This is a genomic window from Terrimicrobium sacchariphilum (genome assembly GCF_001613545.1).
In the GTDB taxonomy this organism is placed as follows: domain Bacteria; phylum Verrucomicrobiota; class Verrucomicrobiia; order Chthoniobacterales; family Terrimicrobiaceae; genus Terrimicrobium; species Terrimicrobium sacchariphilum.
The window spans coordinates 3151441-3266783 of record NZ_BDCO01000002.1; the positions used below are offsets into that span (position 1 = coordinate 3151441).

Genomic DNA, 115343 nt, shown 5'->3' on the forward strand with positions numbered 1-115343 from the left:
TGAGCACGACACCGCCGCTGTCACGCAGGAAGTCGGATGCGCCAGCGTAGGTGTAGAATCGCAGCGTGTCGTTGGCATCGCCCGCGCCGAGATTGAAGCTGAAGGATGAGCCCGCCTGCATGTCGAGGATGGCGCCGGTGCTATTGGCGCCGTTCAGCGTCAGGGTGCCGATGCCGCCGTTGATCTCCGAGTCGCCCGGGGCGATGACGCCGCCGGAGCCGATGGTGTGCGAGGCCGCGGTGCCGAGGGCGGAGTAGCCGTTGCCCCCAAGAGTGGCGTTGGTCACGGTCACATTACCCACGCCGAGGCCGGTTCCGGAGGTGTTGTTAATAAGGAGCGTACCGCTGGAGATGGTGGTGCCGCCGGTGTAGTCATTGGTCGTGCCACTAAGGCGAAGCAGGCCGCTGGTAGTTTTTGCGACAGCAATGTAGCGGTCTGTGCCCAGATCATAAATCCGCCCGCTGAAACGACCTGCCTGAATCGTCGCCGTCGAGGTGCCGCCGGAGTAGGCACGGGTAAGGTAACCTCCGCCACCCGTGCCATCCTGCAAATTGCCAAACGTCTGGTTATTCACGAGGCGAATGGATGCACCGGAAGCGATATAGACCGTGCTGGCGACCGGGATGCGATTATCGCCATTGATGAACAGGATGCCTTGATTGACCGTAGTGCTTCCGGTGTAGGTATTGGCTCCGCTCAAGTTCCAGGAGGCCGAGCCATTTTTCACCAGCGAGGTGGCGCCGCCCGAGCCATCGCCGATCACCATGCTCGCGCTGGACGTGTTACTTGAGGTGCTGGAACCGGAAAGGGTGATGGTCCTCGCCCCTGAGCCGGTGAAAGTCATCGTGCCGCTATAAGCCACATAGCCCTTGTCGGAAGTGGCCAGGTCAAATATCGCCCCGGAGGTGCCGACCACCCAACTTTTGCTTACAGCACTATATCCGGTGGTTCCGACGAAGCGCAGGCTGCCGCCGCCAAAAGTCACTGCTCCGGAAGAGAGATTTCCCGCAACCGAAAAACTAACTGTACCGGCGTTAAGCTTGAGTCCCCCCGTAAATGTATTCGTACCGCTGAGGGTGAGGACGCCGGAGCCTTCCTTGGTCAGGCCCGTGGTTCCCGCGATGGCGGAAGCGATCTCGGCGTTGGCGTTTGTCGTGATCGTCGGGGTGGAGCCGCCGAGGGTGAGCGTGCCGCCACTGAGCAGATAGGAGCCGGAGGTGGCGGGGTTGAAGGTAATGCCGCCCGCGGTGATCGTGCCGACCGTGACCGTGCCCGCCGCGCCATTGCTGCTGCCGAAAACGGCGGTGTTGTTCCCTGCATTATCCCAGATGGAGTCGACCGAGCCGTTGCTCCAGAGCGCGGTGGAGGTGTCCCACGCGCCAGCGCCGTCGACGGGGGCATTTGGATTCAGCCCGCTGCTGTCCCAGGTTAATGAGTCCGCTCGCAACGCGGAGGAGAGCGCAGCGAAGGCTAATAGCCCGCATACGTAAAAACGGCTTGAGGTGGGGAGGTGCATGACCCAAGGCTAGGATCACGAAACCGGTTGGCAACGCGGAGTCCATTCTACCTGATGAATTTTGATTCCTCCCCGGTTTTCCGGGGAGGAGACTGCTAGTTTTCAGTGGTTCAGTTGTCAGACTGTGCGTGGATCAGGGCGCGTCGAAAACTGCTCGCGCAGTTTCATAGAGACAGAATAACTATCAGCAGAAGGCGGAGGAGCATCCCTGAGAGCAGATCGTCGCCAAACCGGCGCAGGACGGCCTTTCCGCTCCGTCTGAAAACTGAACCACTGGAAACTAAAACTCCCGCCCGTCCTACGTGCGGGAAGCCCCCGGCTTCCAAACAAGGCTGCCGATGATGGCGAGAGCGATGGCGGCGAATGCTCCCCAGACACCCCACTGCTCGGGTCCTTGCGGGAAGGGAAAAAGCGATCCGTAGAGCGCGAGAACAGGCATGGCGCTGGCGATGAGAAGGACGATCCAGCGGGGAACGGAGGATTTGCCGGTGGTGAAGACGAGCTTGCACGCACCAACGGCGAGCACCGCATAGGTAAGCGCGAGAAGGAGTCCCTGCGCGGTGGCGACAACAAAGAGCGACTTGTAGCGCTCGGCAGCGGGAATAAGGAATCCCACGGCAATGGCGAGCAGTGCGGTGGCCAGGACGCTATGCGATGCCATGGTGGGAGCCCCCAGGCGGTTCGTGCGACCGAGAACGCGCGGGAGAATACCCGCACGACTGAGCGCAAAGAGCCCACGCGAAGCAGCAAGGGAGAAGCCAATGAAGCAGCTGATGAAGTCGGCAAAAATGCCGATACGTATCCACATGCCAGCCCAGTTGCCGAGGAGCTTGTTGGCCATCTCGGCAAAGCCGTCGAGCTGGGCGGGCCAAGCCTTGCCCACCAGCTCGGGGCCGAAGTAGACCGTGCCCGCGTAGGAGCAGAGAACGAAGAGTATGCCGGTCAGCACGACAGTGGAGACGAGCGCGATCGGGATGGTGCGGCGCGGGTTGGGCGTCTCCTCGGCGAGAACGGCGACGGTTTCAAACCCGCCAAAGAGTAGGATGGCAAAAAGCAGACCGCCGAAGAGGTTGCCTCCCCCAGTCGCATGGAAAATGGAAAAGAAGTCCCATGTATTCGCCGGACCCGCATGGATGATGGCGGCGATGGCTGTGAGCAGGAAAGGGATGACTGAAACGAGCACGATCACAAGCTGCGCTCGCGTGGCGACATCGGCCCCGCGGACATTCATGACCCAGGCGATGAGGACGACAATAAGCGCCCCTCCCCACCACGGGACGAGGCCGAAGAGGTAGGCTTTCGAGAAATTCGCCACTAGTACGCCGACGGCGATGGAGAAGCCACCTGCACCCGACACTAGCAGCGAGAACGTATAGATGATCAATATGGCCATGCCCGCGCGGCGCCCCCAGGCTCGCTCGACATAATCTCCCACCGCTCCCGCCCCTCCTGTGAAGGAGGCATAAAAGGCGATCACCATGGCAAAGCACACCATGCCAATGGCCGCAAGAAGGATGGCAAGTGGACCGCGACCCGCAGCGATCTGCGCGACGAAGGCGAGAAACAGACCAATACCAATGAGTGGCCCAATGGCGCAGGCTTGTCCGATAAGATCCAGCATCGTAAGGCGTTTCGATGGACGCGGTTTGGGGGCGGTCTCGGCGGTGATCGGCATCAAAGCTTCATGCGACCAAGTTGCGACGGGAAAAAGAAAAGAATGCGCCTTGCCGCAGAATTTTCACGAATCGACCGGAAATGATCATGAAGCAGCGCACTTCGTCCAAACGCGGAATGGTGGAGATTTCAGGAAGGACAAACAAGGCCTGGCATGTCACGATGCGGGAATGGAACACGGCCTATCAGCCATCCGCCACACACGGCGAGGACGTGAATATCCCCCGGCATGATCTCCGCACGAAAGACGCTCCTCTACGCGCTGCTAGCGCTCGGCGTGGCAGCCGGCGTATGGCCTTTCGTGGCAAATCTCGGGGAAAATGGGATGGATGACCGCTATAAGACCTTGCGCGACCTCAATCCATCCGCAGCCAACATTCACGCGGCGTATTGGGTGCCGCGCGAGGGGCATCGCTACCTGCTCCTTATTCTGGACAAGGGCGATTCCCTCGTGGCCTGGCTGAGACCCGGCCGGCCCGCCTACGTGGTCGACGACGCCGGAACGATCGTGGACTCCAGCCGCCACGATAGCGACGACGCGGTGTTTTACAACCAGTGGGAGGACCGGGAAAAGACGGCGCTCACGCCCGCCGAGATCACCGCAGCGCTGAACCCGGCCTCCCCGGGGACCTGAGCAGGGATCGCCAGAAGGTCGCAAAGGCAGCGCTGGAGTTCCCTCCCCCACCCGGGCCTGCGGCACCACACCACCAGCCCGTCATCGCCGCCTCTGCTTCCTTCTGACAAAGACCTTCGCGCGCCTTCACTGGCCGAGGTTCTTCACCTTGTCGAGGGACTCGGGAGCCTTCGGGTCGATCAGCTCAACGTGGCCGTCGAGGAAAAGCGCATTGGCTCTGCCCGAGTGCCGGGCCTCGACGACATCGGTAAACGCAGGGGAGGCCGTCGCGCGGAAATACTGGTAGCCGTCGCCGTTATTGGCGGGGCCGTTGCAGGTATCGGCGATGAAGAGGGTGCTGGAGAGCCGGCTCTGGCTGATGGGCCGGATGGGTGTGCGCCAGTCCAGGACGCCCTGGTCGTTTTTGAGCCCCTCGCAGTTCATGCCGTAGGTGCGTCGGGCGGTTTGATTCGGATAGGTGCGGAGCGAGGCGGGACAAAGGAAGATGGTCCGCTTGCGGATGCCGACGACCTGGCTGGGGGTGTTGATGTAGTTTTGCAGGGTGAGCCACCAGGAGTTGCCAGTGGTGGCGTCGGAGACAGCGGGATAGACGCCGTTGTTTTCGCGGGCGTAGGCGTCGAGGTAGAGAAACATCTGCCGCAGGTTGTTCGAGCAGCTGACGGTCTGCGCTCCGGCGTTCCAGGTCTTGGCCATGGGCAGGAGCAGGCTGACGAGGAGGGCGAGGATGCCGATGGTCACGAGCAGCTCGACGAGCGTGAAGGCGCGATGATGGGGGGCGGTGCGCATGGGTTTACTGGGCGGCGGTACGGGCGGGGGCTGGCGCAGAGGTCTCAGTGACGGCGCCCTCGCAGCGCGCGGTGGCGGCGATTTCCTGGAGGCGCGAGTCGTTGCGCTTTGCCGATTCCTCGTAGCTCATGCGGGGCTTCGTCGCGGCGGCGGGAGGCACGGCGGAGACATCGCGCACGATGGCGGAGGCTTTGCCGTGGAGGGCAAACTGCGCGACGCCGTTGCCCCAGGAACTGGCATTTTCCAGCGTGGCGGAGGCATCGAGGAACCAAAGGCCGTAGCCGGTATTGTCAAAGGTGCGGATGTCGCGGGCGACGAGGCGGCTCTGGCCGACATTGCCGATGCCGTTGTCATTCTGGGTGAAAACTCCGCCGACGATTTCGCAGGCGATGGTGTCGTGGGCGGAGAAGCCTTCATCGAGATTCTGCGAGCCCTCGATGTTTTCAAAGACGAGCCCCTCGCCGGTGCCGTGGAGATTGAAGCCATCGTTCAGGCTCCCGGTGGCGCGGATGTTGCGAAAGGTCTGATACGAGGCGTTAAGAATGACGACGACGCGGTCGCGGGCGGCGATCTCCCAGCCGTCGCGCTGCGCGGGGTCGAGAAGGATGAGTCGCGTGCCGTCGTCGGAGAGGCGGACCTTTTCCTCGAACTTCCCGGTAGCGGCATCCTGAAAGACACGCCGGCCGTGATGCACGAGCACGGACGGGAACCCGCCGGGCACGACGGAGGTCCATTTGCCACCGACCTTGGTGAAGCCCTGCACATTGGGCCGGGCGGCCAGAAAGGCCGCCACGTCGAAGGACCACTCGCCATCGCGCTCCGTGAAAACCAGCGGGTCAAAACCGGTGATGGTCTCGCCGTTGCCGTCGATGGTTATTGGCTGCTCCGCCGTGCCCGAGCGCTGGATATAAAGCGGCTCGCGATAGGGTCCGCTCCCGGGCGCGATGCGGATGGTGTCGCCGGGCTGGGCGGCGGCGGTCGCGGCGGCGAGGGTGCGGTAGCCATCGGTCGCGCGTTGGTCGACCGTAAGCACGGAGGGCGTGCGCGGGGCGGCGCTGGCGGACCCGGGCGCGGAGGTGCCGAGGAGGAAGTTCATCGACGGGCCTTTCTCGATCTGCCCGCTGCCGTCGGCCTCCATGATGCCGTAGCCGCCGTCAGGCGTGCTGGACGGGGTGACGCGGAAGATGATATTTTGCTCCGCCGCGCCCTCCCCTTTGAAGCGCAGGAGGAAGCCATAGGACGAGCCGCCTTCGAATTTCACCTCAGGAAACCGGAAGCGCAGCCACGCAGCCTCGCCGGTGCCGAGACCGGGATTCGGCGGAAGCGTGCCGTCATAGGTGGCCACGACGTCGGGCGTCTGCTTCAGGTCGCCGGAGGGGAAGCGCAGGAAGTCGAGCTGGAAGGCGGCGCGCTTCGCCGCGCGGAAGGGGTCGGAGTAGAGCACCTGGACGGCGAGTTCGCTGGCGGAGAAGGGCTGCTTGACCGGAAAGATCTGACCGTAATCGCGGCGGCCTGCGTCCTTCGTCCACCGCCAGCCCATGCCCTGAGTGGACATGACGTTGACATAGGATGCGCCACCCGAGATGGAGGGCTGAGCGGCCTCGAGGACGGCGTCGAGTTCCGCATGGAGCGCCGGAGCGGCGAGGAGGCTGAGCGCGAGGAAGCGAGGGAGGAGGTGTTTCATGGCACGAGATTGTCGGAAAGCGTGGCCTCGGCGCGAATGATCGAGATGGGCTGCGTGGTGGAGAGTCCCCGCGCGCGGCCCGCCTCGCCCGAGGCATCCTGGTTGACGTTGCGAATGGTATTACGGTTCACGCGGACATTGTGCGCATTGCTAATGCTAATGCCCGCGACGGAGCACCCGTCGATGAGGTTGCCCTCCAGTACGATGTTTTCATTGCCGGGGAAAGCCGGGGCAGCGCCTGCGTCGGTGCGCGCCATGATGCTGATCGCGCCGATGGTGTAGCTGTCGGGCATGCGGATGTTCATGCCCTGGCCGACATCGCGGATCTGGTTGTCGGAGACGACGAGGTTGCGGCTCCACCCGGCCTCGCGCCAGTAGGAGAACTCCGCACCGAGCGAGATGGCACAGCCCTTGATGCGCTCGAAGCGGTTGTTTAACACCAACCCGTCGCTGGCCATGAGACGAAAGCCGCGGCCGCGATGGTCGTGGCAGTACGTGTCGCGAATGATAAACCCCGACGCCGACGTGGCCGGGATCTCGCAGAAACCTCCGGCCTGCACGCCGGTAGCGCGCTGGTTGAGTGTCACGCGGTAAAAGGTTACGCTCTCCGGGTTCACCTTAAGCATCTCCCACGTCTTCCCGACACGTTCCAGCCAGGGCTCGACGGGCTCGGGGGTTTTCTCGATCTTCACGATATTGGCTGCTCCCACGACCTCGTAGGACGGCGGATCGAGGAAGCGGATCGTGTCGCCTGTACGGGTGATGACTTCGAGACGGTTGTTGCGCCATGGGAGCACGCTGAGAAAGCTGCGGTCGTCGATCCACTTCAGCACCGGGATCATCGCGCCATGGAGATTGATCGCGTCGTCGGCCTGGTAGGCAAACTCGCATTGCTCGATGACCGGACCCTGGCGGGTATTGGCAATGTTCAGCCCGTCCGCGCAGGCGGAGATGAGACGTGGCTGGGTCGCGCCTTCCGGCGGAGGGCCGGGGATGACGCGTACGCGGCGAAAGGTGCCGCCGGTTTCGCAGGAACGGGCGACGATGGCGACATTGGGCGCGGCGAAGATGGTGACATCCTCCAGCGTGACCTCGCGGGAGTTGCGGATCGACACGCCCTCGGCCGCGCGGGAGGAGAGCGTGACGCGGTCGCCCACGGCGATGAGATCGAGGCCGGTCTGCCACTTGGGAAAAGCAACGCGCACAGTGCGCTCGCCCGCGGGTTCCAGCGAGGCCACGCCATAATCCGGAGCGCCTGGCTTGAGCGTGGGCGTGTCGCGGTCAAAGAGCTGGAGGCGCGCATCAGTGAAGAATCCGCCCGTCGACGCGGCGGCCTCGCTGCCAGGATAGCCCGCGTGGAGCCTCACGGTGATCGTGCCGGTTTGCGCATCCACGGACGCGACATCGCCCTGGGTGAAGGGCAGCGGATCGTAATCAATGCGGAGGTTACGAATCGTGAGTCCGTCGCAGCCGTCGATCTGGAGCGAGGTGGCTTCGCGGCTGCCCGCGATGAGCGTCGCGCCATGGCCATCGATGATGACACCGCGCAAGCCCGCGAGTCGCCATCCGGTAGCCGGGAGGCGATGAACTCCAGGCGGCAGCTCCAGCACGGCGCCGGGCTGAAGACCCGCCACGGCGGCCTGGAGGTCCAGAGCATCGGGCGCGGCGGCGCGCAGGCTCTCCGGACGAAAAGCGCAGGCGAGGGCGACGAGGATGAGGGCAGGCCGGATCATGCTGGGGCAAAGGGGGAGCACTCGGGGGAGGCGGGAGACTTAAGCTAATGGCTCACCGGCCCGGCGGCAAGACGCCAGCCGGGCGCGGTGAAATGGGAACGTCAGGCACAGCGCGCGTGACGGACGCGGCGGCGCAGGACGACGAAGGCGACGCCAAGCAGGCCGAGCACGACGGTGGAGGGCTCCGGCACGGCGGTCGCGTAAAAGACGAAATCCGGTCTGTTGGAGGAATCAAATAGAGAGTAGCTCGTGCCGTTCGTCGAGATAATCATCTGGCCGGGGACATAGCTGCTCGGGGAGTTATACTGAAAGACGATGTTGCGATTGGCCGCCTGGGTCGTGAAGTCGAGCATCACAGCGTAGGTATTGCCACTGGTGAGCGCGACACTCGTTCCCAAGGTGAAAGTGACGTATTTGCTCCAGTCTGACGAAGTGGCTGTGAGGCCCGTGAGTATGCCGCTCTGGACGCTGATCGCCGCGCCTGAGGGAATGCCTGTGTTGTTGTTGGGTGATACCTGAAAGATCGACAGGTTGAAGGCGGCATTTAGCACCCCTGTGCCCGGTGCGGAATTGGATGCAATCTGGAAGGTGATTGCGTTCAGCGAGAGATTCGTCGCGACAGAGAACGACTGGCCCACATCGCGCAAGCCATTTGTCGTGTCATTGCGCCACTGAAGGCCCGCGCCACTGGAAGTCGTGTTACTGGCGAATGAGGAGGTAGGGGCCGAGCCGCTGACCGAGACGAGCACGGTGGCGGCGGCCGGGCGGACGCCAAGCATGACGAGCAGGCTGGAGGCGGCGAGGATCGAGGGGAGCAGGTTTTTCATGGGGTGAGATGGAGTTATGGTTGGGTGGTGTGGTGAGGGGTTCCGCGCCTTTCTCTTAATAGAGCTGGAGCTGGGCGCGGGTGACGGGGGCGTTGGTCAGGACAGGCTCGGGGGCGGCTTCACGCTCGGGCCAGTCGAGGAGGGCGTCCTTCTCGCGCTCGAAGAGCTCGTCGATGACGACGCGGGCGGTGGCGATGGAATTGACCAGCGGGTCAATGGAAAGGGCGCGCACGAGGAGGTCGCGATCGCGCTGCATGATGCCCTCGATGGTCAGCTCGTGGATGTCGAGCGCGAGGTACTGGTAGGCGCGCAGGCCGTAGTCGAAGCGGCCCGCCTTGAAGGGACGCGGCCCCTCGGGAGTGAACCGGCACTCGAGCTCGAGGAATGCGTCGTCGGGGAGATTCTCCACGGCGCGGCCCCCGTCCTCCACGGCGTTGGCATTGGGAAGGTTGAGGAAATACGTGCGCCCGTCGCCCGTGACCATGGTGTGAATGACATCGGCGGCGTGGTCGCTCTTCAGGCTGGCGTGGAACTCCTCGATGGGGCGCTTGCCCGAGTTGTACTCCTCGATCTCCTGCCACACGCGGGCGGTCCAGCGGTCGCGCTCGTCGCAATCGAAGACAGCGAGCGGCGGGATTTTTTCCTGGATGGGCGAGCGGCCCTGGTAGAAGGGGAAGTATTCCTTCGTGTGTCCCGTGCAGGTCGGCACCGCGCCGAAGACATCGGCGAGCTGGGCAGTGATGTAGTTGTTGAACCGGCCCTTGGCATAACCCTCGTCGATCTCACCGACGGCGGCGCGGGCAAAGGCGTCGCGAATCTCGGGCAGCACGTCGCGGCCATCCAGACGGGCGTGCAGCATCCAGGTGAAGTGATTCACCCCCGCGATGCGCATATCGAAGCGGTCGACCTTGGATTTATCCTCGCCGATCAGCTCCAGGTAGCTCTCCTTCTTTGCGGGCATGTGGTGCGTGTCGCAGAGGGCGATGCTTTTGACCCGGGAGTGGCGCATGAGGCCGATGCCCATGGCGGCGGAAGGGTTGACGTAATTGATCACCCAAGCCTGCGGGCAGATCTCCTCGACCGCGTGGGCGATCTCCAGGATGGCGGGAAACTCGCGCACGGCGTGAAAGATCCCCGCCGGCCCGATGGTGTCGCCCGAGCATGAGCGGATGCCGTACTTGGCACCGACCTCGCACTCGATGCGACGGTAGTAGGTATTGTCACGGGAAAAGCTGAGCACCACATAATCGGCCCCGCGCAGCGCGGTGCGGTAGTCATCCGTGCTCTCGATCTGCGCGCCGGTGGGACCGGCGACAAGGTGGGCGAGCTTTGTGATTTTCTCCAGGCGCTCGGGGTCGATGTCGACGAGGCTCAGCGTGCAGCCTCGGAAGCCGGGGAGATTGGCGGCGGCCCAGATGGCCTGGCGTCCGAAGAAAAGGCTGCCTGCTCCGATGATGACAATTTTAGGGGTTTTCACTATTCTGTTGCGGGTTAGAAAACTGATTACCCCCTGATGCTCCCAGCGTCTACCGGACGAATGTCGTATTAATCACACATATGTTGCGTTCCAAGAAAACCAGCGTCTATCGCTTCAATCACGAGCTGCCCCCCGCCCTGCCGCTGGCGGTGCGGTCGGCGGGAATCTATTCGCTGGCGAACGGTTCGCTGGTCGAGCCGCCGATGAGAAAGTGGTTCGCGGAGATCTTCTGGAGCGTGGAAGGCGCGGGGGAGTTCGTGCTGGAAAAGCGACGCATCCGGGTTGAGCGGGGCGAGGTGTTTTATCTGCTGCCGGGCGAGATGCATGAACTGCGCCCGCTCACGCCGCGCTGGAAATACCATTGGTTCACCCTCGACCATCCGATGAGCCCGCAATGGCTGGAGGCGTTTGGGTTTGTGAAGCGTCCCCTCCCCGCGCCGCAGTTTCCAGCGGCGACCTTTGACGCGCTGCGGGCGGCGCTCAGCGAAGGCACGATGAAGGGCGACCGGCAGGCGGCGCACTACGCGCATGAAATCCTGCTCGCGGCGATGGAGGGCAGCCTCGCCCCGCTGGCTCGGACGCATTCGAGCTGGGTGGAGGCGTGCCGCAAGCAACTCGACGAACGCTTCGCCGATCCGCTGCTAAACGTGAGCGCGATCGCCAATGAAATCGGTCTTCATCGATCAACCCTCTTCCGCGCCTTCCTCGCGGCCCATGGCATGACGCCCTCGCACTATCTGCAAAACCTCCGCCTTCATCATGCGATGGAACTGCTGAAGCAAACCGAGCTGCCTATTAAGGAAGTCGCCGTGCGCTCCGGCCTCGCCGGAGCCAACTACCTCGGCCGCCTCATCACGCGCCTGTCAGGCATGTCGCCACGGCAATTCCGCGCCGCCTACCGCCAGGGCCGCATGATGCACAGCTGAGGGGGGCTAAAAACGATGGACCCCATCCCAAACCTGGCGGCAGGCAACGCGCCCACGGGAGCGGCATTCCAGCCACGATGCGCCAGGCCGAGAGGAATCGGGCAGCCCGCATGGCTCCTTTGCACAGAGGTTAACGAAGTCAGCGCCCAAGGACTCCGTTAACTTTTCCCGGATCACTAATAAAGAGAAGTTCACGCGGACAACGTCGCGACCGCAGCTTCCGCTCTCTCGTCCAGAGCCGCCGCACGCGATTTCCGGCCAGCATGTAACTGTTACACCAGCAGGCAATTGCTTGCGACCAGATGACATGAGAAGCTAAAGCACCATCGACCCCAACATTGTCGCTCCCTCGCCAATCATGAGCCTCCCCAGACAATCGACCTTTGGCTTCTTGAAGGCAAATCCTGTTCGCGGCCAAATCATCGCACCGACTGCCTGCCGGGCCTTCACACTGATGGAAATTCTCGTGACGGTCGCCATTATCGGCATTCTGGCCACGCTGCTTTTTCCGACTGTCAGCCGGATCAAGGATAATGCGAACCTGACAAAATGCAGCAGCAACCTGCGGCAGTGGGGGATCGCTTATCAGTTGTACATGGCGGACCATGATGGCCTTTTGCCGCAGCAGGAAAGAGTCCTCAGCGACCCTAACACCCATTGGCAGAACCTGATCGCTCCCTACGTGATGGGCGGCACAAAAACCTACTTAAGCATCGATCTGCGTACCAAGTTCCGCTGCCCAAACGACAAGACAACGGGCATCGTCTATGGGTGCAGCTACTACCTCAGCCCGCCAAATTATGCCCAGGCCCCGGCCAAGCTGATCAATCTGAACAAGAAGCTCTCTGATTTCATTCTGATGGCGGAAAATTACACTGGTGAATTCTGGAACACCGAGCGGCGGCTCGAAGGAGCAGAAAATCCGGATACCTCGCCCGCGGAGGCTGTGCTCAGGAATGTATCTTCCTGCTGCGCGAGGCGGACGCCGGGCGGTGCTCGACGGCGTGTTGCTGCCGGACAGTGAGGCCATCCTTCCACTCGACGCCGACAGTGGTTTCCATGGGATGGGAAGGAAGTCCGACGACATTGCGAAAGATCATGTCGCTGAGTTGCATCACGGCTGTCGCCCCGACGAGGCGGTGGTTTTGAGAGATCCCGGCGATCTTTCCCCAGTCCTGAGGACTGACATCCAGCCCCGCGTAGCCCACGTCCTGCGGAATAGAGAGCCCGATCTCGCCCAGCCACCCGGCGGAGTAGTCTGGCCAGAAAGAGCTCATGATGGCGTCGGGTTTTTCGCGCCGGACCCACTTGAGAAACTTCTCCCGGTCGGGCACGCCATGAGCGTCGAAGGGCTCCAGACGGGGGCATTTCCAATGCCATTGGGTGCCAAAATAGCTGGAGACCCAATAGCGGTTCACTCGTTCATTTGCCTGCGCGGCCATGGCGAGGCCGATGCGCCGATAGCCCATGCCATAAAGCTTTTCAAAACACACGCCGACGGTGCTGGACTGATTGGCGGCCACCCTGTGGGGGGTCTTTTGCCGGAACGAATAGCCTGTAGCGACGATGGGATACCGATCCCAGTCCAGATCGAGCTTCAAAAGCTCGGACGGCATGTAGGACAAGAGCAGCCCACATACTCCCCGCGCCCGCAGGATGCGCGAGGCCTTGCGCGAATCCGCCCCCATGGGGCCGAGCCAGCATGGCTCCAGCCGGAAGCCCAGCTTTTCCGCCATCTCGCGCGCACCCTCGAAGACTTCTCCCTGCGATTGCTTCTTCCAGTAAAACTCTTCGTTCAATGCCGTCAAAAAGGCAATGGCCTCGCCGTGATACTCGATCCGACGAGTTCGCACCTGGGTCATCAAGGCAGTGACTAGCGCATTTTTCTGATATCCTAATTCCGCAGCCGCCTGGTGAATCCGGAGCTGCGTCGCCTTGCTAACACCCGGGTGATTACGCAAACCGAGGGAAACCGTCGTGCGGCTAATACCCAGATACTCAGCTAAATCACGAACAGTTACGGAGCCAGCCATACGAACGTGTCAGCATAAAACTTCCTTGTTCGGACCGGCAAGGAGAATCAGCTTTTGCCTCAAGATGAAAGCACCCCTCACATTTCCCACTCCACACCGCATATCCCGGGCGATGGCTTTACTCTCCTCCCTGCTGATTGCGGGCGGAGCCTGCGCCCAGGTCATTGTCAGCAACACGACCTCCGTGCCGTTGAATGCCACGATCAATCAATCGTCGTTTAGCGACGCCTCCAACGTCCAGGCGCGGGATCAGACGGGAAGCGTGAGGGCGGTGTCCCAGACCTTCACCTGGAACAGTGCCCAGGCTCTGGACGGCCTGGGGATGCGCCTCGCCACGGCCCAGAACACACTGAATCCTTATACAACAAACAGCACATGGGTGCTGGACATCCAGCAGCTAAGCGGAAACGGGCTGCAGGCAGCGGCGAGCATCGTCTCCACGGTCGCGCACCTGACCTTTACGCTGCCAGCCTCAGCGGTAAGTCCCGAAAGCTATCTCTACTTTGATCTGTCGACAAACCTGTCGCTGACCAATGGGGGAACCTATGGATTTATCCTGTATCCGGAAACGTCCAGCGACACTTTTCAAAGGCTGTTTTTTAGCAGGTCGGCCAACACGTCGGTTTATTCAGGAGGCGTGGCGGCGCAGGTCAGTTCCGTGACAGGACCCGGCCCTTACTCCGGCAGTTATGGAGGGCAGGGCTATGACCTGGGATTTTACCTTGTGGCGGTGCCGGAACCGGGCGTCCAAGGGTTGCTAGCGATGGGCGCATGCGCGATCGTGATCCTCGTCCGTGCAAGGAACCGCAGAGCGATGGATGCCCCCACCCGAGCCTGATCCCACCATCCCCCGATCATTGTATGAAATCACATCCCCTCCCCTTTATCCTCGGCCTCATCGCCTGCACCGTGGCGGCGCTGCCCGGGGCTGATGTCACGGTAAAATCCCTGGCCGAGGCGCCTGATGGCGAAGCCGCAGTCAGCAATGTCGAGCAGGCGACGGAGTTTGAGCCTGTGCAGGCCCGGTGGCGCAACTGGGACGCCAAGGAAACCGGGAAACCCGAGGCGACGGATCGCCGCGGGATCTCGCAGATGTTCACCTGGCCGTCGACCCAGGGGCTAAAGGAACTGGGATTGCGGACCGATGCCTTCGAGCATCCTCTGAATCGCGGCGTCATCTCGCCCCAGAAGTGGACCATCGACATCCAGCGACTGAATGAGCAAGGCGAGGTGGTCGACACGGTCGCCACGCTTCCCGTCCAGCTGAATCCCGGCGATTACCGGCGCGGCGAATATCTGGTGTTTGATTTCTCGCCTGCGATCAAGCTGCTGGAAGGAGGAAGGTACGGATTTCATCTCCGACCGGAGTCCATCGTCGACGGGCAACGCCTGTATTTCTCGCGGACGACGGCAGGCTCAACGCCCAAGCTCGGCGGCGGAGCGGTGCAAACGCCCGGCGCCAAGCTCGCGCGCTATCATCAGCAGTCCGGCGAAGGGCAGCAGTACGACCTGATCTTTTTCCTGAGCCATGAATAGCTCCTCCCCGCGACGGGCCGGCAGCCTCTCCCGCCGCCTGCTCCAGGCGTCCCTCAGCATCGCCCTCCTGGGAATAAGTCAATACAACTCCCAGGCAGGCCTGGTGAAGCGGGTCGTCGAGGGGCCGCAGAACGCCTATTTCGTCTATCCTCACTCCAATGGCTTCCTGCCGGATGGGAGAACCTATGTGGCCGCCCGGCCGGAACGCGACGGCCTGACGTTCCTGGCCTTTGATCCCGCGACGGGAACGCAGAAGGAGCTGGGATGGTTCCCGCATGTCGACCTGTACTACAGCCTCTCCGAGGATTGGAAGCGGATGGCGTTCACCGCCGACAACACCCTTTATCTTTGGGAGATCGAGAGCGGACAGCCGCCGAAGGTCGTCTACCAGGATACGCCGGAGGAAGCGGGCAAATGGTGGCACACGGTGAGCGATATCTCGCCCAAGGGCGACGCCATCGTCTCAATGCGGAAACGGAGGAAAGGGGCCGATCCCGGGGATGATAGCATCAAGTGCCAGATGCTGCGGCACGATCTGACCAGCGGAAAGACCGAGGTACTCATGGAAACCGACTGGTGGCTGAACCATGTGCACTTCTCGCCCTATGACCCGAGCTGGATCTGCTTTTCCCATGAGGGAGATGCCGACAAGGTCGCCGATCGCATCTGGGCTTGGAACGCCCAGGACGCACCGAAGGGAAAAGTGCTCTTCACTCAGACGGGGCAGGATGGCAAGCCGCTGCAGGTGGGTCATGAGCGCGCGGCCTTTCATTCCCCCTCCATGGTCTTCATCGCCTACGGGACCAGCGAAGGGTCGCCGCGCGGCCTGTACGAGGTGGGGTTCGATGGAAAGAGCCGCCTGGTCAGCCAGGGAGATCGCGACATGCACTGCAACATCAGCCGCGACGGGCGCTGGGCGGTGGTGGACACCAGCGGCCCCCACGACGCACCGGGTAAAGGGTGGGAGAACTCCAACTCGGTCAGCGACGTGATGGCGGTCAATATGCAGACAGGCAAGAGGGAAATGCTCTACCGCACCTCGATCCTGAAGCACCCATGGCATCCTCATCCGAACATCAGCCCGGATGGGCGATGGATCGTCCTGAATGATGCGAAAACCCATCGCACGGTCGCACTGGAGATAGACCCTGAGGCGCTCGGGGAATTTCTCAAACACTAGCCATCCTCCTGACCATGCTCCCCCCCAACGATGCTAGAAAAGAAAGAGGGTTCACCCTGATCGAGATGCTCGCGGCCATTGCCATCGTGCTCTTCCTCGCCAGCCTGCTCTACGCCGGGGTCGGCCCCATGTTGGAAACCTCGCGCAGGGCAAAATGTGCGGGGCAGCTGCGTGCCATCTCGCACGCCGTGTCGCTGTACGCCGGAGAGAACAACATGAACTTCCCCCCCTCCTACGGCGGGGTCGCCGACCCGAAACATACCTGGTGGTGGTATAACTTTGACTCCCCGCTGGCTGCCTATGCGGGCAATACCCAGACCTGGATGAAGATCACCATCTGCGACAAGAACCGGTCGCCCGCCAAGGTGGCCGCCAGCGGAGTGCCGGGTTACCCGTACGCGGTGAACTACAACATCATGCCCACCTACAATGCCCAGATCAACTTTACCGTGGTCAAAGCAACGCAGGTCAGCAATCCCTCACGCATGATCCTCATGATGGACTCGGTGAAGGGCGACGAATGGGGATGGGGGTTTCGCGACGTGGCGCCGGAATTCAAAAACTGGAACCGAGTCTCAGAAAACCACCTGGGCATGGCCAATGTGCTCTGGTGTGACGGCCATGTCTCCGCGATACGAAAGAGCGAGGTCCGCTCGGAGAACTGCCTCATCCAGTAGGCCGCAGGATGGGGATTTCTGAAAAAACCGTCACCCGCCGATGCCCACCGGAGAACCGGCGGGAAGGCCTCCCGGCAAGACGAGAGAGCGACCAGCCCCGCTGGCGCGCGGGGACGCTGGCCTATACGTCCTCCGGTCTGTACCTGCTCTTTGCCTGGCTGCTGCTGGGGGACTTTTCATGGTCGATGCGCGAGCGGTCGGTCGCGCCGATGGCTCAGTGGTATCTCGGCCAGCTCGGCATTTCCAACCTGCTCTTTGCCCTGCTCACGGGATCCATCCCGGCCCTCCTCGGGATCAGTATCGCTCCGATCGTGAGCGTGATGTCCGACCGGCATCGGGGGCCGCGAGGGCGGCGCATCCCGTTCCTCCTGATGACGACGCCCTTCGCCGCCGGGGCGATGATCGGGCTGGGGCTCACGCCGCTGCTGGCGAGGGCGGTCACAGGCTGGCTGCCGGGACTGGACGCCACGACGACGGCGCTTATCGGATTCTGTCTTTCGTGGACGATCTTTGAGATCGCGACCATCGCCGGGGGCGCGGTCTTTGGCGGGTTGCTCAATGACGTGGTTCCGCCGGGCTTGATCGGGCGCTTTCACGGGCTGTTTCGCGCGGTGAGTCTTGTTGACGGGATCCTGTTTAACTATTGGCTGATGGGGCACACGCCGGGGTACTTCACACCGATCCTCGTGGGGCTGGGGCTTTTTTATGGGGTGTCGTTCATGCTCGTCTGCCTGAAGATCCGCGAGGGCAGCTATCCCCCGGTCGACATTGCCAGCCAGATGCAGCGAAGCCCGGCAGCCGGGATCGCAGGTTATCTCAGGACGTGCTTTTCCAAGCCTTATTACGTCTCGGTGTTTCTCATGATGACCCTGGCTGCCCTGGCCTTCCTGCCGATGAACACCTTTGCAATCCGCTATGCAGGCCATCTGCATATCGGGATGGATGCCTATGGAAAGGTGGTTGCATTGACTTATCTCATCTCGCTCCTGCTCGCGTATCCGCTCGGGTGGCTGGCCGATGTCTTTCATCCGCTGCGCGTCGGGGCGGTGACGCTCGGCCTGTACGCGGGCGCGATGCTGTGGACGGCCAGCCGGGCGGCGACCGGAGAGGCCTTCCTGCCGGCCCTGCTGCTGCATGGGGTCTGCTCGGGCAGCTATTTCACCTGCTCCGCCTCGCTCGGCAACCGCCTGTACCCCGCCTCGCATTTCGCCCGGTACGCCTCGGCGGCGGGCATCCTGATCTCGCTTTCGGCCTTGTTTTTCCCGGTCGCCATGGGAGCCCTCATCGACTGGGGAGGCGAGGCGTATCACTGGGTGTTTCCCGCCGCGGGAGGCATCGCTCTTTGCGGCCTGGTGCTCACGGTGTCAGTGTACAGGCAGTTTCTACGCCATGGTGGACTTAAAAGCTATGCGGCTCCGTGAAATGAGAGAACACGGCCTGTCATCAGCGTATCAAGACACCGCCATGGAACGCCGCCGGGCGGGAGACGGCAATACACCCCGCCTATCGCGCCCGATCCGGATGGCGGTGGCGGGCATCGGTGGATTCGCCGACCTGCATCATCTCGCCCTATCGAGACTGGAGGAGGAAAAGGCGGTGCGCGTGGTCGCCTCCTGCGACCCGGCCCTGGAGGCGCTCGCTGCGCAATGCGAGGCCCACCGCTTCGGCAGCCGGGGGGTCGTTGCGTACAAGGACTTCGAGACCATGCTCTCGCTACATGGGCGGGAGATAGATGCCATCTCGATCTCCAGTCCCATCCCCTTTCATCGCGAACATCATCGGATGAGCATCGGCAATGGGATCGCCTGCTACGTGGAAAAGCCGCCCTCGCTCGATCCCGAGGAGTTGGAGGAGATGATCGGCACGGATCTGCTGGCGGAGTATCCCTCGGCAGTGGGTTTCAATCACATCTCCCAGCCGTGGCGGCTGCGGTTGAAAGAACGGGTGCTGGCCGGGGAGTTTGGCCGTCTCCTCGAGGTGGGTTTTGCGGGATTCTGGCGAAGGCCGATCGGATATTTCGCACGAAATGGCTGGGCGGGAAGACTGACCTTTGGCGACAAGATCCTGCTGGATTCCTGCTGCGGCAATGCCATGTCGCATTATCTGCACAACATGCTCTTTCACGCGGGTGCGGGCGGCCTCTGGGATTGGGCGCATCCGGTCGACGTCACCGCCGAGCTTTACCGCTCGAACGACATCGAGAGCCCGGACACTATCTTTGCCCGCGGCACGCTGGAGGGAGGGACGCTATTTCGCATCGTCGCCAGCCACGCCTGCGAGACACGGCTGAGGCAGCGTGAGATCATCCGGTGCGCCGACGCGCTGATCGAAATCCCGGAGGACGGACGTGGCACGATCTCCAGGCGCGGCGAGATCATCGAGCGATTTGCCGCCTCCAGTCTCCCGCCGCCAACCCTGCTTCAGGAGAACCTGCTGGAGTACCTCGCCTTCCTGGCGGGAGAGCGCAGCCGGCCATCGTCGACGCTGGCTGACTGCCGCGCGTTCGTGTCCCTCAACGCCCGGTTGTATCTTTCCAGCCCCTGCATTCACCGGGTCGATGACGCCCACCTCAGCCTGCTCGCTGCGGACGATTTCGGCGGCGTTACGCTCATCATTCCCGGCATTGAGCAGACCGGCGAGAGTTTCATGATCGACGGGAAGCTCCCTTCCGAAAGAGGTTCGGCATGGGCCATGGAGGGTAGCGCGCGACATTTCTCGGGCGAAATCGCGCCCAACCTGCTACGCCAAAAGATCAACCGCCTCCAGGCATGCACGCGGGAAGCTCCGCTCCGCGCTCTCGACAAAATCAGGAAAGCCTGACTCCACAATCCCGCACGTCGATGAAGATCCTCAAGTGTGTTTGTTGCGAGGAGAGAGGGATGAACGCCGCCTAGGCTTGGAACAGACGAGTTCCCCGCGGCCGCCCTTACTTCCCCGAGGCGATGGTGCCACCGAGGGTGATGTCGTCGAGGACGAGGGGCTGGCCGGTGTCGGAGTGCTCGGCGGCGCCATAGGCGAGGAAGCGGAAGAGGGCGGTCTTGCCTGCGGGAATGGTGAAGGGCTCGCCCTTGACCTTTCTCTCCACGAGGCGGTCGGCGGGCGCGGCCGGGTCGACGAGCTGGACAGGGGCGCCGAAGGGCCGAAAATCCCGCCCGTCGTCGAGTGCAACCTCCCACTGGCCCTGGCGCGGGATGACCCGCTCGCCGCCGCGAAGATACGCGGTGCGGAACGCGATGGTGGTCACGGTTACGTCAGCCCCGGCTGCCGAGACGGAAAAGGAAAACTCGAGCTCGTGCGCGGTGGCGGCAGCGAGAGTGTCGGCCTGCTGCGTGGCCGCAAGCGGTCGCACCTGAAGGACGAGGAAACCACCACTATTGACTCCTCCCACATTCCCGGCATGGGTCGCTCCCTCGCCCGCGATGTAGAGAAGGTCGTATGCGTCGGGAGCCTTGTTGAGCGGGATCTGGAGGTCGATCTTGCCGCCGAGTGCGGCGGAGGGTTTCTGGTATTCATCGACACCCGGGAGGGCGTCGCCCTCGATGAAGCCTGTGCCGCGTTCGATCGGGCCGGCCTTCACCCCCGGCGCTGTGGTGGAGGGAGCGAAGGGCGCAACGGTATTGGGTGAAGGATCATCAAAATAGAAGGTAACCAGCGGTACATCTGCCGCGACCGCTGTCGAAGCAGCGGTCAGCAGGATAAGAAACAAGCTTTTCATTACACGTATCAGTGAGCAACCCTCGCATCTCCACGATAGGAGAGACACTTCGTTTTTGCAACGGCCCCCGGGCACGCATCCCTTTACGTCGGGAAACCCGCTCAGCCAGTATGAGTTACGCGAAACATGGAATTTACCTGATTCGCAGACCTCCGCGACGTTGCATAAGAAATTTCCTATTCCCTGGCATCCGTCCCGCTTCGGCTCAGATTTGTGCTAGCCCTTCGTCGATGAAAGGGCATGAATGCGCCGAGACCCGCGTGGACATGGGAGGTGACTCCGCCGCTACGCGACCACGCGTTTGCGGAAACGAATCGCACAACAGATCGCACCCAGCAACAAAGCAAGAGAGATGGATGGTTCCGGGACCGCGGTCGTTCGAAGCTCCTTCAACGTAAAGTTCAGACTTGCGCCTGAACCAGCGGTAAAAAGCGCTACCTTCACGATCTGCCCATTGAATCCTGCAACTGGCGCATAACGAGTCAATACAGCACTCATCTCCACGCCGGGTGAATATGATCCCCAGGACCCATCGAAATAAACGGTATTCTCCTCGGTATCGAGAAGCGCAATCTGGAAAGCGGAACCAGGATTGGCTCCACTGAGTGTCCCGGTAAGGGTCAGCTCGATCGTCGACGCCGGGATGATCACCGTGGAAATGATGCCCGCAAGTTCCGACCAGTCATTACCGGAAATCTGCAGCGACGAATGAGTCTGCACATCCGTAAAGTCGCTATAAGTGATCGTAAACTGGTCGGAACCAAAATTTGTGAGTATCTGGGCGCGGGCCTGTTGCACCTGGACTATGACCAACGCAAGAAGAACGACGAAGGATTTCATAAAAGCAAAAGTGATGCCGGACTAGCGGAAGTTCTGGATAAGCGAGGTGGAGCCAGCTCCCGAACCCGGCCGCGAGATCAAAAGTCCTGCTCCCGAGGGTGTGGCCAGGGTGTCGGCTATCGTGTTGAGCCCGACAGCACGCCAGTGTGAGCCATCATGGTAATATTTTTTCCAGGTGTTCGCGTACCAAAGCATGACCATGTCCGCTGCGGTCGGAGAGGCGGAGGATATCCAACCCGGCAGACTTTCCAGTCCAGTCGTTGCCAGCGTCTGGCCCGTGGTGGGAGTTGAAGAAATCGCGGTTATGCCAGAGTTTGCAATATCAACCACCCGACGGCTGCGCAAAGCCTGTCCATGCAAGGAAAAGGTAAGCGGCGATGCCGCCAGACGGGAAAAGAGGACGGCGGTGGAGGGCAAAATCGGAATATTTCCCGCTCCAGTTTCCAGGCTCGCCTGTCTCCAGCTTCCGCTCGTGGTGTTGTAATAGTATTTCTTCCATGTATTCCCGGAAAGAATCTGCACGTAATCCGCGGCATTCGCCGTGTCGCCACCGAGAACTCCCGTACTTCCGGGCGAGCCAAAAACAGAGCTGATGGTCGGGCAAGGGTGGAGTTCATACGCATCTCCCGCCGCGATCCCGAGCGCAACAAGACCCGTAGGCGGAACACCATCGATGGCCGCCGTAGTCGCAGTATTCGCGATAGCTGTCGACACAAGAAAGGTGCGTCCAAGGCCAGCTCCGCTGGTAAAGTGCACGAGATACGGCGAGGTAGGGTTTGAAAGCTGACCCGCAGTCCATCCCGCTTGCGAGTCGCTGATGGAGGAGGCACTCACTCCTGTGAGGATGCCGCTCATACGACCGGAAGCCACGGGAGCGCCGAGCAACGGCAGGGAGAAAAAGGTATTTGCGCGTGCAGTGCCGGTTCCTGGTGCGATCGGAATCGACAATGTCTGTGGCGCACCCGGTCCCGTTTTTTCCATCACCGCCAAGGTAAATATCTGGTCGACGGAACCTGTCGTGTTGCTTGCTGTAAGCGTGAATGTCGTCGTTCCCGCCGCCACAGGTGTACCTTTTAGCAAACCAGTCGCGGCATCGAGGGTCATCCATGAGGGCAACCCTGACGCACTAAAGGTCGGGGCAGGATGCCCGGTTGCGGCAACCTGAAATGCAAAGGCATCGCCTTTCACGCAGGTTGCGCTGGCCGGGCTTACAAAAGCAGGCACAGCCGTCGCGAGATAGGGCTTGAGCAGCGGGACCAGGTAATTCGTTATCTGAGCATGCCCCGCAGGACTCGGGTGGATTCCATCCGCCAGGATGTCCACCGTCCAGCCCGTGGTATCAATATAGTGAACCTTTCCGTCTCCAGCAGAGATGACGGCCTGGGCGGCATTGGCTATGGCTGCATTGACGTTAGCATACGGAATGCTCACGGGACGCATCACAAAAATGTGCGCGTCTGGATGGCTGGCCCGAACCCGCTGGATAAAATTCACATATGCGGTCTGGAATGCGGAGACCAAACTGGGCGCGCCTGTGATCTGCGCCGCGTCATTCGTGCCGAGATTGATCACGATGATACGGGGCTTGTAGGGGGACTGATTGAAGTTCCATAACCCTGCCGTACCCGAGCCATAGGTCGCCATCGCAATATTGAAATAGGCATCCTGCATGCCGATATTGGCAGGATTAGTCGTTACATACCCGTATCCCGTCTGGAGAGCGATTCCGGGCCAGCAGATCCGGCTGCTCTCCACTCCCAGCGCATGGGGAGCCAGCCAGGAATAGCCATCATTCCATGCCGTGATCGAGTCGCCGATAAACTCGATCTCGTTGGGATCCATCACGGCATCGACCAGGTTTGCCGCGGAATCGACATAGATCTGACTGCATCGAATGATGTCTGGATACATGGCTCCGGCCACAGTCACGGTATGCACTCCCCCAGGGGAAAGGTCGCGGGCAAGTTCCGTATAGCCCTTGACTCCACTGTAACGAGTAGTGACACCATCGACTGTCACATCGAGATTGGTGATCGCCGAGAGATTGACCGCCGCGTAGGTGCCAGTGAAACTGAGTTTGAAATACGGCCTTACATAATCGCTCGTCAGCCCCGACGAGCCCTCGCTCCAACGACCTACGTACTTGATCCTGGGATCTGAGGGTGCGATGGCCTGGAGTTTGCGAAGCAGGCTCGTACGTGGAGCCAGCACCGTACTGCGATCAGCTCCATATAGCGTGACATCGACACTCAGAGCATCCGGGGCGAGTCCATCGAGTGGAGCATCAAGATCGACATTGGTAAAACTCACCCCGGAACCTCCCATCGCGGCAATGGTCACGGGCTTGGTCACGCTGCTTCTTAATGTCCCCTGCTGCGAGATATTCAGAACGGCAAAACCTTCGATGGAGGAGTTTACGAGAGAGTTTTGAATCGTCACGCCAGCCACCAGCGAAGTGTCAGATGGCTTGAGTGTGGTCACGGCGTTGCCATTGGAGTCGAGGATATTGGAAACCGGGGAGAAATAGATGCCGTCCGGGATTTTTCCCACCGAGATATTATCGATATAGTAAGGAGCGGAGTAAGCGGCGGTCGATGGAGCGGTCAGAATGACGGCCACACGCGTAGCCCCGGGCTGAACGGTGTTCTTCGTCGCGGAAACGGGATAGATCGGGATTTGATTCCACGCACCCCTGACGAGGTTGGACGCAGGGAAGGTCTTGGAATCCGATATGATCAGGTCTCCCGCCGTAGCATCGTAGGACGAAAAAGAGACTGTCGGAAATCCCGTCGTCGGGTCAGCCGAGGCCGGGACGTACAACCAGTAATAGCCCCCCACTTTGTCGCCGATCCGAGGCAGATTATCAGTCGTCGCAGACGACAGGTCCGCAGGGTTCCAGGCAAAACCTGCGGCACCCACCGCCGCCATATTGTAGCCGCTTTGAGCTGCTCCGGGCGAGGTGCTGGAGGGATTCGTGACGAGTTGCAACGCCGCCGAAACATTGGAACCCCAGTACTGATTACCCACAGAGGCATTTCCAACTTCAAAGTCTCCGTTGAAGGTGGAGCCCGAGTATGGTCGGAAAACCGGGATCGCCCCCACGCTGACCAGCCCTGCTCCCCCAGGGGTCTCCTGAGACTTGCGCCCGAAGGTCACCGCATTGATGTAACAATTCACCCCACCGCTCGAGAGGATATTGAAGCCCAGAGTCAACCCTGGAACCCATGTGGCAGAGGCTGGCGTGAGCGGGATTTCCACCCATGTATTCAGCGGTAGAGCAGACAGATCCACGGCCGAGGTATGACAGAAAACCGTCTCGGCATTGCTCCCGTCGTATCCCGTCATCCGGACATCCACCGAGGCACCAGCAGAGGGAGAAGACAGAAGATAGATCCAGAATGATCCGCCCACTGAATCTCCCGAAGCAGGAAACACCGATCCGCTGGTGTGGGTGCCCCAGACGGAGACAAACGATGTCCCGTCGATATGGAGGACATTGGGTCCTCCTCCGGGGTGGCCTGAAGTCGGGTCCGCAGGAAAAGAAACTGCGGTGCCGTTTGCCGAAAAAGAGCTGATACCCACCGGACCAGGCAGGAAGCTGAGATTTCCCCAGCAATCATAGGGAGTGAGGCCGGACGCGACACTCGTTGTCATCACTCCGCCCCAGCAGGCGTAAAGTATGGACAGAAGAAACAGTAAACTCCCTCGGATGCAAACAGGAGAGCGATGGGGAAGGATGGGGGCACGCATGATCCGCTTCCCGCTATTTCAAAGAGATAACTGTCGACGGTCAAAAGAAAGCCGTCCTCATAGGATACAAAGTGTATGCATACGGTTGAGCGCCACCGCTGCATGGGTTGAGAAACTAATCCGACCCGGCTCGGCGCACAGCCTCCACGCAAACACGCCTCCTGCGAGGAGGGACACCTACGCTTTCACGCCAGTTCGCACGGTATGAGACGGTATGTGAGAGAATGACCGAGCGATCACCGTTCCAACGCTGACCGATAATCTCAAGAGCGGCGGATGCGAGCTCGCCGTCATGGATCGTGGCGTCGGAAGTTGGCGGAATGGAGTATACAGCCCTGGGGTCGCTGCCGATGCTGCATAGACTGAGATCGCGGGGAATCTGACAGCCCGCATCTCGGAAAACCACCGGAGCTGGAATCGAGCCCGCGAGGCTACCCGCGATCAGCGCCGTAAATGGCAGCGGTCTACCTCCAAGTCGGCTCAGGTAACGGCGGAGATAGCTTTCCGATTTTGCCGTGCTGTCCTCTCCATATTGAGCCCGAACATCGAGTACGAGAGATTCCTCAATGTCGTTGGACCGACATATTTCCAGAAACGACTCCACGCGCTTTCTGACTTCATCGAAGGGCGGCTCACAATCCAGATAGGCGATCCGCCGATGCCCGCGTTTCTTCAGTCCCAAGATGAATTCACGGATGACCGGTGTGTCATCCCCGGTCACAAAATCGAGACGCTCACCGCTCGTGTCCCGCCCCATTACGACCACGGGTACTCCCCTCGCGGTCAACCGCTGGAGCAGTGGAGAGTGAAAAGTAATCAGCTCTGGAGGGACAATAAACGCGCTGGCCGATGCACCTTCTGAAAAAGCATCCACCTTGAGAGCATCGAAGCGATCCACGATGAGATGCCACCCCCTGGCTCGGCAGGCTTTGTCGAGAGCCTCTTCCTTCAAGTCAAAATGGGCATTTTGATTCTGCGGCCGACAAAAGCACACGGTTGGTTCGGCGTTCTGTCTGGAGGCATAAACCCCGCTTCCCGGACGCCGCTCGATCATTCCGTCATTCTCAAGAAGCCCCAATGCAGACGTCACCGTATGCTGGCTGACATGAAACCTTTTCATCATCGCCCGCACCGAGGGAAGACGTGCACCATCCGCCTTCGCCGCCAGATTCTCGCGAAGGAGATTAGCGAGCTCGACGTATTTCGGAACGGGTAGGTTATCCGCCATGGAGACGAACATCACTAAATACAATCCGTATCCATTGCAATCACTGGACAGAAGAACCGTGTCCCCCGCTCATCGACACTCCGTCCGTTGGCCGGACGGTGGCCTATTTGCCCGAGTGGGAAAAAGACCACCTTACAGTCGCTCTCGATCGAGGAATCAGCGCATTGCCACCTCACCGGCAAGGTCCCCTGCCTTTTCGGGCCTAAGATCGCTGGAAGCAATTTCGCTCCGGGGAAAAGCCGCCCACTCATCGACGCGCAACAGCGAATCAACATGAACCGGGAGTCCCGTCTTGAATGACTCGTTGGCGGCGATTCCCGTCAATATCGAACGCGCGCCATCGATGTGGTTTGCAGCACGTCCTAGAGGATCCGCAAGTTTTCCTCCCTCAAAGATCTCACGCAACATGATCGGATCGCCTCCACCGTGACCGCCCTCACTGGCTGGAATGTCGATGACTTTGGGCTTTCCAAACAAGGGAAGGAGCAGAACCTGCTCGGAACTCGACACGCCTTCGGTCAATGCGCCCGTACCTGCGTTGATGTAGGATGTTTCCTGGTGATTCACCTCGATGCGCCCTTTGGTTCCATTGAAGGCGATCCGATAACCTTCCCACGGAGCATAGGCATGGAGGCTGTACGTCATTTGTGCCCCCGACTTGTAACGGACCAGCACATTCATCGTATCCTCGATCGAGATCCCTTCGCCAAAGACGCTCTGATCCCGCCGATATCCGTCTTCATGCTCGGCATCGAGATAGAGGCTTTTCAAGTTCTCCGACGACCGCAGATCCAGGGCAAAGGGATCACCCGCCGCCTCCGGCGAATCCGTTCCCCTTTCGTAAAACTTCGTCACACCCCGGCTCCTGGCATTTTCCTTGCCGTAGAAAGCGAGCCCGCCCATTCCGAACACCGTTTCTGGCGTGGAATCCAGCCACCAGTTCACAAGATCAAAATGATGAGTCGCCTTATGAACCATGAGACCTCCCGAGTTTGCCTTGTCCCGATGCCAGCGCCGGAAATAATCCGCGCCATGCTGCGTATCCAGCAGCCACTCGAAGTGGACGGATTTCACCTCCCCGATGGCTCCATCCTGAATGAGTTCCTTCACCTTCGAGCGGATCGGCGCATACCGATAGTTAAAGGTGACCGTGAGCTTGCGACCGGTCCGCTCTATGGCTTCCAGGATCTCAACACACTTTTCAATATCCACCGTAAGCGGTTTTTCGGAAACAACGTCACACCCCAGTTCCATCGCCCGAACGATGTAATAGTGGTGGGTACGGTCGATGGAGGACACGATCACCACGTCGGGGCGGACTTCTCGCACGAGCTGGTCAAATTCCTCCGCACGATAGGTCGGCACGGGCGACATCCCATATTTCTGTCCGATCTCCTGATTGTAGAAATTCATTCGTGTGGAGTTCACATCACAGAACGCGACAAGGTCGCAGGAGTCCCGAAAGGTCGAGGCAAGGGCCTGAATGAACATCCACGAACGACCCCCGGTCCCAACGACGGCATAGCGCTTTCTGGCGGGACGAGAGACCGGATCGGTTGTGGCGGAAGAGGAAGATGGTGTTTTCATTGAATGGGCGAAATATCCCACCCGGGCCGGGATGCAGCCATAGATGAAACGCTCAAGGTTTTGACATTTTCGCTCTGGAGAACCAACCTGAGGCATGCTTCTCCTCTATCGAAATCGTGGCAAACGCCGCTACGGCATCGCTCCATTGATTCCCTATCGCCGCGGAGCCTGGGAATTTCAGTTCATCTTCGAAGGACAATGCAATCTCGTCATCAGAAAGGACCAGTCCATACACGTCGAGCGCATCGTCAGTCCGACACTCGTGGTAAGCGGACCAGAGTGCGTGCATGGATGGGGAGGCGAACCATCGGATGCATGCCGCAGCATCATCTTTCACTTTGACGAAGCAGAGTACACGGTACGCTCCATCATCGGCAATGAGGGGCACCGCCGCATCCCATTTCGCGCCACCTTTCTGCCCCTGATCGAGCAGCTCTATGAGCGCTGCGGTGAAGCACGCAAAACCATCGGAGCGACTCCGCTCGAAGCGCAGAGAAACATGGGTGTCCTCGAACCCCTCATCTATCGGATCGTGGCCTCCGAGTTGACGTTGTTTTTCCTGAAACACATTCCGCGAGTGCAGTGGGGCGATCCGCCAAACTATGGAACCTCAAAAGTCAACGAAGCGATGGCCTGGTATGAGGCGAATCTCCAGCAAGGCCCCAACATCGCCGAGGTTGCCGAGGCTATTCACCTATCGGCCAGCCACCTGCGCCGGTTGTTTCACAAGGTGCGGGGGATTTCTCCCCAGCAGGCGTTTACCCACGTTCAGTTTGAACGTGCAAAATGGCTCATGCGCGATCCTGAAATGACGCTGGAACAGATCAGCGAACACGCGGGATTCGGCAGCGGCAGCGCTTTCTCACGCGCCTTCAAGTCGGAATTTCACATCTCGCCTCTCCAATACAGGCAGAAAATTCAGGCTAGGTCTCTCCGGTAGCCGGAACTGAAAAAGTGCACCAACACAAAATCACAGCAAGCAACCGACTGCCGTCCTCGTGCCAAAGGAAACTCCGTGACAGCATTCGCCGCCTCGCTCAAGACGGACTAAACTTTCTTTGAGAATGCCGTGGAATCAGGCTTTGAGCGACCACTGCGCCTGCCCGATCTTCTGAAGATCTGCCAGCTTTCTCCCCTTGAAGCTAAACCAGACGTGAACATTCTGCGCTTTCATGCCGAGCTTTGAGGCGATTTCCCGGATGCTCAATCCCTTTGAACCAGCCACCTTGAGCAAGCCCAGGATTTTCGCCGAGGTGTCCTTCTTGTCCTCAACTGGAACCGGTTCGGCGAGCTTACGCCGACCGGACGCCTTTCGTATCGGCTGAGCCTCGGTCGTCGCGGCAACTGCCCGAGCGGACACACTCAATTCGGCAATCTGACGATCCAGATCGTCTACCTTTTTAAGCAACGCTTCGCGCTTTTCAGCAAGTGGAACGATCTGGCGGAGGGCGGCGGAAGAAGGAAAGACTTCAGATGACATTCCCCTCACTATGGGTTTGTCGCGTTGCATGACAAGTCATGACTTTCCACCGCGCCCCTTCCTACGCGATAACCGGGAGACTTCCTCGGAGGGTCAGGAGGACTTCTTCGTTGTCGATGATTTGAGCGGCTTTCCTACGTCGGCAGGAAGAGGCTGGAAGGAAATCACAACCCCGGGTTCTCCATCCGCCTCCCGTTCGCCCACGGCGAGCCTCTTGCCATCAACCTTTTTTGCGATCAGAAGATCTCTCACCTTCTCTGCCCGCTGCCGTGCCAGGAGTTGCAATTGGTCAGGCGGGATCTGAACTGCGGCAACGTAGCGGGCGTAGATGGACCGATCCTCCGCACCGAGCTCCGCCTGCTCACCTTTGGAACGTTTCGCTAAATAAATGCTGATCCTTCGTCGCGCCAGGAATCCCACGTCAGAAATCTCCGGCAGCTTGACCTTTGCTCGCGCGTTTTCCACCAGTTGCCGGTCCGCGAGGATCGGCAGATCCTCTGTTCCGATACGCCCTCGCAGGCTCAGTTGCACCTCCGGCCGCTCCGCCAGCAGCCTCACCAGTCCGTCGAGCCGGGCGCCTTCGCCCGGAGCAAGATCAGAAGTGCCAGGCTGGCTCTTGATCGCAGCGCCTTTCAGTTGTCCAGGCGAACTTCTGCCGCCCATGCCGATGCCAGCAAGCTTCAGAGGGGAGCTGATCGCACCGAGGATCGATGCCCTCACCGCCGAGGCGACCACCGCGCCCATCGATATCGTGGTCCCCTTTTCGTCTCTCCGCATCGGCACCTGCAGTCGGATATCGCCGCCCGCATCACGGAGCAGGGCGAGCACCAGATTGATCGGCAACCCAAATTCCCGCACAAACCAGTCCGGATGGCTTAAGGAAAGTCCGAGCTTGTTGAGTACGATATCGTTGTCGATCGTCATGACATCACCCTGCATCTTGAGGTTCGTCTTCAAGGAAAACCGTCCTCCGTCCAAAGTCACCCCGGCGTCTTTTGCATACGGGCTGAACGTCGGCAAATCCAACTCCTGCAAGCCGATGGCAAAATCCCCGGTTTGGTCGCCCCTAAGGCTGCCCTCAAGCGAAAACCGGGAATCCGTCGGCAGCATGGCCTGGAGAGAGAGGGCTTCAAAGGTCATCTCGGGGAACTCCATATTGCGGAGGATCACATCCATGCCTCGCACCGTAGCCTGCGCAACCGCAGTGGTATCCCGCATCTCGATCTCGCCGCCCTTGATCTCCAGGAGGTCAAGGGTGGCACGGCCAATCAACTGCTCCTCCTTGCTATCGCGCTCCAGGATCCCCAGAACGAAGGCTACCATCGTCGCCTTTTGTGCCGGGTCCCATCCGAGAAAAGTCTCCAGCATCGGCCAGGGGTGAGTGTAGAGAATGCGAGGCTCCTGCAGACTGATTCTCTCAATCGCCACAATTGGCAGAGGCGATGTTCCACCACCCACCGCCAGCGGTATTACCGCCTCCTTCATTATGACATCCAGCCTCCGCCAGCCAAGAGCGAATCCCGCACCGGATGGGTCAGCCGCAGAAAAATTTTCCACCGTCGTGCGGCCCGCCAGACGGATGCCCGGCGAACCATCGGCCCCGGCGAGATCCGCTGTTATCCGCAAATCTCCGCTACCATCCGTGGATTTCAGCCACGCTGCGAGGTCAGGCAGCGCTGCCAACAAAAGCGGAGCAAAGGAAATCCCATCCCATTTCAGCGTTCCCTTGTAGTATGGCGGGAGCACCCCCGCTTCTCCCGAGAGATCGACCTTTCCGTCACCGATCTGCAAAGCCAGCTCAAAGGGGAAACGCTTTCCCTGCTCTGCTGTGAGACCTGAGGCTTTCAGCTTCAGCATCACATCCAAGGGACCCTTCGCACTCAGCCAGGTGAACTCCGCACGATCAACATTGACCCGTTTGATACGAAATCCCGATCTACCCTCGGATGTCGCACGGACTGTCGACCGGGCAACTGCTTCCTTCTTCGCGGCAGCCGGCTGGTCGGAGAGGATCAGTTCACGCTTCACCTTGAGAATCGGACCGTTCACAGCTACTGACCCGAGACCAAATTCCGAGTCTCGCAACGAAGCCTCGTCGATCTCAAAGTTCTCCAGTGAAAACACGAGCAGTTCCTGTCCCGTCGGGACATCGAGGATCTTTACATTCGGGTTTCGCAGGACAAAACGCCGCACCTCAACCGGCCAGTTGCGAGATGCTGTTTTGTCAGATGGTGATGTCTTCTCTCTCGTTGCTGGAGCAAGAGGCTTCGCATGCCTCAATGGATCGATCTGGCCGTCAGCCTCGCGCAGCAGGCGAACGGTCGGCGACTCCAGGGCAAACTCCTTTAGCAGCAATCGCCCTTTGATCAACTCCCACCAGGACCAATGGAATGCGACCCGCTCGATATGCAGGAGGGATGCCTTTGGGTCTATGATCCGTGGATGCAATGCAGCATGCCATGGGGTGCCGACCTCAGCCACAGCGCCGACACGGACATTCTCCAGCACCACGCCTCCGGTCAGCAGCGAGAGATCGACATTTTCCACCCGGGCAGGCAGCCCGAGATAGTATTGGGAATAATAGGCCGCCGCCCGTTCAATCACTGTGGGCAGGATGGCGCGTACCCCAACAAGCGCCACGAGCACCAGTCCCGGTGGAATGATCCACCAGCGCCTTCGCCCGATCCAGGCCGCGATCTTCTCCCAGGACATCGATGAGGTCATTCCGCACTCCGGAGTTACCACCGCACCTTAGCCTGATCCCAGCATCCGGGAAATGACGATTTCACTGCCAGCCCGGACAAACATTCACAGCCACCTGAGTAAAAACGCCTCTGCCTTTCCATCGATATCGTACTCGTGCCCGCCCGAGTGCGTTCGCCTTTCAAACCGGTCTCCCAGGCCAAGGGCTGCGTAACATTTCTCAACCTCCTCACTCGGGACGAAAAATCCCTCCACCGCAAACACATCATCCACCTCACCCGCCTCAAGGAAGAGCGGACGAGGACAGATCATGCGGGCGATCTCGCCATCGAGGAACCGTAATGCGCTACCAGTCCACACGAGATCCTCCCAGTTGTAGCGGAAGCGGTCATTTACAAAGCACGAGGCCACTGCGACCCGGATGCGCGGCTCCATAGCGGTGAACGCCAGGGTGTAGAATCCCCCGTACGAAAGGCCCGCCATGCCAACATGTCCTGGATCGATCTCAGGATGCTCCAAAAGCCAGTTAAATGTCCCCTGCAACTGGCAAAGATCGAAGGCCACGCGTGATCCGCCGAGATGCCGGAACTGCCGGTCGAGGAGATATTGGTCAAACTTTGGCTCCTGGCCATCATCCCAGACGAGCAACTGTTGAGCAAAAACCGCGATTCCGCGTTCGCGCATCCCCCTGACAAGCTGGTTGTAGTTGGCCGACCCGATCTCTGTCAGCCCGGCAGCTAATTCGGGACTTCCTTTGCCGCCATGCTGCGCGATCACCAGGGGATAACTCCCCTCCGCCGGCGGGAGAAAGAGTAGTCCATACGTGCGAACAACGCCAAAAATTCGCTGACTGACACGAAAGACGCGTCCCAAGGCATCTCTCGAAATCAACTCGCACTCCGTTTCAGGGCTCGCGGCAGGCTCCGTCAGCGGCCAGCCGAGCAGGCGTTTCCACTCCTCGCGATAACCCTGAAGACTATCAGCATAGGACTGGGCATCAGTCATATCCGGCTGAAACCACTCTCGGCGGGATGCGGCGGCAAACTCTCGGCGCTGCGCGAGAAATGTGCCGAGCGACTCCAATAAGGCTGCGCGTTCATGGGTACCGGGTTTGCTCATGGTTCGTAAATGGTAGAAGAGCTGCTTCAGGAAAGGATCTCGCGGAGCCGGTCGCGGTTGACGCGCACGACCCAGTTCTCGATGTGGTTCACCGCGCCGGTCTTGTCGTGGTATCCGCGCTCGACGCGGCATTGCACGACAGTCTCGGCGTGTTCGATCATGGTCGGCAGACGGTCTTCCGGGAAGGCCATCACGAGCTGGAGGCCAAAGTTGCGCGCCAGGGCGAGGCAGTCGTCGATGCGGTCGCCGGAGAGCTTGCTGAAGGCCTCATCCATCACGACCAGCCCGAGCGTCGGCTGCCCGCCCCGCCCGCCCACGTCGTAAACGCGATGAAACGCCGCCAGCGTGGCCACGAAGAACGGCGCCTGGTTTTCGCCGCCGCTCTGTTTCTTTGCGCTCTTGTTGAGGGAGATCGCCGCCTCGTCGCCCTTGCCACTCGGGCGGGCCTCGATGTCCCAGCGATGATAAAACCGGTAGTCGAGCGCGCGTTGGCCCTTTTTGTCGTCGGGATTGTCGACGGATTCGATCGCGGCCATCAGTTCCTCCTTGGCCTTCTCGATCTCCTCGCGTTGCGCGGAGTTGAAAAGACCCATGTCCTCGCCGGAAGGCAGGCCTTTCTCGACCAGCGCCCAGATCGCGCTGTGCGCGCGGTCGCGGTGGCTGACGATCTGGTAAACGATGCCGCCGATGTCGTGGAGCATCGCCTTGTTCAGCTCGCGCTTCGTGCGCTCTGCTTCATTGATCTTGTCGCGGAGGACATCGAGCACCTGATGCTGGAGCCGGTCCTCCCACTCGGCGCGGGCGCGCTCGGCCTCGGCCTGGAAACGATCCAGCTCCTGCTCGCCCAGCTCGCGGCACCGCTGGTCGTAGCGGTCATTGTCCTCATCGTCCGGATCAAAGACCTCGGCCATCTCGCGATGCACGAGAAGAAACTCGCGCCGGGCGTCATCGCGGTTGCGAATAGCCTCGGCCGCACGATTCTGCTCCGAGGACGCCGCCTCGATCGAGGCCTCGATGCGCTTCGACCAGGAGGAAAACTGCCGTCGGGCCTTGGTGATGTAATCCGCGATCTCGTCGTCGAGCACTCCGCTGAGACGCGCCCGGCTGAGCTGGCGCTCCAACCGCAGCCTCGACTCGTCGTCCTCCGCCGCCCCGGCACGGTCGCGCAGCTCGCGGATGTTTTGATCCACCGCCTTCAGCCGCTCGTCGAGGCGCACGGCGCGCTCTGTCGCTCCGCGCTCGTCGCTTTCCAGCCGCTGCAACTCCGCCACGGCCTTTTCGCGTTCCGGCGTGGAGAGGAGCTTGATCGTCTCCTCACGAATGTTGCGCTCGCGCTCCGCCTCGGGAAGCCGCTGGAGGGCATGGGCGACCTTGGGAATCTCGGGGTGAATGAGGTTGCGCTTCTCCGCACGGTCCAGCCAGGAACGCCAGTCATTGCGTTCGCGCCGGATGCCACTGAGCTCGTGGCGCACATCAGTGATCTCCTTTTCGCGGATCTCGCGCAGGCGGCGCAGGCCTTCCTCGCCGATGGTCAGCTCCTTCGCGGGCTTGAGCAGCACGCGGCGCGGCGGGTCTTTCAGCCAGCCGTCGCGGGACAGGGCACGCTCATGTTCGTCGAGAAAGGTCGGATGCTCGACCGGCATGATCTGGCCGAGCAGGCGGTCGAGGTAGGCTGAGGCAGCCTTGTGCTTCACCTCAAAAAAATCGCGGAGGCTGCCCCGGAGAGGCTTGGCCTCCGCTTTCCCGAGTTCCGCCGGGTTCAGCAGCACTTCGTCGGCACTGGAGATGCGCTGGGCCACTTCCCAGGCCGCATCGAAATTCTCCGCTAGGATCGAATGACGCTCCCCGGCCAGCAGGGTTTCCAGCAGCGGCCACCAGCTTTCCGCAGAGGGCTTCACCTCGATGACTCGTCCGAAGGCCTGCGCCTTCACTCCCGCCTCGTGCAGAGCCTCCAGCAGCGGAGCGGAGGCGGTGCGATCCTTCTGGTAATTCTCCAGATCGCGTACGAGTTCGGCTTCCCGCCGCTCCGCACGCCGTATGGCCTCCTCCAATTCCGTGAGGCGCACCTTCGCTTGATCCTGCAAACGCGAACCCTCGCGCGAAAGCCTCGCCACGGTTTCAAGTGCCGCCGCCTCGTCGGTATCATTGAGCACCTCGACCAGATTGAAACACTCCTCCAGCGACTCCAACCCGAGCTGTTCACCGAGGCGCAGCCAGTCGCGCCAGTCCTGGGAATAGTCGCGCAAGAACTGTCCGGCCACCTTGCGCGCCTCGCGCAGGGTGGTGAGTTCGCGTTCCAGCTTTGCCAGCTTCTCGCGCTCCTCGCTCAGTCGGGCGATCTGGGAATCACGCCCGACCACAAGACGCACCTCATCGAGCTGCTCGCGATAGCGGTCGCGCTCACTGACGGCTTCCTTGCGGGCAAGCAGGTTGTTTTTGTTTTCCTCGACCAGCGTGCGCAGCTTCGTCTGGTCATTCTGCAACCGCTCGGAGGCTTCCTCGTGAGCCAGCGCGTCGCGCAGGTGCGTCCACAGTGCAGCCTCGCGCCGATGCTTCGCCGCGACGGCATGAAGCTCGCCGATCTTTGTCAGGCGCACGTGCTGGTCGCGCATCTTGTCGAGGCGCTCCTTGGCGCGGCGGTGAGCATCGACGCTTTCCTTCACCGCCCGCACGTCGGGCATTCCCGCCTCCAGAAGGTAATCGCGGATGAACGCCTCGAAGTTGCTCTCCGGCTGAAACGCCATCGCCTTGGGCAACGTCTTGTTCATCTGTTCGCGGTCAAAGTGCAGGCCGGAGCTCTGCCGCATCTCCTCGAGATACGTACGCTGGTGCTCCCAGGTTTCGCCGCCGAGGTCGCGCTTGAAATGCACGCGAAATTCATCCTCCGGCAAAAACTCCTCGCCGCCGAGCAGCGGGTTTTCCCGCAGGAAATCACTGCGCTCCAGCCGCGTCGGCACGGTGAACCACAGCGTGCGCCCCTTCCCCGTCGGGCTGTCAAACTCGATGCGCGCCCCCCACGTCTGCCGGCGCGGCTCCGTCTCGCCCTCCAGCAGCGGAAACTGAAACTCCAGAGCTGCGATGGTCACACCGCTCGTGCGCAGATAGCGCTCCTGCCCGTCGCGGCCCAGCGTATTCGTATCGCACAGGCAATATCCGCGCAGCGTGCGTCCGCTGCCCGCCCCGGCGGCGGCCTTGTTGAAACGGCTGAGATTCTCTCCCAGCATGACAAACTGAATCAGGTCGAGCAGCGCGCTTTTGCCCGAGCCGTTCGCCCCGGTGATGAGCGAAAGCCCGCTGATGTCGATGAACTGCCGGTAGCCGTACCAGTTCACGGCGACAATCCGGCTCAAGGTAATACGAGAAGTCACGAGGATCAGGAAATAACAGGTTCTTCAGTCTCCGGCTCGCCGTCGCGCGGGGAGGCCATGTCGACGCGCTCGCGCCACTGCTCGATGGAGTCAAACGGGATGGCACGGGCCAACGACGGCAGCACCTCGATGAGGAGATCGCCGGATTGCGTCATGTCCTCCGGGCGCTGGGTGCGAATGAGCCGGTGGCGCTTCAGGCGGCTGAGCGCGGCCTCGATCTGGGATTTCTCGGGGGGCTCGATCCGGTCAAAGAAGACGCGGAGCTTTTCCCAGAGGTCGTCGAGCCGCATCAGCACGGCGGAGCTGGTTCCCGCCGTCTGAGCCTCGTCCCATACGCGCCAGAGGGTGAGGAGGATGAGGGTTTCGTCCTTGGTGAAGTTCCCCAGGAGCTGGCACGACTCCATGCGCGGGCGCGCCTGCAGGAGCAGTGCCTCGTCATCCACGATGAGCTCGAGGCCCAGCGGAGCGAGATAGTCCTCCAGCCGGAAGCGATGATGATCCCGCGCCAGCAGGAAAAGCTCCCGCCCGCTGCCGGTGTCACCCAGCAGTACGCCGCGACCGAGCAACTCCGCCAGGATGTCGCGCAGCGGGGCGCGGTCCTCGGCGGCAACATCAGCCCAAAAGCTGGGCCAGAGGGGGTCGGTACGTTCGGCGGTCATTGCGTGCGGTTTACCTCAAAGCGGTCCATCAGCCAATCGAGTTGCGCATCGCGGGCGACCTTTTCGGGTTCCAGCCCCGAGGACCGCCGCAGGCCATCGACCTTCCAGCGAATGGTGCGCCCGTTCTCGTCCTGGGCGTGGTCGTAGGCGACGATGGCGAGCAGGTCGAGGAGTTCGTCCGTGTTCTCCACGGCAAAGTCGCCTACCGCGCCCTTCTCCCCTTTTTTCGGAAGAAACTTCGCGACCAGTTTGGCGGCGCGCAGCGGGGTGAGGGCCAGCCTCTGGCGTTCGCGCAGGGCGGCGAGCGCAGCCGATTCGTCCTCCGGCGTGGCCCGGCCGGTGGCAAAGGAAAGGTCGGCGGGGGTGCGACGCTTGTGCATTTTCCAGAGCGACTCGGTGCCGTGCAAAAACCGCGTCTCCGGGCAAAGCGGGCGGAAGTCCGGTGCGATGTTGGCAAAGATGCGGAAATGTCCGCCGCCATGGGCGTGGTTGATCGCGTCGCAGTATGCCCTGACGAGCTCCGGTCGGCGGCCACGAATCTCGGTCTGGTAGCGGTAGCGCTGCTGCGAGAGACGGTTAAAGGCGGCCATGCGTTCGTCGATGGCACGCGCGATCTCGCCCAATCCGCCCAGGCTTCGTTCCAGCCGCAGCAAGATCGTGTTGGCCCGCGTCGCTGCTTCGGCCTCGTCGTAGCCATAATGTTCGCGTAAACCCTCCGCCAGCCTGTCGCGGGTCAGCGGATCGTCCCGCCCGTCGCTCACCCTGGCCCGGGCGGCGCGAAGCCGGGAAATCAGCCCGCCCTTGCTCAGCACGTCGTAGCAGACCATGTGCTGGCCTCGGGAAAACTCGGTGTAGAAAACCTGCAGCGTCTCCAGCGGGGACTCAGAATGCCGCTGGCGCATCTCAAAGCTCGCGATCAGTTTCTCCACCGAGTAAAGCTGCGACACCGCGAGATCGAGCCGCTGGTTCAAATCATGCACTGTCCCCCGCAGGTCGTCGCCACTCTGGGTCAGAGGATCGAGGGCGTGGTTGCGCTCCAGCGTTTCGCAGACTCCGCGCAGTGTATCAGCAAAGGCCTGAAGTTCAGCAACTTGATCTTCCACCAGTGTGCGAAGCATGCCCAGAAGCAGACGCAGCCCCGGGGAAATAATGATGCGCCGATCGTGCAACCCGAGCGTCTGCTCCTCCACCCAGCCCGCGGCAAGGAGCTTGGTCAGGAAGACACTGGCTCGCTGGCGGACATCGCGCAGCAACGCCCCCTCATCCTCGTCAAAATGCACGGATGGATGCGCCAGCAGCACCTCACGAATGATTTGCTGCGCATCGAGTAGCGGCAGCCGTCCCGCCAACCCTGCCTCCTCCTCCAGACGACAGGCGCAATCGACATAGACAGGCGCAGAGGGGCGGGTCAACGGCCGGAAGAAATCCGCCGAAACCGTCCTGCTCAATCGAGTGCTCAGAGGGATCTCAGATGCCATGTTGGGGTCTTCGAGGGAACTCGCCTTGGTATCCCTTTGCCGATGGTGCGACAAGGATTTCCGGCTTTTCCGCTGGAAACCACGCCCCCCCCCCGATCCCGCCTTCAGGCAGCAGCGCCATTTCCCTTGTCGTTTGAAGATTGCGGCCACCGGGTTTCAACCGTAAAAACACGCTGCTGCCGCAAATATCGTCCATGCCCATTGATTCATTGAAAATCGAAGAATCCGCCAAATCTCTAGTTTCCCAGTTGGTCCTGAAAGAGCTTCCCTTGGCGGTCTACGACCCAAACCAACCCCGCCGCGTTCGCGTACCGGTCACCTCGTTCACGATAGAACTCCTTGAAATCGAGGAAGATGAGGGTCGTATAACCGTCTGTGCCGCAGGACCGGTCATCTTGCAAACGCCGAACGGACCTTGGGAGAATCATCTCCGGCTCTATGCACCCATGGAGATCGCAGAAGGAACCTGTCGCCTCGGCAACCGGGACGACGTGCGCACCGCTTATATCGTCCTAACCGATTTCGACCTCGGCACTTGCAAGGAAACTGCTGCTCTGGCCAATGCCGAGTCAGACAGCGCCGGTTAGTGCCCAGGCGGATACAGTTTCTTTAGTCAATCAAATCGACCAGGAGAGTTGCGACGAACTCGATCTCCTTGTTCAATCCGATCCGGCAGTCCACGGTGCCATCCGCGTACTCGGCGATGCGGCGACATGTAGCCAGCTCCAGTCCCAGACTCTTGCTGAACCCGGTGCTTTCTTCGGTCGGTCGGAAGAAGTAAGGCTCGAACAACTGCTCGATGCGCGAGATTCCGGATCGCCCCTGGATCAGCCCCGTATTTTTCACAACCACAGTGAGACGTTGTGCCTCCGTGTCGGACATATACTCCACGTTGCCTTGCAAAAGCACATTTCGCGATTGATGTGAGGCAATACGCACCAGTTTCCTGGCGATCATCTGGATCGAGCGGGAAGCTCCACGCAAACGCAGATCAAGCATCTCGTCCTCCTCGAGCCTGACAACGAGCTCGCGGGAAGCCAAAGGTGCGACAGCCTTGCTCAGGACGTTCCGCAAGGTGAAATCCTCTTTTACGCCTTCGCTGGCCAAGTGAGATGCCCCGATATAATCCACGATCTCCATGAGAATGTCATGGAGGTGGCTTCCGGAGTTCTGGATATTATGGACCCAGGCCTTTTGCTCTTCGTCGAGGTCGACCTCCGACAATAATTCCGAGAACCCGAGGATCGAAGTCAACGGAGTGTTGAACTCATGACAAAGCAGCGACAGGAAGTTATCGTGCACACCCATCAGGCGTTGCTGCATCTCCCGCGTCCGGCGGGTATTCTGGTCGTAGTCCTGGATGCCTTTGGAAATGACCTCCTTGAGGCGGTTCTGCCGGAAAGGCTTGGTCAGATAGCTGTAGGCTCCGAGATTGAGGGCCTCGATGGCAGACTCGGTGCTCTCATAAGCAGTGAGGATCACTACGTTCTGCATGGCATGAAGCTGCTTGAGCCGCCGGAGCGTCTCGAGGCCCGAAATGCCATCCATCCGGAGATCGAGCAGCACCACCGGAAAGTCCTCCTGTTTTGAGAGTTCTATTGCCTCTTCCCCCGAGGCTGCAGCCGTGATGTCGTACTCGTCATTCAGGCAATAATCGAGCGTCTCCCGAACCAGAGGTTCGTCGTCAACTACCAGTACTTTCCTATGGGGGCGCTCAGCGATCATGACCGGGACAAGGTATTGTATGGCTCCGGAAACGACTTGCCGAGAAAATCCGTTCCCTCAAGAGGAAATCGCCGCCCGTTGATCGGCAGAAAGATACGAAAGCAAAGCCCATCTCCCTCCGCCTTTCGATGCACCTCGAAGGTTCCTCCATGATGGCGTGCGATAAAGTAGCAGGCAGCCAGGAACACCCCGAACTCCCTAGGATTTCCGCCTCTTACGTAAAAAGGCAGGAGGAAATTCCCCGGATCAACGCTCGCAGAAACCGCGCTGTAATCCTCAAACTCGATATCCACCCCCTGGCATTCGCCATTTCTTAAGTGCTTGGAAAACACAATACGCAGAAGGCTATCGGGCGGAAGCGAGACCGCCTCCTCGGCGATCATGAACCGGAACAGCTTGCCGATTTGACGCGCAGAACCATGGATTTCCGGCAGATCCGCCGGAATGAGCGCCTCAATCTGCAACTGCTTCTGCTCACGTATGGAAACCATTTCCGCCAGGGTGCGATTGAATACAGCCCGCAAATCAAGGACTTCCCGATCACAATCGCGTAAAGGTGCGCTGATCTGCTCAAACTCTTTTAGGGTCCGCGAAACCTCATGAATATGGTTGCGGACTTCCTGCAGGAATTCCAAAGAGCAAATCTGGTTCACCGGCTTGTTGGCGATCAACTGGTCAAGCAGGAAGGTCATCGGACACAGGGCGTTGTGCACATAGTGCCCGAGTCTCGCCGCGATCAGGCCCACGTCATATACCCGGTCATCTGTGACAGGATGCGCCATTTCATCCCCCGGGAAGACCAGCCCTGGTCTGCCCGGCAGCCGCCGATTTCGCATTTCCAACGCCTCTACGAGAGTGCGTTCGAGGTCACCGATATTCCATGGCTTGGCCACAAAGGAATGGACTGCTCCGACGTTGATGGCTGAGACGAGAACGTCGAAATCGGAGTACGCGGTGGTCAATATTCTTGCCGTGCCCGGGTATTTGTTGCGGACGACAGTGAGAAGCTCGACCCCCGTGGCTTCAGGCATTCGCTGATCCGTAACGACCGCGCCGATCCGGGGGGCATGTTCGTCAAGCACCTGGAGGGCCGCGGCGGCAGAGGAAGCGGCATAGATGGGAAAGCGCTGTCCGAAGGCTTTGGAAAAGTACTTCAGCGCAAGCGCCTCATCATCGACCAGTAGTATGCCTTTTTGATCCATCCGGGAATTCAGCTGCCGAAGCTACAACCGGGCAATATCCCAGGAGGAAAACTTCCCGGCCAGTGCGTCTATCACGGCATCCTCGGAGGCCGTGGCAGGAACCTCCGCGGATATGTCGCCAATCGTAACGCTTGCAGCTGTATTGGCTGCAGCGAGTGCGTACAGACACTCAAAGAAACGCAGCGAGGACGTCTCCGTGTTGCCTCCCAGGAGGAGTCCAAACAAATCCCGGTGCAGCACCGCATTTGGGGAGGACGGGGTTGATGATACCAGGGAAAACTCCCCCGCCGGCGTCAGCCCATGTTTCTCGGAGAGGTCGACCAGGAGTGCCTGCCAGGCCGCGGAAGGAGTGGGGGGGGTATTGCGCAGCGTCTCCAGCGCTGGCGATAGGTTCGCTGCGCTGGCAAACTCGGAACGAATCAGCGAACCGATTTCAAAGCTCCGGGCTGTCGCCGCAGGCGAAGCCAGAAAGGACGGATTGGCTGGCAAAGCCTGGATCGCCGCAAGCAGCGCGCGCTGAAGTATTGCACGGGCCGCAGGCTCCCAGGACTGCGAGGAAAGCAGCAGCCATTTCACCCGGTCACTGCAGAGGATGCGCTGCAAGGTTGCCATCTTGAGCGCCAACAGTTCGTTACGCTCGGTCAGGACCTGGAAGTAATCCGCCGCTCGCTGAAGCACCATCCCGAGGTCGCGAATCTCCCAGGGTTTGACCACATACTGATAGATGTAGCCCTTGTTCACCGCCTGGATGGCACTCTCCAGATCGGAGTATGCCGTGGTAATGATGCGAACGATCGAGGGATATTGATCCCGCACGATTCCAAGCACCTCGGCACCGAGCATCTCCGGCATTCGCTGGTCGGAGATCACCACACCGATCCTCGCCGACTCCCTTTTCAGCACCTCGAGCCCTTCCCGCCCCGAACTCGCGGTGAAGATCTCGAATTTCTCGGAGAAAGCCATGCGAAAGTACTTTAAGGCCTTTTCTTCGTCATCAATGTAGAGGATTCCGCAACGCGGATTCGAATCGTTGGTCGTCATATGTAGGGCTAGTGTTCGGCGAGTGGCAAAGTGATGGTGAAGACAGCTCCGCCGCCCGGCCGGTTATCTGCGGTAATGCTGCCGTGGTGAGCTTCCATGATGGTGTGGCAAATGCTAAGTCCCATGCCCATTCCTGATCCCACATCGCGTGTGGTAAAGAATGGCTCAAAGATCCGGCCTATGATCATTTCGGGAATGCCTGGGCCGCTATCGGCAAAGTCGATCCTGACAGTGTCTCCGGCAACTGTAGCAGACACGGTGATTTCCTTGGTGCCACCTCCCGGCTTTTCCTGGATAGCCCGCGCTGCGTTGGCAAACAGGTTGATAAACAGATGAATCATCTGGGTCTTCTGGCCTTGAATAGCCAGACCGGCCGGGATCTCCGACCTGACCTCGATGCCCTGCAAGTCGCGCGCCATGATCTTCCGCGCAGATTGCAGCACCTCCTCCAGTGTAAACACGGAGGAGACCCCGGCTCGCTCTGGATAGGCGAACGTTTTAAGATTCGTCACCACATCACTCACCCGAGTCATGCCCTCCTCGATGTCGGCAATAACCTCCTGCATTTCCGGGCTGAGCTGCCCCTGGAACTGCTTGGCGAAGCTGACCGCGGCGAGAGTGTAATTCAATGGATTGTTGATTTCGTGCATCAGACCCGCAGACAGGGATCCAATGGCATTCATCTTCTCACTTTGAATGAGCATGATCTCCGTGCTCTTCAATTTCTCCATCGCAGCGAGGAGTTCGTCATTGCGAGCGCGCAGATCCGCCTGCAGGCGCACCGACCTCAGCAGATTGTCTATACGGGTCAACACCTCGATGCTGCTGAAGGGTTTTGTCAGAAAATCATCAGCTCCCGCCTGGAGGGCATCGATCTTCGACTGCTCGTCGACTCGCGCGGTCAGCAGGACGATCTTCAGGTCGCTGTTCTGTTCGCTGGCACGGAGTTCCTGACAGACCGTCAGGCCATCCCTGCCCGGCATCATCCAGTCGAGCAAAACGATCGCGGGCTTGTGCTCCGCAACGAGAGCACTGACATGCACCCCATCCGGAGTTTGGATCACCCGGTATTTGTCCGCCAGCAGCGAGACGACATAGTTGCGCATGTCAGGTTCATCATCTGCCACGAGCACGGTTTTCTCGCCCTGTCCGACGATGGAAAATTCAAGCTCGGACCCACTCTCCGGCGCACTCCGCCAACTGCGATCCGCCGACCGAAATGCCTGCTCAAAAGGCTCATCTCCAGCTCCTGCCGCCCCAGGCTCCAGGGTCTCTATTCCCTCCGCCCCATCATCCAGGGGCAGACAGACACGAAATGTACTCCCCTGCCCGACCATACTTTCCACCTCGATACGCCCGCCATGCTCGACAACCAGCTCCTTTGCCAGCGCCAGGCCGATCCCCACCCCCTGACTACGGTTGGCCAGGTTGCTCCGGACCTGATGAAAACGGTCAAAGATACGAGGCAGTTCGTCCTCGGCTATACCCACTCCCGTATCCTCCACCTCGATGCAGGTCTCCCGATCACGAGAGAACCAGCGTACGGTGATCAGACCACCGGAGGGCGTGTACTTGAGTGCGTTGGTCAGCAGGTTGACCAGCACCTTCTCCAGCCTGGATGGGTCGGCAATCAGCTTCACAGACGATTGCCTTTCCTCGATTTTCATCCGGAGATTCTTGGAAAGCCCCAGGTGTCGCACCGAATCGACGATCCCCTTGATAAAGGCCGTGGTCGGGATCTCCCGCTTGCGCAGGACCTCGGCTCCCTGATCGAGCCTCGTCAGGTCGAGAAGATCATTGATGAGCTTGAGCAGCCGCAGAGCGTTGCGATGGATCAGGATGATCCCGTCGTGCACCTTCTGGTCAAGGGCCTCGCTCCGGCTGAGGATCGTCTCGACCGGGCCGAGAATAAGAGTAAGAGGCGTACGCAGTTCGTGACTGACATTGGAAAAAAACTGGGTCTTCAACCGGTCGAGATCCTGCAGTTCCCGATTTTGCTCATCGAGTTGATGGCGCAGCCGAAACTCTTCAAACCTCGCCTTGGCCAGATAAAACGTGATGCCGATACAAACCGTCGCGGTAATCACGAGGAAAAAGCCGCCAAAGCCCAGCAAGGGAATAGATCCCGGAGCCTCAAAGTCCGGATTCAGGATGCAGGCCAGGAGAAATGCCAGTATGGAAAGAAAGCACATGCTCGCGGTCTCCACGACAGTCCAGGGCGAGAGGATCGACCAGCAGGTAAGCACCAGGATCAGACCGACAAAGTAGGGCGACTTCGCCCCCTCGGTCCGATAGATCATGAAACACATGGCGGAGTTCACGCTCAACGCTGAGAGCACGCCCAAAGACTTGATCACCGTCAGCCTCTGGCTCTTCCGCTCCAGGTAAAGCACACCGATCAGCAGGATCAGAAAGGCCGCAGTGGCCAGTCGCACCCCGAGAAACGTCAGAAACTCGTGCGGATACAGAAAGTAATCGAGGACGAATCCACCCGGCACGACCAGCACCGAGAGGCCACTGAGTACCATCAGACCATACGCGAGCTTCTCGGAGTTATAGGCACGGTATCTCAGGCGCAGGGCTTGATCCTTGGCCTCCGCAACACTGTCGACACTCATAGAGGCTTGCGGATCGTTAGGAACACGTTTACCCCGGTGTCATCTGCGAAGACCTCCCCCTCGGATCCCTTGGGAGCCAGGCTGAGCAATTCTTCCTCGTTCCGATAGATCAGATACCACTCGAGCAGATGCTCCATGAGGTAGCGCTCGGGGTTGTTCGGATGCACGTTGGTCGTAAGCAACAGGCCGCCCGGGCGCACCCACCGGTAATAAAGCTCGAGCAGATTGCGGCAGACGTTGTCCGGGAAGTAATCAAACAACCCTGCGCAGTAGATCATGTCGTAGCTGGGCAGGAAGCCCTCGCTCTCCAGATGAATGTCCTTGAGCAGGTCGTCGATGGACTTCTGGATAAACTTCAGTGCCGGCTTGTTTCCAGACTCCTCCACCGCCTCGGCTGTGCGGAGCTTCACGTACTCCAGCGTCTCCTCATTGAAGTCCATGAGGTGAAGTGCGCTCTGGCTGGAAAGCGGATTGCGGCGAATGAATCGCTGAATCTCCACGGCGGGGCCGCAGGCGACCGTAAGCGCTGTAAAAACACGCTGCTCATCGTTAACGCGCTCGGCCTCCTCGCCGAGCGTGCGCTCCATGATCGTGACACGGTTGCGATGTGCGATACATGCCGCCACGCTGCTGGTGAGTTCGTGAAAAATCCGCGCGTACGTGGTCGATCCCGTGGTCTGGGACTCCTGGAGGAGCATATTCACCATCTCGTAATCACCCGCATATCCGAGCGGCTTGTAAAAGGTCCTCCAGACAAAGGGTGCGCAGAGCAGATAAGGGTGAATCTCGCGACGGGCGAATGCCTTGTAGATCATGGAGTCCTCCTCCGGGACCCTGGCGGCCTCGTCCTGGAAAAGATACAGGAGCTGCGAGAGCTTCTCCGTCACGACCTTCTCGATCGACTCGCGAAAACGCGCTGCCTTTTCGGGGTGCGCGTTGATGTCGCCGATGATGGCTGTCTCCGCCTCCTCGATCCACCGGCTTGTTTCCGCCAGAAAGTTGGAGAATTTATTGACCGCCAGCTGATAGCCGTCGGAGATGTTTAGTCCGCTCTCCCAGTCACTAATGAATTTCCCAAACTCCTCGCTCAACGCAGGGCCGGGTTCCAGGTGATTGAGAGCGCTCCACGAGTCAATCAGGGTGACGGAAACGATCACCATCAAACCGGTGGAGACGATGCTCGTGACGACCCCTCGGCCTCTGTAAATCACACGCTCGCCGCGCATGACCGAGATTTCCTGGAGAACCTCGCTCATCTGGATCAGGGAGAAGGGATTATATACCTCGAAAACCGCCACTGATCGCGAGATGTGAATCAGCGTTCCACGCCCCCGGATCCCGGAGGTGTTAACGAAGGCTACGAGGCTATCAATTCCGGCAAGTGCTTTTTCCACGGTCGATAAAGGTCTTGGTAGTCAATGTTAAGTGCCCCACAGACGGCTTTCCGCCAAGGTGGCCAACTGTCGGAGAGTTGGCCCCTTGAGGAATTCCATCGCCGAGAAATTCAAGCCGATTTGCTCCTTAATGCCGAGACTAAGTTCCAGCACCATCAGAGAATCCACCCCCATCTCGTTGAGCTTGCGGGTCATTGGAATCGTATCCTTCGACATCCGAAGAGTTTTGGCGAGAACGTCTTGCAGGCGATCCTCGAGAACACGCATCCGTTGCTCGCGAGAAGCATCCGTCAATTCTTCAAGGATGCGGGCCATCACCTCGTTGCCAGCCGTTTGGGAACGCATCGTCTGATCGCGGAAAAGCGCATGGCCGGCGAGCTTGGGATTGGCATCACGCCATTTCTCCCAATCCATCAGAAAAACGCCGATCTGCTCTTTTCCCGCCCTCAGAACCGTTCCCAGCGCCTGCAGCGCCTCGCGGTTGCCCAGGCCGGTTATGCCGGAGGAAGCCAATACAGTGCCCAGTCTTTCATCCCGGGCCACCACGCCGGATTCCGCCAGTGCCCCCCAGTTGAGCGAGATTGCAGGTATGCCTCGCGCCCGGAGAACGGTCGCGAGCCCGTCCAGTGTGCGGTTTGCTCCCACATAGCTCGTCTGTCCGCGGTTTCCAATCACCGAGGAGATCGAAGAGTAGAAGACGAGGAAGTCGAGTGTCGTAGAACCTTTTACGGCCGCGGCGAGGTTCAACGCGCCGGCCACCTTGGGAAGGAAAACCTTGCGGAAACGCTCGGCCGTCATGTCTGCCATCATTGCGTCATCCAGCACCATTGCTCCGTGGATCACACCACGGAGAGCATAAGGGGCGGCATTAGCCTGGCAGACGAGTTCCGAGACCTGGGCGGCATCGGTGACATCGACCGATAGCACCTCCACCTCGGCTCCCGCCGCCTCAATGCGAGCCATCGCCTCCGACAGACCTCCAGCCTTTTTGCCAGATCGGCTCACGAGATAGATTTTGCCAGCCCCCTGCGAAGCGAGCCACTCAGCCGACACCACGCCAAAGCCCGAAGTTCCACCTGTGACGATGTAGCTTCCATCGCGATGGCAGACCGGCGCGGGCTGCTCCTTGACCAACACCTCGACCTCGCCCTGCGAAAAATCCACCAGCAGCTTGCCAATGTGCTGACTGCGCTCCATCTCCGCAAAGGCCGCCTTGATCTCCGCCGCGGGATAAACCCGCACCGGGCCGGGCTTGAAATCTCCCTGGGCGAAATGATCCACGACCGCGCGCAGCGTTTGTTGAACAAACGAAGGCCGTTCCCTGGCGAGACGATCCATGTCGACCGAAGCAAAGATGAGATTACGGTTGAAGGCGCGGAGCGGAAGGCTGTTGTCCTCGGCGATGTCCTTCTTGCCGATCTCAATATACCGTCCACCGGTGCGTAGCAGATTGAGGCTGACATGCATGGCCTGTCCGGTCTGGGCGCCGATGACGACATCCACACCCTCGTTGCCCGTATCCTCGCGGATGCGCTGGCCAAAATCGAGCGTACGGGAGGAGTAAACATGACTGATCCCGAGACCCCTGAGGTACTGCTGCTTTTCCTCCGAGCCCGACGTGGCGTAAATCTCCGCACCACGCCAGCGCGCGATCTCGATGGCGGCCATGCCGAGACCTCCCGAGGCGTGATGTATCAGCACCCTCTCGCCACGTTGGAGATTTGCGATGGTGACCAAACCATGGTAGGCAGCCAGATAAACGACCGGCACCGCCGCCATGTCCATTCCGAAGCCCTGAGGTATCCTGACCGCAAAGCCTTCGTCAATGGTCGCGATACTGCGAAAGCCTCGCGTCAACACGGCAATAATGCGGTCTCCGGCGGCAAAGGCGCTGCCTGGGCCGGCTCTCAACACCACTCCCGCACACTCCATCCCAAACTCCCCTTCGTTGTACGTCCCCTCGACCGCTCCGGGGTGAAGTCTGCCCTCGACCTTGAGGAGATCCTTGTAATTCAGCGCGCTCGCATGGATGCGCACCTCGATCTGCCCGGGACCCGGGTCCACCCGCTCCGATGGTTCATAGTACAGCGAGTCGATCTTTCCCTTGATTCCGACCTGAAGCTCGACCGGTTCATCAAGAGAGCGAGTCTCGACGTGGACCGCTGAGTTTCCTTCGTCGAGAGACTCCAGGATGTTCTCCAGTCGCTCTCCGGCACGATAGGCGATCTCGCCATTGCTGCCGGCGGCCAGTTCGTCAAGCACCGCCTGCGACCCGGCGGAGTCCAGGTCGATGGAACGGAAGCGTATCGCGTCGTATTCATTCTGGGCGACCATGCCGATGGCATTGAGGGAAAATGCCAGCCAGTTCGTGATGATCTCGCCATCATTCACCGCCTTCGCGCCGACTGTGACCGAGGTGATGTCGACCACCGGTTCAGGCATCATGGCTGCCGCCTGCAATAGAGCGACCAGACGCTCGGACAACTCCGACGCCGCCAGGATGTCCTCCATCACCTGCCCGCCGGACCCCCAGAGCAGGATGATCCGCCCCCGGTTGGCGAGAGCGGCCGCGCCAAGTATTGAGGAAAAATCTCCCCGGCTCGCTCCTCCCGCAAACTCCCGCACGATCAGTTCTGACCCCGGTAACGCCGCCGAGAGCTCGTTAGCCAATGCGAGATCGGAATCCCGGGGGTCGGCAAGTATGACGGCTCCGGAAACGGACTCCCTGCTCTCTCCCGAGAGCGGAGCCTGTTTCCAATGGAGCTGATAGTAGGGTGATTCCGCAGATTCACCGGCTTTCATGTCGATGGCTTGAAGCGACATATGCCGCCCATGAGCATGCACGACGCCCTGGGCATCCATCAGCCAGACGTGAGCCACCAGCCGAGACGAGGTTCGCGATGTCAGCTCGCCGTAGACAAACAGCTCTTTCGAGCCGGGACGGGAATGATACTCAAACTGCTCGATGGAAAATGGCACGTACAGCCCGGCCATCCCCGAACGGTACAGAATGGGCTGGATCGCCGCGTCAAAGAGCGTCGGATGGAGGAAATGCGTCTCGTCAGCCAGAGTATCCGAGGCATCGAGCCTCAACAGATAGCTATCCTCGCCGATCCAGATATCCCTCGTCGGGCGAAAGGTCGGGCCATAATGGAGTCCCCGGCGTGATAGATCGTCGTAAAAGGCCTCACGATCCACCGGCGTCGCGCATTTCGCCTGAAGCGCAGCGAGATCAAGCTTCCTGGCAACTGGTTGGGCCTGAGGCAGCAAACGCCCGCGACAGTGACGCAAGTTCCCAATCTCCTCTCCCTCCGTGCGGCTCGAAATGGAAAAACGCCCCTCCTCTGAGTCGTACTCTGTCACGAGATACTGGAGCTTGGAGTAATCCACCACCAAGACGCGCTCAAAGCTGACGTTTTCGAGTACGACGGCAACGCTGGAGTTCACCTGCTTGTTCAGGCTGATCGCCGCCTCGATGTATCCCATACCGGCAAAGACCGTCTGATCTTGCACGCCATGATCGAAGAGAAACGGGAAGTAGTTGCGATTGATCTCCACCTCCCAAGTGGGATTGAGTGCGATGAGCGAGCGGTTCAAATAAACCGGCCCCGGCAGACCGAGACGCTCCATTTTGGATCGCTCCGACTCCACCCACAACGTCTCACGCTGCCACGGATATTGCGGCCCCGGTAGAAATACGCCATGCGCCGGCGCGAGCGCCGCCCAGTCGGGATCGTATCCCGCACAGTACAACTCCCCTATCGTTGAAAGCAGGCGAGCCATCTCCGGCTCAGCCCGGCGCAACGAGACAAAACACCGCACCTTTTGCTCCAGATGCGCAGCGCATTCCTTGATCGAGTTGCCGAGCACCGGATGCGGCCCCACCTCGAGGAATGAGGCAAAACCGTCCTCGATCAGTGCCTGGATCGCTGCGGCAAACCGCACCGGCTGGCGGACGTTGTGCCACCAGCACTCAGCCGACCATTCCTCGGCGGGAATGATCCTTCCATAACCGGTCGAGTACAGGGGAATACGCGCCGGTTTTGGCGCCAACCCGGACAGCGCGGTGAGCAGGGGCTCGCGCAGCGGCTCCATCTGCGGACTGTGATAGGCGACCTCGACGCGCAGGAACTTGTTGAAGATTCCGCGCTCCTCCAGACCGGCGGCAATGGCTTTGAGCTGTTCGGTGTCGCCCGACAAGGTGACTGCGTTGAAACTATTAACAGCCGCAATGGACACCCCGGGAGCGTTCCCCAGCAACGCCAGAGCGTCTGCCTCGGGCAATCCCACCGCCAACATGGCCCCCTGCCCGGCAGCGCTTTGCTGGAGCTGGCTGCGATAGTAGCTCACGCGGACCGCTTCCTCGAGAGAGTAGACCCCGGCGACGTAGCTTGATGCCACCTCGCCTACGCTATGGCCAACGACTGCCGAAGGATGAATCCCATACGATGCCCACAAGCGAGTGAGCGCCACCTGCAGGGCGAAATTCGCGGGCTGAGCCAGTTCTGTCCTCGCCATGCGGGACGAAGCCTCATCCGCCATCATCGCTTCCTTGAGCGACCACCCGGCGAGGGGTTGGAAGATCGCGTCGATCTCATCAAGCGTCTGCTCCACGATGGGCTGGGTCTTGACGAGCTCCTGTCCCATTCCCCACCACTGAGGCCCCATTCCGGTATAGACAAAGACCAGCCCCGCCCCGGGCTCTGCTGATCCCGCTCCTGTCACGAGACCATCGTGAGCCTCTCCGGTCGATGCGGCAATGAACTGCGCCCGCAAGGTTTCAAGGCTGGAAGCCAGTGCCACTCCGCGAAAGTTCAAGTGGCTGCGACGATGCGCCGCGGTATGGGCAAAATCTTCCAGCGTTCCATATCCCGGCTGTCCCAGCAAAAAGGCAAACTTACCCGCGAGATCCCGCAAAGCCTTGTCACTTTGCGCAGAAAACGGGATGACCCTCACCGCGCTTCCGCCGTCGGCGGCGGGGACGGCTTTTCGATCTGGCGCCGACTCCAGCAGGACATGGGCATTCGTTCCTCCATAGCCAAAGGAATTGATCGCCGCATAAACCGTCGGCTTCTCGGCCGGAGCCGGCAGGGCCTTGGTCTCCTTGGCCACTTCGACGCAATACTCCGAAAAGGGGATGTTTGGATTGGGCTTCTTGAAGTGAAGATTCTTTGGCACCTGACGGTTTTTCAGGATGCCGATAGTCTTGAGCACTCCCGCCACCCCGGCGGCTGCCTCGAGGTGTCCGATATTGGATTTCACCGATCCGACAATAAGATTGCGGGATCTTCCCTCGGAGAAGCTGCGATGGAGCGCTCCGAGCTCTGCGGAATCGCCCGCCTGCGTGCCAGTGCCATGCGCCTCGACATAATCCACCTCCGCGACCGGCACCCCTGCTGTGCTGTAAACCTTTCGGATCAGTTCCTCCTGGGCAGCACTATTAGGAAGCGAGATGCCATCCGTATGACCGTCCTGGTTGACCCCGCTGGCCCGGACCACGGCGTGAATCTGGTCTCCGTCCGCGAGAGCATCCTCCAGCTTTTTCAAGAGCAGCACGCCCGCTCCTTCTCCACGCCCATAACCGGCCGCCGTTTCGTCAAAGGTATGGCACTCACCATGAGGCGAAAGGAAATGCCCCTTGCTCATGATGATCGGAAATTCCGGACGTGTCATCACGTTCACCCCTCCCGCGAGAGCCATGCGGCACTCTCCAAGGAGCAGACTCTGGCACGCATAGTGCAAGGCGACCAGCGAGGATGAGCAGGCTGTATCCATCGTCACACTCGGGCCGCGCAGATTGAAGGCATGCGACAGGCGGTTGGAGAGTACCGTCATCATCACCCCGCCCGCAGAGTGCGCATTGACCAGATGCCGGTTGGAGGGCTGCGCCTGCATGACCATGTGATCCAGGCAGAAGCCGCCGACAAAAACACCCGTGCTCGATCCCGACATCTTGTGCAGGGGATAACCCGCGTCTTCAAAAGCCTCCCAAGCCGACTCGAGCAGCAAGCGCTGCTGCGGATCGAGGGACTCCGCCTCACGCGGAGACATTCCAAAAGCAAGCGGATCGAACTGGCGGACGTCCTGATCCAGATAGGAAGCCTTCGCGGCGTAGCTCTTGCCCGGTCGGTTCTGATCCTCGTCGTAGTATTGCCGCCAGTCCCAGCGGTCTTTCTTCAGCGCCTTCGACGCGCTGCCGCCTCGCACCAGAAACTTCCAGAATGCGGCGAGGGATGTCGCGGAAGGAGGCATGCGACATCCTGCGCCAACGATCGCAATCCTCCGGTCACTTTGGGGTTCCAAACTCACCCGGGCACCTAACCAATTCCGGAACCTCTCTCCAAGTCCGAACAGAATCTCTCGACGTCATTCCCGGCATGGTCAAAAACATCAAACTTTTTCTCCACCCCGAAACTAAGCTTATTTTATTAGCTGTCGCCTATATCATTCCCCTCCAATCGACTCGCATTCTCTCCAAAGTCACGTCCATGTCGGGAACAACGAATCCCCCACCTCGAATCACACCCGTTGATTACTTTCTTATTAATCGTAAAAATCATTCCAGATTCCTAAATTACCTCCTCCGCCCGCCCCGCAGCCCCTCCCCAAGCGGAAATCCCTCCCTCAGCAGGGAGCAGTCACATCTCCTGCCACCGGCATTCTCCACCCTTCTGAGACTAAGCCATCCCCCATTCCCATCACATAGTTCCAGCCGTCGCATACACGAAAAAACCGCCCCCATGGCAGCGACATCCGCCCGGGATTCAAGCCATATCTGGAAGCTGACTGAGCCGTCTGGCTGAGAATTATTTCATTCGGATAAAGAATGCATTCCTCTTCGCAATCTCGCCTCGCGCCTCAGGAATCCGCCCAGGAAGTCCGTTTAATAAATAAACCACAAATCACTCATCGAAAGCAATTTACATCGCACCCAAAATTCCCAACTTGCGTACACGCACGTATTTTATCAGATATCACGGAATATCGCCAAAAAAGGAAATTTCGGGTTTTTTGTTGCCAAGGTTACACTTCGATGAATTGATGTAAGTCACGTCACTCTGAAAGCTTTAGTCATGTCCACTTCTCTCGATCTCCCGCGCATTTTGATGATCGATGATGAGCCCGACCTGCCTCAGATCGTTGAGAACCTCCTTGTGGATATTTGCACCGTGGAAGGATACCCCACCGGAGAGCTCGGCATCGAGGCGGCTGCGAGGAAAATTTTCCCTGTTGCGATAGTCGATCTTCAAATCAAAAGTCCCCAGGGATCGCAAGTCCTCCAGGGGATAGAGATCATGGAGTCCATCCGACGATCTTCGCCCTTCACACAGATCATCATCCTTACCGCCAACGCCTCCATGGAATCGGCCATCTCGGCGGTAAACCAAGGCGCGTTTCAGTACCTCGTGAAGCCTTTTCTCCGTGCTCCGCTGCGCAAGACCATCTCGGAAGCCCTGAAGGCGTATGAAGCCGCCTTGCTGGCCGATGAACGGCTTTCGCTGACCAACGGTCATTTCCAGTCCTTCGGCCTCACTCCTCGTCTGGCCGACATTGCCGAAGGCATCCTCGACGGGCAGACCAATGAGGAGATCGCAAAAAGGCTCAAGATCGCCGACCGCACCGTGGAAAAGCACGTGGAGCGCCTGCTCGCCCACTTTGGCATACACAGCCGTTTCCTGCTGGAGTCCAAACTGATCAAGATGCTCCGCCAATTGCGAAAAAGCGACTCCTGGTCGTTCACGCGAGGGGAATACCAGCGAAGCGAGCCAGACGGAGACGTCTAGCCGTCCGGTCGCGGATGCCGCAAAAATACCGACCGCGTCCACGAGAGATCTTCTCGCGATCCTTTCCCATTAACACGGCGCGATGAACGCCGTTTGCTAAGCTAATTTTCCCCGCTCCGCCACCCTAAGAAACCAGCGATACGAGGGGCGCCGGTTCGATGGCAGGAGCAAAGACTGTCCTGGTCGGGGGCTTGGTCCAGCCTGTCGATAGTTCGCTCCACATCTTCTCCTCCGCAAAAGCCCGTATGCTTTGCTGCTCGATGCCGCCGATGTGAAGCTCTCCGGGTTGCTCTGGAGTAGGGATGAGATACTCGCCCTCGATGGAGTGAATCTGGGCTATTTCGAAAGCCGTATTGGAAATCACCGTTTGTTGGCCGGCAATGTCGAGATCACACAAAAAAACCGGTTCATCTCGCAAGCGGGCCAGGACTGCGTCCAGAAGATACTTGCGCAGTGCGGAAGAATCACTGCACGAGGCAAAAATGCGCTCCCCCTTCGCATCCCGATGAACGATCTGCTTGCCAGCCCAGCGAACAGCACCCGCCGATCCGCGGATCTCCATCACCGGTCCCAACTCCCGGGCACAGCTATGCCCCACCCAAAAATAGACATCGGCGCCAGAGTCCGTTCCGATCCGAAAACACGCCGTGTCGCAACTCTCAATCTGCCGGGCGCGATACAACTCCGCCTCGAGTGAAACGGGAGAGCCCGCACGCAAAACCTTCTCTCCGGTAAAAAAGATCATGAGGTTCAGCCAATGCGCCAGCGCGTTGTTAAATGGCGCATCAAGGACCCATCGCCCTTTGACCCGAATGCGCCCCGCCCAATCATTGCGGCAGTAATACGCCCCGTCCCTCGGCCAGAGTCCCAGACATTTTACCGCCTGGAGCTCTCCCACGAGTCCTTCGCACAGAGCACGTTTCAGCAACATCGTTTCCGGCGCATACATATGCTGGTACGCCACCGCCACAAACCGTCCGCTCCGGGCCTCCGCGAGCTTCATTTGCTCAACCTCGGCGATGGTCGCCGCGGCCGGCTTCTCGAGCAGCACGTTCCACCCCACCTCGAGGGCCGCCAGTGTCATTGGCGCGTGGAGATGGATGCCCGTGGGGATGATGCAGAGGTCGACCCGCCCCCCCTCGGCCTCCAGCATGTCCTCATACCGGGAGTAAATCCGACATCCCGCCCGCCTGAGTCCCGCACATTTCAGGGGCTCTGCCTCTTGATTGATCACGGTGGCTGCGACCAGATCGAGCCCCCCTGCGGCGGCTCTTGTCACCAGGTCCTCGTAATAGACCCCGGCGAATCCAGATACGCCGACAAGAGCGATACGCGGTTTCATGGCTTAACCAGTTGAGCCGTTTCTGGCGACGTGTCCTTGAGTCCCGCAGCCACAAACCCGGCTATCTGCCGCGCCCCCTGCTCGGTGAAATGTGATCGGTCCGTGTCCGATACGGTAATACCCACGGAGCCTGACTCCCCGATTTTCTCGAAATACTCGCCGCTGACTGCATAGAGATCGATGAGGGGCACATTCATCTTTTCGGCCACCTTTCTCGTCGCGGCTGCATATGGCGCCAATTCCGTGGAGGGTTTGCCATCCGCGCCATACATCCGGCGATGCACCGGCGTCACCAGGACCGGTGTGATTCCGGCATGCCTGGCTTCGGTGATAAATCGCTCGAGGTTCGCGGTGAACTCCCCATCCGCCTTGGTGGACTCGGGTTTGTCCGGCGCGTGGGAGTCATTGTGCCCAAACTGGATAAGCATGTATTTCGCTCCGCTGCCCACGGCCTTTTGCCAGTTTCCCGTATCCGGGAATGTCTTGGTGCTGGCCCCACAGACGGCCAGGTTCATGACTCGGGAATCCTCCACAAGATATTCCGGCAATAGCTGCCCCCATCCCCGGGCAGGCTTTTCCTTCGCCCAATCTGCCACCGTGGAATCCCCCACCAATACCACCACGGTCTCCGCCTTTGCTCCCATTGGAACACTCGTCGAGAGCAGGAAGATCCCAGCGCATGCTCCAAGGCATCTGAAAAATGTCATGATATTTAAGTAACGACAAATACCGTTACTTATCAATCAGAAATAAAAAATCCCCCGCGTGGGAATAATTGAAAAATGACAGAACTAGACGGAAACTACCGATCCTTTGACAGATAACCGCCCAGGCACGCGAACCTCCACCGGAGTGCGGCGCGGCAGACCGGGCCAGGCGAGCAACAGGTCGGCCGCCATTTTTCCCATCAGGGTCCAGTCTGGGGAAAAGGATGTTAATCTCCGGGAAGCAGGAGCCGTATCATCAAAGGAAACCATGCTGCAATCCCGAGGCAGCTCCCAACCCTTGGATTCGAAGTAATCCATCGCCGCACCAGCCAGACTGTCACTCGCAAATGCAATCGCCGAACCCTTGGGAAGACTCTCCAGGACTGCGGGCCGGGGATCGGTTTCGAGATTCCATGTGGCAACTTCCACGGGCAGTCCATTCTTCCGCATGACCCACTCGTAACCTCTCTCTCGCTCCAGAAAGATCTGGGTTAGCGGCTCCTCCTCGCGGATGAACAGCACCCGGCGGTGCCCATGCTCCACAAGATGGTTCACCGCATCCCTCATGCCCCCAAAGTTATCTGCCGTAATACGCGGAAGATCAATGCCTTCCGAGTAGCTGCTCACGGCTATCGCGGGGATGTCCCCGAGACTCCGCACGGTTTCCGCCGTGTAGCGCCCGAAAAGGAAAACCGCCTCCACGCTACGGTTACGCACAGCAGCCGGCACCTCCGACATCGAGGGCATCTCAATCGCCGTCTCGGTGTTGAGCGCCTTGCACTGCTGATGCAGACCGAAAAAAATGAGCCGCCTCACTCCGGAAGCCAGCGGATCAACCTGGGAGGCTCCATAGAATACAACCGCCGCCCGCCGCAGTGTGGACGACGGCTTTGGCGTGCGAAGACGGGTGTAGCCGAGTTCGCGAGCCTTTTCCAGGATGCGCTCCTTCGTAGCCTCCGCCAGATCGGGATGGTTCCGCAACGCCCGCGAAACCGTAATCACCGACACTCCCAACTCGTTGGCAATCTTTGCCTGATTGATCCGCATGCCCCGCAAGGTATCCACCCGGACCGATCAGGCCAACAAAATTAGCAATTGACAATTGTCGGTAATTTTTAATGTACTACCGATTATTCGATATGAAAATCACCCTCCTGAAGACAATCATTTTGGCCGTTTCTGTTTTCGGAATCGCCACCTCCCCCGCAGCAACCATCCTTTTTACCGATACACTCCCCACCTCGGACGTGATCCGGTCCAACACCGGCGCGAAAACCGGCGACATTCAGGTGCGAAACTATGGATCAACGCCCACCAGTAATAATCGGTGGGTCGGCGTTGGCTTTTCCACGATATCCGCAATCAGCCTGGATAAGGTGACGTTCTTTATCGCCTCCAATGGCACCCCCACCGCCACGGCACTGGGGGCGAGCATGACGATTTCCATTGTGTCCCTTGCCAGCTTGACCGCCTCCCCGTCGGCTCCCTTCACTCCGCTCTATTCCGAATCCGCAACGGTCCCGACCACCTACAACAACGAAAGCTACATAACCTTCGATCTTGCGAGTTCTTACTCACTTTCCGCCAACAGCTATTACGGAGTACTCGTCTCCTTCGATACCAACGCCAATAACAGGGCGATGAACTTTACCCAAGTGTCCAGCACCGGCGGAAAGTCGGGCATCGGCGACACCTTCTACACGGCAGATCAGGGCGCGACCTACACCAACAACACCGCCGCACTGAACTTCGTGGCTCAATCCGTCCCGGAACCATCGACCACGGCGCTACTCGCCATCGTCGGAGGAGCCGCCATCGCGAGCATCTATCGCTCCCGCAGGCGTTCTGCGAAAGCTTAAGGGAATACTGATACACTTTCAGGAGGATGGCAGGACCGGGAGAAACACCTGGTCCTGCTCTTTTCCTTTTCGGGGAAGTCCTTCCAGGCCGGTCCTGAAGATATAAATCCTCTTCCAGGAGATACTCTCCCCGGATTCCGCTCGGAACACCCCAAAGATCTCCGGAGCAAGGAATCCATCCTTCACAAAGATCGACAGGCGCGACACCGGCAACAGGGCGGTCACCGTCACCTCCCGCCGGCCATCCGAGCACCTCGCCCAGCCCAGCAATGGCCGATCCCTCTGCTCTGCGGTGAAATAAAGAGGCGCAGCAGGCGTTTTTTCAAACCGCATCCCTCCCTCGACGGCTCTGGCCGTCCTCAGCCACTGAATGCCAGGACGCAATGAAGTGGCAAACACCCATGGCAGGCCGCGCTCCATGCAGAGCCAGTTGTGATTGTACTGGTCGAAGCTTATGCGCTCGCGGCCGGTATTTTGAAATTCATAAGAAATCTCCACCCGGCCCCCCGAGGAATCGACCGAGATCTTCTTGCGATAGAGATATCGCCACCGCCCGGCGTCGAGGCGCTGCTCAAAGACCGCCTGCAAGGCCGATCTCTCAACCAGCTCCGTCGTCGCAGGCAGCAGCACCGGATACGGATCCCAGAATCGATATGGCGTCACGCGCATGCGCCGCAGCAGCCCGACACCGATCTTGAGAAAGCCTCCCTCAAAGCCCCCGTCATAGCCAGGAGGCGGCGACCAGCGGGAACTGAACTCATCGATCAACCCCTCCTCGCCCAGGAACTCCACCCCTCCGCTCTCCACCCGATCCACCCGGATCGGATCAAAGCGCGGGCCGTACTTTTCCCTCAGCCCTTCCGCATCCGCCGCCACATGAGCACGGAACGATCCGTCGCCCAGCCAGAAACCGCCATCGCTCCGCGCTTCCGCTGCAACCCCCAGGGGCAGCAGCCACAAAAGCGCGAGGCGAGGCCAGACTAGCACGGCCACCTCAGAGCGGAGGCAGGGATTTATCGGAGGGAACCAACTCCAGCAGCGTATCGTTCGCCGTGCGGAAATTGCTCGCTCCGCCATCCTTCGTGGAAAGCAGGAAGACTCGCGCAGCCGACGGTTGATCCGGCAGCGGAAGCTCCAGAGTGATGTAGAGATTGGGTCCATCCCAGGCCGCGCGCACCTTTGTGTTTTCGGCACTGAAGTCTGGATTCTTGAAAAGCACATACGGCGATTTACCCTGTGCGGTTTCCAGAGCAACCATCAGGTCCACACCTTGCACCCCTTCGTCCTGACGGCCGGTCGCCGTATCGTTATCGATGTCGAGGTAGAGACAGAAAGATGAGCGGTCAAGGACCGGTGGGTGGTCGAAACGTATCTCAAAAAGCAGCCTGTCCTTACCCACCACCTCGCCGCGAATCATACGGACCTGCGAGGCTTTTTCTGTGTTTGCCTCGGGCGTTTGAACTTTTGCCGTGCTTTCAAAGAGGATGTTCATCTCCTTGAAAGGAGCCGTCCCGCCCAGCGCCAGTTTTTCCGCCAATTCCTCCTTCGACTCCGCCAGAGCCGATGAAGCCGTCAGAGAAAAAAGCACACAACCAGCCAGAAAGGCCATCAGAGGGGAATTTTGATGCATAAAGAAAAGATAACGGTAATTATCATTATATTCAATGAAGTTTTTCGTCACCATTCTCTATATTTTATCTTTTTAGCGCCTCTCTGCATCACCTTTCTCACCCTCTGGTAGAGGGATAAAGCGAGGAATGGAGGCAAAATCTTTGACACACCTTTATTGTCGGTATATTTAACGGTAATTCCTTCCATGATTCTCTCCCGAGCGCCCTTGGTATTGTCTTTTCTTGTCGCCTGCGCCCTCATCGTCGACGCGCAGGACGACGCCTATCGCTTTCAGAACGAATGGGTGAAATACGAGTCGTCAGACAATCTCGGGCTGACCGCCGACAAGCTGGAAAAGACTGCTCCGTTTTCCTTTCCCCGCCCAAGACCTGCGGTCCCTTTCGGCATAGAGCCGTTTGCTGATCCGACGCCGGAAAAGGGGGCAGGCCTCACGGATCGCGTCCCAGTGACATTCACCGAGGAGTCAGGCGTCGGACGGGAGGCCAGTGTACGCTTTGGTTTTCCCCTGCCGAAGGGAGCCATCTTCGAGAAAGCCGGAGCGCGATTTTCGGATGCGAAGGGTTCTCCCCTGCCCGCTCAATTCACGGTGACCTCCCGCTGGCCCGACGGCAGCATTCGCTGGCTGCTTATCGAGAGCCGCATCAAAATCGAAGCCAACGAATCGGCAACCAGCTATGTCAGCTTCGCGGAAAAAGCCGATGGGAAATCCACGGATAACACGCTCACGCTGAGCCAGGATGACAAAACCCTCCAGATCTCGACCGGGGCGGTGACGGTCACTATCGACAAAACACACTTCAACTTGATCGCAAAGGCCTTCGGCTCGTCGGAAAAGGTGCCATCTGCCTGGAAGAGTGATGCAAGTGGCATCACTCTCACCGCGACTGACGGCACGGCTTATTCCACGGCAGCTCTCCCTCCCGAGTCGATCGCGGTTGAGGAGTCCGGCCCGGAGCGAATCACTATCCGGGTAGACGGGCGCTACGGAGATGGCTCCGGCAAGTCGTTCATGCGCTACACAACACGGCTGACATTTCGTCGAGCCTCCCCGGTGGTGGAGATCGCGCATACTCACATCAATGACGATCTCTCCCATGAGTTCACCGACATTGCTTCCCTTGACCTGAATCTCCAAGCCCCGGACACCATCACCCAGGTGCTCGCAAACCTACCGACTGCAGATGACAAAGGCGCCCGTCTTGTCTCAGGCCGGGAGTTGTCAGTCTTTCAATCCAGCGACAGCCATAGCTCCTGGACCATTGACGGCCAGACGAAACCCGGTGGACGCACCTCCGGCAGCTGGCTGGTCTCCGCCGGGGATGCCAGGGTAGGAGTGGCAATACTCGATTTCTGGGAACGCTGGCCGAAGGGATTCTCCGCAGGCGAAAATCGCGCCCGTATCGGACTGCTCCCCAAACTGCCCGGCCCGACCTTCGGCGACGACCTGCCGTATCACCTGAAGTTTCCCTTCGTCTCCGGCAACTACCGGTTCAAGTGGGGCATGTCGACAACCGAGCGGCTGGCCATCGACCTCTCCGGCAAGGTTCCCCGCAAGGCGCTGCTCGCGGAAATTCAGTCGCCGCTCGTCGCGATCATCCCGGCGGGCTGGTACGCCTCGACCCGCGCCCTGGGCGACATCCCGGCCCCGCAAGGCGCGCAGTTCGAGCTTTGGGATGAATTCGTCTCCCGCAGCTACGAGCAGCACATGGACCTGGCCCGCGCCCAGCGCGAGTACGGATTCTTCAACTACGGAGACTGGTTCGGCGAGCGAAAGCGCAACTGGGGCAACAATGAATACGACCTCGCACATTGTTTCTTCCAGCAGTTCGCAAGAACAGGCAATACCGATTATTTCCGCCTCGCCCTGCGTGCCGCGCGCCACCAGGCGGATGTCGACATCGTTCACGCCTATCCCGATCCCCGCTACGTCGGCGCAAATCATCAACACTCGATCGGTCATACCGGCGTGTGGGAAGGCCCCAACCGCCCGAAGCAGGCGACCTGGAGCCACGCTTACGACGAGCATACCGATGGCACGAACGGCCACACCTGGGCCGACGGCATGTCCGATGCATGGTGCCTGACGGGAGACCCTCGCGTGGCTGAGGCGACGCTGGAACTCGGCGAGCACCTCACCTGGGCCATCGCCCCGTCCTTCAAATCCCTCGGCACCCATGAGCGCTCGGCCGGCTGGTCGATCAAGGCCCTCATGGGCCTGTATCGACTCCGCCCCGATCCCGATTACCTCAAGGCCGCGGGCCAGATCGCGTCAGTCGCTGTAAAGTCGCAGACGCTCGATCTGGGCGGCGCGTGGGCGCACAAACTCCCCCCCGATCATGACCCACTCCAGCGCGTCGGCAACTGCCCGTTCCTCATCGGCATCCTCCTGACGGCTCTCGCTGAGTATCATGAACAATCCGGGGATGAGACGATCTGGAAATCCCTCGAAGCAAGCACAGGGTGGCTGCGAAAAGCCTGGGATGCCCCTCGCGCCTCGTGGCCTTACTCCGCCGACACCGAGGGCAAGCCGACCTCGCCCTTTTATCCCGCCCATCTCAATCCGCTCGTTGTGAACGCCATAGCCTACGTCGCGGAAAAGGCAGGCCATCGCGCCGACATGGACATGGTGCTGAAGTCGATGGTTCGTGACTTTGCCTTCATCGACCGCGAGGGCTTTGGAAAGGAACTCGCCGAGCAGATGAACTTCACCCCCGACACGCTTGGCCGGATGTCCCGCTTCTATGGGCGGAACGATCCCCAGGCCGCGCCACTCCTTCTGAGCAAGGCCGAGACCCGTCTCCGCGACGAGATCACCCTCGACTTTCCTTCCTCCGGAGATCTCTGGCAGCGAGGGCCGAGGGATCAGTCTGCAGCTCTCGCTCTCACGTCGGACGCAGCCCACCCCTCCGTCATCCGCAAGCCTTATGGGTCGGCCAGGACCGATGCGCAAAAGAGCCATCTCACCGTGACCAATGCGTCAGGGGTCACTATCCTTGAGCGGGAGTTCTCACCCGGCGAGAAGCTCGACATTCCCTTTGAGATCAGCGGCAAGGCTGGCGATGTCTTCCGCATCCGCATGCAGGATTCCATCACCGGGGCGTGGCGGATCGCCGGGGAAAACATCCGCACCGTGCTCGATGCCCGATCCAAGCTCCATCTTGCGGGCATCGGCCAGCGGCGTCTCTCCTTCTTTGTCCCGGCGGGAACAGCATCAATCGCTATCTCGGTGGCCGGAATCCACCAGGGCGAGTATGGCTGCGCTCTGATCTCGCCAGATGGCCGGGTGCGCGCCTTCCTGCGAGCGTCCAATGCCGGAGCCGATCCCATGATCGGAGGAGCGCTGCCACAATATTCGCCCGGGCCATTGAGTTACGCGCCGGATCAATCTCAAACCAACGCCATGTGGGAACTCGCCCTTTGGGCCGCAGGTGATATCATCTGCGACATTCAGGGCGTCCCCCCGTATCTGGCTCCCAACCCGGAAAACTGGTTCAACCCCGAAGTCTCCCCCGCCACCCCATGAACGCCTCCCGGTACACTCCATGGCGCAGCCCGGCTGCGTTTACCATGATCGAGCTGCTCATCACCGTCGCGATCATCGGCATCCTCTCCGCCCTCGTCTTTGGCGGGTACAAGCAGACCGTCGGGCTGGCAAATCGCACGAAATGCGTGGGAAACCTCAAGGCCATCGGCATCGCCATCGCGCAATATGCCAATGACAACCAGGGCCTCCTGCCCGGCCAGAGCGATAACAGCATCCGGTCGACTTATCGGATCAAGAATAATGACCTCGGGGCCTTCCTCGCTCCTTATTGGGATCTTCCTCCCGCTGATACGGTCACTCGCAACGCCCCGGCCCTCATGTGTCCGGCTTGGAAAACCACGATGCATATGCAGGAGGGCAAGTGCTACTGGAGTCCGTTCCGACTCAAAGGATTCTACAACGAGGCCAACCCGACGGGCTATTATTGCCCATTCGGCAAAGGCCAACCCGACGGCCTGCCACTCCGCATGCAGGTGATCCAGCAAATCCCGGGATTCAACTCGTCAAAACAATGGATGATCCAGGACTTTGATCAGATCAACGGCTCGACCATGAGTATCCCGGAACAGGCTCCCAAGCCTGTGCACGGCCATGTGCGCAACGTGCTTTTCTTCGACTACCACATTGAGTCCGTCCCGGCGTCAACCGTCCTGAATTGACGGACCTAGACGCCAACACGTATTGGTAAGAGTTCATTTCGGTCTCGCCCCGCGGGCCGTCACCAGAAACGCCCCGAATGAATTCTACCCCGATTAGCTCTCCCTTGCCAGGCACCCAGCCCGGCGTCTACACCGCCGGTTCCCTCGTCTACTCCAAAAAAAGCCTCATGGTTCTCTCCCTCTGGCTGCTCTGGGGAGACTTTGCCTTTTATTTCTTCGAAACCGTCTTCGGTCGCTTCCTCCCCCTTTTCCTGAAAGATCTTCAGGCTTCGAACACCATGATCGGAGTGATGACGGGGAGCTTTGCCGGACTCGTCAATGTCCTCTTCCTGCCCTCCATCAGCCGCTGGTGTGACAATCTGCGCACTCCTCTCGGCCGACGTATCCCCCTGTTGATCGTCGCCACACCGCTCACGGCCTCCATGGTCGTGGCCGTCGGCTTCGCTCCGGAGATGGCAAAATGGATCAGCTCCAATTTCTTTCATCTGCTTCCAGGCGGAACGAGTGAGAAGAACATCGTCATCTGGCTCATGTGCGTCTTTGTCGTCAGCTTTCACTTCCTCAACATGGTGCTGGTGAATGCCTACAACTGGCTCATCCGCGACGTAGTGCCCCTCCCGGTGATGTCCCGGTTTCTCGCATGGTTCACCATCATCGGTACATTGAGCAGCGCGGTCTTTCTGTTCTTTGTATTCCCTCACCTCTCAACCCATCGTCACGAGATCTTTATCGGCGTGGGCGTCGCATACACGATCCTCTTCCTCCTGATGTGCTGGAAGGTCAAGGAGGGCAACTATCCTCCCCCGCAACCCGCCTCGGAACGCACCGGATTTTTCAAGACCTTCATCGTCTATTTCCGCGAGTGCCTTCAGATCCCGCTCTATCGGTACTTCTTCCTGGCTTATCTGCTGGTCACAGCGTCTCTGAACTGCGCCGGAAACTTCATTACGCTTTTCGCCGGAAACACGCTGCATCTCGATATGAATGAGATGGGACATGTCTTCGGGTGGACTGCGGTGATTTCGCTCGTCTTCTCCTATCCGATCGGCTGGCTTTGCGACCGCTTCTCGCCCATCCATGTCGCCATCGCATCCATCTCGGCGATCATCGCTGGGGCGCTCCTTGCCTTTTTCTTCATCGGCAGCGCCACCGGCTTCCTGGTCTATTCCCTTGCCTTTTCTCTACCCACCATGGCCTGGGCACTGGCACAGCGAGCCACTTCCATGAAGCTGTTTCCCGCCGAGTATTTCGGACAGTTCTCCAGCGGCCTGAACGTCTTCGGCTGCGGAGCCTTGATCATTGGCAATATCCTTATCGGCATCTTGATGGATGCCTCCGGCAGCAACTACCGTGTCGCCTTTCTCTGGACGGTCGGCATCTCGGCCTCCGCGCTGATCCCGATGGTTCTCGTCCTCCGCGGCTGGCAACAGCATGGCGGCCACGATAACTACGTCCCGCCGCTCCCCTCCCGCTGATCCGCAGATATTTGACGCTGGGAGCGCGGCGTCGCTTCCAGCGAACAACACCCTTATTTCATGATCCTCGATTTCCTTACCCAATCTCCCCGCTACCACCATCTCGGCCCACTCTGGAAACTGGGCTTCGACTTTTTGCAGAACCTTCCGTCGGATGCACCCGATGAGCGCATCGAACTCGACGGCGAGCGCCTCGTCGCCATCGTGCAGTCCTACGAGACGCACGACCCGGCCACCCGGTTTTTTGAGGCTCATCGCCGTTACGTCGACATTCAATACATCATCTCCGGCCGCGAAACGCTGTATTTCACGCCAGTAGACACTCTCACGGTCGACGTGCCTTTTAGCGAAGCCAAGGACGTGACGAAGTATCACATCATCCCCGATGCGGAATCCGTGATCCTCTCTGCCGGGAAGTTCATGGTCCTCTGGCAGGACGAGGCCCACATGCCCAGCTGCCAGGTCGTACCAGGCCGGCCCGAGGCCGTGCGTAAGGTCGTCCTCAAGCTCGAGGCCTGACGCACAGCCGTTCCCTCAGGCGAATCACACGCTCTGGAGGCTCCGCTCCAGAGTGGGATAGTCCGTGTATCCCTTCTCCGTGCCACCGTAAAACGTCGAGCGATCATAGGGGTTCAACGGTGCTCCTTCGCGGAACCGCTCAACGAGGTCAGGATTCGCAATGAAGCTCCTTCCGTAGGCAACGAGGTCCGTATGCCCCTCCGCGATCGCTCTCTCCCCCGACTCTCGGGTATAGCCCCCGGCGGAGATCAATTTTGTACTCCCGGTTACCAGCGGGCGAAACCGCGAGCACCCAAGATCGTGCAGCGGGTCGATATCGATATTACCCGCGACGCGAGGCTCGACGATATGCAGATATGCCAGGTGAAAGGCGTTCAGTTTTCCGATGAGATGCGCGTAGGTGCCGTAGCGATCACTGTGCTCTACGGTTCCGTAGGTGTTGCTCGGTGATATCCGTACGCCGACATACTCGCTGCCCCACACAGCAGTAACGGCGGCGACGACATCCAGGAAGAAACGTGCGCGATTTTCAACGGATCCTCCGTAAATGTCATCGCGCAGATTGATCCGGTCGCTCAGGAACTGCTCGAGCAGATAGCCATTCGCACCGTGAATTTCTACTCCATCGAAGCCCGCCTCCTTCGCCATAGCTGCTCCGCGGGCGAAATCCGCAACGATCTGCGATATCTCGTCGATCTGCAGAGCCCTAGGGAGAGACCAGGGTTTCGGACCTTCCTTTGTATGAGCTGAGCCTTCCGCCGCGATGGCCGACGGGGCCAGAGGTGCTGCTCCACCGGGCTGGAGGTCCGTATGAGAAAGACGGCCCACATGCCAGAGCTGAAGAAAGATGTGCCCGCTGGCATTATGCACCGCCCGAGTCACCCCCTTCCACCCTTCCACCTGTTCCGCAGTGTGGATACCGGGCGTTCCGTAGTAGCCGTGTCCCGTCACAGATACCGGCGTGCCTTCGCTGATGATGAGTCCCGCACTGGAGCGCTGTCGATAGTACTCCTCATTGAGTGCCCAAGGAATATTGCCCGGCATGTGCGCCCGCATTCGAGTGAGAGGTGCCATGACGATACGGTTCGGGAAAAGGCGGAAGCCGACTTCGACGGGATCAAGGAGTGGTGAGTGTGCGTTCATAGTGAGATTTGATTTCTCCCGCACAAGGATCACTCCGCATGCCAGGAGCAAACTAAACACGCAAACCATTGATCACAAGCAGTATGCATAAAAAATTTCAATCACCGACCTCGAACGAAATCTCGACCCGCTCAATATCTCGTCCCTCTCTCACCAATTCCGCACAGCTCTCAATTATTTAAATAAAGATAGTTTTATCTTTATTTGTTCAACAAGTTGCGATGAAGTGCTCCCATCATGAGCCACCATCATTCGTTCCCAACGGAATCTCACGAAACTCCCCTGCCTGAACGGACAGTGGGCTCGCTGGTGGCGGAACGACCGGGACGTTCGCGAATCTTTCAGGCGCTCGGCATCGACTTCTGCTGCAAGGGCGGGCAAACCTTGCGCGCGAGCTGCGAGCAGCGCGGTATCGCGCTCGATGGCGTGCTGGCTGATCTCGCCGCGGAATCCGCCGGGCGTCCCGCTCTGGAACGAAACCCCGCAGAACTCCCGCCCGCCGCACTCGCGGCCTACATCGTCGAGACGCATCACGATTATCTGCGCCGGGAACTTCCCCGCCTCCACGCCATGGCGGCACGGGTAGCGAAGGTGCATGGCGGGCACACGCCGTCCGTCGCGGAGGTGTTCGCGGTCTTTGAGCAGCTTTTCGTCGAACTCGACAGCCACCTGCGCAAGGAGGAAGAGATTCTTTTCCCTGCCATCAAGGCGGCCGACGCCAGTGGCGCGACGGAGTGGACTCTCGACGGTCCGGTCGCTCAGATGATCGAGGAGCATGATGACGCGGGCGAAGCCCTGGCCCGGCTGCGTCTGCTGACCAACGACTACACTCCGCCTGTCGAGGCCTGCAACACGTGGCGCGCGCTGTTCGCCGGCCTGGAGGAACTCGAGACCGATCTGCATCGTCACATTCATCTCGAGAATCACGTCCTCTTCCCCGCCGCCCTCGCAATGACCGCCCGGGCCTAGTCGATCAACCACCCCATACCCCAATAACCGCCATGTTCTGCTTCCAGTGCCAGGAATCCGCCAATAACTCCGGCTGCACCATCAAAGGTGTCTGCGGAAAACCCGAAACCACCGCCGCCCTGCAAGACCTGCTGGTCTACACGCTCAAGGGCATCGCGGTTTACGTGCAGCGTCTCGCCGACCTCGGCCAGAGGGAAAGCGCTCACACGGACTTCGTCATCGAGAGCCTTTTCTCGACCATTACGAATGCCAACTGGGATGACGCCTGGTTCGTCGCCCGCATCGAGGACGGCCAGTATCGTCTCGACCAGCTCGATGCGCAATGGCGGGCTGCTGGCGCAGTCGATACCGGCGATCTGCCGGATTGCGCGACCTGGCGCGGTGATGCGACGCACTTTGCCCGCAAGGCGCAGATCGTCGGCATCCTCGCCGAGCCCGACGAAGACATCCGCTCCCTGCGCGAACTCCTCATCACCGGCATCAAGGGCATCGCCGCCTACGCAAAGCATGCGGGCGCGCTCGGCTACCGCAGCGCGGAGGTCGATGACTTTTTCTATGAGGGCCTCGAGGCCACCACGCGCTCCATCGGCATGGACCAGCTCATCGCGCTGGTGATGAAGGCAGGCGCGGTTTCCGTCACCGCCATGGCGCTCCTCGACAATGCCAACACCTCGACCTTCGGCCATCCCGAGATCACGCAGGTGAATATCGGCGTAGGCCAGCGCCCGGGCATCCTCATTAGCGGACACGACCTCAAGGATATCGGCGAACTGCTGGAGCAAAGCAAGGACGCCGGAGTCGACATTTACACGCATGGCGAGATGCTCCCAGCGCACTACTATCCCGCCTTCAAGAAATACCCTCACTTCGTCGGCAACTACGGCGGCGCCTGGTGGCAGCAGACTGCGGAGTTTGAGGCCTTCAACGGCCCCGTCCTCCTGACCACGAATTGCCTCGTCCCGCTGCGCAGCCAGAATACCTACCTCGACCGGCTCTACACCACGGGCGCGGTGGGTTATCCCGGCGCGAAGCACATTCCCGTCGCCTCGCGCGGCGGAGCAAAGGACTTCTCCGCGATCATCGCCCAGGCGAAAACCTGCGCCCCTCCGCGCGAACTGGAGACCGGCACGATCGTCGGCGGCTTTGCCCACAATCAGGTGCTCTCCCTCGCGGACAAGGTCCTCGACGCGGTAAACTCCCGCGCGATCGAGCGCTTCGTCGTTCTCGCGGGCTGCGATGGCCGCCACAGCGGGCGCAGCTATTACACGGAGGTCGCGCAGAAGCTGCCGCAGAGCGCCGTGATCCTCACCGCCGGATGTGCGAAGTTTCGCTACAACAAGCTCGACCTCGGCAACATCGGCGGCATCCCGCGCGTGCTCGACGCCGGGCAGTGCAACGACTCGTACTCCCTCGTCATGATCGCGCTCAAGCTCAAGGAAGTCCTCGGCCTTGCAGACATCAACGACCTGCCGATTTCCTACGACATCGCCTGGTACGAGCAAAAAGCGGTCTGCGTGCTCCTCGCCCTGTTGCACCTCGGGGTCAAGGGCATCCGGCTCGGGCCCTCGCTCCCAGCCTTCCTCTCGCCCAATGTCGCGAAGTTCCTGGTCGAGACCTTCGACATCAAGACGATCGGCACCCCGGAAGAGGATATCGACGAAATGATGACCGGTATGGCAGCCTGACCGGATGTTCATCTATGGGAAAACCGCCGCGAACGGCATCGCCGTCATGAGTTACCTCGCGGCGGACCCCGCGCGGCGGGCGGGCTCGGGCGAGATCGCACGCGCCCGGGGCATCTCCGTCGCCCTGACGGCCAAGCTCCTCACCCAACTCGCCGCTGCTGGCCTGGTCAATGGCCAGCCCGGCCCGGGCGGTGGCTACACGCTGGCGCGCACCGCCAGCGAGATCTGCCTCTTTGACATCGTCGCGCTCTTTGAACAGACCGACGAACCTTCCCGCTGTCCCTTTGGCCCGAACTGGTGCGGCCACGGCGAACCCTGTCCGCTGCACAACACCATCGTCGAGATGGTGGAGAACAACCGCCGCTTCATGGAGAACACCACGCTGGCGATTTTTCAAAAGACGAACGCGTAGCGGTACGAGTTTCCCTCGGCGAATCAGGCAAAACACGGGTTGGGATTGCCTGCCCGTGACGGCATCGGACATGCTACCAGACTTGTGAGTAGCAGTATGGCAACAGAGCGGTTTCCGAAGCTGACGATCTGCGGCGTCCATGAGCTGGACGCGCTGGATCTGTCAAATTTCAGCCACGTGATCTCGATCTGGGATCCGGTCTGGATGGAGCGAGGAAATCATATCGAGAAACTGCGTGCCAGGCTGACTCCGGAGGCGAAGACGCACTTCACCTACATGCACGATATCTCCGCACCGACCGACGAGCAGGTGGTGCCGACAGCCGAGAAGATCGCTGAGATCCTGGAGTTTGGCCGGGAAATTACCGACTCGGACAATCTCCTCGTCCACTGCTGGGCGGGGGTCTCGCGCTCAACCGCCGTGGCGTATTCGCTGCTGTGCTCGCTGAGCCAGCCCGGTGAGGAAAAGAAATGCCTCACCACGATGCGCGAAAGCCGCCCGCAAGCCATGCCCAACGAGCTCATCATCAGCCTCGCCGATGACCTGCTCGACCGGCGCGGGGCAATGGCCCGGGCTTGCAAAAAATAAACATCCCGCTGGTCTCGCGGGAGTTCGCAGTTACCTTGCGAGCTCCACCATTTCACCGCACGATTTTCTCCTGATGACTTCGCAATCGACACCTGGCCGCGCCGAGCAGATTTCCACCCGCATTGTCTTTTTCATTGCGGGCATCGGCATGGCGGCATGGGCTCCGCTGGTACCTTTTGCCAAGGTGCGGGCACAGATCGACGACGGCATACTCGGCCTCCTCCTGCTTTGCCTCGGGGCGGGCTCCATCGTGGCAATGCCGCTGGCGGGGGCGCTCTCGGCAAAGCTCGGCTGCCGGATCGTCATCACGGCGTCGAGCATCCTGCTCGCCGTGGCGCTGCCCTTCCTCGCCACACTCTCCAACCTTCCCGGCCTGATGATCAGCCTGCTCGCCTTTGGCGCGGGGGTGGGTTCGCTCGATGTGAGCATGAATGTGCAGGCCGTGATCGTGGAGCGGGCCAGCGGGAAAACCATGATGTCGGGTTTTCACGGCATGTTCAGCCTCGGCGGCATCGTCGGGGCGGCGGGGGTGACCATGCTGCTCGGGCTGGGCGTGAGTCCGCTGCTGGCGGTCGTGGTGGTGCTCATCCTTATCACGCTCGCCATCATTGCCTCCGTCCGGGATTTGCTTCCCTACGGCAGCAGCAGCGACGGTCCTCTCTTCGCCGTGCCGCATGGCATCGTGCTTTTGATCGGCATCGTGTGCTTCATCGTCTTCCTCACGGAGGGTTCGATGCTCGACTGGAGCGCCGTGTATCTCATTTCGCACCACGGCATGACTCCCGCCCAAGCCGGGCTGGGCTATGCCGCTTTTGCCTGCACCATGACTCTGGGACGCCTCACCGGAGACGGCATCGTTCACCGCCTCGGCGGCCCCAAGGTCGTCCTCCTCGGCGGCATCTGCGCCGCCCTCGGCATCGGCGTAACGCTTTACCCTTACTGGCCCACCGCGCTGGTCGGCTACGCCCTCGTCGGCATCGGATGTTCCAATATCGTGCCGGTGATGTTCTCCTCTGTGGGTCGGCAAAAGGTCATGCCGGAAAATGTCGCCATTCCCGCCATCACGACGCTCGGATATGCAGGCATCCTGGCGGGCCCCGCAGCGATCGGGTTCATCTCGCACCTGTCGTCGCTCTCGGTTGCATTTGCCTTGATCACGCTGCTTCTCATCGCGGTGGCCTTGAGCGGACGCTTCATCCGGGCATAAGAATTCCTTTGTCAGCCCCGCCCTCCCGCGGCGAGAATCCTGGCGTACCGTGACACCCACCGACACGCCCGGCATTCTCACTCGCCGCATCGAGGTCCCCTCCTCCGCCATCGACGCCAATGGCCACGTAAACAATGTTGTCTTTGTCCAGTGGATGCAGGATGTCGCCATCCAGCACGCCAACGACTCCGGCGCAACCGCTGCCGCCCGCGACGACGGAGCGACGTGGTTCGCCCGCTCGCATCACATCGAGTATCTCCGCCCCGCCTACGTCGGCGAAGTCATCGAAGCCGCCACCTGCATCGTCACTGCCAAGCGCGCCACCTCGACCCGCCGTTACCGTTTCACCCGCCTCTCCGACGGCGTGGTGCTCGCACAGGGGGAAACCGAGTGGGTCTACGTCTGCGCGGAAACAGGGCGGCCGCGCTCGATTCCCGAGAGCGTGCGCTTGTGTTTCCCGCTCGCCGATCTCGGCTAGCGGCATTCGGCGTTCGATTTCCCCTCGGGTTCGCGCTACGTTATTTCTCCGAAGGGAACCGCCATGTCCGACACGCCTCAACCCCGGCCACCTGCCGCCTTTGCGACGCGGGCCATTCACGCAGGGGAGCACCCCGATCCCGTCACCGGAGCGTCCGCGCCCAACCTCGTGATGTCGACGACCTTTGTCACCGAGGCGGGGGCTTCATTCTCGGCGGAGGACTTCGGGGAAAACACGCCTTTCATCTACACGCGATGGGGCAATCCCACCATTGCCCAGCTCGAGCGCAAACTCGCCAATCTGGAGGGTGCGGAGGCCTGCATCGCCTTCGCCAGCGGCATGTCGGCCATCACCAGCCTGCTCCTGCAAACGCTCAAGCCCGGAGATCATTTCATCCTCTCCGACGTGAGTTATGCGGGTACGGCGGAGTTTGCCCGCGACTTCCTGCCCGCCCACGGCGTCGAGGTGTCGCGCGTCGATCTTTCCGATCCCGCGCTGCTGGAGGCAGCCCTCCGTCCCAACACCCGACTCGTCTATGCGGAGACCCCGGCCAACCCGATTCTCAAGCTCACCGACATCGCCGCCGTCGCCGACATGGCCCACCGCGTCGGGGCCAAGCTCGCCGTCGATTCCACCTTTGCCACGCCCATCGCCACCCGACCTCTGGACCTCGGGGCCGATCTGGTCGTGCATTCGCTGACCAAGTACCTCGGCGGGCATGGTGATGCCGTAGGCGGCGCGGTGCTCGGCAGGACTGATGATCTCGCCCCACTGCGCAAGGGTACCGGCATTCATCTCGGGGGCACCATCAGCCCCTTCAACGCGTGGCTGATCATGCGCGGGCTGGCGACGTTGACGATCCGCATGCGCGCCCATGAAGAGGGAGCTCTCGCCGTGGCAAATGCCCTGGAGAATCATCCCAAGGTGAAACGTGTCATCTATCCCGGCCTCGCCTCGCACCCCCAGATGGCGCTCGCCCGGCGGCAAATGAGCAACTTCTCCGGCATGCTGACCTTCCAGATTCACGGAGACGGGGAGGAAGTGGCCCGCCAGCTTTCCGACCGTCTGCACACGGTTCATTACGCGGTCTCGCTGGGCCACCACCGGAGCCTGATTTTTTACCTCTCCACCTCCGAAATGCTTCGCACGTCCTTCCTGCTCACGCCGGAACAGGAAGCCGTCTATCGCTCCTTTGCCGGAGATGGGATCTTCCGTCTGTCCGTCGGCCTCGAGGACCCGGGCGATCTTATCGCCGATCTGTCTCAGGCACTCGGTTAGGATTCGCCAGCCGGTAGAGACAGTGCTCCCGCAGCACGTGGCCAGGCGGGACGACGGGATGCTCAAAGGTGGCCTCGCGCTGCATGCCGAGGCGCTTCATCACCGCCTCGGAGCGGGTATTGACCAGAGCGGTAAAAGACACGATCGAGTCGAGGTCCAGCTCGCGGAAACCGAATTCCAGCGCCCCTCGCGCACCTTCGGTGGCAAACCCCTTGCCCCACCATTTTCTCGCAAGCCGCCAGCCAATCTCGACACAGGGCATGAACGGAAGCGGCGCCGTCGGAATGTGCAGGCCGAGGAAACCAATGAACTCGCCCGACTGCTTTTCCTCAGCCGCCCAGAACCCCCAACCACGCTCTGCGATGAGGTCGTGGCATCGCTGCGCATAGGCGCTGCTTTCCTCCTCGCTCAGGGTGGCGGGGAAATAGCGCATGACCTCGGGATCAGCGGTTAGCGCGGCGAAAGGTGCAAAATCCTCCTCGCGCCACTGGCGGAGCCGGATGCGGTCGGTCTCGATCTCGCGCGGTATAGGGAAAAACATCACACGGTGCGCCTCCTGCGCATCATCAGCCTCAAGCACCTCAAAAACGGTCTGGAGGTTGCGATGGGCGAGATGCGGATAGACCGAAGCAAGCGCAACCTGTAATCGGTCCGCCATGGGAAAGCCGGGACGCCCGAGATTCACCGCGATGTGATTCCATTCCGCAATCCGCTCGTTTCGTTCCCCGGAGGAAAGAAACCACTCTGCCACGGCGGCATCGTCCTGCCCGGATGCGGCGAGGATTTCCTCCCGGGTCAGGTGAAAAAACGCCAGAAAATGCCCGTCAATACCAGTCGGGTGGCAGAACCTCGCAGCAAACTCAGGCGGCAGTGCGCCTGCGGCAAATTGCCTGGCCTTGAAAATCAGCCGGCACAACCAGACACAGTCGGCCAATCGCTCGACCGGTCTGGGCATGGTTACGACATCACTACTCATCAACCTCTCTGGAGCCAGCACAAATCACCGGCGCCTCAAGACTAGCGCGAGTTGATTCCGTTCCGATACTGAATGTACGCAGTGCGGGCGGCGAGATAGCGATCGATCGTGTCCTTCGTAGCCGCATCGTAGGTGTCGATCTGCGCCGGAAGCGAGCGCATCGTGTTCGCCGCGGGCACGGCGATATACCACACCGGCTGGCCCCAGATGTATCCGCACCAGGTGATGGGATTCAGCGCCCAGTCACCCGCCAGCCCCACGCCATCGCGCAGGGTGGTAGGACCGATCAGCGGAAGCACGAAATAGAAACCATTCGGAATGCCCCATTTGGCAAAGGTCTGGGCGGTGTCTACCGGCGGCAGGTCGGCCAAAGCCGGGATATGCTGGGCCGGACGCCCCAGCCCGCCGATGCCGACGGTGCTATTCACGAGAAAGGCTCCCGTCTGCTTGCCTGCCCCGGGCAGGTCGGCCTGCAGAAGGTTGTTGGCGAGACGCACGGGGTATTTGACGTTCTCAAAGGCATTGCCGATCGCCTCGCGTCCCTTCTCGGGAACGATGAACTTGTACCCGATGGAGACGGGCTTGAGGATGTAGCGGTAAACCTGGTGATTGATCCAGAAGGTGACGCGATTGACCGGCTGGAGCGGATCAGGCACCTGAGCCACGGTGGCGTAGGTATCGAGGTCATCCGTGGGACCGGCCACGGCCTTGCCGCCCACGGCGGCTTTGCCGTCGGCAGGGGCTGCGGGCGCTTCTTTCTTGGTGGTCGCACAGCCGACAAACAACGCGGAGGCGAGCGAGAGGCACAGGATCTTTTTCATTAGGGGTTATTCACGGCGTTGGTGAGCGCAGCCAGGACGGCGTTGGCGCCTCCCTTTTGAAACTGTGCGTCAAATTGCGAGCGGTAGTTGCCCACGAAGCTCACGCCTTCCACCACGACATCGGTGATGCGCCAGTCTTCGCTTTGCTCCAGGCGATAGATGACCTCGTATTTGCTGCCCTTGTAGAGCACCACGGTCGGCACCTCGGCGCGACCGGGAGCAGGCGTGGCCGCCGCCTTGTAGGTCACCTCGGGACGCTCGCCGATGGTGTAGCGTCCGGCATAGCGGCGGATGATGAGGTCGGTGAAGAGCGAGATGGCTTTCTTCTGCTGGTCGGGAGTAAAGGTCTTCCATCCCGGCCCGATGGCCCGCCGCGTCATGGCAGGAAAGCTCATGTTTTTTTCCAACACCGGGCGCACTTTTTGCATGAGCACCTCGTTGTTGGGTACTTTCTCGGCAATGGCGATGAGTTCGTCATTGTTTGAGCGCACCTTTTGCTCCGCTACGCTCTGGGCCATCGCAGGGACGGTCAGCGAGACGAAAGCAGCAAGAAGGAGAAAGAGACGAGGCGTGGTCATGGTTGTGGTTGAGGCGTGGGCTGGCCCTCGGCCGGTTTGTCCGCGGAGCCAAAAGCCATTTTTCCGATGAGCGACTCCAGATCCACGGATGATTCGGTCATGGTGATGCGAGTGCCAGGTTGCAGGTAGGTTTCATCCGCTCCCGGAGAAAGCGCAACAAATTTGTCTCCGATCAACCCAGATGTCTTGATCGACGCCATGGAGTCCGTCGGGAGGTGCAGGACGGACTGCACCCGCAGGGTCGCGATGGCGCTGAAATCGTTTTTGTCGAGCCGGATATCCTCCACCCGGCCAACGGTCACACCTGAAACCACCACGCTGCCACCTTTGTGCAATCCGCCAGCGTTGGAAAAGCGCGCCTCGATCACGTAGGTGTCGCCCGAGGGGAGATTGCCGGCGCCGAGCTTGATCGTGAGATAAAGCACAGCAGCAAGTCCCATGAGGACAAACACGCCCACGAGGAGCTCAAGACGGGATGGTTTCATTTTGGAGAAGTCTGTAATGCAGCAAGAGTGTTGCCAAGTGCCTCGACACTGTCACGGAATCCTGTGACGACCGGGAGCGTCGAGGAAGAAAAGTCCGCCGGGGTACCGTCGAAGCGAAGCTGTCCGCCCTCGAGCAGGGCAACGCGGTCGCTGGTAACCAGTGCCTCGGGTACGTCGTGCGTGACGACAAGCGCGGTAAAGGCCAGCTGCCGTTGGTACCGGGCGATCATGGCAAAGACGGCATTGCGCCGCAAAGGGTCGAGTCCTGCCGTCGGTTCGTCGAAGAATACCAGCTCGGGCTTGGTGACGATGGCTCGGGCCAGGGCGAGCCGCTTTTGCATACCACCCGACATCTGGCTCGGGTACCGGCCGGCGAAGGTGTCGATCTCGAGCTGCCGCAGCGCCTCCATGGCCTGCTGGCGGATTTCGCGATTGGAAAGATCGGTCGTCTGCTCGAGCGGGAGAGCGACGTTTTCCAGCGCCGTGAGGGAGTCAAAGAGAGCGTTGCTCTGGAACAGAAAGCTGCACCGATGGCGAAAATCCGCCAGCGACGCCGGGTTGGACGCCGAGAGGAGCTTCCCATCGAACCGCACCTCGCCCGCGTCCTGCGTGATCACGCCACCCAGGCATTTCAGGAAGACCGATTTCCCCGCGCCGCTGGGGCCGAGAATGGTAAACACCTGCCCGCGCCGGACCTCGAGGTTGATGCCAGATAGCACCTCGTGCGAGCCGAAGCTCTTGCGTAATCCCGTGACTTGCAGCAGTGGCGCGCTCATGGACTAGACCAGGAATGAGGTGATGGCGTAATCGACCGCCAGCACGACGATGCTGGACAGCACCACCGCACGAGTGGTGGACGCGCTCACCGCCCGAGCGCCCGTGGCCGTGGAGCAGCGGTGTGCGTTGTAGCCGTAATAGGAGCAGATGGAAATCGTCAGCAGGCCGAAGGTCGCGGCCTTGATGAAGCACTCGCGCACATCCGCCATCTCGACCGCACGCTCCACCGCCGACCAGTAGATGCCGGGATCGACGCCGAGGAGCACGGAACCCGAAAGGCTCCCTCCGTAGAGGCCAATGGCGACGAAAAGGGCGGTTTGAAGAGGAAAAACGACGAGAGCCGCCAGCAGGCGGGGCGACACGAGATAACCATGGCTGTTGATACCCATGGTCTCGAGCGCCACGATCTGCTCGGAGTTGCGCTGGATGCCCAGCTCAGCCGCGAGGGCCGATCCCGCCTGGCCGACAATCATCAGGGCCGCGAGCACCGGAGCCATCTCCCGCACGAGGCTCAGCGAGACCAGCGCTCCCAGCAACCCCTCCGACCCGAAGCGGCTCAATACGTAGTACCCCTGGAGCCCGAGAACGAGGCCGGTGAAGATGCCAACGATGAGAATGACCGGCAGGCAGAGAGCCCCCTGTTCATAAAAAGCACGCACAATGCGCCGAGGCAGACGTCGCGAACCAATCGCACCACGAAAGGATGCGATCACAAACAAGGCAAACTCGCCCAAACGGGAAACGAGATCCAATGTATTGCGACCGAGCACTCCTACCACAGGCGTGGATACTTGGCAGGCGGCGGGAAGTTCTGCAATCCGATGTTTCGTTCCAACGAAAAGAACCGACAGGCTTTTTTAGCCATCCGGTCAACAGGTCTCCTCACCTGCACGGCCAGAGCGCCTACTTCGCCGTCGAGGCGGGAGTTTTCAGGTCCTCCGGGGGTGGAGCCATGATCGGCGGTCCCCGGAAGGCTGATACGATCGCCCCCACGAGGCCAATCATGGCAGCGAGGTGAAAAGCCGCGCTTTGCCCGCTGGTGTAGATCGCAAATACCGCCTCCCTGGCATGCTCCGGGTGATAGCCGGCGAGAAGCTTCCCGGCTCCGGTCCCGGCCACGGTTGCCCCGAGGATAGCCGCCGCCAGCGATACACCGAGGGCCTGGCCGAAATTCCGCGCCATGGCAAAGAACCCATTGGCCGAGCCGAGCATTGATTGTGGGACGGCAGCCAGGACAGAGGTGTTGTTCGGCGGATGAAAGAGCCCTCCGCCCGCCCCGATGAGGGCGACGATTCCGGCCACGAGCAGGAGTCCCCCCGTCGGCCCGAGGAAGGAAAGAGCCAGCACGCCGCCCGCCGTACAGAGCAGGCCAAACGACGCCACCACCCGGGCGCTGATGTATTTGGAAAGTCCACCGATGATCTGACTGGTGGTTGTGAGCGCAACCGAAAGCGGCAGCATCAGCAATCCTGCCTGAAACGGCGTCAGCCCCAGCACCGCCTGCGCGTAGAGCGGCACGAGAAAGTAGCACGATGCCGCTGCCACAAAGTATGCCGCCGCCGCGAACGACCCACACACATAGGCGCGCAGCCGAAACACCCGGGGATCGAGCAACGGAGACGCCATGCGGAGTTCCACCACCAGGAAGATCACGAGCAGGCCCAGCCCTGCTCCCAGCAGTTCCCAGGGAAAACCCTGCGCAGCCCGCGAAGCCAGCCTCTCGACCAGGAGAAAAGGGATGCCAATCAAGGGAATCGACAGCATGGCCCCGGCAAGGTCGAAGCGCCCCGCGCGCGAGCAGCTCTGATTCCTCAGGATCAAGGCATCAAGCAGCAGCCCGGCAGAGGAGATAAGCGCGATGACCAGGAAGATCGACCGCCACCCGAAGGCCCCGATCAAGGCTCCGCCCAGCAACAAGCCGACCACCTGTCCCATGGCCAGCACGGAAGCATTGATCGCCATGGCCCGCCGTCGCTCCACCTTGGGAAACACCGCGGTGATTTCCGCCATCACATTGGCCAGCACCAGCGCCCCGCCGATCCCCTGCACCGCCCGGCAGGCAATGAGCACCGCCAGCGTCGGAGCGAAAAGACAGGCCAGCGAAGCTGCCGCCAGAGCGCCCATGCCGAGAATGGTGACGGTCTTGCGTCCCAGCCGGTCGCCCAGTCGTCCCGCCACCAACAACGAGGCCGTAAGGGCGATCATGTAAGAAAGCATCACCCACTTCACCTCATGAAGCCCGATGCCAAATTGCGCCGCCATGGCTGGCAAAGCCAGCGTCACGATGAAGGCGTCCATGTACACGACGAAATTTCCGCACTCGACTGCTCCCAGCACCCACCAGCGGCGGTTGGGACCGTGTGCCGCCTTTAGTATGGGACGTCCGGGGATATTCATGATCGGCGTTCTAGGCGGAGAATGGCTGGTTCGTCAAATCGCCGGGGCGGAAGATTGTAACCGCAATCCGCCCCCCTCCAGACCTCCCCGGTAATTTCGTTTCATCGTTTCATTCTTAAGAAATGAAACGAGAAACGAAATTCACACCATTGGGAGAGCGTATGTGGCAGGTGTTTTCCGCAAACACCCTAAAGACATTTGGGGGACCTTGTGACAATCTCCACGGCCGTGGTTTTTTTACGCTTTGGCATAATCGGTCTGCTGGTCTCCCTCCTTTCCACCGGCGGGAACACAGCGGAACCGCAGACAACGATTGCGGTTTATGCGCGCCATACCTTCCGCGGTGTTTCCAAGGCGGTCCCCCCGGAGGTGATCAACCTGCCCGAGATCGGCTTTCAGTTCTCGCCACCCATGTTTGCCTACGGGATGGATGCCATGCCCGAGGGATTGCGCATCGCGGAACAGGTCTATCCCCCCGGCTTGCGCGCTGCCGTCGAATTGGCGGGGCAGGCGGTCGGAGCCGGGAAGCTCGACCAGCACTGGGATCTCATCCGTCCCGATCTCGGCACCTCACGCGATTTTGAAACCGCACTCTCCATCCAGCGCGGGCTGGGAGGCAAGGTTCCGCTGGTCGGGGTCCCTTCGCGCGACACCGAGGTGAAGGACTTTGTCACCTCCTTCGACCCCAGTGTGCTGGCACCAGAGACGATCGAGGAGTTTCGCCGCAAGATCACCCGGGAGGAAAGTATCGCCATCCGCCAGTCGACTGCCGAATTTCTCCAATCCTTCCAGCAGACGGTGATGGGCGCGGTCCATCCGGTTGCGATCCCTGCGGTATTCCCGAATGAAAAGAAGGAAGCTCCGATCTTCCGTGAAACGGCAAAGCTCGCAGTTTCCTTGGAAATGGCCTCGGCGAAAGGGCCTCCCCTCCGCATCCTCTTTGACAAGGCCCCCGGGCCAACGGACGTCGGCGCGCTGATCCGCACCGGCCTGAAAGTGAGCGCCGCCCGATGGATGATAATGAATCCCGGTGCCGTCGGCTCCATTCAAGCCTGGTTCCCCCTTCACCATATCGACCAGCTCCCGCCCGGTTCCCGACAGATTCTCGTCGGCCATGACGTCCAGTTTTTCTTCATCCTTCGCAGCCTGGGGATGATTTCCCTGGCAGATGATTTCACCAGTGGCCCGGTCCTCCCACTGGACTCGATCATTTTCGCGTTCCGCGGGGATCGTGTGGCTGCCGTAAGGCTACAGGTCCAGCTCCGGCGTGATGGCTCGGCGGGAAAATTCCAGCCCGCGCTTCTCTGGCAGGGCAGCCGTAGCGAATGGGAGTCGCGCCTCGCCCATATCCGTAAACAGTTGGAAAGCCATCCCGACATCGCCCGGCTGCTCCGTACCTATCGTCAGCCCGAGCCGGTCGTGCTCACGATCGACCAGGAGTAAGCACAGCCCCATCGCAGGGGATCACCGTTACCTCCGCACCGGGAGCCGCCCTCAGGATTCCGGCGCGGATTTTCCCGGCCTGCCGAAGAAAGTCGCCGACCGGGAGCGCGGAATCGCACAGAACCTCCACGTCGACAAAAATCCGGTTCCCCGAGTGTCGCGACCGAATCCGCCGCACCGGCCCGCTGAGGTCGCCCGATACACTCAATTCCTTGTCGATCCGAATCCGAATCGACTCCTCCACCGCCTCGTCGAGCAGGGCCGAGAGCGATTGCCGCAGGAGCAGCAGGGCGCTTTGCACGATGAGGGCCGCCATCGCCAGGGCACCGACAATGTCGAGATAGGCGCCGGCCGAACCCGCGAGTGCCGCCACTCCGAGCGTCGCGATCGAGAAAAAGGAGGCGCAGGCGGCGTTGCGATACATCACATACTGCGCATGGATCAGCGGTGACCACTCCGTGCGAAGCAACCCGCGGAAGCGCATGGCCAGAGCGACATTCACGCAGGCAAACACCAGCAATACCACTAGCCCGAATCCCGTGTGCTCGACCGGGCGCGGATCAAACAGGCTCTGCACCGCGCGTATCGCGAGAAAAACCAGACCGACAAACATCAGCGGCACATTCACCAGCGACGCGAGATTTTCCCACTTCCCGAGCCCGTACTCAAACTTCCCCACCTGCCTCCGCAGGATACGTGCGCTCACGTAGAGAGCGAAGAAACTCGCGGGCAGTTCCAATCCCACTCGCAGACAATTTGCCCACAGGGTCAGAGAGTTCGCCACCCATGCTGCCGCCAGCGTACAAACAAATGCCACTGACTCGCACCACACCATGACGACCAGGGTGCGATGGCGGTTATGCTCGGTACTGCTCATGAATTTTACCTATCTCGATCATGGCACAATAAAAGCGCCATGATGATATCGCAGCCCGCCGCGGTCGCCGGACGCCCCGCTTTTCACCGACCAGCCCAGCCCCCTCCTCACATGCCTTTCATCTCGCTATACACACGACCTCACGTCCTTTCCCTTTGCCTGCTCGCGATGGGTTGGCTCCTGTCGATGGTTCCAGGCACCCTAGTGGCGGCGGATTTGCGCGGCACCGTTACCGATGAGTCTGGCCAGCCAATTCCGGAAGCCCGTGTGCTTATTTCGACCGCGCAAGTGCGGGAGGGCTTCAGTCCCCTTTGCCCATCATGCTACAGCGACTGCGGGAAAGCGGCGACCACCGACTCGGACGGCCACTTCACCATCGCAAATATCGACGACGCGCTGTTGTTCAATGTCCTCATCGCGGCCAGGAGCTAAAAAGCTTTCCATTTGGAGGTGAGGCCAACCTTTTTCGTGATCTCACCTGCGGGTGTGATTCTCACAGCGACGCACGACCCGGAGGCAGCGTTGCAATCTCTCGCGAGCACGCTCGCAGAGACAAACCGCCCGTAGCGAAAGACGCTATCCTAGCGCCACCAGATGTTGCGCGTGCGCGGATTGCCGGCGGACTCGAAGGAATCCCCCTCGTCAGCGATGACCTTGTCGAGTTCCTCGATGGTGAAGTCGAAGCCATCCTGCACCGCCGAGGCGACAAACTCCTCCTTCGTCTCGAAGGCATTGTATTTCGCGCGCAGGTCCTTGTCTTTGCCTCCCGCGAGCAGCAGGCGTTCCACGTTCTCTCTGGACATAAATGATGATGGACGGAGTTGTGCGCCACTTTCCGGATGACGTTTGCCACCCCTGAAAACGACACGGTTTGCTTTCGTTCCACCAAGACAGGGCCGCTACCCTCCCAACCGGGAAAATGCCCCTGCACCCAAGGCGTCTGTTACAACTTTTTGCTAACAGATCACGGGCCTTCTGACAAGACGGCTCGCATGGCTGCCGCGCGATTTCGCCATTTCGCCTCGTCCCTGGCCTCGCCTCCTGGCAGGATTTCGAGGTTCGCAAAGCTCCCAAAGTTTCTGCTCTCTCCTGATGGCCAGACGCCGACTCCTCCAAATCCAGGGCATTACCCGCGCAGAGCGCCATGCAGTCACCTCGCAGGCCTCCGATGCGGTCATCGCCTGCCGCGGGTACATCCTCGACTACCATCAGTTTTCCAATATGGCGGTGTGCTTCACCATCGAGATTCCCTCAGCGAGACTGGCGGACCTGCGCATTCATCTCGCAGAGTTGGAGATCGATCTCCAGCCGCCATCTCCGGAGGAACTCACCCTCTCCACCGCGACCGGGGAGGTCGCCGCCAGCCTGCGAATCGCATTCATCCATAACGAACCTGATTTGCGGATCGAGGTCCCCGCCATCCCTGGCTGACTGAAAACGACGATCAGTCCGGCCGCGCAGATCAACTCACATGCGATGCCAATACCCAATTGCTACAATGATGATCGGTAACATCAGCAAAAGCCATCCGCCCGCGGCAACCAGCCAACCCGGCGTGGTACCGGTGATCGCCCCGCGTCCCGTCATTCCCGTAAACCCACCCATCTCCTCGCCAAACCAGATACAGGCCATCGGCAAGACCAGGAATATCGCCACCCGCCACACGAGTTCCCAGCCATGGGTGAAATATGCCAGGCAAAGATAGCTGAGTGCCACCCCCAGTGAGAAAAGTCGATTAAGGTTCATTCGGTTGAGCCAGGTCGTTCCGGCAAATGTTCTAGAGATTTTCCGAATCCCAGGCTAGCAGGCCACCGAGCAGAAAAAATCGGGAAATCCATTTTGCAAATCCCAACGATTCTCATGCAGCGCTTTGGCTCCGATCCTCCTCATTTCCGAAAAATCCTTAAAAAGACACGATATTATGAAGAGTTCGTGAAAACCGATCATCCCTCTCGCATTCAAGGTCCACAGCGCCCGTAACGATCTCACAATCCCCGATGGAGACTCCTCCGTGTGACTCTCTGCTTTCACTCTCATCGCATTCCCCGTTACACTCTTCAGGTCGGGTTTACATGAGTATTGGCCGGTAAGTCCCGATGAGTTGTATACCCGATGAACCTCCTCCGTAAATTGTCGTCGATTTCCCGCTCGCGGCTGCTGTTCTTTCTCGGGGCGATGCTGTTCCTCGGCTTCCTTCTCACCAGCACGATCAGCTATCTCGTGTCGCGCCAGTCAATTCGCTCAGCCATCCTCCAGAACGAACTCCCGCTCTCGAGCAACAACATCTACTCGGAGATCCAGCACGACCTTTTCCGCCCGATCCTCATCTCGTCCCTGATGGCGAATGATACCTTTGTAAAAACCTGGCTGATGCAGGGCGAAAAGGACGAGTCGGCGATCACGGACTATCTCTCCCACATCAAGAAGAGGTACGGCACAATCACGGCATTCCTCGTCTCGGAAAACACGCGAAAATACTACAACGCGACGGAGGTGCTCAAGGTCGTCCGGGAGGACAATCCCGCGGATGAGTGGTTTTTCCGCGTCCGGAAGATGACGTCGGATTACGAAATCAACGTCGATCCCGACATGTCGAACAGCAATGCGATGACGATCTTCATCAACTATCGCATCCTGGGAAACAACGGGGAGTTCCTCGCGGCCACAGGCGTCGGACTCAGCGTTAGCGCGGTGAAATCCCTCATGCAAAAATATCGCGAGCGCTACCATCGCGATGTTTATTTCTACGACCTCAAGGGCAATCTCGTCCTCCGCAGCCCCGCCGCACCAGGAACTGCCTCCGAGATCCCTGCTCATGCCGGGGAAAAGGCCATGCAGACCATTCTCGAGCAGGTCGGCCGGGGCGATACGACCGCGGAGATCTCGGTAGTCGCAAGCAATGGCTCTCTCGCTAGCTACCGCTATATCCCCGAGCTGAACTGGGTGCTCGTGGTCGAGCAGGCCTCCGACGGCACGGGAGCCATTCTTTACAAGACTTTCGGACTCAACTTCATCGTTTGCCTGCTCGTGGCGGCCCTGCTTCTCGGCATCTTTCACCAGACCATCATTCGCTATCAGCGCAACCTGGAGGCCAAGAATCTCCAGCTCGAACGCGCCAAGTCCGCCCGGGACCGGCTTTTCTCCATCATCGGCCATGACCTGCGCGGTCCCGTGGGGAACCTGAAGAGCTCCCTTGAGTTGCTCGGCAACGATTCGCTCGACATGGAAACCTTCAAGGAGATCCGCGATGACCTCCACCGCGGGGTGGATCACGTCCTCATCGCCCTGAGCAATCTCATGGAGTGGGGCAGCCTCCAGACCAATCCCCTGGAAGCCAAACCGGAAAGCGTGAACCTCCACACTGCGGCGCATGACGAGATCCAACTCCTCGCTCTCCTTGCCAAGGAAAAGCACATTCGCATCGAGAACGCCATCCCCGCCGAAGCCTCTCTCTGGGCCGATCCGCGACAGATCAAGTCCGTCATGCGCAACCTGCTGTCAAACGCCATCAAGTTTACCCGGACGGATGGCCATATTTCCTTGTCCGCAAAACGGACCGCCAGTCAGTGGACCCTCGCCGTGACCGATGACGGGGTGGGTATGGACTCCGCCCGGAGCCATGCACTCTTTCATACCGATGCAGATTCCACTCTCGGCACCAGGGGCGAGCGCGGTCTGGGGCTTGGCCTGCAATTGTGCATGGACTTCGTGCAGGCCAATGGCGGGACGATCTCGGTGGAAAGCATGCCCGGCAAAGGAACGACCTTCCTCGTCACCCTGCCCGCGGCGCTCGGATCCTGAGGGCTTCGCCCCACCGGCGAAGCAGCATTGGCGAGGGGGTTGTTTTGTGTTACCTCCTCTCACCATGGTTACCGCACCCCCGTCAAGCCGCGCCTCCCGCCGGCGTACGCGTCCCTTCGCCGGTGCAGCACAGAGACACGCGATGCCCTGCGCCTGCTGCAGCCCGGCCGTACAGGCCATCCTCCAGCGGGTGATGAATGCCGGCATCGCCTCGCCGGAAACCGGCGTGCCTCTCGCCGAGGTCTCCCCTCATATCGAGAAGCCCCCAGTCGGACACGACACGCTCACCGCATCGGTCCGCCAACCGGTGCTGTTTTCCAACGTACGCCTTTTTGACGGCATCAAGCTCGAGGTACAAACCGGCCTCAAAGTCCTCATCGAGGGCGATCGCGTCTCAGCCATTCTCGGCGCAGGGGAAAAGGTCGCCGATGCGCAGGTAATCGATGGTCGTGGCGCGCTGCTGATGCCGGGCCTCATCGACGCCCACTGGCATTCCACGCTTTGCGCCATCCCTCAGATGGTGGCGATGACCGCCGATCCCGGCTACATCCATCTCGTGGCGGCTCGCGAGGCTGGTCGCACCCTGCTGCGGGGCTTTACCACCATTCGCGACGCGGGAGGACCCTCCTTTGCCCTCAAGCGAGCCATCGACGAGGGTATCACCTCAGGGCCGCGCATCTTTCCCTCCGGCGCAATGATTTCCCAGACCTCGGGCCATGGAGATTTCCGCCTGCGAGGTGAAATCCCCCGTCCTCCCGGAGGATCGCTCAGCCACGCCGAAGCCCTGGGAGCGGCCATGATAGCGGACGGCGAGACAGAGGTGTTGCGGCGGGTGCGCGAGCAACTCATGCTCGGAGCGACCCAGATCAAGCTCATGGCCGGGGGCGGCGTCACCTCCGCCTACGATCCCCTCGACAGCCTGCAATACACGGACAAGGAATTACGTGCCGGAGTCGCCGCAGCGTCCGACTGGGGCACCTACGTGATGGTGCACGTCTACACACCGGATGGAATCCAGCGAGCCGTCCGAGCCGGGGTCCGTTCCATCGAGCACGGCCAACTGGCCGATGAGGAAACCGCTCGCATCATGGCTGACGAAGGCGTCTGGTGGAGCCTTCAGCCGTTCTTTGGCGATGAGGACGCCAATGCACACGACGCCGCGGGCCACGCCAAGCAGCGCCTCGTCGCCGAGGGTACCGCTCGCGCGTACGAACTCGCAAAACACTACAAGATCAAGACCGCATGGGGCACCGACATCCTCTTTTCCCCAGCCAACCTACCCAACCACGCCCGACAGCTCGCCAAGCTCACGCGCTTCTATGATCCCCTCGAGCTTCTGCGTATGGCGACGGGTTCCAACGGGGAGCTTTTGAAAATGTCTGGTGCGCGCAGCACCTACGGCGGCGATCTGGGAGTCATCACGCCCGGCGCGATGGCCGACCTCCTGCTCGTCGATGGCGATCCCACAAAGGACCTCGATTTCCTCACCGATGCCGACAACCTCCATGTCATCATGAAAGGCGGCGTGCGCGTGAAAGACACCCTCCCGGCGCTTTGACACCGGGAGGATGCACTTCCCCCCAGGAAATACTCACTGGCACATCTGCAAAACCTCGGCAGGGCTGAGGGCGCGATTGTGAATCGTCACCTGGTCCAGCAATCCCACCAGTGATTCCGTCGTCGAGGTCTGGTCGAGCCGCGTGCCGAGAACGAGTGCGCCACTGCCGACCTTGATTTGCGCCAGCGCGGCGGTCGGCACGTTGGAATCAGCCACGCCATCGACATAAAATCGCACGGTGGCCGTACCACCATTGATCTCCACCACGGCCGCCACATGCGTCCACACATTCAGCGGCACGACCTGTGTGCCATTGAACTGGGTCGGCGAGGATGACCCGTTGCCAACCAGGAGATTGAGAGTCCCATTGGTGTTGAAGCGCAGCCGGTAGCCGTTGTTAAAGCTCTTCGCAATCAGATTGGGTCGCGCGGTGAAGGATGAGGACTGCACCTTTACAAAGGCCCCCATGGTCAACGCGGTCGTCATGCGCAGCGACGGACTGTCGGGAATGACCATGCGGGCCCCCGCTCCATCGTACATCCCGGCAAGACCTCCCTCCACTGCATCGCTGGAATAGCCCGCCCCGGCCAGGGCTGTTCCATTATTGCCTGCTCCCGAGGCATCCGAGACGTTTTGCTCCAGCCCGTAATAGCCGACGAGTCCGCTGGTGGGAAAAAGCGACTCGGGAGGCAGCCCCTGGTGAAGCAGGGATTCCCACTGGATGTGATAATACTGCTGCCCCCACAACCCGGAGGCAAAAATTCCCGCGGGAGCCGCCGTGCGATACCAGAGTTCGCTCCGGATCACGGGGAGGAGCTGCTCGAGCTTTGGCAGCGCCACCCCCAGGTTGTCATGGAAGCGATCGTAGGCGATCTCAAAGGGCGCGGCCATGCCATCACCCGCATTCAGCACGCCCGAGGAGGCAAGGGCGGCGGGCAAGGGCTCGGAAAGACGAAAGCCCGCATGCAACTCGAGGAATTTCGCGATGCGGTCCTGATATCCCGAGTAAAGATCAATACCCTGGCGCCAGGCGATCTCGGCAACATTCATCGCCGCGGTGAAGCCAAACTCCACATGCCCCAGATCGCGAAATGTCTCGCCACAAAGCCCGTCCACGAATGCCGGGACAGGATTGACGATGCTATTACGATTTGCCCCCATATACCACTGATCCATCAGCGTGTATCCGCTGGCGGCGGGCATGAGCATCATTGTCTTGTCATCGCCCTTGCCGGCAAAGGGATAGTTCGGATATCCGCTGTTGTAGGTGTACAGCCAGTCGGCTGACGATCCCATCGTCGGATAGAGGTCCTGATGCATGGCCCAGAGCGTATTGGCATCGGGCTGGGTAATGAAATAATCCGCCTGGATGGGAGTCGCCCCGTCGGAGGCGAGATAGAAGTAACACGGGACATAGCTAACCCATTGGTGCAAACCCATGTAGAGCGCAGCGCGGTCATCGTTGAAAATACCAATCGCCACCAGCGCATTGCAGACCGACAGCTCGCGGTTTCCATAAGCATAGCGAAACTTGAGTACAGGCAAAAATGCCCGGCTAAACATCGCCTGCACACTCGCCGTGTCGGCAGCCGTCCAGCCAGACCCCGGGGTATTGCGCAGCAACTCGGCTGCAGGAGCAAATACGGATGCCGCCCAGGCGGGGGCCAGATACCAGTTTGCCCCGACCTGTCCGAAGTTTTGTACCGTGGAGGCCCAGGCCAGGATCAGCGTCCGGGCGTTCTGGGCGTACTGGACGTCGCCGGTAAAATAAAAAATCAATGCCTGGTTGTAGGCCGCATACGAGTCTCCCAGGAAACCCGACTGGGTCGTCGGCTCAGCCACGGCCTGCGGAGTGCGGGTCAGCTTGGAATGTCCGCTTTTCGTCAGGTTCGTGTAATATGTTTTCCACGGCTCGGTGTTGCTCTGGATCTTGCCTTTGATGAAATCCAGCTCGGCTTTGGAGTTCATCATGCTGCCGTCGTGCACGATGGTCAGGTTTTGCACATAGCTCTTCACCGCGGGAAGATCAGCCGTTCCGGTAACGACTATTCCCAGGGAAGATGCTGCTGCCAGCGAAAAGGCGCAGAGCGCCGCAAGGAGGATTTTCATGATTCGAGGGGAGGTGATCGACGAACGGCTGTTTTCGCCGCCCGTCTGCATGTTTTCACCAGCAGGCTTCAACGCGCCGATCAATCGACTGCGGCGCATTCTCACCGTTGCCGAGACTCGGGCATCCGCCCACTGGCGGGGGGATTTCCGTCATGCCTAATACGATCCCCCATGCACGACAAGAACCTCGATTGTCTCCCTGTAGAAGCAACCAGATGCGTGACATATCTCTCCCGGGAGGGGGCCAACTGCATACTGGAAACGGAGAATCACCCGCGTTACCCTCCTTGCCACCATGCGCGATCCGTTTCTCCAAGCCGCCATCGATGAAGCCCGCCAGGGACTGGCCGAGGGTGGCATTCCGATTGGCTCCGTCATTGTCCATCAGGGCCGCATCATCGGCCGCGGCCACAACATGCGCGTCCAGAAAGGCGACCCGCTTCTCCATGGCGAGATGAGCGCCTTTCAACAAGCCGGGCGCCAGCCGGCCTCCGTTTATCGCGAGTGCGTCCTCTATACCACCCTCTCACCGTGTCCGATGTGCAGTGGCACTTCGCTCCTCTACAAGGTCCCGAAAATCGTTATCGGGGAAAACGTGACCTTCCTCGGAGCCGAGGACTGGCTTAAGTCGCAGGGAGTCAAACTCGTCGTCGCCCAAGATGAGGAGTGCATCTCCATGATGCGCCAGTTCATCGCCGACCGACCGGAACTCTGGAACGAAGACATCGCCGTCTAGACGGGCTGTCCCCGTGACATATCTCGGAGCATAGCTCCGAAAGGTGAAATCTCAGGACGCCACGCCCTTCCTCTCCCGGCTGCCGGGCACCTTCAGCACCGGGGCATCCTCGGGGACCCAGGGGTTGCGCGTATAGTCACTCTCCTTGATCGCACCGACATGACGGTGAATGAGCGCCAGTACCTCATCGAGATCGAGGCCCAGGTGTCGACGTCCATAAGGCAGCAGGTTTCCCTCGGCCAGGGCGAAAAGCCGCACCGCGGGGTGCATGCGACGGCCGTCCTTGGGATGCCATGGGCGGGCGTGTTGCTTCTTCAGATGAACGAACGCCCCAGCCAGCTGGATGAGCCCCTTGTAAAACGCATAATCCCCGTCCCGCACCCCAAGCCAAAGATGCTCGAGCACATCGTGCGCCTCGTAGTAGTCCTGCGCATTGAAGCACCCGAAGTACGCCAGATAGCAAGGGTCGTACTGAGAACCTTCCAGCCCCAGCGACCGCACATACGCCTCGATCCGCTCCCCCTTGCTCATTTCTCCTTATCCATTAACCCGCTCCGGCCGTTTGTCCAGCACGGCAACCCTGACCCCGCTATAATGCTAAGAAAAAGTCCACCATTTACGTGAGCCCGCGTATCCGCTAAAGGCGGAGCCATGCACTACGGGCGTTGGGTACTCGGCCTTCTCACGGCGGTTCTGTTCACGGGCTGCATCACTCCGCCCACCCCGCCGCGCATCAAGCGCAACAACCTGGGAGCCAAGCCCGAGACCGGTCCTTTTTGGTGGGGCATCTCGTCGAGCGCCTTCCAGACCGAGGACCGCGGCGAGAAGCCCGGTTCGCCGAATTACTTCAAGACCGACTGGGATCTCTTCGCCGAGGCCGGGCGCGTCCCGCCCAAGGGCGACGACGCCACGTTCAGCTGGAGCCAGTTTGACAAGGACCTCGAGGCGCTCAAGAAGATCGGCGTGAATCACTACCGCTTCGGCGTCGAGTGGGCCCGCATCGAGCCGCACCCAGGCCAGTACAATGAAGCCGCCCTCCGACGCTACGTCGACTTTGCCCGGAGGCTCAAGGCCGCTGGCATCGAACCAGTCGTCACCCTCTGGCACTTCACGTTCCCCGACTGGATGGTCGTGAAGGGCAAGCCCGGCCGTTCCCGCTGGCTCAGCCCGTACTACCGCGAACGCTGGCCGCTCTTTGTCGACAAGGTCACCCGCGCCATGTCGCCCTACGTGCGCACCTACGTGCCGCAGAATGAACCCAACGGCGACCTAGCCCTCGGCTATATCAGCTCCGTCTGGCCGCCGGGTATGTTCCTCGACTTCAACATGCACGCCCGCGCCCTCACCCAAAGCACCTGGGGATTCCGCGAGGCGGCGAAAATCATCAAGCAGAACCGCAAGGATGCCCTCGTCATGGCCGTCGTCGCCCTGCCCTACTGGATTCGCACCTTCTGGGACCCCACCAGCGCATATTACAACTTTATGCAGCGCATCAACTTCGCGCACCTCGACCGCACCTACGACGTGTGTGACCTCATCGGCTTCAACTACTACTATACCGAGTATGCCGACTTCACCGCCCTCCTCGCCCTCAAGGCCCGGCGCGGCCGCAACTACAGCCTCCTCGGCTGGGTCATCCAGCCCCACTCGCTCTACAAGCAGATCAACATCGTCGCCAAGCGCTACGGCAAACCCATAGTCATCACTGAGAACGGTATTGCCACCTCCCGCGACATCAAGCGCGTGCGTTATCTCTTCAACCACATGCTGGAGGTGAAGGAAGCCATGGCCGACGGAGCGGACGTGCGCGGGTATTTCGTCTGGACGCTCGTCGACAACTACGAGTGGCACCATGGCTACAAGGCCCCCTTCGGCATGTCGCGCATGGACCCGGTGACGAAGCGCCGCCTCCTCCGTCCCTCCGCGCTCTTCTACAAGGGCATCATATCCACTTCCGAGGAATCCAGCCTCCTCGACGAGGTCTCCAGCCAGCCCGAGCTGCCGCAAGGCTTCATCGAGCGGTAGGACTGTTGGCAGAGACGAGGCACTTCCTTAACTAAGCAATCCGGCGTGGCGGGACGCCAGATTGACACGCCCCGCCCCTCTGCTCAGGATAGGGGTGACAAAGCTTAGCGCTTCATCGTCATGCGTCCGCTCCTCACCTCTCTCCTGATCGCAACCTCCTGCGCCCTCGCGGATACATCGTTTCCCATGGAACCGACCTCGCCGGTCGGGCCCAACGAAGTCCGCGTCCAGCGCATGGATGTGGGAAAATCCTCTGCGACATTGATTATCATGATGTCGCTCCGAGAAACGACCGTGGCTTTCCACGACGATAAAGCACCCTACATGCGGACCCTTTCCGTGACACTCACGGACAACGACAAAGAAAAGATCGAGCAATCCATCGTGATCCTGGGCGACACACCCGTACTCAGCTTGGTCACAACAGCTCCCCACAACGCACAAGATTATCGGATAACAGCCTACGAGCCGAATGGCACGTTGCGAGGGAGCGCCCTGAGGAAATTCCGTTCCGGAAAAATGGAGGAAACCCTCTTCAACGCAGACGGAAAACCTGCCCCTCCAGACCAGCGCTCGCGGATTCTGGATATGACGCCGCCCGAGCCAGTCGACCTCGCAAAGATGCCGCTGCAAAAGCAGCCCATCCACGGCGACGTTACAAAATCGGACATCTTGCAAAACCCGAATGAAATTCGCGTCGAGTATTTCGAACTCGGAAACGGAATCGGGCAGGCGATCTACACCCCGAATCTCTGTGAGGACCGCTACTTTGAAAACGACGGCAAAACCCTTCGTGCCCGAACCGTTACCGCTACTCTCCTAGACAACGACACGGAGCGAGTTTTCCAGTCTTACTTCATCCGCAAAAACATCGTCGCTTTCACGCAAACCACTCGCCTCAATAAAAAGACGAACGAACTCACGGACACCTACTACACGCCCAAGGGCAACCTCCTCTACTCCCAACGCATCATTCCAGGGAAGATCCGCAAGATAACAGATAGCGCAGGTAATACAATCACCCTGCAGCAAGCCGACCAACTCCTCCATACCCCCAACCCCGACCAGATCGACATCGACAAGGTGCCCTTGCAGGATATGACCAAGCCCGGCAAGGCCCCGGCCTCAACCCCCACCCCTCAGGCCGAATAAATTCCGGGGCGGAAACTTCGCCGATCCACGGCCCGAGTCCTGTTCCCCGCCGGCGCTCGCTTCCTCCGCACGCAAACCAGCCCCCCCTCGCGCACACGCCCGTCCGACAATCCTCATTCAGCGCATCACTTGCGGAAATTCAGTCTCATTATCATTAGGCTGACCCGGATCATCTTTAGCCATCATTCCTCCCGGCTAGACACAGTCGCCGCCAGATGCCCCGAGCATTCTTGACGTCTCACTAAGCATAAGCTATATGCTAACGGGCAAGAACCTTTCCGGTTCCTCCCCAAATGAAAATCCCCCCTGCGAAGTCCCTCCTGTTCGGCGCGCTTCTGCTTCTTTCGGGCTCTGCCCACTCTCTGGCGTGCACATGGTTTGAATTCACCAACGACCTCGGCCACCCCTTCGTCGGGCGGACGATGGAATGGCCAGGAGACCTGCACGGAGAGATCACCCTCGTGCCGCGCAACTACGACCTGGGCTACACCAAAACCCAGTATGGCTTTGTCGGCATGAGCCACGGCGGCCTGTTCAGCGATGGACTCAACGAGCATGGACTCGCCGTCAGCGCGCTCTGGCTGTCAGCCAGCGCCTATCCCGCCAAGGGCAAGACGACAACCCCCATCTCCGAACTGCTGGGTCACCTCCTCGGTAATACCCGCACGGTCGATGAGGCCAGGGCGTTCATCCAGAAGACAACCTTCCACACCTCCGACACCGCGGTGACTCCCGGCCTCCCGCTGGCGCTGCACTTTGCCATCTCAGACCCGAGCGGACGCTCGATCGTCGTGGAGTTTCTCAAGGGCAAGACGAAGATCTACGAAAACAAGGTCGGCGTCATGACCAACGATCCTCCGTACGAGCAGCAACTTGCCATCTGGTCAAAATATCGCGGCAAGACATTCAACGAGGATACATTTGAGGCATTTGACTATTCCCCGGAGGGTCGCTTCTGCCGCATGGCCGCCATCAACGCCACCCAGGCCAAGGTGCCCAGCGATCTCGCAGCGGTAAACCGCGCGTGGTCGATGATCAATACCGTCGATATCCCGCAGGGCATCCTCTATTGGAAATGGGTGAGCGAACACCCGCAGTTCACCTCGTACGCCATCGTCGCCGACCTGAAGAACCGCATCTATTACTTCCGCACCTACGACAACTACGACATCCGCAAGGTCGACCTGAGCAAGATCAACTTCGCCCGCGCCAAATACCGCTCCGCCCCGCTCTTCGGCCACGCGAACTACAAGGAGTTCAAGTTCTAGAGTGATCTCAAGATGGAGTCGCCGAACGGCGGCTCCATATCTTTTTAATTTGCTCCAGGCACCGATGCGCTAGATGTCCGGGCACCTGCTGCCGATTCTCAGGAATTCGTCGAGCCGGGACACAAAAAAAGGGCGGGAATCTACCCGCCCTCTTTTCCGAGAGATACTGACGCTCCTGGTCAGACTTCCGACGACGCGGCTTTCGGAAAACTGCCGAGGACCTTCACGGCGCGGCAGCGCTTGGAGAGCTCGCGGAAAAGGTCGACCATTTGCAGGTCTCGGGTGTGCCCCGCAGCCTCGACGAAGAAAAACACGTCGTTGCTGCCCTTGGCCGCGTGGCGGCTCGCGAAGTGGCTCAGGTTGATGTTCAGCGTCTTGAAAGGCTCCAATGCGGAAACGAGCGCGCCCGGCTTGTCCTCGATGCGCAGGAGCAGCATCGTACAATCGTTGCCGGAGGGAGGGTTCGTGTTCTTGCCGATGACGAAGAAACGCGCTGCCGCCACGTTGCTGTCAGAGTTCTCCGTCTGCAGGGCGATCTGCGCGCAGACCACAAGGTCGGACTCCGCCAGCTGGTCGAGAGTGGAATTGGCTACTCCGTGATCGGGATCGTCGATCGGCACCACGCCGCAATCCGCCTCATCCTTGCGCACCTCGCGGAAGACATCCGCCACATCGCTGAGGAAGAGATACCGTACGCTGGAGCCAAATTTGCTCTTCGCCGCCTGGTGCGAGTTGCTTCCCGCCGGGCCGAGACACGCGATGGCGACGTCCTTTTCCAGCGCGAGCGAGGCCGACATGATCTCGCAGTAAATGGCGCGGATCGCCTCGGGCCTCAGCGGCCCCTGGCTCTTCTGGACGAGACTGCGCAGCACCTTGTCCTCGCGCTCGGGCGAGTATATGGGCAGGCCTTCACGGTTCTTGATCGTACCGATTTCCTTGGCCACCTCGGCGCGCTCGTTGAGGAGGCGCACGAGTTCCGTGTCGATGGCGTCGATCTTGTCACGCAGGCTGGCGAGGTCGTTCATCACTTTTGAGATTCAGAGTCGGTATCGTTGAAAGATTCGGTTTCGTCAACGGAGGCCTCGCTGGGGGCTTCCGCTTCCGCGACCTCGACGACAGGCTGGTCGCTCTCCACAGCATCGGTGGGAGCGGGCTCGGATGCAACCTCTCCCGCGTCGGAAATTTCCGCCTCCGGCTCCGAGGGATCGACGGGCTCGGGCGATGCCTCCGGCGTTTCGCCAGCGGGCACCGTGGCAGCCGCCTCGGTTTCCACCATGGCCGGTGCCTCCTGGGCAACCTCGCTGGCAGCCACCGCCGCAACGGCCGGAGCCTCGGGCGCAGGGGTTTCCGTTGCCGCAGGGGTCTCGGCCGGCTTCGCGCCGGGAGCCTCGGGAATCGGCGCGGTCGGGAGCGCGATTTTGCGCAACTCACCCGCGTTGGGCAGGTCGTCGAGATTCTTCAGGCCAAAATGCTCCATGAACCCGGATGTCGTCTCGTACAGGAGCGGACGACCGGGAATCTCCGCGCGGCCGGCGATCTTCACCAGTCCACGGTCGAGGAGGGTCTGCATCACGCCGTCGACAGCCACGCCGCGCACGGCCTCGATGTCGGCGCGGGTGATCGGCTGGCGGTAGGCGATGATGGCGAGCGTCTCGAGCGCCGGGGCGCTCAGGCGCGCCGGACGGTTCTCCGGGAAGAGCTGGCGGAGCCACGGAGCGTACTCCGGCTTCGTCACGAGCTGCCATCCGGCCGCGCTCTCACGCACCTCGTAGGCGTTTTGCGGATCGGCGCACCGGTTTTCCAGCACCTCGATGGCTTCGCGCAGCTGGTCTTCCTTCACTTTTGCGAAGGCCTTCACCGAAAGGTTTTCCTCCTCGGCCTCGGCTGCGCCTTTCAAAATATTGCGGAGTTCCTTCGGGGACACCGGCTTCTGCGAGGCGAAAAGGATCGCCTGCACGACTTGCGCCAGTTCCCACTTCGGTCCCAGCGGAGCATCCGTCTCAGCGACTTCGCCTTCCACGGCCTCGCCCTCGGCGACAGTCTCACCCTCGGTTGGCTCGGCTTCGGTTTCGGCAGCGTTTTCTTCCGCCGGAGCGGCTTCCGCTGCCTCACCTTCGGCAGACTCTTCCCCCTCGGCCACAGGAGCTTCCTCGCCGGGCGGGTTTTCGGATTCGTCAATCTGCTCGGCCTCGGCCGGAGCCACGCCATCTTCGGCGGCCACGACAGCCTCATCGGCCGCCCCGTCCACCGGGGTATCACTCAAGGGCTGCGGCTCGGCAGGGGCCTCGGCGGTGGTCTCGGGCGCAACGACTGCTTCCTCCGGGGCCGGTTTGGCCTCGGTTTTCTTCTTTCGTTTGGCTTTGCTCATGCGACGGCTTCTTCAGGCTCCGGGGCAGGAGTATTCACGGGCACGATCCAGATCTCGGCAAGCGCATTTTCCTGCCGCACCTTGAGCTGCTTCATGCGGATCAGCTCGAGCATGGCGAGGAACGTCACGACGATCTCGCCGCGCGTCGCGGCCTCGGCGAAGCACTCCTCGAAGCGCATCGGCACTCCCGCCGACATCACCTTGAGCAGGTACTCCATCTTGTCGGAGACCGTGAAGTTCTCCGCAAAGATCTCGCGCAGGTCCTCCTGCTTGTTCTGCTTCTCCAGCCGCTTGAGGATCTTCTGGAAGGCATTGATCAGGTCAAAAATGCCCACCTCGTCGACCATCAGCGACTCCGCCGGCGCCAGCTCCGGCGTGGCCGGGAAGCGCGGGAACATCTGCTCCTGCATCGCCTCCAGCCCGCGCAGACGCGACGCGGCTTCCTTGAATTTCTTGTACTCGATGAGCTGGCGGATCAGCTCCCACCTCGGATCATCCTCCTCGGCGTCCTCCTCCGCCATCTGCTGGTCTTTCGGCAGCAGCGTGCGACTCTTGATGTACAGCAGATTTGCCGCCATCACGATAAACTCGCCCGCCAGCTCGATATTCAGAACCTGAAAGGCGTCCATGTACTCGAGGTACTGCTTCGTGATGCGCTCGATGGATATGTCGTAGATGTCCACCTCATCGCGCTTGATGAGATAGAGCAACAAATCCAGCGGGCCCTCGAAGACCTCGAGTTTGACCTTGTAATCTACCACCCTCTTTGGATGCCCTGGTCTGGCTGCCGGTTAGCGACGGGTGTACCCGCGCTTCTTGCTTTCGGTGGCGAGCTGCGTGCGATGCTTCTTCGCATCGCGAGTGCGCGTCTTGCGCTTGCGCAGCTGCTGCGCCAGCTTGTCGGTCACAAGGTCGATTGCCGAGTAAAGATCGTCCGATGCCTGCTCTGCATGCACGTCCGGGCCGGGCAGGCCGACGTGGACCTTGACGATGAATTTCTTCGTCTTGGTTTCGTCATGGAGCAGGACCACGTGCGCACCCAGGATGTTGTCAGCCAGCGTCTCAAGATGGTTCATCTTGTCGGCGACATGGCCATGGATGGCTGCGGTCAGGGTCAGGTGTCTCGGGCTCAGGTGGATTTGCATACAACTACAGTAACAATTTCAGGGGAACTCGCTAGGGAAGAAATCTACCCGTTGGTTTATCGGGCGCGCGGAACTATGGCGAGGTAATTTCGCACCGGACCGAAGGACGGAATCTGTACGACAGGCGCCCCATTTTCCAGCGCAATCAGCGACGTGGACGAGCCTCCGTCTAGGTTCAGCGCCCTCTGGATTTTCCAGTCTCCTGCGAGGTGCGGCACGGTCAAAAGCGCACCCGTCTGCGCTAGCGTCAGCGGGGAAAAAATCACCAGTGCCCACTCGCCTTTTCCATTCGTCGCCACGGCGGTGCGACGGGCGAGTTTTTCCGCATTCAGGGTGGCACCCGCCACGCCATTCTCCACCAGCCACGGCCCGGCCTGCACGGCCTCGCGCAGCCCGTCGGTCTTGCCCAGGGCGAAGGAGCGTACCAACTCCATCGACCCATGGCCGCGCGCGGCGAAGACACCGCTCAGGAGCTTTGCCGTTTCAAAAGCGTGGATCGTTTTGCCCTCGCTCACGACGAGGCCGAGCGGACGGTAATCCTCGTGGAAATAACTCGCGTTCACCCCCGCGATGGCACCCGCTCCGCGCAGCAGGTCGAGGAATCCCGTGCGGGCGTCGGGCGGATTATCCAGTACGCGCAGGGTGGCATTGGCCGAGGAAAACGACACGCCGGTGATGATGGCGCGCATCGAGCCGTCGCGGGCCTCGACCTCCCACGCCACCGCGCCCGCCGCCAGCCGTCCCAGCTCACGGCGCTCACCCAGCATCCATTCGCCGCGGCTCGACGCCACGACACCCAGGCAGACAATGGTACGGATCAGCCAGCGCAACATGCCCGCCATCAAATCCCGGCCCGCCAGCCTGTCGAGGATAAACGCTTTTCACCGCCGCCGTCCCGGCTATCGTTTCCCCTCAGATGGCCGAGGCTGAACTGACCGAAGTATTCGACGCCGCGTTCCTGCGCCGCCTCGAGAACCTGCACCTGCAAGTCCGCAAGGTGCTCTCCGGCAGCCTCCGCGCCGAGCGCCGCTCGCGCAAGACCGGCTCCAGCCTGGAATTCGCCGACTACCGCAACTACGCCCCCGGCGACGACCTCCGCCGCGTGGACTGGAGCATCTACGCCCGCATCGACCGCCTCATGACGAAGCTCTATGAGGAGGAGGAGGACCTCGAGGTCGCCATCCTCCTCGACGCCAGCACCTCCATGCGCTGGCAGGCGGATTCGCAAAAGTGGACCCTCGCCCGCGAGCTGGCCGCCTCGCTCGCCTATCTCGGCCTCACCGGGCTGGATCGCGTGGGCCTCTGGGTCTTCGACTCCTCCCTCCGCGCCGAGAGCGGCATCTTTCGCGGACGCTCCGATTTTCACAGCGTCATCCGGTTCCTGCGAAACTACCGGCCCGACTCACGCACCGCCACCGACCTCGGCGAAAGCCTCACGCGCTTTGCCCGCATGAAGCGCCGCCCCGGCCTCGCCATCGTGCTCACCGATTGCCTCGACCCCGCCGGGTACGAGCGCGGCTTCTCGGCCATCCTTGGCCGCCACTTTGCCCTCCACGTCATCCAGCTCATGGACCCCGCCGAGACCACCCTGGGCGAAACGGGAGACCTGAAGCTCCGCGACAGCGAGACCGGCGAGGAGATCGCCGTCACCGCCAGCCCCGCCCTCCTGCGCGCCTACGCCGCCGAAGTCGAGCGCTTCCGCGACGGGGTGAAAACCTGGTGCCAGCGCGCGGGCGCGGGCTATTCCTTCATCGACACCCGCCAGACCTTTGAGGATGTCGTGCTGCGGCTCTTCCGCCGCGACGGCTTGCTGCGATGAATTTCCTCTTCCCCGCCGCCTTTTTCCTCGCCGTCCTCATCCCGGCCATCATCGCGCTGTATCTCCAGCGCCCGCGCCAGCGGCTCCGCGAGGTGCCCTCCCTCATGCTCTGGCAGCGCGTGCTGGAGCGCGAACCCCGCCGCCGCTTCCTCGGTCGCCTCCGCCGCTGGCTCTCGCTCCTCCTCCAGCTCCTGATTTTCCTGCTCCTCCTCCTCGCCCTCGCCCGGCCCGATTTCTTCCACCCGCGCGGCCAGCGCTCCACTGTCATCGTCCTCGACCTCCGCGCGCGCATGCAGGCGGGAAATGCCTTCTTCGACGCCATTGCCGCCGCCCGCCAGGCCTCCGCCGGGGCCGGACCGGATGAACAGATCGCCATCCTCGGCGCAGCCGGGACGCCGCGCATCATCTCGCCGTTTTCCTGCGATCCCATCCAGCTCCGCCAGAGCCTCGCCAGCCTCACACCCTCCGATGGCGGCGGTTCACTCGACGAAACCCTCGGTCTCGCCCGCGACCTCCTGGCCGGACGCCCCGGCGCGACCCGCCTCCTCGTCATCACCGACCGCCCGTTGCCGGAAAACTCGACAACGCCCGCAGGCTCCTCCGCCAACGCCCACGCGACTCAAGTCATCCTCACCGGCTCGCCGCTCGACAACGCCGCCATCCTCGAGCTCGCCCAGGCCCCGCTCCCCGCCAGCCCGCAGTCCGCCGAGGTTTTCGTCAAGGTCGCCAACTTCGCCGCCGCCCCCCGCGACATCGAGTGGGAACTCCGCCTCGACGGCCGCACCATCGACCTCCAGTCGCAAAAACTCGCCCCCGGCGAACAGCGCGACTTTTCCTCCATCGTTCCCGCCGAATCGCTCCAGAGCCTCACCGGATTCCTCGAGGCCCGCCTCACCTCCGGCGACAAATTCCCCGTCGACGACACCGCCCGCACATGGCTCCCCGTGCAGCGCCGCACGCCCGTCCTCCTCATCTCCGCAGGTAATCCCTACCTCGAGGGCGCTCTGAAGGCCGATCCGTCGATCGCACTGGAAATCCTCACCCCCGACGCGTGGCGCGCCTCGCTTGCCGCCAGCTTCCGCGTCGTGGTCTTCGACGACTGGCTCCCCGCCGACCTCACCCTGGCAAACCTCCCCGCCTCCGGCGTCCTCTTCTTTGGCAAGGTGCCCGGCGAAACCGGCCAGCCGCTCCCCATCGCCGATCTCACCGCCGATCCGCGCAGCCCGTTGCTGTGGAATGTCGACTTCACCACCACGCGCTTCGCCAACGCCACACCGCTCCCGCCCGCCCCCGCCGGATGGCGCGCAACCCCCGCCGTCACCTCCGCCTCCGGCCCGCTCGTCCTCGCGCTGGAATCCCCCGAGGGCCGCCGCGTCGTCGCCACCGCCTTCCCTGTCGCCGGGTCCAATTTCCCGCTGAAAGCCGCCTTCCCGCTCTTCATCAGCAACACCGTCCACTGGCTCGCCGCCGGACCCGCCGCACTGCCCAATCTCCGCGCCGGACAGGTCTACATCCCCGCCGAAGGCGAATCCGTCGCCACCACCCCCGGCGAAAAACACGACGCCTGGAGCACCACGCCCACGCTCCTCGACCGCGTCGGCTTCTACGAACGCACCGACGCCCACTCGTCCTCCTGGCTGTCAGTCAATACCGCCGACGCCGCCGAATCCGACCTCCGCACCGCCACCGGCTCCGGCGGCCTCCTCCTCTCCGCCGCCCGCTTCGCCGGTTTCCAGCTCTGGCAATGGCTCGCCCTCGCCGCCGCCACCCTCATCCTCCTCGAATGGTGGCTCCACCACCGGCGGATGACGGAATAGGCCAAAGTCGGATTTCGGAACGGGGAAGTCGGAAACCAAACCCCTGGCCCTTATAAACGCGCCAAATCCAAAGAACTGCCATGCGAACTCCTTTTTCTATAAAAAGGAGTATACCAGCCGCCACTACTCGCCCCACACCATCAACAGAACCAGAATGGTGCCAAAAATCAAAGAAAGCCCGATCACTCCAACAGCACTAACCCTCACCGCATAGCCAGCTCTCGCCTGATGTAAACGATGTATATAATCAGCATCGCGGGTCCTACAAATCGAACTAAAAACTAAGCTCCCCTTAGCGAGCACGAAAGCAAATGTCGCCGCGCCAAAAACAATACCGATTGAGCGTATTGATAAATCGGCATACACTGAAGCAGCAACCCACCCACACACCCCGGCGCAAAAACACCCAAAACCAATTCCAAACAACACTATATTACAGACATATAGAATCTTGTGCCACCAACTTAGGAACACCCACTCAATCCTCCATCCGGACACAGATTCCTTTTTGCACTTAGAACAAAAAAGCAACGGCGAACCAACAACAACCCCGAATGGAGGCGTAAAGCTATTAAGGACCTTTCCACAGCCCGGACACTTTTCTGAACCGACAGATAAAAGAAAAATCATAAATTCTTCCCCTCAAACCCAAAGCATTCTCAACACCGAACCTCAATTACAAAAAAGCAATTCCTTCAAGATGAGAACATTCAACAAAAACGCCTTCACCTCGAGTGAGACACACGTCAACACGACAAGCGAATTTATCTCAGCAATATCTCCGACACACCCAATTCCTCGCAAACCAAAAAGAGGCAATCGAGATTCCAGTTTAACACATCTTCATTGGTCAACCCATCTGAGGAGAGATCATATCCGACACGCGTGGAGAATTCCGAAAAGCTCATGCCCGATTCATTTAGCTGAGTCAGAATAAGGCCGGGCAGGTCATTCAGAAGAACCTTCCTTCCATCCGCGTTCTCCGAATCATGAAAGCGAGCAATCGCCTCCTCCTTTAGCACCTTGGAAAGCAGGATGATTTTGTCCAAGCTTACGGCCTGCCGGAAATCGGCAGCGAACGTCTCAAGATCAAAATACGCCGCCGAAGATATTCCAACCATTCGAGCAACGTCCTGAGCCGAAAGCTCCAGCGCCTCCCTCCGCGCCTTCAGAATGCCCGGCATATTTTCGACATCGAACATGCTGCCAAGATAGGACAGCCATCCTCCCCGCGGTCAACCCTCCACCACAACAAAGGGACAAGACTCAAGGCACCGCGACAGCCCCGCCATCCCGCCATAAAAACCAGTCTCCCCGACGAACCCAACTTCCCACTTCCGCGATCCCACTTCCGACTTCGTCGGATTTTTCACGCCTTCGCCCCGCAAATCCGCTAGAGTAGCCCCGTGACCCCCGACGTCATCCTCCAGCTCGCCGTCGCCTTCGGGCTCGGCCTCCTCCTCGGCCTCGAACGCGAGCGCAAGGAGGACCCCATCGCGGGCATCCGCACCTTTCCGCTCATCGCCCTCTTTGGCACCGTCTGCGCGCAATTGAGCCGCCCCCTCGGCGGGTGGATCGTCGCCGTCGGGCTCGCCGCCCTTTCCGCCGTCCTCATCCTGGCAAACCTCGCAAAGAACAAAACCGGCGAGCCCGATCCCGGCATCACCACCGAGGTCGCCGCCCTGCTCCTCTTTGCCATCGGCGCGCTGCTCGTCGTGGTCAACATCACCACCGGAGTCGTGCTCGCGGGCGTGATGGTCATCGTCCTGCACATGAAGGAGCCGCTGCACCGCTTCGCCGGGGCGGTCGGGCAAAAGGACATGCATGCCATCATGCAGTTCGTCCTCCTCAGCCTCGTCATCCTCCCCGTGCTGCCCAATGCGAACTACGGCCCCTACGGCGTGTGGAATCCCTTCAAGCTCTGGCTCATGGTCGTGCTCATCGTCGGCATCAGCCTCGGCGGTTATGTCGCGTACAAGATCTTCGGCAGCCGCGCGGGCACGCTCCTCGGCGGCGTTATCGGCGGGCTCATCTCCAGCACCGCCACCACGGTAAGCTTTGCTAAGCGCGGCGCGCAGCCCCACCTCGCGGGCCTCGCCGCCGTGGTCATCCTCACCGCCTCGTGCGTCTCGCTCGGCCGCGTCCTCGTCGAGATCGCCGTCATGGCCCCCGCGCAATTCCCGCAAATTGCCGCGCCCATCGCCCTCCTCGCCGCCGCCACCTGCGCCGTCACCGCCGTCTTTTACCTCCGCGGCAGCCACGCCACGGAACGCCTCCCCGCCCAGAAAAACCCCGCCGAACTCAAGTCCGCCCTCGTCTTTGGCGGCCTGTATGCCCTCGTCCTCGTCGCCGTCGCCTTCTCGAAGGAACAGCTCGGCGACGCCGGGCTCTACGCCGTGGCCCTCATCTCCGGCCTCACCGACATGGACGCCATCACGCTCTCCTCCGCCCAGCTCGCGGCCAGGGGCCAGCTCGACGCCTCCACCGCCTGGCGCGCCATCCTCATCGCCGCGCTGGCAAATTTCCTCTTTAAGTTCCTCATCGTCGCCGGAGTCCGCTCCCCCCGTCTCACCCGCAGCGTCGCCGCAGGCTTCGGCCTTATCGCCCTCGCCGGAGCCGCCCTGCTCGTCCTTTGGGATTGATCTTTCTGCGATATAGAGACTGTCTCGAAATCGACATCAGAGAATCCTTTGCCAGCCAACCTATGAGCAACATCCCCGAGCAGTTATTCGACGCAGCATGGAACGGGCGACTGCAGGACATTGCCGACATCCTGAATTCCGGCGCGGAAATCCCACCGCGCGAGATTGGCCGCGCCCTTGAGGCGGCAGCGTACAACGCGCAGCCCGACGCCTGCGACCTCCTCCTGAAGCTCGGCGCCGATCCCAACACCTTTCACGAACCCACTGGCGAAACCGTCCTCCATCAAGTCATCACCAAAACAACCTCCGCCCCGGAACGCACCCGGATCGTAAAAAGCCTGATCGCCCACGGAGCCGACGTGAACCGGGCGACCATCCCTGGAGTGCCGACAGAATGTTTCATGCGAGACATCCGCACCCGTGGCGAAACTCCGCTCCACCGCGCCGCAGCCTACGGCGATTTCGAAATGGTCTCGGCATTGATCGAGGCCGGAGCAGACAAAACCGCTAAAGACATAAACGGTGACTCACCCTTGACGTGGGGAAGCTGGCATCTCCGCCCCTCGGAAATCCTCGCCCTTCTGCTCTACGGCAACATCCCCGGCTGGCATGGATCCCCCAATCCCAATCTGACGAGCACGTAAGAACCCTAGGGGGACAATCCGATAATCTACCCTACCGCAAACTCGGATGAAACCGCGCCAGCAGCGCCCTTTGCCATCCGGCCAGCGGGCGGGCTTGTTCAAAGGTGTAGCCAAACTCGGCGATGTCCTTTGCGTAGTAGGAGGCCACGAGGTCGCGGGAGGCTTCGTCGTAGTAGTGGGAATAGTGCAGATGAAACTTGCGCTTTTTGGAGGGAAGCTTCACGCGGGGAATGCCGACCCGGTCGCAGATCACGTCCATGTCGGCGGCGAGCGTCTCGATGCGGCCGACGTAGTCCATCATGTTCTCGCCGTCGATCGAGATCCAGTCGTACTGAGGGCTCCAGCGATGAATCGTCGACGAGGTCGACCCACCCCAACATCGGGAATCCGTCGGCACCGGGCCGCCGAGCACGAGCCGCACCCATTCGCCAAAAGGGCGCTGCCTCCCCCGGTGGTCATAGACATGGAGCCGGTCCGCGCTGCGGCTGCTCTTCTGGAGCTGAAAGTTATAATCCGACAGCAGCCGCGCCCAGGGATTCCGCACGATGGCAAATTTGAAATACGTCAGGAACTGCTCCGAGGGCAGTTCCCGCCGGTAGCGGCGGATGTCCTTGTGATTCTGCCATTCACAGCCGAGCGCCTCGCCGAGACTGCTGCCCGCCGTTTTCGGGATATGCACGAAGAGGAACCGTCGCTCGTGGCAGATCATTCGCGCACAAGGAATCAGGGAAGGCAACTGGGCGCGAGAATTTCTTGCCTGCTTATCGTATAAAATTGTCCCCGGTTTTTTGAGAATAATGCCTATTGCCTGAAACAAGCCCTTCGTTCGTTTCTCCCCAAGTCCGAGCCGCACGCAGAGCCCAGCATGCCCGCCGAAAATTCCGCGTCGCCTTACTTCACCTGGAAGGAATCCACATGCTTGCGCAACACCGCAGACACTGTGCTCCATTGCGTTTCCTTCGCGGTGCCGGTCACCAGATAGACCTTGCCGGATTTTGAAATCGCACGCGCGTAAAAGTGGAGGTTCGCGCCCTGGGTAGCGCCGGTATACTCAACCATCCACTCGTTGCCGCTCACCTGCTTTTCCGAAATGAGAGTCCATTTCATCGACTCAAACTGCCCCTTCGACATCGCGGCGTAGCTCGCAATATTCCCCGGGTAAGGCTGGATGTTCACGTTGACATTCGGAGCAAATCCGTCCGAAGGCGGCAGAAAAGTGATCAGCGCCGTCGTGGCCGCCACGCCGGATGGAGCCGCATCGAGAGCGTCGATGGAAAATCCATATTGCGGCAGGTCGACAGTCGCAGCATTGACCGACGCAAGAAATTGCCCGCCCAGGAACACTGCACCCACGAGGGCTGCCGACGCATTTCGCAGGAAGCAATTCGAGTCAAGTTTCATAGGAGGCCAAAATCTGCCCCTTCCCGGCGATCTTCGCGAGTGTCTTTTGCCCGCAGGCTGATACGATGCGACCAGCCTGAGTTTCCCGCCCATGCGCACATTTGTCCTCGCTCTCCTCCTGCTCGCCACCGCCCCGCTCGTCTCCGCCCAGCAGCGCATCGAGCGCGGCGGCACCGTCTTCCTCACCTACGAGACAAAGCCCGCCGAGATCGACCTCTTCTGGAAGGATGCATCGGGCGAGCGATTCGGGCAGTTCAGCAAACTCCAGGAGCACCTACGCGCCGAGGGTCGGCGGGTGGCCTTCATCATGAACGCCGGAATCTTCGAGGAGGGCGGCGTGCCGTCGGGACTTTGCATCATCGATGGCAAGATCCTCCATCCCCTCAATCTCTCGCCCGGCGCGGGGAATTTCTTCCTCAAGCCCAATGGCGTCTTTTACATCGACGCCCGAGGCGCACACGTCGTGACCTCCGAGGAATACGCCAAGCTCAAACCGCACGCCCGCCTCGCCATCCAGTCCGGCCCGCTCCTGCTGCGCAACGGCAAGGTCCACCCGGCCTTCCGTGCCGACTCCAAAAACTACCTCCACCGCAATGGCGTCGGCGTACGCCCGGACGGCACCGTCGTCTTTGCCATCACGGAGTTTGGCCAGCCGCGCTATGCGAATCTCCACGAGTTCGCCGAGTTCTTCCGCTCGCAGGGCTGCCCGGATGCCCTCTTCCTCGATGGCGACATCAGCCGCATGTTCGTAAACCCTGGAGACATCCCGCCGAGCAATTACTTCGGCGCCATCTTTGCCATCGCGCCGAAAGTGGGCGATGCCCCATCGCGCTAGCCCTTTTTTTGACCTCTGGAATCCGCGCTCTGCCGGTCCATTTTCCACGCCCCAACGAAAACCGACCCGCTTTTTGCCCCAAAAAGGGCTGAAATGTCGGATTTTCACCTATTTTAGGTCGGTCATTAATTCACGCTTCGGAGGAATCCGGGAGTAGAGTCGCGTCGTTACGTAGAAAGACGTACCAAGTGCCCTCCATCCCCCCGCAGCAATGATCCCCTCAAAATCCCTCCCGGCAAAATCCCTCCTGCGCCGCCCCGGCCTCGCATTCTGTCTCCTGCTTGCGATGGCAGGGGCCCTCTCCTCAGCCAGCGCCCAGACGCTGCTGAGTTACTGGAATTTCAACAACGTCAGCCCCGCCTTTTCCGGCAGTACCATCGGGTCGTTCAAAACCACCGCCGCAGCCTACGGCGAAGCCTATAACCAGACCGCAAACTCGGTGCCCGGCACTCTGGCCAGCAACTCCGCCAACGGCACCATCTTTCATGGCTCGTCGATCTACATCGACTTTACCAACTACGGCACGATCTCGGGTGGTCTGATCAATGGCAAGCAGGCCACAACCTATACCGTTCAGGGATCGACGAGCGGCCCGGCGGGCTACGGAGTCTTCACCGACTCCACGGTGAACCGCGCCAGCACCGACTCCACCACCGGCGGCTCGCTCCTGCTCCTCAACAGCGGTGGCAACGCGATCAACAAGTATATTACCTTTTCCCTCAGCAGTGCTGGCTACGACTCGCTGTCGCTCAGCTATTCCACCCGCCTGACCAGCGGCGTCGTCTCCTCGCAAGCCTGGACCTACAGCCTCGATGGCACGAATTACTTCGCCCTCACGACCCTCAATCCGGCGGCAGACAGCGCGTTTCACACCCAAAGCCTGAATCTCTCCACCCTCAGCGGCTCGGCCCTTAATAATCTGTCGTCCTTTTACCTGCGCATGACGTACACGACGTCAAACATCCAGGGCAGCCAGTCGCTGGATAATATCCAGCTCACCGGCATATCCAGCGTCCCGGAGGCAAACCCCACCGCGCTGGCCTTCTGCGGCCTGGCCGTGACGGCGTATTATTTCCGCCGCCGCATGCGCCGCTTCTGAAGCAGCCGATCGCACCCCGACGCGGAATGGGGGTGTAGCGAGATCGATGGCTAAAGCAGGCCAGCCACCCATGGTCCCCTAGCCCGCCACGCCCGGCGAACGCTGCGATTTCCCGCGTTCCCTTATTTCCGAGGAGTCCCAAACGGGACTTGCCGCCCGGCGGCTCCGCCCTACCATCGGCGGCGCATGGATAAGGAGAGCCTGGAACTGGCAAAGGTCTTTTTCGCCGTCGGCTCGATCATCCTGCTCGCCCGGCTTTTCGGCGACCCGCTGCGCAAGATCGGCGTAGCCCCGCTCGTCTCGGAGATCCTCCTCGGCGTCCTGCTCGGCCCGAGCATCCTGGGGCATTTCTTTCCGCAGTTGACGCAGGCGATGTACCCCGCGGCAGGTGGAGCGGGGGACATGATGCGCGTGCTGGTGCAGATCTCCATCGTTCTGCTCATGTTTGCCGCCGGGCTGGAAATCGACCTCCGCACCGTCATTAGCAATCGCATCGCCGCGCTGAAGATCGGCGCCTTTGGCATCACCATTCCCGTCCTCGCGGGCTTTGCCGCCGCCTATTTCGTTCCGCGTATCCTCGGAGAAAGCTCCGCACACCCGCAGCCGCTCGCCTTTGCCCTGTTCTTCAGCACCGCGCTGGCAATCTCAGCCCTTTCGGTCACCGTGCGCACCTTCCTCGATACCGGCCTGCTGCGCACCCGCTTTGGCATGATCGTTGTCTCCTCCTCGATGCTCGACGACATCGTCGGCTGGCTGCTCTTTGCCGTCACCGTCGGCCTCATTCACGGACGGCTGGAGGGCAATGTCTTCCTCAATCTCGCCGGGGCTGTCGTCTTTGCCGTCTTCATGCTCACCGTCGTGCGCCTCGCGGCGAATCGCCTCTTCCCCCTCGTCAACCGACACCTGAACTGGCCCGCCAGCTTCCTCGGTCTCGCCACCGGCTTTGGCCTCGTCGCCGCCGCATTGACTCAGCTCCTCGGGCTGGAGGCCGTCTTTGGCGCGTTCGTCGCGGGTGTCGCGCTGGGCGATTCGCACGTCGTGACCAAGGAACTCAAGGAGCAGTTCCTGCAATTTATCTCCTCCATCTTCGCCCCGCTCTTCTTCGTCGCCATCGGGCTGAAGGTGAATTTCATCTCCAATTTCCACCTCCCGCTGGTCGCCCTCGTCTTTGCTCTCGCCATCGGCAGCAAGCTCCTCGGCGGCACCCTCGGCGCTTCCTGGGCGGGGCTGACGCGGCGCCAATCCTTCGCCACCGGCTTCAGCCTCACCGCGCGCGGCGGCCAAGAGATCGTCCTCGGTACGATCGCCCTCGGCACCGGCCTCATCTCGGAGCCCATCTTCGTCGCCGTCGTCCTCCTCGCTGTCGTGACAAGCCTCCTCCTCGGCCCCGTCATTCAAGTCCTCCACCGCCGGTGGCAGCTGAGTGGGGAGGAGAGTTAGCTGTCCGCAAGTTTGCGGAAGAGCGTCTCGTGTTTAGCGAAGACCCTGGCCGCAGCTTCTTCAAATGATGGACCGGCATCCTCGCCCATCAGCGTTTGGACAAATTCCTCCACGAGCCTGCGCTTTTCGACGGGCAGCGACTCGATCTTGCACAGCAGTTCGTCCGATGTCATGAGCCCCGCGAGAAATACTCCGCGATCTGCTCGCCGAGGCGCGGGCCGATGCCGGTCACGGCGGCGATGTCGTCGGGAGCCGCTTTCTTGATCCGGTCGACAGAGCCGAAGGCGGCAAGCAGCGCCTTTTTACGGGACTCGCTCACGCCGGGGATGTCGTCGAGCACGCTTTCGCTGATGCGCTTTTTCAGGAGCAGGCTGTGGTAGCCATTGGCGAAGCGGTGGGCCTCGTCCCGGATGCGCTGGAGCAGCTTCAGCGCGCCGCTGTCCTCGGGGAGTTGCAGCGGGAGCGGACGCCCGGGGCGGTAGATTTCCTCAAATTCCTTGGCCAGCCCGATGATCGGCTGGTCGTACATGCCGAGCCGCTGGAGCTCCTTGCACGCGCTGGAGAGCTGGCCCTTGCCGCCATCCACGATGATGAGCGAGGGCAGCGAAACGAAGCGATTCCCGCGTGCGGCGGTGGCGCGTTCCATCGCCTCCATCTGCGGCTCCTGCGAATACTCCGCATCGGGGTCCGCCGCCGCGCCGTCGATGAGCAGCCGGCTGTAACGCCGCCGCACCACCTCGGCCATGCTGGCAAAGTCGTCCTGCCCCTCCGTGCCGCGAATGCGATATCGGCGGTAGTTCGCGCGATCTGGCACGCCGTCCTTGAACCGCACCATGCTCGCGACGATGTGCGTGTTGGAGATGTTGGAAATGTCAAAACACTCCATCGTCTGCGGCGGAGCCTTCAGCCCGAGCGCATCGGCCAGGGCGGCGAGGTCTTCCTCAGGGTTGATCGTCGTCGGCAGCGTCTTGCGGGTAAAGCGCGTCATCGGCTTCGTCGTCTGCTTCAGATCCTCCAGCAGATTGCGCAATTGGGCAGCCTTTTCAAAATCCAGCTTCTCCGCCGCCGCCTTCATCTCAGCCTCAACCTGCTCCATCATGTGCCGCGACTCGCCATCGAGGAAATCGCACGCCTCCGCCACCTTCGCGAGATAGGCATCCCGCGTGATGCGCGCGATGCACGGCGCGGTGCAGTTTTTGATCACATGATCGAGACAATGCTTGTAGTCGCGTTCGTTCGGCTCCGGCGGACGGCACGATCGCAGGCCGAAGCGCTTGCGCACCGCGTTCAGCGTCGACCGCAACGCACCGGAATGCGCAAAGGGGCCGAAGTATTTCGCCCCGTCGTCCTTGCGCAGACGCGTGAGCTGAAACCTCGGCCACGGCTCGTTCATGTTCACCCGCACGAGGAGGAACCGCTTGTCGTCGCGGAAGCTGATGTTGTACTTGGGCCGGAATTCCTTGATCAGCCGCCCCTCGTACAGCACCGCCTCGGCATCGCTGCGCACGATGTGCCACTCAAAATCCCAGATGCTCTCGATGAGCGCACGCGTCTTCAGATCGGCCTTGTTTTGCCGCGAGGGCGTAAAGTAATTCGCCAGCCGACGGCGCAGGTCGCGCGCCTTCCCGACGTAGATCACCTTTTTGAAACGATCCCGCATCACATACACGCCCGGCTTGTGCGGCACGTCGCGGAGTTTGAGCTGGTGGTCGGGCTGGGTCATCGGAGGAGAAACAGCATATCACACCCGGCGAACGATTTCCTCCGGGAAAACGCGGGGAACGGGGGCATTTTACAGAAGGCCGCAAAGGTCACAAAGGGTTGGGTCGGTTGACGTTGATCCCGCTACGCCCCGAACTCAATCGGGCGACTGCGTGGCGACGGCCTGGAAGGCAGATTGAACAGAAGGCAGCGAAGGAAACAAAGGGAAAACCGGAGGAGGTTGCCAAGATAGAGCCGCGAGAAGCTGAAAAAGACAGCCTTCTTCACCCAGGAAAAATCGCTAAGATGTCTATCGTTGCCCTTTCCACGCAAGACCCGCTGCCTGCCACGTAGGGCCGGCATCTTGCCGGCCCACTCGGAGGGTTCATTGAAACCACAAGGCACCCTCCTGCAAACCCACCGTCTTTCTCGCAGGTCGGCGGGACGCCGACCCTACGTCCACCAAATCAGGCGCCGAGGTACGCCGCCTGCACGCGCGGATCGCTGAGGAGTTCCGCACCGGTACCGATCAGCGAGATCGACCCGGTTTCAAGAACCGCCGCACTGTGGGCGATCTTGAGGGCAAGATTGGCATTTTGCTCGACGAGTACGATCGTCACGCCCTGGGCGTTGATCTCGCGCACCACGCGGTAGATGTCCTGCACCAGCTTCGGGGCGAGGCCCATGGAGGGCTCGTCGAGGAGGAGTGTCTTTGGGCGGCTCATCAAGGCGCGCGCCACTGCGAGCATCTGCTGCTCGCCGCCGGAAAGCGTGCCTGCCGCCTGGTCCTTGCGCTCGCGCAGGCGGGGGAAAGCCGTCAGCCCTCGCTCCAGGTCCTCGGCCACACCGGACTTGTCCTTGCGCAGCCACGCGCCGAGCTTGAGATTTTCCATCACGGTCAGGTTGCCGAAGATGCCGCGACCCTCCGGCACATGCGCGAGGCCGAGACCCACGCGCTTGTCCGCCGCGATGGCGTCGATCTCCGTTCCCTCGTAAACCACCCGGCCGCCGTATTTCAGCATGCCCGAGAGCGCGCGCAGCGTGGAGGTTTTGCCTGCTCCGTTGGCTCCAATGAGGGTGAAAATCTCGCCCTGCTTCACTGTGAAGGAAATCCCCTTCACCGCGCGGATGTCTCCGTAGGAAACGGTCAGGTCGTGGACTTCGAGCGCATTCATTCTTCCTCGGCTCCTAGATAAGCTTCGATCACGCGCTTGTTGCCCCGGATCTCCTCCGGCGTGCCCTCGGCGATCTTTTGTCCAAAATCCAGTACCGTGATGCGGTCGCACAGGCCCATCACGAGGTGCATGTGATGCTCGATGAGGAGCAGCGTCACCTTGTACTCCGTGCGCACCCAGCGCAGGAATTCCGTCAGCGCCGCCGTCTCGCCGGAGTTCAACCCCGCCGCCGGTTCGTCCAGCAGGAGCAGGCGCGGTTTCAAGGCGATGGCGCGCGCGATCTCCAGCTTGCGCTGCAAGCCATACGGCAGGTCGCCCGCCAGACTGTCACTCAGCGCTCCGAGCCCGAAGGCCTCCAGCAGCGCGCTGCTTTTCGCGATGGACTCCGCCTCGTTGCGCCCCATGCGCGGCAGCGTGATCAGAGCCTCGAGCGGCGAATAGTGCAGTTGGGAATCATACGCGATGCGCACATTTTCCAGCACCGTGAGCTGCTTGAAGAGCCGGATGTTTTGAAAAGTCCGCCCGATGCCCTTGAGCGCAATGCGGCTCGGACGCATTCCGTCGAGACGCTCGCCAGCGAAGACGATCTCGCCCGCCGTCGGCTTGTAGATGCCCGTGATGAGATTGAAGAGCGTCGTCTTGCCTGCTCCATTCGGCCCAATAATGCCATGTGCATGGCCTTCGGTCACCGAGAAGTCGCACCCCGAGATCGCCTTCAGCCCGCCAAAGTGCCGACTGACATTTCGCACCTCCAGCAGCGCGCTCATGAGTCCTTCCTCCTCGCCTCGCGCTTCGGCAGGAACCACGGCAGCTCACGGAAGCCCATGATGCCCTTGGGCCGGAACAGCATCAACAGCACGAGGATCAGCGGCATGATCACCATGCGCCAAGTGCCGAGCGGCTGGAGCCAGTTCGAGAGCAGCGTGTAGATCACGGCTCCGATAATCGATCCCGCCAGCGAACCAATGCCGCCAAGGTAAACCATCACCAGCATCTCCGTGGATTTCAAAATATCGAAGGAGGACGGATTGATGAAAACCAGCAGGTGGGCAAAGAGCGCCCCCGCCACGCCAGCAAAGAACGACGAGACCGAGAAGGCCAGGATCTTCGCCTCGCGCACGCGCACGCCCATGGAGTTCGCCGCGATCTCATCCTCGCGGATCGCCGCGATGGCCCGGCCAAACTTTGAGTACAGCAGATTGCGTAGCACCCAGATCGTCACGACCACCCAGAAGAATGCCCACGCCATCGTGGTGAGCTTGGGGATGCCCAGCATGCCGCGGGGCCCGCCGACATACGGGATGTTTTCCAGTGCCGACTTTACGATCATCAGAAACGCCAGCGTGATGATGGCGAGATAGTCGCCGCGGGTTTTAAAAGAAAGCAGCGCGAGAAGAAACCCCGCCAGCGCCGCCACCAGCCCGCCCACGATCACAGGGAGGAAGAAAAACGCATCAGGCAGATCGGGCAGGAGCTTCACTGTCAGCACCGAGGACGCATAAGCCCCAAGGCTCATGAAACCCGCGTGGCCCACGCTGAACTCGCCCATGTAGCCATTCACCAGGTTCAGGCTCGCACTCAGGATGATGTTGATCCCGATCATGATCAGGACGAACTGCACATAACCATTGAGCAGGCCAAACTGCGGGATCACGAGGCTCAGCACAAATCCCGCCGCCAGCAACACCGGCAGCGCGTAGCGATTCGCGCCGAGTTTCTTGAAAAATGCCACCACCGCCGCCATGCGCTATACTTTCTGGTTCGGCGCCTTGCCAAGCAGGCCGTAGGGTTTGAAAATCAGGATGACCAGCAGCAAGGAATACGCCACGAGGTCCCGATACGTGGAGGGCAGGAAAGCGACCGTCATCACCTCGACCGTGCCGAGAATATACCCTCCCAGTACTGCACCCCGAATGCTCCCGATACCGCCGACCACTGCCGCGACAAAGGCTTTCCACCCGACCAGAATGCCCATCGAGGCCGCTATCACCGGATACGCCTGCCCGTAGAGCATGCCCGCCGCGCCGCCAAGTCCCGCACCAATGAGAAAGGTCACGGAGATGATGAGGTTCAACGGGATCCCCAGGAGCGGCACTGTCTTGGCATCAAAGGAAATCGCCCGCATCGCCATGCCAAAGGACGTGCGGCGGATCAGGAAATCCAGTCCCACCATCAGAGCGATCGACACGCCGATGATCATGAGCTGCAGAGTGGAAACCGATAGTCCTCCGATATGATAGCCCGTCACGGTGAAGAGCGGCGGCATCGGTTTCGCATAGGGCGAAAGGCTCAGGACCACATTCTCAATCACCAGACCGCAGCCCAGTGCCGTAATGATCGCCGACACGCGTGGCGCATTGCGCAGCGGACGGTAGGCGAGACG

General features: G+C 60.6%; 99 protein-coding genes and 1 pseudogene (2 of these 100 only partly in view). 41 read left to right on the forward strand and 59 right to left on the reverse strand.

Annotated elements, in window-relative coordinates; all coding sequences use genetic code 11:
• Together TSACC_RS14825 and TSACC_RS14830 are read right to left on the reverse strand one after the other, a co-directional pair.
• On the reverse strand, window positions 1-1516 hold the 5' portion of the coding sequence (locus TSACC_RS14825) for a beta strand repeat-containing protein (protein WP_075080017.1). It extends 284 nt beyond the left edge of the window; the window shows 1516 of its 1800 coding nt (coding positions 1-1516); the start codon lies at window positions 1514-1516; its stop codon lies beyond the left edge, outside the window.
• A gap of 298 nt (window positions 1517-1814) precedes the next feature.
• On the reverse strand, window positions 1815-3191 hold the full coding sequence (locus TSACC_RS14830) for an APC family permease (RefSeq protein ID WP_075080018.1): 1377 nt from the start codon (window positions 3189-3191) through the stop codon (window positions 1815-1817).
• 228 nt (window positions 3192-3419) lie between these two features.
• Between TSACC_RS14830 and TSACC_RS14835 the strand changes: the two genes are divergently transcribed.
• Entirely contained in the window at window positions 3420-3824 is a 405-nt protein-coding gene (locus TSACC_RS14835) for a hypothetical protein (protein ID WP_075080019.1), read from the forward strand.
• Between the two features lie 126 nt (window positions 3825-3950).
• On the opposite strand, the gene TSACC_RS14840 is transcribed toward TSACC_RS14835, so the two are convergent.
• The 5 genes from TSACC_RS14840 to TSACC_RS14860 all read right to left on the reverse strand — a co-directional run bounded on the left by TSACC_RS14840 (window position 3951) and on the right by TSACC_RS14860 (window position 10331).
• Window positions 3951-4610: a prepilin-type N-terminal cleavage/methylation domain-containing protein gene (locus TSACC_RS14840; protein WP_075080020.1), complete on the reverse strand. Its 660-nt coding sequence runs from the start codon at window positions 4608-4610 to the stop codon at window positions 3951-3953.
• Between the two features lie 4 nt (window positions 4611-4614).
• Entirely contained in the window at window positions 4615-6294 is a 1680-nt protein-coding gene (locus tag TSACC_RS14845; protein ID WP_075080021.1) for a right-handed parallel beta-helix repeat-containing protein, read from the reverse strand.
• Complete coding sequence (locus tag TSACC_RS14850; RefSeq protein WP_153811453.1) at window positions 6291-8027, reverse strand: right-handed parallel beta-helix repeat-containing protein; 1737 nt, start codon at window positions 8025-8027, stop codon at window positions 6291-6293. The genes TSACC_RS14845 and TSACC_RS14850 overlap by 4 nt, the downstream gene beginning before the upstream one ends.
• 101 nt (window positions 8028-8128) lie before the next feature.
• Complete coding sequence (locus tag TSACC_RS14855; RefSeq protein ID WP_075080023.1) at window positions 8129-8854, reverse strand: PEP-CTERM sorting domain-containing protein; 726 nt, start codon at window positions 8852-8854, stop codon at window positions 8129-8131.
• Between the two features lie 55 nt (window positions 8855-8909).
• Entirely contained in the window at window positions 8910-10331 is a 1422-nt protein-coding gene (locus tag TSACC_RS14860; protein ID WP_075080024.1) for a family 4 glycosyl hydrolase, read from the reverse strand.
• An 80-nt stretch (window positions 10332-10411) separates the two neighbouring features.
• Here TSACC_RS14860 and TSACC_RS14865 point away from each other — a divergent pair, with 80 nt between their 5' ends.
• Together TSACC_RS14865 and TSACC_RS14870 are read left to right on the forward strand one after the other, a co-directional pair.
• A complete protein-coding gene (locus tag TSACC_RS14865) occupies window positions 10412-11257 on the forward strand; it encodes a helix-turn-helix transcriptional regulator (protein ID WP_075080025.1) in 846 nt (281 codons plus the stop codon).
• Between the two features lie 358 nt (window positions 11258-11615).
• The gene (locus TSACC_RS14870; RefSeq protein WP_075080026.1) at window positions 11616-12281 is read left to right on the forward strand and encodes a type II secretion system protein; all 666 of its coding nucleotides are present in this window, start codon (window positions 11616-11618) and stop codon (window positions 12279-12281) included.
• Here the strand turns inward: TSACC_RS14870 and TSACC_RS14875 are convergent.
• A complete protein-coding gene (locus TSACC_RS14875) occupies window positions 12208-13290 on the reverse strand; it encodes a LacI family DNA-binding transcriptional regulator (protein ID WP_075080027.1) in 1083 nt (360 codons plus the stop codon). The two genes, TSACC_RS14870 and TSACC_RS14875, sit on opposite strands and share 74 nt — an antisense overlap.
• A 64-nt stretch (window positions 13291-13354) precedes the next feature.
• On the opposite strand from TSACC_RS14875, the gene TSACC_RS14880 reads away from it, so the two are divergent.
• Genes TSACC_RS14880 through TSACC_RS14905 form a run of 6 tightly spaced genes read left to right on the forward strand, consistent with a single transcriptional unit; the run spans window position 13355 to window position 19503 of the window.
• Window positions 13355-14128 carry a hypothetical protein gene (locus TSACC_RS14880; RefSeq protein WP_153811454.1) on the forward strand — a complete coding sequence of 258 codons (774 nt, stop codon included), beginning with the start codon at window positions 13355-13357 and terminating at the stop codon, window positions 14126-14128.
• A 23-nt stretch (window positions 14129-14151) separates the two neighbouring features.
• Window positions 14152-14826: a hypothetical protein gene (locus TSACC_RS14885; RefSeq protein WP_075080029.1), complete on the forward strand. Its 675-nt coding sequence runs from the start codon at window positions 14152-14154 to the stop codon at window positions 14824-14826.
• Window positions 14819-16006 carry an oligogalacturonate lyase family protein gene (locus TSACC_RS14890; RefSeq protein ID WP_075080030.1) on the forward strand — a complete coding sequence of 396 codons (1188 nt, stop codon included), beginning with the start codon at window positions 14819-14821 and terminating at the stop codon, window positions 16004-16006. Before TSACC_RS14885 ends, TSACC_RS14890 begins: the two co-directional genes overlap by 8 nt.
• 14 nt (window positions 16007-16020) lie before the next feature.
• On the forward strand, window positions 16021-16683 hold the full coding sequence (locus tag TSACC_RS14895; protein WP_075080031.1) for a prepilin-type N-terminal cleavage/methylation domain-containing protein: 663 nt from the start codon (window positions 16021-16023) through the stop codon (window positions 16681-16683).
• Window positions 16684-16691: 8 nt separating this feature from the next.
• Window positions 16692-18104 (forward strand): MFS transporter, encoded by a 1413-nt coding sequence (locus tag TSACC_RS14900; RefSeq protein ID WP_075080032.1) that lies wholly within the window; start codon window positions 16692-16694, stop codon window positions 18102-18104.
• Between the two features lie 43 nt (window positions 18105-18147).
• Window positions 18148-19503, forward strand: coding sequence for a Gfo/Idh/MocA family protein (locus tag TSACC_RS14905; RefSeq protein WP_169809658.1), 1356 nt, complete (start codon window positions 18148-18150; stop codon window positions 19501-19503).
• Window positions 19504-19609: 106 nt separating this feature from the next.
• On the opposite strand, the gene TSACC_RS14910 is transcribed toward TSACC_RS14905, so the two are convergent.
• The 5 genes from TSACC_RS14910 to TSACC_RS14930 all read right to left on the reverse strand — a co-directional run bounded on the left by TSACC_RS14910 (window position 19610) and on the right by TSACC_RS14930 (window position 27803).
• Window positions 19610-20398: a hypothetical protein gene (locus TSACC_RS14910; protein ID WP_075080033.1), complete on the reverse strand. Its 789-nt coding sequence runs from the start codon at window positions 20396-20398 to the stop codon at window positions 19610-19612.
• A 285-nt stretch (window positions 20399-20683) separates the two neighbouring features.
• Entirely contained in the window at window positions 20684-21238 is a 555-nt protein-coding gene (locus TSACC_RS14915; protein ID WP_075080034.1) for a PEP-CTERM sorting domain-containing protein, read from the reverse strand.
• Between the two features lie 21 nt (window positions 21239-21259).
• Window positions 21260-24988: a GDSL-type esterase/lipase family protein gene (locus tag TSACC_RS14920; protein WP_084400505.1), complete on the reverse strand. Its 3729-nt coding sequence runs from the start codon at window positions 24986-24988 to the stop codon at window positions 21260-21262.
• Between the two features lie 115 nt (window positions 24989-25103).
• Window positions 25104-26228 (reverse strand): GntR family transcriptional regulator, encoded by a 1125-nt coding sequence (locus tag TSACC_RS14925; protein WP_075080036.1) that lies wholly within the window; start codon window positions 26226-26228, stop codon window positions 25104-25106.
• A 144-nt stretch (window positions 26229-26372) separates the two neighbouring features.
• Entirely contained in the window at window positions 26373-27803 is a 1431-nt protein-coding gene (locus tag TSACC_RS14930) for a Gfo/Idh/MocA family protein (RefSeq protein WP_084400629.1), read from the reverse strand.
• Between the two features lie 94 nt (window positions 27804-27897).
• Here TSACC_RS14930 and TSACC_RS14935 point away from each other — a divergent pair, with 94 nt between their 5' ends.
• Window positions 27898-28743, forward strand: a complete 846-nt coding sequence (locus tag TSACC_RS14935) for an AraC family transcriptional regulator (RefSeq protein ID WP_075080038.1) — start codon at window positions 27898-27900, stop codon at window positions 28741-28743.
• A 135-nt stretch (window positions 28744-28878) separates the two neighbouring features.
• Here TSACC_RS14935 and TSACC_RS14940 read toward each other — a convergent pair whose 3' ends face one another.
• The 6 genes from TSACC_RS14940 to TSACC_RS14965 all read right to left on the reverse strand — a co-directional run bounded on the left by TSACC_RS14940 (window position 28879) and on the right by TSACC_RS14965 (window position 38610).
• Complete coding sequence (locus TSACC_RS14940; RefSeq protein WP_153811456.1) at window positions 28879-29283, reverse strand: hypothetical protein; 405 nt, start codon at window positions 29281-29283, stop codon at window positions 28879-28881.
• 93 nt (window positions 29284-29376) lie between these two features.
• Window positions 29377-31995 carry a DUF748 domain-containing protein gene (locus TSACC_RS14945; protein ID WP_075080040.1) on the reverse strand — a complete coding sequence of 873 codons (2619 nt, stop codon included), beginning with the start codon at window positions 31993-31995 and terminating at the stop codon, window positions 29377-29379.
• Window positions 31996-32091: 96 nt separating this feature from the next.
• Window positions 32092-33105, reverse strand: coding sequence for an alpha/beta hydrolase family protein (locus TSACC_RS14950; protein WP_169809661.1), 1014 nt, complete (start codon window positions 33103-33105; stop codon window positions 32092-32094).
• Between the two features lie 26 nt (window positions 33106-33131).
• Window positions 33132-36473, reverse strand: coding sequence for an SbcC/MukB-like Walker B domain-containing protein (locus TSACC_RS14955; RefSeq protein ID WP_075080042.1), 3342 nt, complete (start codon window positions 36471-36473; stop codon window positions 33132-33134).
• Between the two features lie 5 nt (window positions 36474-36478).
• Window positions 36479-37132: a DUF4194 domain-containing protein gene (locus TSACC_RS14960; RefSeq protein WP_075080043.1), complete on the reverse strand. Its 654-nt coding sequence runs from the start codon at window positions 37130-37132 to the stop codon at window positions 36479-36481.
• Window positions 37129-38610, reverse strand: coding sequence for a Wadjet anti-phage system protein JetA family protein (locus tag TSACC_RS14965; protein WP_075080044.1), 1482 nt, complete (start codon window positions 38608-38610; stop codon window positions 37129-37131). Before TSACC_RS14965 ends, TSACC_RS14960 begins: the two co-directional genes overlap by 4 nt.
• A gap of 194 nt (window positions 38611-38804) precedes the next feature.
• Between TSACC_RS14965 and TSACC_RS14970 the strand changes: the two genes are divergently transcribed.
• Window positions 38805-39197: a hypothetical protein gene (locus TSACC_RS14970; RefSeq protein WP_075080045.1), complete on the forward strand. Its 393-nt coding sequence runs from the start codon at window positions 38805-38807 to the stop codon at window positions 39195-39197.
• Between the two features lie 22 nt (window positions 39198-39219).
• Here TSACC_RS14970 and TSACC_RS14975 read toward each other — a convergent pair whose 3' ends face one another.
• Genes TSACC_RS14975 through TSACC_RS15000 form a run of 6 tightly spaced genes read right to left on the reverse strand, consistent with a single transcriptional unit; the run spans window position 39220 to window position 52899 of the window.
• Window positions 39220-40335: an ATP-binding response regulator gene (locus TSACC_RS14975; protein ID WP_075080046.1), complete on the reverse strand. Its 1116-nt coding sequence runs from the start codon at window positions 40333-40335 to the stop codon at window positions 39220-39222.
• On the reverse strand, window positions 40332-41537 hold the full coding sequence (locus TSACC_RS14980; protein WP_075080047.1) for a response regulator: 1206 nt from the start codon (window positions 41535-41537) through the stop codon (window positions 40332-40334). Before TSACC_RS14980 ends, TSACC_RS14975 begins: the two co-directional genes overlap by 4 nt.
• Window positions 41538-41558: 21 nt before the next feature.
• Complete coding sequence (locus TSACC_RS14985; protein ID WP_075080048.1) at window positions 41559-42578, reverse strand: response regulator; 1020 nt, start codon at window positions 42576-42578, stop codon at window positions 41559-41561.
• 8 nt (window positions 42579-42586) lie between these two features.
• Complete coding sequence (locus TSACC_RS14990; protein ID WP_075080049.1) at window positions 42587-45196, reverse strand: ATP-binding protein; 2610 nt, start codon at window positions 45194-45196, stop codon at window positions 42587-42589.
• Window positions 45193-46590 (reverse strand): class I SAM-dependent methyltransferase, encoded by a 1398-nt coding sequence (locus tag TSACC_RS14995; protein WP_153811459.1) that lies wholly within the window; start codon window positions 46588-46590, stop codon window positions 45193-45195. Before TSACC_RS14995 ends, TSACC_RS14990 begins: the two co-directional genes overlap by 4 nt.
• A gap of 27 nt (window positions 46591-46617) precedes the next feature.
• Entirely contained in the window at window positions 46618-52899 is a 6282-nt protein-coding gene (locus TSACC_RS15000; protein WP_269084881.1) for a type I polyketide synthase, read from the reverse strand.
• A gap of 764 nt (window positions 52900-53663) precedes the next feature.
• Between TSACC_RS15000 and TSACC_RS15005 the strand changes: the two genes are divergently transcribed.
• Entirely contained in the window at window positions 53664-54374 is a 711-nt protein-coding gene (locus TSACC_RS15005; protein WP_075080051.1) for a response regulator, read from the forward strand.
• 124 nt (window positions 54375-54498) lie between these two features.
• On the opposite strand, the gene TSACC_RS15010 is transcribed toward TSACC_RS15005, so the two are convergent.
• The 3 genes from TSACC_RS15010 to TSACC_RS15020 all read right to left on the reverse strand — a co-directional run bounded on the left by TSACC_RS15010 (window position 54499) and on the right by TSACC_RS15020 (window position 57470).
• Window positions 54499-55716 carry a Gfo/Idh/MocA family protein gene (locus TSACC_RS15010; protein WP_075080052.1) on the reverse strand — a complete coding sequence of 406 codons (1218 nt, stop codon included), beginning with the start codon at window positions 55714-55716 and terminating at the stop codon, window positions 54499-54501.
• Window positions 55713-56423, reverse strand: a complete 711-nt coding sequence (locus TSACC_RS15015) for a rhamnogalacturonan acetylesterase (RefSeq protein ID WP_075080053.1) — start codon at window positions 56421-56423, stop codon at window positions 55713-55715. The genes TSACC_RS15010 and TSACC_RS15015 overlap by 4 nt, the downstream gene beginning before the upstream one ends.
• Before the next feature lie 84 nt (window positions 56424-56507).
• A complete protein-coding gene (locus tag TSACC_RS15020) occupies window positions 56508-57470 on the reverse strand; it encodes a LacI family DNA-binding transcriptional regulator (RefSeq protein ID WP_075080054.1) in 963 nt (320 codons plus the stop codon).
• 92 nt (window positions 57471-57562) lie between these two features.
• Between TSACC_RS15020 and TSACC_RS15025 the strand changes: the two genes are divergently transcribed.
• Window positions 57563-58282, forward strand: a complete 720-nt coding sequence (locus TSACC_RS15025) for a PEP-CTERM sorting domain-containing protein (RefSeq protein ID WP_169809662.1) — start codon at window positions 57563-57565, stop codon at window positions 58280-58282.
• Window positions 58283-58300: 18 nt separating this feature from the next.
• Here the strand turns inward: TSACC_RS15025 and TSACC_RS15030 are convergent, their stop codons facing one another.
• Together TSACC_RS15030 and TSACC_RS15035 are read right to left on the reverse strand one after the other, a co-directional pair.
• Complete coding sequence (locus TSACC_RS15030) at window positions 58301-59269, reverse strand: hypothetical protein (protein ID WP_237763982.1); 969 nt, start codon at window positions 59267-59269, stop codon at window positions 58301-58303.
• Window positions 59270-59276: 7 nt separating this feature from the next.
• The gene (locus TSACC_RS15035; protein WP_153811461.1) at window positions 59277-59891 is read right to left on the reverse strand and encodes a hypothetical protein; all 615 of its coding nucleotides are present in this window, start codon (window positions 59889-59891) and stop codon (window positions 59277-59279) included.
• Window positions 59892-60098: 207 nt separating this feature from the next.
• Between TSACC_RS15035 and TSACC_RS15040 the strand changes: the two genes are divergently transcribed.
• The 4 genes from TSACC_RS15040 (at window position 60099) to TSACC_RS15055 (ending at window position 66111) form a co-directional block, all read left to right on the forward strand.
• The gene (locus TSACC_RS15040) at window positions 60099-63437 is read left to right on the forward strand and encodes an exo-rhamnogalacturonan lyase family protein (RefSeq protein ID WP_075080058.1); all 3339 of its coding nucleotides are present in this window, start codon (window positions 60099-60101) and stop codon (window positions 63435-63437) included.
• Window positions 63434-64117: a type II secretion system protein gene (locus TSACC_RS15045; RefSeq protein WP_075080059.1), complete on the forward strand. Its 684-nt coding sequence runs from the start codon at window positions 63434-63436 to the stop codon at window positions 64115-64117. Before TSACC_RS15040 ends, TSACC_RS15045 begins: the two co-directional genes overlap by 4 nt.
• Window positions 64118-64194: 77 nt before the next feature.
• Window positions 64195-65592 carry an MFS transporter gene (locus tag TSACC_RS15050; RefSeq protein ID WP_084400510.1) on the forward strand — a complete coding sequence of 466 codons (1398 nt, stop codon included), beginning with the start codon at window positions 64195-64197 and terminating at the stop codon, window positions 65590-65592.
• 60 nt (window positions 65593-65652) lie between these two features.
• A complete protein-coding gene (locus TSACC_RS15055) occupies window positions 65653-66111 on the forward strand; it encodes a NanQ anomerase/TabA/YiaL family protein (RefSeq protein WP_075080061.1) in 459 nt (152 codons plus the stop codon).
• Between the two features lie 24 nt (window positions 66112-66135).
• Here the strand turns inward: TSACC_RS15055 and TSACC_RS15060 are convergent, their stop codons facing one another.
• Entirely contained in the window at window positions 66136-67254 is a 1119-nt protein-coding gene (locus tag TSACC_RS15060) for an alkene reductase (protein WP_075080062.1), read from the reverse strand.
• 237 nt (window positions 67255-67491) lie between these two features.
• Between TSACC_RS15060 and ric the strand changes: the two genes are divergently transcribed.
• From ric to TSACC_RS15095, 7 genes are all read left to right on the forward strand, one after another.
• Window positions 67492-68223 (forward strand): iron-sulfur cluster repair di-iron protein, encoded by a 732-nt coding sequence (gene ric / locus TSACC_RS15065; RefSeq protein ID WP_075080063.1) that lies wholly within the window; start codon window positions 67492-67494, stop codon window positions 68221-68223.
• Window positions 68224-68255: 32 nt separating this feature from the next.
• Window positions 68256-69908: a hydroxylamine reductase gene (hcp, locus tag TSACC_RS15070; RefSeq protein WP_075080064.1), complete on the forward strand. Its 1653-nt coding sequence runs from the start codon at window positions 68256-68258 to the stop codon at window positions 69906-69908.
• A 4-nt stretch (window positions 69909-69912) separates the two neighbouring features.
• Window positions 69913-70320, forward strand: coding sequence for an RrF2 family transcriptional regulator (locus TSACC_RS15075; protein ID WP_075080065.1), 408 nt, complete (start codon window positions 69913-69915; stop codon window positions 70318-70320).
• 96 nt (window positions 70321-70416) lie between these two features.
• Window positions 70417-70908 (forward strand): tyrosine phosphatase family protein, encoded by a 492-nt coding sequence (locus TSACC_RS15080; protein ID WP_075080066.1) that lies wholly within the window; start codon window positions 70417-70419, stop codon window positions 70906-70908.
• A 73-nt stretch (window positions 70909-70981) separates the two neighbouring features.
• On the forward strand, window positions 70982-72115 hold the full coding sequence (locus TSACC_RS15085) for an MFS transporter (RefSeq protein ID WP_075080769.1): 1134 nt from the start codon (window positions 70982-70984) through the stop codon (window positions 72113-72115).
• Between the two features lie 49 nt (window positions 72116-72164).
• Window positions 72165-72593: an acyl-CoA thioesterase gene (locus tag TSACC_RS15090; RefSeq protein ID WP_202815977.1), complete on the forward strand. Its 429-nt coding sequence runs from the start codon at window positions 72165-72167 to the stop codon at window positions 72591-72593.
• 63 nt (window positions 72594-72656) lie between these two features.
• Window positions 72657-73871, forward strand: a complete 1215-nt coding sequence (locus TSACC_RS15095) for a trans-sulfuration enzyme family protein (protein WP_075080067.1) — start codon at window positions 72657-72659, stop codon at window positions 73869-73871.
• Here the strand turns inward: TSACC_RS15095 and TSACC_RS22770 are convergent.
• From TSACC_RS22770 to TSACC_RS15135, 8 genes and pseudogenes are all read right to left on the reverse strand, one after another.
• Window positions 73840-74412: a GNAT family N-acetyltransferase gene (locus tag TSACC_RS22770; RefSeq protein ID WP_075080771.1), complete on the reverse strand. Its 573-nt coding sequence runs from the start codon at window positions 74410-74412 to the stop codon at window positions 73840-73842. The two genes, TSACC_RS15095 and TSACC_RS22770, sit on opposite strands and share 32 nt — an antisense overlap.
• A 33-nt stretch (window positions 74413-74445) precedes the next feature.
• Window positions 74446-74847 (reverse strand): annotated as a pseudogene (locus TSACC_RS22775) (DUF5069 domain-containing protein); the annotation flags it as partial.
• 41 nt (window positions 74848-74888) lie between these two features.
• Entirely contained in the window at window positions 74889-75668 is a 780-nt protein-coding gene (locus tag TSACC_RS15110) for an MlaA family lipoprotein (RefSeq protein WP_075080068.1), read from the reverse strand.
• Complete coding sequence (locus TSACC_RS15115; protein ID WP_075080069.1) at window positions 75668-76246, reverse strand: MlaC/ttg2D family ABC transporter substrate-binding protein; 579 nt, start codon at window positions 76244-76246, stop codon at window positions 75668-75670. The genes TSACC_RS15110 and TSACC_RS15115 overlap by 1 nt, the downstream gene beginning before the upstream one ends.
• Entirely contained in the window at window positions 76243-76731 is a 489-nt protein-coding gene (mlaD, locus tag TSACC_RS15120) for an outer membrane lipid asymmetry maintenance protein MlaD (RefSeq protein WP_075080070.1), read from the reverse strand. The genes TSACC_RS15115 and mlaD overlap by 4 nt, the downstream gene beginning before the upstream one ends.
• Window positions 76728-77507 (reverse strand): ABC transporter ATP-binding protein, encoded by a 780-nt coding sequence (locus tag TSACC_RS15125; RefSeq protein WP_075080071.1) that lies wholly within the window; start codon window positions 77505-77507, stop codon window positions 76728-76730. The genes mlaD and TSACC_RS15125 overlap by 4 nt, the downstream gene beginning before the upstream one ends.
• A gap of 3 nt (window positions 77508-77510) precedes the next feature.
• The gene (locus TSACC_RS15130) at window positions 77511-78221 is read right to left on the reverse strand and encodes an MlaE family ABC transporter permease (protein WP_202815978.1); all 711 of its coding nucleotides are present in this window, start codon (window positions 78219-78221) and stop codon (window positions 77511-77513) included.
• 190 nt (window positions 78222-78411) lie between these two features.
• Window positions 78412-79905, reverse strand: coding sequence for an MFS transporter (locus tag TSACC_RS15135; protein WP_075080073.1), 1494 nt, complete (start codon window positions 79903-79905; stop codon window positions 78412-78414).
• Between the two features lie 210 nt (window positions 79906-80115).
• Between TSACC_RS15135 and TSACC_RS15140 the strand changes: the two genes are divergently transcribed.
• Window positions 80116-81348, forward strand: coding sequence for a hypothetical protein (locus TSACC_RS15140; RefSeq protein WP_075080074.1), 1233 nt, complete (start codon window positions 80116-80118; stop codon window positions 81346-81348).
• Here the strand turns inward: TSACC_RS15140 and TSACC_RS15145 are convergent.
• On the reverse strand, window positions 81329-82225 hold the full coding sequence (locus TSACC_RS15145; protein WP_075080075.1) for a cation diffusion facilitator family transporter: 897 nt from the start codon (window positions 82223-82225) through the stop codon (window positions 81329-81331). The two genes, TSACC_RS15140 and TSACC_RS15145, sit on opposite strands and share 20 nt — an antisense overlap.
• A 39-nt stretch (window positions 82226-82264) precedes the next feature.
• Between TSACC_RS15145 and TSACC_RS15150 the strand changes: the two genes are divergently transcribed.
• On the forward strand, window positions 82265-82657 hold the full coding sequence (locus tag TSACC_RS15150) for a carboxypeptidase-like regulatory domain-containing protein (protein WP_075080076.1): 393 nt from the start codon (window positions 82265-82267) through the stop codon (window positions 82655-82657).
• A gap of 149 nt (window positions 82658-82806) precedes the next feature.
• Here TSACC_RS15150 and TSACC_RS15155 read toward each other — a convergent pair whose 3' ends face one another.
• Window positions 82807-83028: a Nif11-like leader peptide family natural product precursor gene (locus tag TSACC_RS15155; protein ID WP_075080077.1), complete on the reverse strand. Its 222-nt coding sequence runs from the start codon at window positions 83026-83028 to the stop codon at window positions 82807-82809.
• A gap of 289 nt (window positions 83029-83317) precedes the next feature.
• On the opposite strand from TSACC_RS15155, the gene TSACC_RS15160 reads away from it, so the two are divergent.
• Window positions 83318-83656 carry a hypothetical protein gene (locus tag TSACC_RS15160; RefSeq protein WP_075080078.1) on the forward strand — a complete coding sequence of 113 codons (339 nt, stop codon included), beginning with the start codon at window positions 83318-83320 and terminating at the stop codon, window positions 83654-83656.
• Between the two features lie 36 nt (window positions 83657-83692).
• On the opposite strand, the gene TSACC_RS15165 is transcribed toward TSACC_RS15160, so the two are convergent.
• On the reverse strand, window positions 83693-83971 hold the full coding sequence (locus tag TSACC_RS15165; RefSeq protein ID WP_075080079.1) for a hypothetical protein: 279 nt from the start codon (window positions 83969-83971) through the stop codon (window positions 83693-83695).
• 366 nt (window positions 83972-84337) lie between these two features.
• Here TSACC_RS15165 and TSACC_RS15170 point away from each other — a divergent pair, with 366 nt between their 5' ends.
• Together TSACC_RS15170 and TSACC_RS15175 are read left to right on the forward strand one after the other, a co-directional pair.
• A complete protein-coding gene (locus TSACC_RS15170; RefSeq protein WP_075080080.1) occupies window positions 84338-86026 on the forward strand; it encodes a sensor histidine kinase in 1689 nt (562 codons plus the stop codon).
• Window positions 86027-86168: 142 nt separating this feature from the next.
• Window positions 86169-87584 carry a metal-dependent hydrolase family protein gene (locus TSACC_RS15175; protein WP_075080081.1) on the forward strand — a complete coding sequence of 472 codons (1416 nt, stop codon included), beginning with the start codon at window positions 86169-86171 and terminating at the stop codon, window positions 87582-87584.
• A 33-nt stretch (window positions 87585-87617) separates the two neighbouring features.
• Here the strand turns inward: TSACC_RS15175 and TSACC_RS15180 are convergent, their stop codons facing one another.
• Window positions 87618-89693, reverse strand: a complete 2076-nt coding sequence (locus TSACC_RS15180; protein ID WP_075080082.1) for a LamG domain-containing protein — start codon at window positions 89691-89693, stop codon at window positions 87618-87620.
• Here TSACC_RS15180 and TSACC_RS22150 point away from each other — a divergent pair.
• Both TSACC_RS22150 and TSACC_RS15185 read left to right on the forward strand, forming a co-directional pair.
• Window positions 89692-89853, forward strand: a complete 162-nt coding sequence (locus tag TSACC_RS22150; protein ID WP_169809664.1) for a hypothetical protein — start codon at window positions 89692-89694, stop codon at window positions 89851-89853. The two genes, TSACC_RS15180 and TSACC_RS22150, sit on opposite strands and share 2 nt — an antisense overlap.
• A gap of 135 nt (window positions 89854-89988) precedes the next feature.
• Window positions 89989-90429, forward strand: coding sequence for a nucleoside deaminase (locus TSACC_RS15185; protein WP_075080083.1), 441 nt, complete (start codon window positions 89989-89991; stop codon window positions 90427-90429).
• Window positions 90430-90480: 51 nt separating this feature from the next.
• Here TSACC_RS15185 and TSACC_RS15190 read toward each other — a convergent pair whose 3' ends face one another.
• Window positions 90481-90960: a DUF309 domain-containing protein gene (locus tag TSACC_RS15190; RefSeq protein WP_075080084.1), complete on the reverse strand. Its 480-nt coding sequence runs from the start codon at window positions 90958-90960 to the stop codon at window positions 90481-90483.
• Window positions 90961-91080: 120 nt separating this feature from the next.
• Between TSACC_RS15190 and TSACC_RS15195 the strand changes: the two genes are divergently transcribed.
• The 3 genes from TSACC_RS15195 (at window position 91081) to TSACC_RS15205 (ending at window position 94874) form a co-directional block, all read left to right on the forward strand.
• On the forward strand, window positions 91081-92454 hold the full coding sequence (locus TSACC_RS15195; protein ID WP_075080085.1) for a family 1 glycosylhydrolase: 1374 nt from the start codon (window positions 91081-91083) through the stop codon (window positions 92452-92454).
• 120 nt (window positions 92455-92574) lie between these two features.
• A complete protein-coding gene (locus tag TSACC_RS15200; RefSeq protein ID WP_075080086.1) occupies window positions 92575-93606 on the forward strand; it encodes a hypothetical protein in 1032 nt (343 codons plus the stop codon).
• A gap of 293 nt (window positions 93607-93899) precedes the next feature.
• Entirely contained in the window at window positions 93900-94874 is a 975-nt protein-coding gene (locus TSACC_RS15205) for a linear amide C-N hydrolase (protein ID WP_075080087.1), read from the forward strand.
• 179 nt (window positions 94875-95053) lie between these two features.
• Here the strand turns inward: TSACC_RS15205 and pheA are convergent, their stop codons facing one another.
• From pheA to TSACC_RS15230, 5 genes are read right to left on the reverse strand one after another with little or no spacing between them, the layout of a single operon-like run.
• Complete coding sequence (gene pheA / locus TSACC_RS15210; RefSeq protein WP_075080088.1) at window positions 95054-95899, reverse strand: chorismate mutase; 846 nt, start codon at window positions 95897-95899, stop codon at window positions 95054-95056.
• Window positions 95899-97242, reverse strand: a complete 1344-nt coding sequence (scpB, locus tag TSACC_RS15215; protein WP_075080089.1) for an SMC-Scp complex subunit ScpB — start codon at window positions 97240-97242, stop codon at window positions 95899-95901. The genes pheA and scpB overlap by 1 nt, the downstream gene beginning before the upstream one ends.
• Window positions 97239-98003: a segregation and condensation protein A gene (locus TSACC_RS15220; protein ID WP_075080090.1), complete on the reverse strand. Its 765-nt coding sequence runs from the start codon at window positions 98001-98003 to the stop codon at window positions 97239-97241. Before TSACC_RS15220 ends, scpB begins: the two co-directional genes overlap by 4 nt.
• Before the next feature lie 30 nt (window positions 98004-98033).
• Window positions 98034-98387, reverse strand: coding sequence for a ribosome hibernation-promoting factor, HPF/YfiA family (gene hpf, locus TSACC_RS15225; RefSeq protein ID WP_075080091.1), 354 nt, complete (start codon window positions 98385-98387; stop codon window positions 98034-98036).
• A 56-nt stretch (window positions 98388-98443) separates the two neighbouring features.
• A complete protein-coding gene (locus TSACC_RS15230) occupies window positions 98444-99220 on the reverse strand; it encodes a phosphodiester glycosidase family protein (protein WP_169809665.1) in 777 nt (258 codons plus the stop codon).
• A gap of 83 nt (window positions 99221-99303) precedes the next feature.
• On the opposite strand from TSACC_RS15230, the gene TSACC_RS15235 reads away from it, so the two are divergent.
• The gene (locus tag TSACC_RS15235) at window positions 99304-100206 is read left to right on the forward strand and encodes a DUF58 domain-containing protein (protein WP_075080093.1); all 903 of its coding nucleotides are present in this window, start codon (window positions 99304-99306) and stop codon (window positions 100204-100206) included.
• On the forward strand, window positions 100203-102023 hold the full coding sequence (locus TSACC_RS15240) for a vWA domain-containing protein (protein ID WP_075080094.1): 1821 nt from the start codon (window positions 100203-100205) through the stop codon (window positions 102021-102023). Before TSACC_RS15235 ends, TSACC_RS15240 begins: the two co-directional genes overlap by 4 nt.
• A 123-nt stretch (window positions 102024-102146) precedes the next feature.
• Here TSACC_RS15240 and TSACC_RS21910 read toward each other — a convergent pair whose 3' ends face one another.
• On the reverse strand, window positions 102147-102653 hold the full coding sequence (locus TSACC_RS21910; protein WP_153811464.1) for a hypothetical protein: 507 nt from the start codon (window positions 102651-102653) through the stop codon (window positions 102147-102149).
• A gap of 134 nt (window positions 102654-102787) precedes the next feature.
• Window positions 102788-103225 carry a helix-turn-helix domain-containing protein gene (locus TSACC_RS15245; protein ID WP_075080095.1) on the reverse strand — a complete coding sequence of 146 codons (438 nt, stop codon included), beginning with the start codon at window positions 103223-103225 and terminating at the stop codon, window positions 102788-102790.
• A 204-nt stretch (window positions 103226-103429) separates the two neighbouring features.
• Between TSACC_RS15245 and TSACC_RS15250 the strand changes: the two genes are divergently transcribed.
• Complete coding sequence (locus tag TSACC_RS15250) at window positions 103430-104665, forward strand: MgtC/SapB family protein (RefSeq protein ID WP_084400515.1); 1236 nt, start codon at window positions 103430-103432, stop codon at window positions 104663-104665.
• A gap of 62 nt (window positions 104666-104727) precedes the next feature.
• Complete coding sequence (locus TSACC_RS15255) at window positions 104728-105309, forward strand: ankyrin repeat domain-containing protein (protein ID WP_075080096.1); 582 nt, start codon at window positions 104728-104730, stop codon at window positions 105307-105309.
• Window positions 105310-105340: 31 nt separating this feature from the next.
• Here TSACC_RS15255 and TSACC_RS15260 read toward each other — a convergent pair whose 3' ends face one another.
• Complete coding sequence (locus TSACC_RS15260; protein ID WP_084400516.1) at window positions 105341-106258, reverse strand: sulfotransferase family 2 domain-containing protein; 918 nt, start codon at window positions 106256-106258, stop codon at window positions 105341-105343.
• On the reverse strand, window positions 106201-106710 hold the full coding sequence (locus tag TSACC_RS15265; protein ID WP_075080098.1) for a PsbP-related protein: 510 nt from the start codon (window positions 106708-106710) through the stop codon (window positions 106201-106203). Before TSACC_RS15265 ends, TSACC_RS15260 begins: the two co-directional genes overlap by 58 nt.
• Window positions 106711-106801: 91 nt before the next feature.
• Here TSACC_RS15265 and TSACC_RS15270 point away from each other — a divergent pair, with 91 nt between their 5' ends.
• From TSACC_RS15270 to TSACC_RS15280, 3 genes are all read left to right on the forward strand, one after another.
• On the forward strand, window positions 106802-107545 hold the full coding sequence (locus tag TSACC_RS15270) for a phosphodiester glycosidase family protein (protein ID WP_075080099.1): 744 nt from the start codon (window positions 106802-106804) through the stop codon (window positions 107543-107545).
• Between the two features lie 211 nt (window positions 107546-107756).
• Window positions 107757-108644: a hypothetical protein gene (locus TSACC_RS15275; RefSeq protein ID WP_075080100.1), complete on the forward strand. Its 888-nt coding sequence runs from the start codon at window positions 107757-107759 to the stop codon at window positions 108642-108644.
• Window positions 108645-108830: 186 nt separating this feature from the next.
• On the forward strand, window positions 108831-110084 hold the full coding sequence (locus TSACC_RS15280) for a cation:proton antiporter (protein ID WP_075080101.1): 1254 nt from the start codon (window positions 108831-108833) through the stop codon (window positions 110082-110084).
• Here TSACC_RS15280 and TSACC_RS21915 read toward each other — a convergent pair.
• From TSACC_RS21915 to TSACC_RS15310, 6 genes are all read right to left on the reverse strand, one after another.
• Window positions 110081-110257, reverse strand: coding sequence for a hypothetical protein (locus TSACC_RS21915; RefSeq protein ID WP_153811465.1), 177 nt, complete (start codon window positions 110255-110257; stop codon window positions 110081-110083). The two genes, TSACC_RS15280 and TSACC_RS21915, sit on opposite strands and share 4 nt — an antisense overlap.
• Window positions 110254-111807, reverse strand: a complete 1554-nt coding sequence (locus tag TSACC_RS15285) for an excinuclease ABC subunit UvrC (protein WP_075080102.1) — start codon at window positions 111805-111807, stop codon at window positions 110254-110256. Before TSACC_RS15285 ends, TSACC_RS21915 begins: the two co-directional genes overlap by 4 nt.
• A 445-nt stretch (window positions 111808-112252) precedes the next feature.
• Window positions 112253-112960: an ABC transporter ATP-binding protein gene (locus TSACC_RS15295; RefSeq protein WP_075080104.1), complete on the reverse strand. Its 708-nt coding sequence runs from the start codon at window positions 112958-112960 to the stop codon at window positions 112253-112255.
• Window positions 112957-113727: an ABC transporter ATP-binding protein gene (locus TSACC_RS15300; RefSeq protein WP_075080105.1), complete on the reverse strand. Its 771-nt coding sequence runs from the start codon at window positions 113725-113727 to the stop codon at window positions 112957-112959. The genes TSACC_RS15295 and TSACC_RS15300 overlap by 4 nt, the downstream gene beginning before the upstream one ends.
• Complete coding sequence (locus TSACC_RS15305; protein WP_075080106.1) at window positions 113724-114704, reverse strand: branched-chain amino acid ABC transporter permease; 981 nt, start codon at window positions 114702-114704, stop codon at window positions 113724-113726. The genes TSACC_RS15300 and TSACC_RS15305 overlap by 4 nt, the downstream gene beginning before the upstream one ends.
• Window positions 114705-114707: 3 nt before the next feature.
• A protein-coding gene (locus tag TSACC_RS15310; RefSeq protein ID WP_075080107.1) for a branched-chain amino acid ABC transporter permease crosses the window boundary here: on the reverse strand, window positions 114708-115343 show its 3' portion. Its footprint extends 240 nt past the window's final position; only the last 636 of its 876 coding nucleotides appear in the window; its start codon lies off the right edge, out of view — the gene reads right to left on this strand; the stop codon is at window positions 114708-114710.

Coding starts and splice junctions, on each gene's coding strand:
- TSACC_RS14830 (WP_075080018.1), bottom strand. CDS start 3,191: ATGCCGATCACCGCCGAGACCGCCCCCAAACCGCGTCCATCGAAACGC.
- TSACC_RS14835 (WP_075080019.1), top strand. CDS start 3,420: ATGATCTCCGCACGAAAGACGCTCCTCTACGCGCTGCTAGCGCTCGGC.
- TSACC_RS14840 (WP_075080020.1), bottom strand. CDS start 4,610: ATGCGCACCGCCCCCCATCATCGCGCCTTCACGCTCGTCGAGCTGCTC.
- TSACC_RS14845 (WP_075080021.1), bottom strand. CDS start 6,294: ATGAAACACCTCCTCCCTCGCTTCCTCGCGCTCAGCCTCCTCGCCGCT.
- TSACC_RS14850 (WP_153811453.1), bottom strand. CDS start 8,027: ATGATCCGGCCTGCCCTCATCCTCGTCGCCCTCGCCTGCGCTTTTCGT.
- TSACC_RS14855 (WP_075080023.1), bottom strand. CDS start 8,854: ATGAAAAACCTGCTCCCCTCGATCCTCGCCGCCTCCAGCCTGCTCGTC.
- TSACC_RS14865 (WP_075080025.1), top strand. CDS start 10,412: ATGTTGCGTTCCAAGAAAACCAGCGTCTATCGCTTCAATCACGAGCTG.
- TSACC_RS14870 (WP_075080026.1), top strand. CDS start 11,616: ATGAGCCTCCCCAGACAATCGACCTTTGGCTTCTTGAAGGCAAATCCT.
- TSACC_RS14875 (WP_075080027.1), bottom strand. CDS start 13,290: ATGGCTGGCTCCGTAACTGTTCGTGATTTAGCTGAGTATCTGGGTATT.
- TSACC_RS14880 (WP_153811454.1), top strand. CDS start 13,355: ATGAAAGCACCCCTCACATTTCCCACTCCACACCGCATATCCCGGGCG.
- TSACC_RS14885 (WP_075080029.1), top strand. CDS start 14,152: ATGAAATCACATCCCCTCCCCTTTATCCTCGGCCTCATCGCCTGCACC.
- TSACC_RS14890 (WP_075080030.1), top strand. CDS start 14,819: ATGAATAGCTCCTCCCCGCGACGGGCCGGCAGCCTCTCCCGCCGCCTG.
- TSACC_RS14895 (WP_075080031.1), top strand. CDS start 16,021: ATGCTCCCCCCCAACGATGCTAGAAAAGAAAGAGGGTTCACCCTGATC.
- TSACC_RS14900 (WP_075080032.1), top strand. CDS start 16,692: ATGGGGATTTCTGAAAAAACCGTCACCCGCCGATGCCCACCGGAGAAC.
- TSACC_RS14905 (WP_169809658.1), top strand. CDS start 18,148: ATGGAACGCCGCCGGGCGGGAGACGGCAATACACCCCGCCTATCGCGC.
- TSACC_RS14910 (WP_075080033.1), bottom strand. CDS start 20,398: ATGAAAAGCTTGTTTCTTATCCTGCTGACCGCTGCTTCGACAGCGGTC.
- TSACC_RS14915 (WP_075080034.1), bottom strand. CDS start 21,238: ATGAAATCCTTCGTCGTTCTTCTTGCGTTGGTCATAGTCCAGGTGCAA.
- TSACC_RS14920 (WP_084400505.1), bottom strand. CDS start 24,988: ATGCGTGCCCCCATCCTTCCCCATCGCTCTCCTGTTTGCATCCGAGGG.
- TSACC_RS14925 (WP_075080036.1), bottom strand. CDS start 26,228: ATGTTCGTCTCCATGGCGGATAACCTACCCGTTCCGAAATACGTCGAG.
- TSACC_RS14930 (WP_084400629.1), bottom strand. CDS start 27,803: ATGAAAACACCATCTTCCTCTTCCGCCACAACCGATCCGGTCTCTCGT.
- TSACC_RS14935 (WP_075080038.1), top strand. CDS start 27,898: ATGCTTCTCCTCTATCGAAATCGTGGCAAACGCCGCTACGGCATCGCT.
- TSACC_RS14940 (WP_153811456.1), bottom strand. CDS start 29,283: ATGTCATCTGAAGTCTTTCCTTCTTCCGCCGCCCTCCGCCAGATCGTT.
- TSACC_RS14945 (WP_075080040.1), bottom strand. CDS start 31,995: ATGTCCTGGGAGAAGATCGCGGCCTGGATCGGGCGAAGGCGCTGGTGG.
- TSACC_RS14950 (WP_169809661.1), bottom strand. CDS start 33,105: ATGAGCAAACCCGGTACCCATGAACGCGCAGCCTTATTGGAGTCGCTC.
- TSACC_RS14960 (WP_075080043.1), bottom strand. CDS start 37,132: ATGACCGCCGAACGTACCGACCCCCTCTGGCCCAGCTTTTGGGCTGAT.
- TSACC_RS14965 (WP_075080044.1), bottom strand. CDS start 38,610: ATGGCATCTGAGATCCCTCTGAGCACTCGATTGAGCAGGACGGTTTCG.
- TSACC_RS14970 (WP_075080045.1), top strand. CDS start 38,805: ATGCCCATTGATTCATTGAAAATCGAAGAATCCGCCAAATCTCTAGTT.
- TSACC_RS14975 (WP_075080046.1), bottom strand. CDS start 40,335: ATGATCGCTGAGCGCCCCCATAGGAAAGTACTGGTAGTTGACGACGAA.
- TSACC_RS14980 (WP_075080047.1), bottom strand. CDS start 41,537: ATGGATCAAAAAGGCATACTACTGGTCGATGATGAGGCGCTTGCGCTG.
- TSACC_RS14985 (WP_075080048.1), bottom strand. CDS start 42,578: ATGACGACCAACGATTCGAATCCGCGTTGCGGAATCCTCTACATTGAT.
- TSACC_RS14990 (WP_075080049.1), bottom strand. CDS start 45,196: ATGAGTGTCGACAGTGTTGCGGAGGCCAAGGATCAAGCCCTGCGCCTG.
- TSACC_RS15005 (WP_075080051.1), top strand. CDS start 53,664: ATGTCCACTTCTCTCGATCTCCCGCGCATTTTGATGATCGATGATGAG.
- TSACC_RS15010 (WP_075080052.1), bottom strand. CDS start 55,716: ATGAAACCGCGTATCGCTCTTGTCGGCGTATCTGGATTCGCCGGGGTC.
- TSACC_RS15015 (WP_075080053.1), bottom strand. CDS start 56,423: ATGACATTTTTCAGATGCCTTGGAGCATGCGCTGGGATCTTCCTGCTC.
- TSACC_RS15020 (WP_075080054.1), bottom strand. CDS start 57,470: ATGCGGATCAATCAGGCAAAGATTGCCAACGAGTTGGGAGTGTCGGTG.
- TSACC_RS15025 (WP_169809662.1), top strand. CDS start 57,563: ATGAAAATCACCCTCCTGAAGACAATCATTTTGGCCGTTTCTGTTTTC.
- TSACC_RS15035 (WP_153811461.1), bottom strand. CDS start 59,891: ATGGCCTTTCTGGCTGGTTGTGTGCTTTTTTCTCTGACGGCTTCATCG.
- TSACC_RS15040 (WP_075080058.1), top strand. CDS start 60,099: ATGATTCTCTCCCGAGCGCCCTTGGTATTGTCTTTTCTTGTCGCCTGC.
- TSACC_RS15045 (WP_075080059.1), top strand. CDS start 63,434: ATGAACGCCTCCCGGTACACTCCATGGCGCAGCCCGGCTGCGTTTACC.
- TSACC_RS15050 (WP_084400510.1), top strand. CDS start 64,195: ATGAATTCTACCCCGATTAGCTCTCCCTTGCCAGGCACCCAGCCCGGC.
- TSACC_RS15055 (WP_075080061.1), top strand. CDS start 65,653: ATGATCCTCGATTTCCTTACCCAATCTCCCCGCTACCACCATCTCGGC.
- TSACC_RS15060 (WP_075080062.1), bottom strand. CDS start 67,254: ATGAACGCACACTCACCACTCCTTGATCCCGTCGAAGTCGGCTTCCGC.
- ric (WP_075080063.1), top strand. CDS start 67,492: ATGAGCCACCATCATTCGTTCCCAACGGAATCTCACGAAACTCCCCTG.
- hcp (WP_075080064.1), top strand. CDS start 68,256: ATGTTCTGCTTCCAGTGCCAGGAATCCGCCAATAACTCCGGCTGCACC.
- TSACC_RS15075 (WP_075080065.1), top strand. CDS start 69,913: ATGTTCATCTATGGGAAAACCGCCGCGAACGGCATCGCCGTCATGAGT.
- TSACC_RS15080 (WP_075080066.1), top strand. CDS start 70,417: ATGGCAACAGAGCGGTTTCCGAAGCTGACGATCTGCGGCGTCCATGAG.
- TSACC_RS15085 (WP_075080769.1), top strand. CDS start 70,982: ATGACTTCGCAATCGACACCTGGCCGCGCCGAGCAGATTTCCACCCGC.
- TSACC_RS15095 (WP_075080067.1), top strand. CDS start 72,657: ATGTCCGACACGCCTCAACCCCGGCCACCTGCCGCCTTTGCGACGCGG.
- TSACC_RS22770 (WP_075080771.1), bottom strand. CDS start 74,412: ATGTTTTTCCCTATACCGCGCGAGATCGAGACCGACCGCATCCGGCTC.
- TSACC_RS15110 (WP_075080068.1), bottom strand. CDS start 75,668: ATGAAAAAGATCCTGTGCCTCTCGCTCGCCTCCGCGTTGTTTGTCGGC.
- TSACC_RS15115 (WP_075080069.1), bottom strand. CDS start 76,246: ATGACCACGCCTCGTCTCTTTCTCCTTCTTGCTGCTTTCGTCTCGCTG.
- mlaD (WP_075080070.1), bottom strand. CDS start 76,731: ATGAAACCATCCCGTCTTGAGCTCCTCGTGGGCGTGTTTGTCCTCATG.
- TSACC_RS15125 (WP_075080071.1), bottom strand. CDS start 77,507: ATGAGCGCGCCACTGCTGCAAGTCACGGGATTACGCAAGAGCTTCGGC.
- TSACC_RS15135 (WP_075080073.1), bottom strand. CDS start 79,905: ATGAATATCCCCGGACGTCCCATACTAAAGGCGGCACACGGTCCCAAC.
- TSACC_RS15145 (WP_075080075.1), bottom strand. CDS start 82,225: ATGAGCAGTACCGAGCATAACCGCCATCGCACCCTGGTCGTCATGGTG.
- TSACC_RS15150 (WP_075080076.1), top strand. CDS start 82,265: ATGATGATATCGCAGCCCGCCGCGGTCGCCGGACGCCCCGCTTTTCAC.
- TSACC_RS15155 (WP_075080077.1), bottom strand. CDS start 83,028: ATGTCCAGAGAGAACGTGGAACGCCTGCTGCTCGCGGGAGGCAAAGAC.
- TSACC_RS15160 (WP_075080078.1), top strand. CDS start 83,318: ATGGCCAGACGCCGACTCCTCCAAATCCAGGGCATTACCCGCGCAGAG.
- TSACC_RS15165 (WP_075080079.1), bottom strand. CDS start 83,971: ATGAACCTTAATCGACTTTTCTCACTGGGGGTGGCACTCAGCTATCTT.
- TSACC_RS15170 (WP_075080080.1), top strand. CDS start 84,338: ATGAACCTCCTCCGTAAATTGTCGTCGATTTCCCGCTCGCGGCTGCTG.
- TSACC_RS15175 (WP_075080081.1), top strand. CDS start 86,169: ATGCCCTGCGCCTGCTGCAGCCCGGCCGTACAGGCCATCCTCCAGCGG.
- TSACC_RS22150 (WP_169809664.1), top strand. CDS start 89,692: ATGATTCGAGGGGAGGTGATCGACGAACGGCTGTTTTCGCCGCCCGTC.
- TSACC_RS15180 (WP_075080082.1), bottom strand. CDS start 89,693: ATGAAAATCCTCCTTGCGGCGCTCTGCGCCTTTTCGCTGGCAGCAGCA.
- TSACC_RS15185 (WP_075080083.1), top strand. CDS start 89,989: ATGCGCGATCCGTTTCTCCAAGCCGCCATCGATGAAGCCCGCCAGGGA.
- TSACC_RS15190 (WP_075080084.1), bottom strand. CDS start 90,960: ATGAGCAAGGGGGAGCGGATCGAGGCGTATGTGCGGTCGCTGGGGCTG.
- TSACC_RS15195 (WP_075080085.1), top strand. CDS start 91,081: ATGCACTACGGGCGTTGGGTACTCGGCCTTCTCACGGCGGTTCTGTTC.
- TSACC_RS15200 (WP_075080086.1), top strand. CDS start 92,575: ATGCGTCCGCTCCTCACCTCTCTCCTGATCGCAACCTCCTGCGCCCTC.
- TSACC_RS15205 (WP_075080087.1), top strand. CDS start 93,900: ATGAAAATCCCCCCTGCGAAGTCCCTCCTGTTCGGCGCGCTTCTGCTT.
- pheA (WP_075080088.1), bottom strand. CDS start 95,899: ATGAACGACCTCGCCAGCCTGCGTGACAAGATCGACGCCATCGACACG.
- scpB (WP_075080089.1), bottom strand. CDS start 97,242: ATGAGCAAAGCCAAACGAAAGAAGAAAACCGAGGCCAAACCGGCCCCG.
- hpf (WP_075080091.1), bottom strand. CDS start 98,387: ATGCAAATCCACCTGAGCCCGAGACACCTGACCCTGACCGCAGCCATC.
- TSACC_RS15230 (WP_169809665.1), bottom strand. CDS start 99,220: ATGTTGCGCTGGCTGATCCGTACCATTGTCTGCCTGGGTGTCGTGGCG.
- TSACC_RS15235 (WP_075080093.1), top strand. CDS start 99,304: ATGGCCGAGGCTGAACTGACCGAAGTATTCGACGCCGCGTTCCTGCGC.
- TSACC_RS15240 (WP_075080094.1), top strand. CDS start 100,203: ATGAATTTCCTCTTCCCCGCCGCCTTTTTCCTCGCCGTCCTCATCCCG.
- TSACC_RS21910 (WP_153811464.1), bottom strand. CDS start 102,653: ATGATTTTTCTTTTATCTGTCGGTTCAGAAAAGTGTCCGGGCTGTGGA.
- TSACC_RS15245 (WP_075080095.1), bottom strand. CDS start 103,225: ATGTTCGATGTCGAAAATATGCCGGGCATTCTGAAGGCGCGGAGGGAG.
- TSACC_RS15255 (WP_075080096.1), top strand. CDS start 104,728: ATGAGCAACATCCCCGAGCAGTTATTCGACGCAGCATGGAACGGGCGA.
- TSACC_RS15260 (WP_084400516.1), bottom strand. CDS start 106,258: ATGGAGCACAGTGTCTGCGGTGTTGCGCAAGCATGTGGATTCCTTCCA.
- TSACC_RS15265 (WP_075080098.1), bottom strand. CDS start 106,710: ATGAAACTTGACTCGAATTGCTTCCTGCGAAATGCGTCGGCAGCCCTC.
- TSACC_RS15270 (WP_075080099.1), top strand. CDS start 106,802: ATGCGCACATTTGTCCTCGCTCTCCTCCTGCTCGCCACCGCCCCGCTC.
- TSACC_RS15275 (WP_075080100.1), top strand. CDS start 107,757: ATGATCCCCTCAAAATCCCTCCCGGCAAAATCCCTCCTGCGCCGCCCC.
- TSACC_RS15280 (WP_075080101.1), top strand. CDS start 108,831: ATGGATAAGGAGAGCCTGGAACTGGCAAAGGTCTTTTTCGCCGTCGGC.
- TSACC_RS21915 (WP_153811465.1), bottom strand. CDS start 110,257: ATGACATCGGACGAACTGCTGTGCAAGATCGAGTCGCTGCCCGTCGAA.
- TSACC_RS15285 (WP_075080102.1), bottom strand. CDS start 111,807: ATGACCCAGCCCGACCACCAGCTCAAACTCCGCGACGTGCCGCACAAG.
- TSACC_RS15295 (WP_075080104.1), bottom strand. CDS start 112,960: ATGAATGCGCTCGAAGTCCACGACCTGACCGTTTCCTACGGAGACATC.
- TSACC_RS15300 (WP_075080105.1), bottom strand. CDS start 113,727: ATGAGCGCGCTGCTGGAGGTGCGAAATGTCAGTCGGCACTTTGGCGGG.
- TSACC_RS15305 (WP_075080106.1), bottom strand. CDS start 114,704: ATGGCGGCGGTGGTGGCATTTTTCAAGAAACTCGGCGCGAATCGCTAC.